We start from the raw sequence: 115343 nt of genomic DNA on the forward strand, positions 1-115343 counted from the left end.
ATGGTGCCTGTCAGGCCGCCGAACGGGTTGATGATGACGTCGTCATCCGCCCGGCCGGTCACGCTCTGGCCAAGCTTGCCGATCGTGAACACGTTGCTGTTCGAGCCGTCCTGACCCAGGACGTACTGCTCGATGCCGGCGTCACCGGTGGTGGTGCCGTCGGTCGTCAAGGTGATCGTCTGCGTGCCCGTCACGTTGGTGAACGGCTTGGTGAAGTCGTTGTGCTGCACCATCGTCATGGTCACGTCGACCGCGGCGTTGTTGAAGCTCACCGCCTTCGGTCCCATGACCGCGCCGCTGTTCACGCCGGAGACGTCGGTCGCCGTGCCGGCGCCGCCGGTGAACTGGACCGTGTCGCCCGCACCGCCGCCAACCAGCTTGCCGGTGAACTTGCCATCACCGTAGTTGATGGTGTCGTTGCCGCCCGAGCTGATGTCGACGTTCTGCGCGCCGCCCACCAGGCCGGCGTTGTCCTTGGTCACCGTGAACGTGTCGTCGCCGGCGGCCAGGACGTAGTTCTCGATCCCCTTGTCGCCCGTGGCAGTGCCCGAGTCGGCCAGGAAGATGGTCTGGGTGTTGGCCGTCTTGTTGAAGTCGACCGTGTGCAGCCCGTTGTGCTGCGCCACCGTCATCTTCACCTCGACGTTGGCATCGCTGAAGTCCGCGAACTTGGCACCCGTCGCGGCGCCGCCGTTCACCTTGGCGATGTCGACCAGGCCGGCACCGCCCAGGAACTGCACCGTGTCATCCGCACCGGCACCCACCAGCTTGCCGCTGAACGGGCTGTTGTACTGGATGACGTCAGCGCCGCCCGAGCTGATGTCGACGTTCTGCGAGCCGCCCACCAGCTGGCCGTTGTCCGGCGTCACCTTGAACGTGTCGTTGCCCGAGGCGAGGACGTAGTTCTCGATCCCGACGTCGCCGGTCGCCACGCCCGAGGTCGTGAGCGTGATGGTCTGCGTGTTGCCGGTGTTGCCGAACGGCGTGATGTAGCCGTTGTGCTGCGCCAGGGTGATCGACACCGAGACGTTGGCGTTGTTGAAGTCCACGTTGTCGGTGAACGACGCACCGCCGTTGATGCCGGAGATGTCCGCATTGCCGATGAACTTCGTCGTGTCGCCGGCACCGATGCTGGTCATGCTGCCGGTGAACTTGCCGGTGCCGAACACCGCGATGTCGGTGCCGCCGCCGAAGTCGACGTTCTGCTTGAAGGCGCCGCTGTCGGGGGCGACCGTGAAGGTGTCGTTCCCGCCGAACAGGTTGTACTGCTCGATCCCGCCGTCGCCGGTGGCGACGCCAGAGGTCGTCAGGTTGATGGTCTGCGTCTTGCCTGCGCCGCCGGTGTTGCCGAACGGCTGGTTGAAGCCGTTGTGCTGCGCCAGCGTCATCGACGCATTGACGTCGGTGTTGCTGAAGTCGACCGCCGTCGGACCCACCGCCGCACCGCTGTTGATGCCGGAGATGTTGGTCGTGCCGCCGGTGAACACCACCGTGTCACCCGAGCCGCCGCCGACCATCTTGCCGGAGAACGTGCCCGCCCCGAAGATGAGCTGGTCGTTGCCGCCGGAGCTGATGTCGACGTTCTGCGCGCCGCCGACCAGCCCGAGGTTGTTCGGCGTCACCGTGAACTTGTCGTTGCCGCTGGCAAGGACGTAGTTCTCGATCCCGACATCGCCCGTCGCCGTGCCCGACGTCGTCAGCGTGATCGTCTGCGTGCTGCCGCCGGTTCCGAGGAACGGCTGCACGAAGTCGTTGTGCTGGGCCAGCGTCATGATGACCGACAGCGACAGGCCGTTGAAGGTCACGATGCTGGAGCCGATCTTGGACCCGCCGTTCACGCCGGAAACGTTGGCGTTGCCGGTGAACGACGTCGTGTCGCCGACGCCCAGCCCCGTCATCGTGCCCGAGAACGTGCCGTTCCCGAACTTCACGACGTCGGTGCCGCTGTCGAAGTTGACGCTCTGGTTCCCGGTGGTCAGCGCGCCGTTGTCGGCCGCCACCGTGAAGATGTCGTCGTTGCTGCCCGGACCGGTGTTCAGGTTGTACTGCTCGATCCCGGCATCGCCGGTGGCGGTGCCGCCATCGACCAGGTTGATGGTCTGCGTGCCGCCCGTGTTCAGGAACGCCTGCGCAAAGCCGTTGTGCTGGGCGTACGTCATGCTGACGTTGCGGTTGACGCCCGTGAAGTCGGCCTGGCCGAATGTCGTGGCGCCGCCGCCGTTGATCCCTGAGATGTTCACGTTGCCCGCGAACACGACGGTGTCGTTCGACGATCCACCGACCCAGGTGCCGTTGTAGGTGCCGCCGAGGTTCAGGATGGCCGTATCCGCGCCGCCCGAGCTCACGTCGATGCTCTGGCTGTTCTCACCCAGCGCGAACGTGTCGTCGGCCGACGAGAACACCCAGTTGCCGACGTCCTCGTCGAGCACCGCACCGCCCGTCACCTGGTTGGAGAAGGTGATCGTGGTGTTGCCGAAGTTCGAGCCGCCCGACAGGAAGATGCCGAGGAACGGACCGATCGCCGAGGCCTCGAACAGCTGGTACTGCCCGAACTTCATCGTCGTGTTCGACGGGCCGCCGGCATCGATGTTCAGGGCAACGAAGCCGCCCGTCGCCTGGATCGTGCCCGGGCTCAGGTCGTTCGACGCGTTGTTCACCTGGATGATGTTGGTGTCGAACAGGCCAGAGCCGCCCATGACATCCAGGAACCACGAACCGGCGAGGTTCTCCGGGTCACGGATGAAGTCCTGGTTGCTGCCGCCGATCACCTTGGTGAACTGCGTGCCGAGGTTGAAGCCGACGTTGTTGACGCCGTCGAGCAGGTTCAGGTTCTCGACGTTCAGCACCACCGCGTCGGTCGTGCCCGCGCCGCCGGCCGTCTGGCCGAAGCTCGAGCCGAAGGTCAGCGTCACGTCGACATTGATCGTATCGGTGCCCTTGCCGCCGTCGATCGTCATCGCGTTCTGGAGATCATCCTCGTCGACCCAGAAGGTGTCGTTGAAGTCGGTCGCGACGAGCGTGCTGCCAGCCTGCATCGACGGGCCGGTGTTGTTGAAGTCTTCGGTGAAGACCGTGATCCCGCCGGTGGCCGCCGTCAGCTGCGTGAAGTCGTAGTGGCCGATCTGGTTCAGGATCGTCAGCGTGTTCTCGAACGGCGCCAGGCCGTCACGGAAGTGCACCGTGCTGAAGACACCGCCGCCCGTGATGTTCGGGTAGAAGTCGTTCCACTGACGGATCGACAGCGTCCCCTCCGAGAGGAACGGGATTTCGAGATGCTCGAAGCCGATCAGGATGCCGTCGGCAACGTCACCGCCCAGCAGCGTGAGCTTGTCGTTGTTGCCCGGACCACCGCCGAACAGCCACTCGCCCGGCAGCAGCGTGCCGGAGAAGTCGACGTTGCTGAACGGGTTGAGCACGCCGTCCGCGTAGGCTGCGGCCTGAGCACCCGTGGTCAAGCCAAGCAGCGCACCGAAGTTGAACGTGCCGGGATTGAAGCCGGGGCTGGCGAAGTCGATGAACACCCGGATATCGAGCTGGTTCAGCAGCCCGTTATTGTCGGCGTCGATCCACATCACCTTCTGGTCGAGCTGGTAGACCGCCTGGGTCTGCAGCGCACCGCCGCCAGCCAGCAGGGCCAGCGCATTGCCATAGTCCGCCGCATCGCCGAGGAAGAACGGGATGTCGGCCAGGACCAGCGCGGCCGGGTTGATCAGCAGCGTATCGGTCGCGACGTGGAAGTTCGTGATGTGAACGTCACGATCGTTGAACGTCGGATCGAACGGACCGCCGGGCGATTCGGCGACCGCGTTGATGTAGAACACCGTGCCGACAAGGTCGCTGCCGTCCGCGCCGCCCTGCACACCCGACAGGGTGTCCTGCGCGCCGCCGGTGAAGTCACCGCCGCCCCAGATGAAGTTGGCGCCGAAGCTGTGGGCCGTGCCCATCGCCTTGATCGTGTCGGCCGCGAAGCCGCCGAACAGGACGTTGGTGTTGCCGCCGGGGAGATCGCCCCTGCCGCCGGTGATCGTCTCGCGCAGCGTGCTGCCGTTGGCGTAGACGATCGTGTTGCCGTCGACATCGGTCAGGTCGACCGTCGTCGTCCTGGTGCCGAGCGCCGGGTCGTTGACCAGCCAGATCGTCTGGCTGGCCGCCCCACCCGACTTGCCGATGATCGTGTGCATGTTGAGCGTGCCGTAGCCGCCCAACTGGAAGACGTTCGCCGTGGCGTTGTCCGCCTGCAGCTCGAGGACGTTGCCCTCGGGGGTCGCCGCATTCTGCGAGAAGTTGTTGGCGAAGATGCCCGACTTGGTCGGCGCCAGGGTCACCGGGTTGATGGCACTGGTATTCAGACCCGTCTGGAAGGCGTTGTTGTAGCCGCTGGTGTCGGTCGCCACCGTGATCTTGTTGGTGCCCGACGGCAGGGCCGCCACGATGATGGCGTCGTGGCCGGTGTCGCCGCCTCCGATGGTCGCCGGCGCGATCTCGTAGCGCATCGAGTGCGTGAACCCGGTGCCCTCGAAGATCACGTTGCTCGAGCCGTTGCCGCGGGTCACGATCGTGTCGAGGCCCGAGCCGTTGGCGAAGAAGTTCAGCAGCAGGCTGTTGTTCCAGGTGCCGAACGCGAACATGAAGATTTCAGTGTTCGTGATCTGACCCCACAGCGAGTCGTTCTCGTTGATGGCGCCGTTGGCAAGCTCGAAGGTATCGCGGCCGTCTCCGGCGTTGACCTTCTGGGCCGAGTTCAGAGACGGGAAGATCCCGGCCTGGTTCCACAGGAAGTGGTCGTTGCCGGCACCGCTCATGATGTCGACGATGCCGCCACCCGGCGCCAGGTTGAAGCCGATCTCGAAGCTGTCCCAGCCGCCACCAGTCTTCACCGTATGGACGTTGCCGAGCTGCGGGCTCAGGGTGACGAAGTTGTTTCCGCTGTCGAACTCGGTGCCGCCGCCGGGCACCTTGCCGCTGGTGATCGTCCAGTTGCCGGCGTTGGCGCCCATCGAGTTGGTGCCGTTGCCGAGCGTGATCGTGCCGCCAGCCGCGCTCTGGTAGGTCGGGATCAGCTGGAGCAGGTTGTAGTTCTGGTCACCGCCGGTGATGGTCGAGAGCGTCTGAGCACCACCAAGTGCAGCGATGATCCACTGGACGTTGGTGCCATCGTTGAACCGGTTGGACGTGCCCGACAGGTTCAGGGTCGACAGCCGATTCAGGGTATCGAGCGTCGTGACGATGTTGTTCTGGCCACCCGGCGACCGGTTCATCTGCAGGTTCGCCGTGGTGATCGGGTTCTGCTGGTTCGCGGCCGCAGAGTTGATCTCGAAGTCGCGCAGCACCAGCTGCGGGATCCCGCCCTGCGAGTTCACGTTGTTGGCCGTGAAGTTCAGGGTGTTGTTGGCGGTCGGCAGGGCGAAGTCGAAGGCCATCACCTGACCTTGCATGCTGCCGCCGGGCACGCCGGTCTGGCTGTTGTCGAGGATGAAAGTGTCACCCGACACCGCGTCCTTGAACGTCTGGCCGGTGCCGATGCCGGTGAGCGGGCCATTGATGTGAATGGTCTGCGCGAAGCCGGTGTTGATGCCGACGAAGTTGCTGTTCAGGTTCAGCAGCCCGAGATCAACCGTGTTGGTCGGCAGCACGCCGCCGACACCGCCCACGGTGCCGCCCCACGGGGTCAGCGACTCCAGGGTGATGTGCTGCACGCCGGTCGCCCAGCCCGTGCCGTATTGCTTCAGACCGATGTTGATGGCGTTCGCATTGGTGATCATCGGGTCGATGATCAGCGTGTTCACGCCATTGCCGCCGGTGAACTTGTCCATCGTGTTCCCGCCCTTGAGCGAGCCGTGGAACCCGGTGGTGCCGGCGCCCGAGAAGTCGAGCGTCGTGTCGTTGATGGTGAACAGGCTGTTGCCGCCGAAGACGATCGCCTGGCCAGTGCCGGTGCTGATCACCTCGTTGATGATGCCGTTGACCCGGAAGTTCGTTCCGATCGACAGATCACCGTCGTTGGTCTTGATCGAGCCGGTCAGGCCGCCATTGAAGCCCTGGTAGTTCTGGGCGCTGCCGGCGCCGGTCGTCTCGACCGCCGAGAGGAGCAGCCCGCCGTTTGCGTCGGGCGAGCCGGGGAACGGGAAACCTTCCACGTCGACGTTGCCGAAGACCTGGATCGACTGGCGGATGACATTGCTCTTCCAGATGTCGAGGTCGAAATTGCCGCCGACGGCGATCGTCACCGGGCCGCCGTTCTGGGTCGCGCCGGTGAAGCCCGCCGCAGGCACGTACCTGCCGTCGATGCTGTTGTTGCCGGCATTCCCGGTCACGCCGGCAATGATGGTGAGGCCGCCGACCGAGGTGATGCCCGGGAAGTTGCCCGGATCACCCACATTGAAGAAGGTGCCGCGGAAATCCCGGAGGTCGAGCATGTTGGCGCTCGAGCCGAAGCCCGCGCCGGTATAGGCCGCGCCGGCCTGCTTGGAGCCGTCGACGCCCAGCACGAAGCTGGTGTCGCCGTGCATGATGATGCTGGTCAACGCCGTCGCAGCGAAGGTGTTGGTGGCGCCGTTGATCGTGATCAGGCCGTTGGTGCCGGGGCCGCTCGAGGTGATCGACAGCTTGTCGACGTTGACCCAGAAGCGCGAGTTGGGCAGCCCGGTGATCGGGCTCACCGTCGGGTCGAGCAGCAGGTTCTGCGTCGTCGGCTTCTGCGGGTTGTTCTGGTACTGCATCGCCATGTCGACGGTGCTGCCGAAGATGTCGCTCGGATTGACGAGCTCGGCGTCGGCCGCCTGCGTCAGGTTGAGCAGCGTCAGCTTGCCGCTGGCGTTGGCGTTGATGACCTTGGTCATGCCGAACACGCTCGACATGTCGATCGTCGTGCCACCCAGCTGCTGGCCCGGGTTGATGTTGAAGATCTGGATGTTGTTCGTGGTGAACGCGTTGATCGTCTGCGGCAGCAGACCGGTGGTCTGCAGGAACAGCGTGTTCGGGCCGTCGATCGTGCCCTTGCCGTCGAGGTTGTCGTTCTGGCCCAGCGTGCTCGAGGCCGTCAGCGGGTTCGAGTTCGCCACGGCGAAGAAGGTGTTCTTGCCGTTCGGGTTGCCGACGAAATTGTCGGTCCCCGTCGTCAGGATGAACGAGATCGGCGCCGTCTCGGCGATCTGCGCCGTGCCCTTGGCCGTCGGCACCTGGTCGATCGTCAGGGTCAGCCCCTTCGTCAGGCCGCTCGGATCGTTCGACAGCGTGTTCACAACCACCGTGGCGGTGTTGTTGTTGATCGTCACCGTGCCGTTGATCTGCGACGCCGGCACGACGTTGCCGATCGCGTCACCCGACAGCGTGTAGGTGAAGGTCGTGCCGTTCGGGATGTTCCCGCCGGTGATCGTGTAGGTCACCTGGTTGCCCTCGACGACCGGCAGCGCCGGCGGCGTCACCGTCAGCGTCGATTCGTGGATCGTCACCGTCGGCGAATCGACATTCTGGCCGCCGCTGTTCAGGCGGAAGGTCAGGTTTTGCGTCAGCGGGCCGTTGATGATCGAGAAGTCGGTCCCGACCGTCACCACCGCGCTGTTGTTGGCGTCCAGCGTCACCGTGCCGGAGAGCACGCCGCCCGTCACCTGGTTGGTGCCGCTGCCGATCAGCGACCACGTCTGCGTCGTGCCGGCCAGCGCGCCAGCCGCCACGCCGAACGTGTGGATCGTGAAGGTCAGGCTCTGGCCCTGGTTGATGTCAGCGCTGGCCGGGCTCACCGTCACGGTCTGGAACGCCGTGTCCTGGATGTCGACCGTGACCGGCGCGTTGTTGCCGACCTGGATGGTGACCGGATGGCTGCCGAGCGAGCCGAGGTCGGCCTGCGTGTGCACCGTCACCGAGGCCTTGCCGTTGGCGTCGATCTTGACCTGGCCGGTGCGCTCCGCTGCCGGGATGTGGTCGATGCCGGCGCCGGACAGGGTGTAGGTCTCGATCCGGCCTTCCACCGAACCCTGGGCCACGCCCGTCGTCGTCACCTCGAAGGTGAAGGCATTGCCTTCCTGCACCGAGGCAGGCGCCGTCGTCACCTGGGTGCCCTGCAGGACGTCGACCCCGCCGACCGCCGTCACGGTCGAGCCGCTCTTCAGCGTGAAGGTCAGGTTCTTCAGCAGCCCGTCATTCAGCGCATCGACGTTGGTCTGGACCGTCACCGTCGCGCTGCCGTTGCTGTCCAAGGTCACCGTGCCCGACAGCGGGCCGTTGACCTGGCCTGCCGCCGCACCGCTCAGCGTCCACGTCTCCGTCTGGCCGGCAACCGAGCTGCCCAGCACGTTGATCGTGTTGATCGTGAAGACGACAGACCCGCCTTCGAGGATGGTCGCCGAGCTGGCCGACACGGACTGCGTCGCCACCTCGTTGATCGTCACCGTCGAGGCCGCGTTGTTGGCGACCTGGATCGACACCGTCGTGGTGCCGCCCGGGTTGGCCAGATCGGCCAGCGTGTGCACCGTGATCGTCGCGTTGCCCGACGCATCGAGCGTCACGATGCCCGAGCGCTCCGCCACCGGGATGTGGTCGACGCCAGCACCGGTGATCGTGTAGTTCTCCTGCCGGCCTGCCACCGAGCCCGGCGCAACGCCCGACGTCGTCACCGTGAAGCTGAACGCCGAGCCCTCGTTCACCGGGCTCGTGTTCGTCGTCACCTGCGAGCCCTGGCTGACGTTCACCGTCGCCTGCGCGGTCTGCGATGCGCCGCTCTTCAGCGTGAACACCAGATCCTGCGGCGAGAAGTCGTTCAGCGCATCCGTCAGCGTCTGGACCGTCACCGTCGCGCTGCCGTTGCTGTCCAGCGTCACCGTGCCCGACAGCGGGCCGTTGATCTGGTCGGCCGCCGCACCGCTCAGCGTCCAGGTCTCGACCTGACCCGCCACGGAGCCGCCGGCCACGCCCGCCGTGTTGATCGTGAACACGACCGCGCCACCCTCCAGGATGGTCGCGACGTTCGGCGTCACCGTCTGCACCGCCGTCTCGTGGATCGTCACCGTCGAGGCGGCGTTGTTGCCGACCGCGATGTCGACCGTCGTGTCGCCCGCGCCGGTCAGGTCGGTCAGCGTGTGCACCGTCACCGTCGCGCTGCCGTTGGCGTCCAGCACGACCGTGCCGCTACGCTCGGCAACCGGGATGTGCGCCAGCCCGGGGCCGGTCAGCGTGTAGCTTTCGATCCGGCCTTCCACAGAGCCCGGCGCAACGCCGGTCGTCGTCACCGTGAAGCTGAACGCCGTGCCCTCGTTCACCGGGCCGGTGTTCGTCGTCACCTGAGAGCCCTGGTTGATGCCCACCGTCGCCGTGCCCACCGGCACCGCGCCGCTCAGCAGCGTGAACACGAGGTTCGCCGGCGACAGGTCGTTCAACCCGTTCACCAGCGTCGACACCGTCACCGTCGCCGTGCCGTCCTGGTCCAGCGTCACCGTGCCCGACAGCGGGCCGTTGATCTGGCCGGCGCCCGCGCCGCTCAGCGTCCAGTTCTCGACCTGGCCCGCGACCGCGCTGCCCGCCACGCCCGTCGTCGTGACCTTGAAGATGACCTGCGCACCTTCCTGGATCGTGCCCGAGCTCGGCGTGATCGTCTGCACCGCCGTCTCGTTGATCACCACGTTGACCGGCGCGTCGTTGCCGACCGTGATCGTCACCTGCGTCGTGCCGCTGTCCGCCAGGCTCGCCAGCGTGTGCACCGTCACCGTCGCGACGCCGTTGTTGTCCAGCGTCACCGTGCCGGAGCGCTCCGCAACCGGGATGTGCGCCAGACCGGCCCCCGAGATCGTGTAGGTCTGCACCAGCCCGTTGGCCGAGCCCGCCGCGACCCCCGACGTCGTCACCGTGAAGTTGAACGAGTTGCCCTCGTTCACCGGACCCGTCTGGGTCACCACCTGCGTGCCCTCGGTCAGACCGACGTTGGTCGAGATCGGGCCCACCGTCACCTTGATCGTCTCGTTCGGCGTGTTGAGCTGCGCCGCCGTCACCACCGTGCCGACGTTGATCACCGCCGTGCTGTCGCTGCCCAGCTTGACCGTGCCGGACAGCTGGCCGCCCTTGACGACCGACGAATCGATGCCGGTGATCGTGTACTGGAAGTCCTTGTTGGCCTGCGACGGGTCGGCGTGCAGGGTGATCGCCACCGTGCCGCCAGACTGGATGGTCGACAGGTTCGGCGTCAGCGAGATGTTCTGCGGGTTGGTCAGCTCCTGCGTGATGATGCCGTCGATCTGCAGGATCGCCGTCGTCACCGTCGCCGGGTCGCTGGTCACCGGAACCACGACGTCGCGCGCGCCCTGGATGTTGTCGATGCCGATCCAGGTCAGGTTGTTGTTGACGAACTTCTGGGCGTAGTCCACCGCCACGTGCGTCTTGTTCTCGACCGACGTCTTGTCCGCACCCTGCGCGCCCGAGATGATGTTCAGCACCATCTGCCCCGGCGGCGTGCCCTGCACCGTCAGCTGGTTGACCCAGTAGGCCAGACCGCCCGCGTCAGGGCCGCGGTTAAACAGATCCTGGTAGATCGCCGTCACGAACGCCGCCGGGTCGCCCACCGCCGGCGCCGCCAGGTAGGAGTAGAGCGCCGTCGCCTCCGGCTGCACCGCGAACGAGTTCGCGATCGCCTGCAGCGACATGCCCGCATTGAACTGAGTGATCCAGTAGTTCAGACCATCCGGGTCGGCCGCGCGGCCGAAGTACCCGACATAGAGCTGACCAATCATCTCGGCAGGCGTGTCGATCGGGAATGCCATGGCTGTAGCCACTCCTCAGCTAGTTCGAAGCAACTTGCTTCTGGTTGAAGACGAAACTGTTGACGAAATTTTTTGAGTCCGCCCCGTCTGGGCCGTCCTGGAGACGCCGCGCTTTCCTCGCCAATTGGCTGGTCGAAGTCCTGCTAAGTCGGTCCAAAACAGCAATCCCCAAACAAAACCCAAACGTCCGGTCTTATGACGAACGGAGCAGTTTTACCTGAGGCTGTCGCAGTATGCAAGTTGCTTCACAAATCGCGCCAGCCACTAATGGCGAAAATGATTTGGGCTAACGGCGCTGAAGAACCGGCCACAACCCCTTGTAACAATTGTAACTCTAAAAGGTTGTGTAACTTCTATATGCCAGCCCTGGCCGAAACGATCAAGAGCTTGTGCAAGGCCAGAGGTAAGACCACGAACGACCACAGCATCTTGCCGACCATCTGGACATCCGGGCCACATGAAGGCAAGGCTCGCCCCGCAACAAGGATAGAATGATGCTTCGAGCGGACGTACCCGGTATCGATTCGCGCCTGCTCGAGCAGCGTGTCCGGCAGGAGCTGGCGGCCCACCCGGCCGATCCCGTGCCTCCGCTGCCGAACGCCGACCGGACGGCCGGGCAGCCGGCGGCTGAAATTTCGGCGCTTCCCGCAAGCGATGCCTCGCCGGCGGCACCCCCACCGGCCGCGCTGCCGCCCGATGCCCCACCAGGAGGGCCAGAGCCAGGAGGGCCAGAGCCAGGAGGGCCAGAGCCAGAGGGGCCGACGCCACGCGGTCCGCTGGGCCTGATCGGCCGGACAATGGCGCGGCTCGGCGCCCTGTACCGCCAGCACAGCCGCCATCATCAGCTGCAACGGCGTTTTTCCGAGATCTGGGGATGGGCCGGCGAGACCGCCGACAGGGTGCATGACCTCAGCCGGCAGATCGACGCGTTGCGCCTGCAATTGAGCGCGCTCGGCGACCAGCATCGCGCGCTCGCGGCCCTCAACCTGACGCAGGCCGAAAGCCAGCGCGTCCTGCACGACCAGCTCGAGGGCCGGCTCGCCCGGCTCGACCGCGCCGCCGTCCGCATCGAGGGCGACCTGCGTTTCGAGCATCGCCGGCTCGCCCGGCTGATCGATGCCGCCGGAGGGGGCCGGCCGCAGGACGCGGGGGCCGGCGACGCTGTCGCCGCCGGATCGCGGCCTGCCGAGCCGGCGCACGCGCGGCCGGATCGGGCGCGACCCGCGGCGCTGTCGGCTGCCAGCGAGCTCTCCGGCCGCTTCGCCCAGGGCTTCGAGGAACGCTTCCGCGGGTCGCGCGAGGACATCAAGGGCCGGCTCCGGGTGCATCTCGAGCGGGTCCGCGGCCAACCGGTCGTGACCCCGCGCCATCCGCTGCTCGACGTCGGCTGCGGGCGCGGCGAGTGGCTCGAGCTGCTGGCCGAGGCCGCGGTGCCGGCCTACGGCATCGATGCCAACCCGCAGATCGTCGATGCCTGCCGGCGGCGCGGCCTCGCCGTCAGCCGGGACGACGCGATCGACCATCTGGCGCGCCTGCCGGACGGGGCGCTGGGCGCGATCTCGGCGTTCCACGTGATCGAGCACCTGGCGCTCGAGGACATGCTGCGGCTGATCGACGAGGCGCGCCGCACCCTGGTGCCGAACGGCATCCTGATCCTCGAGACGCCCAACCCGGAAAACCTCAAGGTGGGCGCCCTCACGTTCCACCAGGACCCGACCCATCTGCGCCCGTTGCCGCCGGTCCTGGTCGAGTACCTGGTGTCGAGCCGCGGCTTCCACGAGGTCGAGCTGATGCGCCTGCATCCCTACCCTGCGTCCTCGCTGGTCAACGAGGACAGCGAGGCCGCGCGGCGGCTGAACGAGCTGCTCTACGGGCCGCAGGATATCGCCGTGCTGGCGCGCCGGGCGTGAGCGGCGGCGCAATGCCCTTCAAGCCGCGCGCCATCCACCAGTTCCATGGCGGCTCCGCCCTTGGCGACGCCATCACCAATGGCCTGTTCTACATCCGCGACCTGCTGCGCGGCCTGGGCTACGCCTCGGAGATGTACATCGAGGACGTGACGCCCGAGCTGGCGGCCGACCTCCATCCCGCGGCGTCCTTCCCCGACAGCCCCGACACGGTGCTGATCGTCCACTTCTCGTGGGCGATCCGCTATTTCGACTGGCTGAAGACGCTCAGCTGCCGCAAGCTGCTGGTCTACCACAACATCACGCCGCTCGAGTTCTTCGAGGAAGGCGGCGAGTTCGAGCGGGTTGCCCACCTCGCCCGCCAGCAGCTCGCCGGCTTGCGCGACCTGGTCGAGGGCGCCTTCGCGCCGTCCGACTACAATGCCCGCGAGCTGCGCGCGCTGGGCTTCCCGCGGATCGAGATCGTGCCGCTGCTGTTCGACCCCGAGGCGTGGCAGACGGCGCCCTGCGATGCCGACTTCGCCCGCCGCCTGGCCGAGGACGACGCCTTCAACATCCTGTTCGTCGGCCGCATCGTCGCCAACAAGTACCAGGAGGACCTGGTGCTGGTCGCCGAGCGGCTCAGCGCCATGATGCGCCGCCCGGTCAAGCTCATCATCATCGGCGGGCTGGGCGCCGGCGCGGAGTATGCCGACCGGGTGCGCGACATCTGCCGCGACCGCGGGCTCGAGGACGTCGTCGATTTCCCCGGCAAGGTCGACGACCGCCGCCTGCGCGCCTATTTCCGCGGCTGCGACGTCTACCTGTGCCTGAGCGAGCACGAGGGCTTCGGCGTGCCGCTGATCGAGGCCATGCAAGCCGACCTGCCGGTGGTGGCCTACGGCGCGGCGGCGATCGCCGAGACGGTGGGCGAGGGCGGCCTAGTGCTGGCCGACAAGGAGCCGGCCACGGTGGCGGCGGTGCTCAAGGTGCTGGCCGAGGAGCCGGCGCTCAGGCGCCGCCTGGTCAGCGCCGGCCGGCGCAACGTGCGGCGCTTCGAGCGCGCCCGGGCGGTCCATCGCCTCGCCCTGCATCTGCGGCAATGGCTCGACCTCGAGCTTGAGGTGCCGGCGCCGCCGGCCGACGCCGCGCGGCCGGCGCAATGGCGCATCGAGGGGCCGTTCGATTCGAGCTACAGCCTCGCCCTGGTCAACCGCGCCCTGGGCGCGGCGCTGGCCGGGCGCGGTCTCGATGTCGGGCTGCATTCGACCGAGGGGCCGGGCGACTATCCGCCGGACGAGGCTTTCCTGGCCGGCGAGCCCGGCATCGCCGAGCTGTGGCGGCGTGGCCGGCGCATGGCGCGGCCCGACATCGTGCTGCGCAACCTGTATCCGCCGCGGGTCAGCGCGATGCCCGGCCCGACCCGGATCCTGGCCAACTGGGGCTGGGAGGAATCGGGCATCCCGGTGCGCTGGATCGAGCAGTTCAACCGCGAGCTCAGCCTGGTCACCGTGGTGTCGCGCTTCGTCGCCAAGGCGCTGGTCGACAACGGCGTGCGCGTGCCGGTTGTAGTGGTCGGCAACGGCGCCGAGCATTTCAGCGGTGCGGCGGCGCCCTCTCCTTCCCTCCCTGGCGGAGCCGGGGAGGTGTCGCCGCCTTGCGGCGACGGAGGGGTCAAGGGCACCACCACTGAAGTTCATGACCCCTCCGTCCCGATTACGGGACCCCTCCCCGGCGAAGCTGGGGAGGAAAGTGGAGCGCGCGACGGCAGGCTGCGCTTTCTGCACGTCTCCTCGGGCTTCCCGCGCAAGGGCGTCGACTGCCTGATCGAGGCGTGGGGCAGCGCCTTCACCACGGCCGACCCGGTGTGCCTGGTGGTGAAGACCTTCCCCAACCCGCACAACGACATCGCCCTGCAGGTCGCGGCGTTGCGGCGGCGCTTCCCCGACCATGCCGAGATCGTGCTGATCGACGAGGACGTCGACAAGGGCCGCATCGCCGGCCTCTACCGCGACTGCGACGTGCTGGTCATGCCGTCGCGCGGCGAAGGCTTCGGGCTGCCGGCGGCCGAGGCGATGCTGGCCGGGCTGCCGGTGATCGCGACCGGCCATGGCGGGCTCAGCGACTTCTGCACGCCCGACACCGCCTGGCTGGTCGACTACCGCTTCGCCCGGGCGCAGAGCCATTTCGGCGTGTTCGCCTCGGCCTGGGTCGACCCCGACGTCGACGATCTGGCGCGGGCGCTGCGCGCCGTGCAGGCCGCCTCGCCGGCCGAGCGGCGGGCCCGCACCGACGCCGCCCGCGCCCTGGTCGAGCGCGTCTTCAGCTGGCCGGCGGTGGCACGGCGGACCGAGGCCGCCGTGGCCAGCCTCGACAGCCAGCCGGCGGTGCGGCCGTTCGACCGCGTGGCCTGGGTGTCGAGCTGGAACGTGCGCTGCGGCATCGCCTCCTATGCCCGCCTGCTGGCCGGGGAGTTCCCCGCCGGCAGCCTGCAGGTGCTGGCCAGCCGGTCGAACGACCGGCTGGCGCCGGACGAGGCCAACGTGGTGCGCTGCTGGAACCAGGGCTGGGAAGATCCGCTCGACGAGCTCCACGACGCCATCATCGCCGGCGGCGCGCGCGCGGTAGTGATCCAGTTCAATTTCGGCTTCTTCGATCTGGCGGCGCTCGGCCGCCTGCTCGACCGCCTGGCGGCCGCCGGCGTGGCCTGCCACCTGGTGCTGCATTCGACGCAGGACGTGCAGAAGCCCGACCGCTTCATGTCGCTCGGCCAGATCGCCGCCAGCCTGGCGCGGGTCCGGCGCATCCTGGTGCACGGCATTCCCGACCTCAACCAGCTGAAGCGCTTCGGGCTGGTCGACAACGTCGCCCTGTTCCCGCACGGCGCGCTCCGGCTCGACCGGCCGGCGACGCCGGCCGGCGAGCCGGTGATCGCCTGCTTCGGCTACCTGCTGCCGCACAAGGGCGTGCGCCAGCTGATCGAGGCGTTCGTCCGCCTCCATGCGCGGCCCGGGAAGGCGAGAGAGGGCGGGCCCAGGCTGCTGCTGCTCAATGCGCTCTACCCGGTGCCCGAGTCGGAGCAGGAGCTGGCGGCCTGCCGGGCCCTGATCGCCGCCCATCCCGAGGCCGCGGCGCAGATCGAGCTGGTCACCGACTATCTCGGCGAGCGCGAGGTGCTGGAGCGCCTGGGCGAGGCGTCGCTGATCGTCTTCCCCTACCAGTTCACCCAGGAATCCTCGAGCGCCGCCGTACGCTTCGCGCTCGCCACCGGACGGCCGGTGACCTGCACGCCGCTGTCGATCTTCGACGACATCGCCGAGGTCGTGCACCGCCTGCCCGGCACCTCGGCGGAGGCGATCGAGGCCGGCATCGAGGAGCTGCTCGGCGCGCCGCAGCGCCTGGCCTCGCTCGGCAGCCGCCAGGCCGCGTGGCTCGCCGAATACGACTGGCGGGTGGTGTCGCGGCGCCTGTGGAACATGCTGCAGGCACCCCCGGTGATCGACCTGGTGGCCGCCGACCGCTGATGCCGCTCCTCATTCTCCTCCCCAGCGTCCTCGCCGGGGAGGAGAATGATCTCCTACAGCATCAGGCGGCCGTCGCGGACGCGGCGGTCGTCGGCCTCGGCCATCATGGCGACGAGGTCGGGCAGCGCCACCGTCGGTTGCCAGCCCAGGCGCTCCTTGGCCTTGGAGAAATCGCCGACCAGCAGGTCGACCTCGGCCGGCCGGTAGTGGATCGGATTGATGGTGACGAGCACCCGCCCGCTGCGCCGGTCGATGCCGCGCGTGGCCTTGCCGGTGCCCTCCCAGCCGATCGAGAAGCCCAGCGCGTCGGCGGCAAGCTCGATGAAGCGGCCGACCGAGTACGCCCGGCCGGTCGCCAGCACGTAGTCGGCCGCCTGCGGCTGCTGCAGCATGCGCCACATGCCTTCGACATAGTCGCCGGCGAAGCCCCAGTCGCGCTGCGCCTCGACGTTGCCGACCTCCAGCACGTCCTGCTGGCCGTGGCGGATCCGGGCCAGCGCCAGGGTGACCTTGCGGGTGATGAACTCGGGCCCGCGCAACGGGCTCTCGTGGTTGAACAGGATGCCGGCGCTGGCGTGCAGATCGTAGCTCTCGCGGTAGTTCACCGTGATCCAGTGGGCGTAGAGCTTGGCCACCGCATAGGGACTGCGCGGATAGAACGGCGTACGCTCGCTCTGCGGCATGGTCTGCGCCTTGCCGAACAGCTCCGAGGTGCTGGCCTGATAGAAGCGGATCGCCGGGTTGACCGCGCGGATGGCTTCCAGGACCCGGGTCACGCCGAGCGCGCCGACATCGCCGGTGTAGATCGGCTGCTCGAAGCTGGTGTGGACGAAGCTCTGGGCGGCGAGGTTGTAGACCTCGTCCGGCCGCACCTGCTCCAGGGCGCGCAGGAGGTTGCTGAACTCGTTGAGCTCGAGGGTGACGGGCCGGATGGCGTCGGCGATGCCGAGCTCGCGCAGACGCGGCAGGGTCTGCGACGCGGCGCGCCGGATGGCGCCGTAGACCTCGTAGCCCTTGTCGAGCAGCAGCCGCGCCAGGTACGCGCCGTCTTGTCCGGTCACGCCGGTGATCAGGGCGCGACGCGCCATCAGGGGTGCTCCAATGCTGAACGCCTCGTGCGCGCGCACGAAACGCGGGCTCGACTAGCACGCGTTCCGCCGAGCGCCAAGCAACCCCTGGGCGGATCGCCGGCCGCGCCGCGCGGCGCTTCGCCCCGGCCTGCTCCGCCGCGGACACATCTCGACTCCCTCGCCCGTCATCGGGTCGTCATCAGGGGAGGCGAGCAATCGTCATCGGGGGAGGCGAGCAAGAGGTGCTCAAACGAAATGATGACCGATCGTCGCGACGATGGTCAAATGGACATCCAACCCGGACTGCGCCGACCTGCTGCCACGACTCCCTTATGCTCACTGCGATCAAGCGGGCCCTCGCCCTTCTTTCCCCCCCTGCCCCGCTTTCTTCCGGGCAGGGCCGATCCCTGGAAGTGCGGGAGATCGCGTTCGATGGCAGGCTGGCCTCTGCCGAGCAGGAAAACGATCGACTGAAGGCGACGCTGCGCGATCACGAGACCAGGCTCGAGCGGCTCGGCCGGGAAAGCAACCAGCTGATCCTGGACAATGTCCGCCTGCGCGAGAAGATCGGCGAGGTCGTGCAGCATCACGTCGGCGCCTGGACATCGTCGCGCCGCGGCCCCGAGCTCGGCCCCGACGACGTCGGCGCCTTCATCGCGGCGATGGACGACAAATTCGACGGCCATCTGAGCTCCGTCCTCAACTACTCGCGCGTCGTCTCGCTCGCCCATTTTGCGCGCTCGATGGAACGGCTGGGACTGGCCCGGCAGGACCATGTCGGGATCGTCTCGGGCAGCCTGCGGGAGTGGGAGCTCGCCTTCCTGACGCCGCAGCGCGTGACCGTCCTCGGCTTCGAGTCCGACCCGGCCAACGACCTCGACCTGTCGTGGTGCGACCGGCCGCCGCAAAACTTCTCCATGACGATCTGCAATCAGGTGCTGGAGCATGTCTTCAACGCGCACGTGGCGTTCCGGAACCTGGTCCACCACACGGCGCCGGGCGGCTACCTCTACGTGACCATCCCGACGATAAACTGCATTCACGGCGAGCCGCATTTCTATTCGTCGGGCTTTCACCCGCGCTTCCTCGAGCGGCTGGCCGAGGAAGGCCGCGTCGAGCTGGTCGAGCTCGGCTTCTGGGGCTCCTACAAGTACCTGATCAACGCGGTCACTGGGTACTGGCTGTGCGAGCGCCAGCTGCTTCCCGGATCGACCCAGGGCGTGCTGTTCCCGGAGCTGGTGACCCGCGACGGCCGCATCCGCGAGGATCGCTTCATCACCGACTGCTGGGCCCTCTTCCGCAAGCCCTGAGTTCCGCCAGCCCGCCCCCCCTTCCGAACTGGATATCGTGCGCCCCATGGATTCTTCCCGCTCGCCCGCCGCCCGCCCGGCCGGCAGGACACTGGATTGGCTGAGAAAGCTGCTCGGCAGGAGCGCACCGCCGCCCGCCCGACCCGACGCGAAGCCGGCCGGCCGGGTGTTCGATTGCTTCATGTTCTCCACCGAGCTCGACGTCCTCGAGGTCCGGCTGGCCGAGCTCGCGCCGGTGGTCGATTTCTTCGTGCTCCTCGAGGCGCCGATCACGCATCAGGGCAAACCCAAGCCGCTGCATTTCGCCGACAATGCCCGGCGCTTCGAGCGCTTCAGGCACAAGATCCGCCACGTCGTGGTGAACGACATGCCGGTCGGCGAGGATCACTGGCGGCGCGAGCGTCATCAGCGCAATGCGCTGCGCGGCGCCATTACCGATGCCGCCCCCGACGACCTCGTCGTGGTCTCCGACGTCGACGAGATCCCGCGCGCCGGCACCATCGCGCTGGCCCGCGACAAGCAGGGCTTCGTGTTCCTCGAGCTCGCCCTCAACTACTACTACTTCAATCTCACGGCAGGGCCCTGGCTCAAGGCCTATGCCGCCCCCAAGCAGGTCATCGACCGCATGGAGGATCTCGCCCTGCCGCGCTGGCAGGAGCTGGCCTACCTGGATCAGATCGGCAGGGCTGCGGACGACGCCGTCATTCGCGATGCCGGCTGGCATTTCACCTGGCAGGGCGGCGTGACCGCGATCATGAGCAAGCTCGACGCCTTTGCCCATGCCGAGTTCCAGCCCCTGCGCAACGCCGTCCTGATCGAGCGCGCCATGCAGGATCGCCGCTTCTTCATCGGCAACGAGGCGCTGAGCGAGATGCCGACCGACCGCCTCCCGGCAACGGTGCGCGAGAATCTCGCCCACTACCGGCAAAAAGGCTGCCTGGCACCGGCGCAGGAGGAGCGGACGGGGGCACGCTCAGGCGCCGCTCGCCCGCTCGGGGAGAGGTTGGGCGAGGCGGTCGCAGGGGATGCGGCGGCCGTCGAAGCCCCCTCGCCGAGCCTCTCCCCCTAGCGGGGCGGAGAAACGTGAAGGAAGGCTGGCGACGGAAGCTGCAGCCTAGCGTTCCTTGAAGGCGCGCGCGAAGTTGTTGGAGATCGGCCCGGCGATGTACTGCAGCGCGGTGCGCTCGCCGCGGTTGATCAGCACCTCGACCGGCATGCCGGTGTGGATCTTGAGGTCGCCGAGCTTGGCCAGCTCCTTGCTATCGATCGTCACGCGCGCGGTGTAGAACGCGTTCGGCACCAGGGTCGGCATCGCGGCGGTCGACAGGCCGGGCCGCTGATCCATGGTCAGGCGGTCGGCCGAGACGTACTCCAGCGTGCCCTCGAGCACCGGCGTGTTCTTGGCGGCGACGGTGGTGAAGCGGAGATGGACCGACTGGCCGGGATGCACCGAATCGATGTCGGCCGGCGAGACCTGGGCCTGCGCCACGATCTTCTCGTTCGACGGCACGATGGCGAGGATGGTGGCGCCCGGCGGCACGACGCCGCCCACCGTCACGTAGGCGAGGTTGATCACCGTGCCGTCGACCGGCGCAGTGATCTCGAGCCGGCGGCTCTGGTCCTCGAGCATGCCGAGCCGCTCGGTCGCCTCGAACAGCTTGGCCTGGACCTCGCGCAGCTCCTTGGTGATCTCCTGGGCGCGGTCGTTGTCGAGCTGCAGGATCTGCAGCTTGGTCTCGCCGATCGTCTGCTGCGCCTTGGCGATCGAGGCGATGTGGTCGGCCGCCTCGCCGTCGAGCCGGCTCGCCTCGCGCTGCAGCGCGAGGTAGCGCTGGCGCGTCACGTGGCCCTTCTTCACCAGGTCCTCGATCATGCGCATCTCTTCGTCGATCAGCTCGCCCTGGCGGGCCTTCGACTTCTGCAGCGCCCGGAAGCCCTCGATCTGCTCCTCGAGCTGCACGATGCGCTGCTGCAGGATCTGGCGCTGGCCCTTGATCGCGGCGTTGCGGGTCTGGAACTGCGCCTCGGCAAGCTTCAGGATCTCGCCCACCTTCTTGTCGGACTTGCGCGCCAGCAGATCCTCGGGAAAGCTGATCGCCTTCTGCTCGTCGCGCTCGGCGGTCAGGCGCGCCTCGGCGGCGAGCTGGGTGTAGCGCTCGCCGCGGGCGACCTCTTCCTGGGCCCGCGTGCGCGTCTCGTCGAGCCGCATCAGGAGCTGGCCCTGCTTGACGACCGAGCCTTCCTTGACCAGCACCTCGGCGACGATGCCGCCTTCGAGATGCTGCACCGAGCGGCGATCCGATTCGACGGCGATCATGCCGGGCGCCACCACGGCGCTGTCGATCGGCGCGGTCGCCGACCAGGCGCCGATGCCGCCGAACACGATGAGGATGACCACGCCGGCGAGCACGAGCGGCCGCACCGCGTTGCGCGGCGGAACCGCGTCCTTGTCCAGCCTGACCTGGGGAATGCCCGCGTTCATCAGCCGTCGCCTCCTTGTCGCGCGGCGGCCACGGCGGCCACTGCGGGTCGTTGCTGCTGCGGTGCGCTCGGCACCGCGGCCGGCCGGACCAGGCCGGCCAGGACTTCGTCGCGCGTGCCGAAGCGCTCGACGTTGCCGCCATTCAGCACCAGGATCTTGTCCATACTGGTGAGAATGTTGGGCCGATGGGTGACCACGACGATCGTGGTGCGGCGACGCTTGAGCTGGTTGAGCGCGTCGGCCAGCGCCGATTCGCCGGCATGGTCGAGATTGGAGTTGGGCTCGTCGAGCACCACCACGCGCGGGTTGCCGTAGAGCGCGCGGGCAAGGCCGATGCGCTGGCGCTGGCCGCCCGACAGGCTCTGGCCGCCCTGGCCGATGCGGGTGTCGTAGCCGCTGGGGAACTGCAGCACGAGATCATGCACGCCGGCGAGCTGGGCCGCCTCGATCACCGCCTGGGCATCGACGGCGCCCATGCGCGCGATGTTCTCCGCCACCGTGCCGTCGAACAGCTCGACGTCCTGCGGCAGGTAGCCGAGGAAGCGGCCGAGCTCGACCCGGTCGTACTGGTTGATGTCGGCGCCGTCGAGACGGACGACGCCGCGGAAGGTCGGCCACACGCCGATCAGCGCGCGCACCAGGCTCGACTTGCCGGAGGCGCTGGGGCCGACCACGCCGATCGCCTCGCCCGAGGCGATGTCGAGGTTGACGCCGCGCAGCACCTCGACCTGGGAGCCCGGCGGCACCACGACCAGGCCGAGCGCCGTCAGGCGGCCCTGCGGCGCCGGCAGCTGCATGCGCTGCGGCTGCTCGGGCGCCATCGCCAGCACGTCGGCAAGGCGGCGCCATGCATAGCGCGTGTTGACGAAGGCCTGCCACACGCCGACCGACTGCGCCACCGGGGCGAGCGCGCGCGACATCAGGATGTTGGCGGCGAAGATCGCGCCGCCCGTCACCTGGCCCTCGATCACCAGGTAGGCGCCGAGCGCCAGGATGCCGAGCTGGGCGACGCCCTGCCAGAACTTGGTCGAGGCCAGCACCGCGCCCGCCCAGTCGCTCGCCTGGGCCTGCAGGGTCAGCGCCTTCTCGTGCTTCTTCATCCACCGCTTCAGCATCTCGGGCCGCATGCCCATGGCTTCGACGGCTTCGTTGTTGCGCAGGTTGGCGTCGACGAAATGCAGCGCATCGATGCTGTGCGTCGTCGCCGCGGCGATGTCCTTGCGGGTGCCGAACTCCTGCAGCGTCGCCAGCGCGAACAGCACGGCGGCGGCGACGATCGAGTAGATCGCGTACCATGGATGGAGGAGGTACAGCGTGAGCAGGAAGATCGGCGTCCACGGCACGTCGACGAAGGTCAGGAAGCCGTTGCCTGTCGCGAATTGCCGCACCGTGTCGAGGTCGCGCAACGGCTGGGCCGAGTTGAGCTGCATCGAATGCAGGCTGCCCTTGGCCATGCGCAGCGACACCCGGAAGATGGCATCGAACACGCGCGGCCCCATGCGCTCGTCGAGCAGGATGCCGACCCGCACCATGGTGCGCGAGCGCAGGGCCTCCAGGCTGGCGTAGACGACGTACAGGATGATCGCCGCCAGGGTGATCATGACCAGCGTGGTCTGGTTGCGGCTCGCCAGGACGCGATCGTAGATCTGCATCATGTAGAGCGGCGACACCAGCATCAGCACGTTGATGAACACGCTGACGGCGGCAACGCCCAGGAATACCCCTCTATAGGCGCGGAAAGCGGCCCATAGCTCGGACGGCGGCGGTCGACTTGGTCTGGGAGGGATCACGATTCACTCATGCCGGAGACATATGGCGCAATTCGGGCGTAGACATCGCGCGATCTACTTACAAAGTCCTTAGGAGCAGGCTGCGCGGCTCGCCGACTGGCCGTTGGATTGCAACGATGACTGCTGGATGATTTGCAATGCGCACCGCCATAATCGCCCTTCCTGGCCCGTCACGTCGGGGCACACCCGGCAAATCCCGACGGCATATTTGCCATAGTTCGCTTTTAGAGTACAGCAACTGTTGCACTGGGCCGCAGAAGGATATAAGAGTCACTTTAGGAGTTCCGCGAACCGGCGTCGTTTGGGGCGGCGCCACTCTCGGCAGAGGGATTGGAGAGAGCGATGTATAGCCATCCGCAGCATCGAGCATCCTACGATGTAAAGCAGCTCCGGCAGGACGCCGGCCGTTGGCTCAAGCAGTTGCGCGAGGCCCGCGGCCTTTCGCAACGCGAGCTGGCAAAGCTGGTCGGGCTGAATTTCTATACCTTCGTGTCGCAGCTCGAATCGGGCCGCGGCCGCATTCCGCCGGATCGCTATCGGGTCTGGGCGGACGCGCTCGGGGTCGATCCGCAGGATTTCGTCAAGGAGCTGCTGCGCTACTACGATCCGATCACCCACTACTTCCTGTTCGAGGCCGGCGGCGAAGGGCACGAGATGCCCCGGGCGACGCCGGACTCGACGCGGCGGCTGATGTAACGCTCTGTTGCGTACGGCGTGAAGTGTGGATTGACGGCAACAGTGCCGGCGATTTAGTGGGCCGGTACGGGGGGACCGTCGACCGCGGAGAGGACTCGCTATAATTTCCGCATAATTCCTGGGCACGACGAGGGTGGGCCACGCGACAGGCGGGGGACCCGATCGGCGAACGACTTTGGGTGGGTGATGGTCGCGATCTTTCGTTTTACCCTTCCGACTCGCAAAGAATGGTCTGCCGCCGAGCAGGCCGAGTTCGTCCGCACTGCCGCGATCCTGCGCGGCACCGGCCTGCCCGTGATCTGCGAGACGGGGGTATCGGACGAGGGCGATCCCTGGGTGATCTTCCTGCGCGAGGACACCGGCGACGTGATCGCCCACATCGCCAAGATCGACGGCCAGGTGATGGCCGCCAGCGCGGCGACCGGCGATGTGGTGTGCGGCCCGAGCTTCCGGACGGTGATGGACAAGGTGGTGCGCAGCCAGCCGCTGGTCCTGCCCGCCGCGTCGCTCGGCGACCGCATCCATCTGCATCCGTCGACGGTGATCATCGCCTTCATCGCCACCGCGCTTGCCTGGTCGCTCGAGGACGATGCCCGGTTGTATGACTGGAAGGTCGACAGCGACGGCACGGTCGCCCTGGTCAGCGGCGGTCGCGATGCCTCGGGCAACGTCCTGCGCGACTCCCTGTTCTCCAAGGTCGAGGCGAGCCGGCTCGGTCTCGACACCGGCAACCACAACCTGTCGGGATCGCTGGTCGTCGCGGCCGCCCTGGCCGCGGTCGCCGCCGTGGCCAAGTCCCTCGAGCTGCTGGGCGACGAGACCGATCGCGTGGCCGCCGTGCCGGATACGACCGATCGCGGCTCCATGGTCGTCCAGCACGACGCCAACGCCGCTCCCGCCGATCCGCAGAATGCCGTGCCCGATATCGCGGCAACGCGCGACTCGTCGGGCAGTGATCAGCTGGACGTCGCCGATCTCGGCCAGGACGGGCTGCTGTGGCGGGGCGTGGTCGACGGGTTGGCCTCGCACAGCATCAAGCTGCTGTTCGACGTCGGCCGGGTTGGCGACCTGCCTGACCTGCCGACGCTGCCGACCGAGAAAGCGGCACTGGCGGACGGCCTGATCGAAACGGTCGCCCTCCGGACGCTGCCACCGGTTTCCGAGATGGCGGCAGAGGAATCGCCCGCACAGGTCGTCGTTGCCGCACCCAAGGTGGAAGCCGAGGCGCCGACGGCACCGGCGACACCGATAACCCATGCCGTGGCCCTGGTGGCGCCGCCGCAAGGCCCGACCTTCACGTTCCACGGCAGCTCGGTAACCGTGTCGTCCGAGGCCTGGAAGCTGCTGTTCTCGCCCGAGCTCGCCCCGCGCCTGACCTTCACCGATGGACCCGACAGCCATCAACCCTCGTCCATCTCCACCGCGAGCACCGATCTGCTGGATGACGTCTCTCAGCCGACGACCGCGGCTCAGACCGCCACGACGCAAGACTCCGGCTACAAGCTGATCGACGACATACTGACCTTTGCCGCCGATTCGAGCCATGAGCTCCGCGCCTCGGCGCCCGCGATCCAGTCTCTCAATGGCGCGCTGGCCGACATGTCGCTGTTTCTGCCGACGGCCGACCGCATCCTGATCATCGACCTGCCCGATCTGAACGCCGGCGTCTTCCAGTTCGTCAAAGGCCTGTTGATGATGTCGGTCGAGGAGGCGGAGAAGCTGATGCCGTCGCTCGATATGCATACCCAGGCGGAATATACCCTGGCCAACGGCCAGACGCTGAAGCTGATGGGCGTCGTCGACCTCAACGACTACCACCCGACGACGTCGGCGCACGTCTAGCCCGGGTTGCCCCTCGCTGGCTCCTCGCATGGAGCGTCATGTCCTCCGGACCGCGGGCGTCTCGCCCGCTCTCGATCCATGAGCAGGCGAGACGCCCGCGGTCCGGAAGAGTCATGAGATGTTGGTCCCGGCCGCACTTCTTGTATGAAAGGCCGCCAACGGCCCTTGCGCGATCCGCGAGGCGGACACAAGGAGCGCACTGCAGATCCATGACGCTTTGGCTAGATGTCGATGACCTTTTCTATTTCGCCGAACGCAGCGCCCGACCGACCGGCATCCAGCGCCTGACCGGCGAGGTCTATTGCGCGCTCGCCGGGCAGGCTCCCGACCGCGTGCGCTTCGTCACGCACAACCAACGACCCGGCCTGTTCAAGCTGGTCGATTGGCAGGAGGTGCACGACACCTATCGCACCATGACCAGCGGCAAGGCCGAGCGTCCGCCAGCCCCGCCGCCGCCCGATGCAGTCGAGACGGGAGGAGCTGCGTCGGCGGCGGCGCCCTCGCTCATGGCCCGCCTGCGCAGCTGGATGTTTCCGCCCTCGCCCGCGCGGCCGGAGCCCGGACCGCGACCGGCGCCGCTGCCCGAGCCGGCCCCCGCGCGGATCAGAGATCTGCGCAACGTCGGCCGGCCGGGCGACTGGCTGTGCGCGCTCGGCGCGCCGTGGCACGACGGCAATTACGCCGAGCGCGTCGGCGAGCTGACGCAGCGTACCGGCATGCGCTTTGCCATGCTGGTGCACGATCTCATTCCGCTGGTCCGGCCGGAGTATTTCGAGCTCGGGCGGGCTCCCGAGTTCGGCAAGGTGATGCGCGAGACCCTGCCGCTCGCCGATGCCATCCTGACGAACTCGTGGTCGACGGCGCGCGACGTCGTGGCCTGGACGGCGGGCCAGAGCATTCCGCTCAAGTGCACGCCGCGTGCCGTGCCGGTCGGCACCGGCTTCGCCCGGCCGCAGCCGGGCCCCTTGCCCGAGGCGCTTGGCGCCGGAGACTTCGTGCTGTTCGTGTCGACCATCGAGACGCGCAAGAACCATCAGCAGGCATTCCGCGTCTGGTGCCGGCTGCTGCGCGACCTGCCGCGCGACAAGGTCCCGACCCTGGTGTTCGCCGGCAGCGTCGGCTGGATGGTCGACGACCTGATGAAGGCTATCGAGGCGACGCGGTGGCTCGACGGCAAGCTGGTGTTCGTCCGCTCGCCGGACGATGCCGGCCTCGCTGCGCTCTATCACGGCTGCCGCTTCACGCTGTTCCTCTCGCACTACGAAGGCTGGGGCCTGCCGGTGAGCGACAGCCTGTCATTCGGCAAGATCTGCGTCTCGTCCGATCGCACCTCGATGCCGGAAGCCGGCGGACCGTTCTGCCTCTATGTCGATCCCGACGACACCACGGGCGCCTACCAGGCGATCCGCCGTCTCATCGAGCACCCGGACGAGCTGGCGAGGCTGGAGCATCGGCTGCGCACCGACTTCGCGCCGGTCGGCTGGTCGGCCACCGCCGACGCGGTGCTTGCCGCGACCCTGGGTGCCGGCGTCCCGCCGTGCTCCTCCACGGCGTTGGGGTGACATGCTTTCTCGTCCCCGCGAGCCGACACTTCTTCGTCCCGCCCCGTAGTCGGGGGAGACCCCCAGCACGCCGGCGTGCACCACGATGCTGAGAAAATCGGGGCGGTGCCCGCCCCCAATCAAAGCTTGGAGAGGAGAATGACGCCTGCCGCGACTCCGGCTCGCCGCGCCGAAGGGGCGATGATAGGGTGGCGGCTCAACCGATGGGAGACGTCATGCGTTCTATTTGGGCGGGACTCACTGCGGCCTTGTTGCTGCTCGGGCTGGCCACGGCATCGTGGGCGCAAAGCGGGCTGGAGCGCTTCGAGAAGGAGCTCAAGCCGCAGATCGAGCTGAAGAACTTCAGCTATGCCAGCAGCGCCCCGCTCGGCAACTCTGGGTTCGTGCTGAACAACGTGGTGGCCGTCATCCCGGCCAACGCCGCGACCGGCGACAAGGAAAGCACGGTCAAGATCGACAAGGTAACCGTCGACGAGCTCGATTTCGATCGCCTGAAGAAGGATGCCAATCCCGACGAAGGCCCGCGCTTCGCCAAGCTCAAGCTCGAAGGCATCACCGGCGACGACGAGCTGTTCACCGCCCTGCAGCCCTACGGCGTGCCCAAGGTGCCGGTCGACATGGCGCTCGACTATCGCATCGACACGGCGGCCAAGGTGCTGCATCTCAACAATCTCGAGATGACGCTGCGCGGTCAGGCCAGCATCGCGCTCGCCATGGTGATCGAAGGCATCAGCGACAAGACGAACGCCTCCTCGGCCAAGGACGACGGCCGCTTGCGCACGGCCAAGCTGACTTATGACGACAAAGGGCTGCTCGCGAAGGTGGTCCCGCCGCTTGCCCAGACCGAGGGCGTCAAGCCCGAGGACGTCGTGAAGACGGCGCTGGCCTCGATCGCAGGCTTCGCCGAGCCGCAGGGACCGCAGACCCTGCAGGCGCTCGACGCCATCGCCTCCTTCATCGTCGACTGGAAGGCGCCCAAGGGGCCGCTGACGCTGGGGCTGAAGCCGGCCAAGACGGCGGGCATCGACGATCTCGACAAGATCATGATGCCCAACGCGCTGACCGACCTGTTCGGCTTCACCGCGACCTATCCGGGCACCAAGCCCGGCGCCGCCAAGGCCGGCAAGTAGGGCGACCATGGACCGGCGTGCGCTTCTGGCCGGCGGGCTGATGCTCGCCGTCGCGCCGGCGGCGGCGCGGGCCCAGGAGACGTTTCCGGCGCGGCCGATCCAGATGATCGTGCCGTTCCCGCCGGGCGGCGTGGCCGACATCACCGGCCGGCCGACCGCACAGGTGATGGGCCGCCTCCTGAAGCAATCGGTCGTGGTGGTGAACAAGGCGGGCGCCGGCGGCTCGGTCGGCGCGGCCCAGGCGGCACGCGCCGCGCCCGACGGCTACACGATCCTGATGGCGCTGTCGTCGATCTCGGTGCTGCCGGTGGCCGACCGGTTGCAGGGCCGCCCGCCGGCCTACGAGCTCGACCAGTTCGCGCCGCTCGCCCTGATCAGCGCCGATCCGACCGTGCTGGTGGTCAGCGCCGACGGGCCCTATCGCACGCTGAAGGATCTCGTCGACGCCGCCAAGGCCAGGCCCGGCACGATCAACTACGGCTCGTCGGGCGTCTACGGCACCCTGCACGTGGCGATGGAGATCTTCGCCGCCGCGGCCGGCATCAAGCTGTTCCACATCCCCTACCAGGGCGGCGGCCCCGCGGTGGCGGCGCTGCTCGGCGGCCAGATCGATTGCCTCGCTTCCGGCCCCGCCGCGGCGATTGGCCAGATCAAGGGCGGCAAGATGCGCGCGCTCGCGGTGTGGGGCGACAAGCGGCTGGCCGCGCTGCCCGGCGTGCCCAGCATGGCCGAGCTGGGCTACGACGCTACCTTCTACATCTGGTCCGGTCTGTTCGCGCCAGCCGCCACGCCGCAACCGATCCTCGCCATCCTGCGCGACGCAGTGAAGCGCACAGTCGCGGATGCGGAGTTCAAGGAGGCGATGGCCAAGGTCGAGACGCCGATCGCTTATCTCGACGCGCCGGAGTTCAAGACGTTCCTGGATCGCGACGCCGATCGGCTGCGGATCGCGGTCGAGCGGATCGGCAAGGTGCCGGAGAACTGAACCGCCGCACGTTGGCGTAGTATTCGCCGCCCCAGTCGAAGCGGTCGAAGTCTACGGCGAAGCCACCGTCGCGCCGGGCCACGGCTGCCAGCACCTCGACGCCGGCCTCGACCACCTCGGTGCCGATGCCGTCGCCTGGAATGGCTGCGATCCTGTAGGTCTTCATCATTGCTCTCCAGTGAGGCGAAGCCTGATCAGCGCTGCGTTGAGCGGCAGATCGAAGTTTCGTCGCGAAGTCGCCGCCCTGATCGCCGCTCGGGCCAACGCCCGGCTGCGCAGGGCATTCCAGGCGTCGGTTGCCGTCACGAGGATCCAAGGGTCGGCGAAGTCGGGCAGATCGGCGCTCGCGAGAGTCACCGACTGGTCAACGACGCCGCCGGGCGACAGGCGCTGGCTGTCGAAGTCCGCGTCCACGGATTTCAGGGTCGACGGTTGGGCCGTGGCGTTGCGCTCCCCCTCGAGCAGGACGGACAGCAACGGGATCGCGCGATCGGCAGACACGCCCAGATTGGCGATCCGCACGGTCACGACCACTTCCTTGCCGCGCACCAGATCGATCGGCTCCAGCTGACCCGGCTTCCACGTCCGGCTCTCGCATCCTTCTTGCGCGAACTTGATCACCCATGCCGGCGGATCGAGACCGATCGGCGGCATGTATCGGTCCGGCACGCCATCGGGACGGCCGCGAACCGACAGGATCGGGCCAATTCCGGCGGCATTGCAGACGTTGATGATCTGGGCGGCGTAGAGCCGACAGTCGATCCCGTAATCGCTGCCGTCGTCGAGGACACGATCGAACTGCGATGACGTCGCGGTACTGAGCAGCGCTTCCCGCAGTCGGGCGAACGGTGTGCCTTCCGGATCGTTGTTGCCGATCGACTTGTCCATCAGCACCAGTCGCAGGGCGCTGAACGTCAGGTCGCCGACCGCGGTCGCGCCGATGGCGGTCGCGGTCAGCCCGGTCTCCGGATGACTCAGCGACGTGGCCACTGGCTGCGCCAGCATCGCCAGGGCGCGGGTCACGATCGCACAATTCCAATGCATGTAGCCATGATCGTTGCGCGGCTTGGCGAGCTTCACCGCCTTGTCGTTGGTGGGCGCGAGCCTGGCGAAATCGACGTAATGATTGGGATACTCGCCGCGCTCGACGCGGTCGTTGGGAGAGACCCGGGCGCGCGAGAGCGCACCGGACCACGATGCGTCGCGCAATGCTGCCGCCGCATGGACGTAGCGCGTGTCCGGCCTGACCCACGGCCGATCGAAGATCGCGACAGTGCCGGTGACAAGCACCGCAATGAGATCGGCGAGCGCTTCGTCGAGAGCTCCGCTCTCCAGCCTGTACTCGATCTTGAGGCTCTCGTAGATCAGCCCGTGGGCGATCTCGTGCGCCACGACCGTGTTGTCACTGCAATAGGCCCAGCGTTTCAACCACGAGCGCGGCAGGCTGTCGTCCGCATTGGCGATGACCACGGCGAAAGCGGACTTGCGCCATTCCCCGGGTTGAGCCGCCGGGTAGACCTGGATCGCGACAGTGACGGGGTCGTGCAGGATCGGGCCGATGATGCCATTGCGATCGCGCATATCGAGCAATGCGCCAACGATGTCCCGCGCAAAGGCGTGGGCGTCGGTGGCGACGCCGGGATTGAGGCGCGACGCCGCCGCTGCCTCGTGCCGCCAGCCCGTGCCGACCAGCGGGAGGAATTCCGGCAGGCTGGTGGCCGAGCCTCTCGTGAACCGACCCGTTCGAATATTCGGACCCTGTCGGCTCTGGAACGAATCGTCGACGAGCTGGTATTGATGCGGTGCATCGGCCGGCAGGACATAGAGGCTGGTCGCGCCCGGATGGTAGGGGCCGGTATTGTCGGCCAGGACCTGGGCATAGCTGCCATCGGGCTCGACATGGAGCAGCTTTCCTCCCTTCTCCTCGAGCGACCAATAGACGATGGCGCCGCGTTTCCATTTTCCCACCAGTCGCGGCTGCGCCGGGAACGCGATCATCAGGCAGGCGTGCTGGCTTTTCGAATCGGGGAAGGACCGGGTCGTGACCTCCGAGCGCAATGCCAGCACATCGGGCCGCCCGAAGGCCGCCCGGCTCGCCAGCTTTATCGTCGCATCGGGGTCCGGCGGCACGATGGTGGGCTCGAAGGTCGGCGCCGCCACGAGGCTGTTGTCGAAGCCATCGAGCTGCCAGGTCACCGGAGACCCCGCGGCGGCGGGCCGCGCGGCAATGCGTGCCGTGAGAACAGCGCCGCTGAGCCCGATTGCCTCGCCTCCCACGACAGCGACCTGCTGTCCGGCGATGATGGCCTGATTTGCCGAACGTCCGGTGAGCTTGAATTCCGGTACTTTCGCTGCCGTGCCACTGGGGCTCGGATCGAACAAGTGCCTTCGGTCGGTCCAGAAATGCGCGATGTAGGGGACGACACTGCCGTGATCGAACGACCCCGGCGGAAACGGTCCGAACTTCTGGAAATTGCCGCGCAGCGTCTGAACGACCCGTGTGCCGGTATCGCGCCTGACGTAGCTCAGCTCGCTGTCGGGAAATGCATCAGCGAGGTCATCCAGGGCCTGTAGAACGGGATCGGTCATTGGCACGGCTGCCCTCCTTCGGACATGCTCTGCTAACCTCAGTCCCCGCGGCTTGGCCGCTGACGGGGCACGCTCCGCTCGGCAGCATCCCGCCGAGCGGAAGATCGTGCCCTGAAACCCTCAGTCGTTCGACAATCCTGCACTGGCGCTCATCAGGGCGCGCTGCCCATCGGCGAAGTCCGGATCGACGAAGTCATCGTCGTAGGTGTAGAGCTGCAGAAGCGACATCAGCCGCTCGGTCGCCGCCGGGTCGTTGGCCCAGCGCCGCCGGACCCGCCGAAACATCAGCTTGAACTGCGCGTCCTCCAGCAGCTGCGCCCACTGTGCGATCGGATTATCGCCGCGATACGCCCAGACGGTACGGCATTCGTACCAGCCGCGCTCGCCAGTGGCCGAGATGAAGGTGCCGCGATACTCGATCATCCGATCGTCCTTTTCCGGAATGATCTGCTCGATCCGCGTGATGATGGCGAACTCGTCGTTCTGAAGGTCGCCGATGAAGTCAGGAATGTCGGCCGGCGACACGCCATAGTTCCATTCCCAGAAGGCAATGGTCGGCAGCTTGTCCTGCAGCTCGGGATCGGCCTCGGTCAGGAAATTGGGCGCGCCCTGCGAGCGGACCTCGGTTTCGAGCACGGCGGCGCTCGGCGCGGTGCTTCTGCGGCGCACCAGGGACCGCAGCTTGTCGTGATTGTCGGTCATCTTGTCTCTCCCCTTTCTTGCTCCTTGCCCGCCGGCTGCTCGACGACCAGGCCGAGACGAAAAAGCCGCTCGAGCGAGTCCGCGAACTCGGTCACCGCCCGCGCGCGCTGCTCACGCTCGTCGAAAGTCGACAGGTACTCAGCCTCCGCATCACCTCGTGTCCGTCCGCGGCATAGTTCGAAAACGAGCCAGGCGGCGGGATTTAAGGTGTAGATTTCCCGGGCGGCCGGGTCGTACACGAGGCAGAAGCCCATCTCCGGCACTGGGCGCACGGACAGGTCCGGGACCCTGATCAGCAAGCCAGTCGGGGAGGACACGGAGATCCACTCCATCATTGAGGGACGAGCAGAAGGGATCGGGTGCATCCCATCTGCCATGAAAGGCGTAGGCGGCGGCCCGGCAACCGCCGCGCGTTCCTTCCGACGCCGTGCATTCTGTGCAATGAGCCTCGACCTTGCCTTCGCGCAAGCGCCGATACAGCGGGTCGTTGCGCCACGTCTCGACCAGGCTCGTATGGCGGACATTGCCGAAGTTGACGAACTCGCGCAGATAGGCACAGCCGATCGAATCACCGCGCGCCGAGATGCAGGCCGACTGCCAGCAACAATTGCGGTCATTCGGATGCCATGACTGCATCACGCGCAACCCTTCGGGCGGATCGAGCGACTGCACCGCCGCCATCATCTCGGTCAGCGTCAGCGCGAGCTCGCGCCACAAGGCACGCGCGCGACCGATCGGATAGAAGCGCAGCACGCCGAAACGCTGGGCGCCCAGGGCGCCGGCGAGTCGCATCAGAGCATCGAGCTCCGGCGCCGTCCGGCGATTGAGAATCGTCAGCACATCGACCGGCACGCCCAGTGCGACGAGGTTGCGCACCGCATTGCACGACGCCTCGAAACTGCCGGATGAGCGCGTGAACCATTCATGGGTCTCTGCCGAGGCTCCCATGAAATCGACCAGCACGCGTCCCACGCCGGCATCCCTCAACCGCTGCGCCATCTCGCGATCGATCAGCGTGCCGTGCGTCCGCAGAAGCGTCATCGCCTTGCGCGCGGCATGCCCGAGGACGTCGAGAAAATCGGGACGCCACAGGGGCTCCCCACCTTCGATGTAGAATTGAATGACGCCATCGGCGATCAACTGGTCGACGATTCGCGCCCACTCCTCGCCGCTCAGCTCGTCGGGCTTGGCCTCGGTCGCGCAATCGCCGTAGCAGTGACGGCAATCGAGATTGCAACTTTCCGTATATGAAAGCGCCACCAGCGGCGGAGTTTCGAAGTGTGGCGGTCTCATCTTGAACGTCGCCGAGAACCGGACCAGAGTTGGTTTTACTGAGCAACGTCTGGCTTGTCTATTGCATTCGGCCACGCGAGGTCTGCGCGAGGTCACGCTGGACCGGCGGCGGCAAGGGTGCGGTTGCGAGTGACTGGCTGTATCGCTTGTGGAACCAACAATCCTCACGGCATGCGGTTTTGCGGAAACTGCGGCAGTGCGCTGCAACCCGCGACGGCAATAGAGGGGCCCTCCGAACGGCGTCACGTAACGGTCGCCTTCTGCGACCTCGTCGCCTCGACCGCGCTGGCCCAGCAAATCGACCCCGAGGATTTCGGCGCCGTCATCCTGCAGTTCCGCAACATCATCGCGGAGGCCGTGCATCGCTACGGCGGCCAGATGGTGAAATTCCTCGGCGATGGCGCGATGTTGTGCTTCGGCTATCCGACAGCGCACGAGGATGACACGGTGAATGCCGTCAAATGCGCGCACCGGATCGTCGATGCCCTGAAGCTGATCGATCTCGGCGAGCTCAAGCCGATCAACTGGGCTCCCGCGGCGCGCGTCGGCATCCATACCGGCTTGACGCTTGTGGGAGATCTCGGCACGGGCGAGTTGAACGACCGCGGCACGCTGATCGGCGAGGTGCCGAACCTGGCCGCCCGAATCCAGCAGCGGGCGCCGTCGAACGGCGTCGTCCTGAGCAGCTTCACCCACCGGCTCGTCGAGCGGCGCATCGAATGCCGTTCGCTCGGAACGGTCGAGCTGCCGGGCGTGCGCGATCCGATCGCCCTCTACGAATCGCTCGGTGCCCGGGCCGAGCTCGACGACCCGTTGCACTTCCGCGGCGCGCTTCCCGCTCCTCCGATCGGGCGCGATGCCGAATACAACCTGATCGTCTCGCGCTGGGAGCTTGCCTACTCGGGCAACGGCCAGATCGGCATGGTGATCGCCGAGGCGGGGATGGGGAAGACCCATCTCATGCGTGCCGTCGCCGCGCGCGCGCAACAGGCGAACGCGCGCATCCTTGTGGCGTCTTGCCAACGCGAGACGTCCGGCAGCGTGCTGCATCCCATCGCGGCGATGCTGCGCAAGGAGCTCGGCCTCGCCGACGTCTCGGGCGAATGGGCGATTGAGGCGATTCACGCGGCCATGGAGCGCCTCGGCGGCGACGAGTCGACTTCCGTCGCCGTGGCGACGCTACTGAGCTTCACCGAGCCGGAAGGGACCACGCTGCTCAGCACCTCGGTCAACCGGGCGCGTGCCTTCGCCCTCATCGCCGAGTGGATCGTCTCGACGGGGGACGACCGGGCGACCTTGTTCGTCGTCGAGGATCTGCACCTTGCCGACCCGTCCACGCTCGAGTTCCTTGGCCGCATGACCGGCCACGTGGCAGGCGCCCCTTGCCTGCTCCTCGCCACCGCCCGGCCCGACGTTCCCTCGCTGTGGGATCATCGCAGCCACGGCTTCACCCTGCATCTCGGGCGGTTGCCGACCTTGTCGGTGTCGCGGCTGATCGACGAGTTCGCCGACGGCAATGCGTTGCCGGAGACGACGGTGCGGCGCATCACCCAACGCTCCGACGGCGTGCCACTCTATATCGAAGAGATTACCAAGGCCGTTGTGGAGCACCTGCGCGGCAGCGCTTCCCGGGCGGGCACGCCCGAGCTGGTCATTCCGCCGACGCTGCAGGAGCTGCTGCTGTCTCGCCTCGACCGGCTGGGCAATGCCAAGCCGGTCGCCCAGCTCGCCTCCTGCCTGGGTTTCGAGTTTCCCGGCGAGCTGTTGTTCGCCCTGCGCGACGACGATTCCGCGAGACTGCGCGACATGATCGAAATCCTGGTGCGCGCGGAAATCATGATCAGGCACGGCGTCGGCAGCGGTGCGCACTTCTCGTTCCGCCACGGCCTGTTCCAGGAGATCGCCTACAACTCCCTGCTGCGCAGCCAACGCCATGCCTGGCACGCCGAGATCGCCCACTTGATCAGCTCGCGCTATCCCGAGCTGGCGGAGAAGAGCCCTGAGAATCTGGCGAGGCACTGCGCCGCAGGCGGCCTGCCCGAGCTGGCGATCCAGCATTGGCGCAAGGCGGCCCATCTCGCCTACTCGAGCTCGGGCTTCGTCGAAGCCGTCGAGTTCCTGCGCTCGGCGCTCGAGCAGTTGCCGGAGATCGCTGCAGCATCGACGCACGACGGCTACGAGCTTGCCCTGCAGGTCGACCTGGGAACCGCGTTGATAGCAACCCGAGGCGAAGCGTCTCCCGAGGTCGAGCGGGCCTATAACCGCGCCGAGACGCTCCTTCAGACGACCGACGGCAAGGAACTGAGCTTTCCCGCCTTGCGCGGACTGCAGACGTTCTATCAGGTCCGAGGGCCGCTCAAGACGTCCCACCAGCTGGCGCAGCGCCTGCGCCAGACCGCCAATGCGGCCGGCGACGTCATCTTGCAGGTCGAGGCCCTGCGCCGTCTCGGCTGGTGCCAGTTCTGCCAGGGCCACTTCGCGGAGGCGCGGGAAAACCTGCGGCGCGCAATCGAGCTGTACGATCCCGCCAATGCCCAGCACCACATCGTGCATCACTCGGTCGACCCGACCGTGCTCGGCCGGATCAACCTTGCCTGGCTGGAGTCGCTCGCCGGCAACGGGGAGGAGGCGAGACGCCAGGCGGCCGAGGCGGTTCGTTACGCTGGCGTTCTCGGTCACGGTCTCAGTCTCGCCTACGGCCTCGGTATATCGGCAGCCGTCCACCAGACGCTCGACGAGCTCGAACAGGCCGAGCGCTTTGCATCCGAGACGCAAGCGCTCGCCCGGCGACGGCACCTGCCCTACTGGATCGCTTTCGGCACGTTGATGAAGGGCTGGAGTCGCGCCGCGTCAGGCGACCCGGACGGGCTCGTCGAGCTCGATGCCGGCATCGCCGCCTATCGCGCATCGGGCGCGCGGCTCTTCGTGCCTTACGGTCTCGCGCTCAGAGCCCATGCGCTGGCTGCCATGGCGCGGACGGGAGAGGCCCAGGGCCTGCTTGCCGAGGCGCAGCGCGACATGGCGGACGTCGGGTGCCGGTTCGTGATGCCGCAGGTCCTGCATCTCTCGGCTCTGTGCGTTGCCGCCACGACCATCGATCCGGGCGCAATCAAGGAGGCCTTCGAGGCCGCCTTCACCGAGGCAGCCGACATGGGCGCCGGCCAGGTCGCCCGTGCCGTCCTGGCCGATGGGATGAAGGCCGGGATCTGGACATCGCAGGATATCGCGGCACGACACGATCATGCCCGGAAGGCGCCGCGGGAATTGCCGCTGGGGTGAAGCACCCCTCCGCGCCAACTTCCTATGGGTGAAGCGCCTCTCCGCTGGGAGTGCATGACACGGAAGGTCCCGCGCTGCGCTCGGGGTGACACCGATTCTGTTGCCGCCGACAGCAACGATGTCATCCCGAGTAAGGCGCTTGGCGTCGCAAGCGACGAAAGCGAGGGATCTTTCCGGTACTGACGAGTCCGTGATCAGGTTACTGCTGAGACCGCTTGTCGGAAAATTACCCGCGGGCAAGAGTGGACATCCCTTCCGGAGAAAACACGCGACATGAATCTCGAAGTTATTGCCACCAGCTCGGCCCCCTATCTGCTGAGCGTCCTGCGCATCATGTCCGGCCTGCTGTTCCTGCAGCATGGCACGGCGAAATACCTGAAGTTCCCTGCCCTGCAGGCCTTCGCCAAGATCGAGCCTCTCTCCCTGTCCGGCATCGCCGGCATGTTCGAGCTGGTGGGCGGCGTGCTTCTGATCCTGGGATTGTTCACGCGCTGCACGGCCTTCGTCCTGGCGGGCCTGATGGCCTTCGCCTACTTCCTCGGCCACGCGCCGCGCGGTTTCTTTCCCATCGCCAATGCCGGTGAGCTCGCCGGGCTCTACTGCTTCGTGTTCCTCTACATCGCCGCCGCCGGAGCCGGCCCGTGGAGCCTCGACGCGGCGCGCCGGAAGTAGCTGCAACTGCCCTGCGATCTGCCCTATAGGGTCGTTGTCGGCTCGCCGCGCGCGGCCGTTTCGCTATGCCTGATGACAGGAAACCTGGAGTGACAATCGTGCCCAAGCGCGTTCTGCTTCGCCGACGCACCTTCACCACCCTCGCCGGCGCTGCCGCGTTGGCCGCGCCCGGCCTGGCGCGCGGCCAGGCGAAGTGGAAAGCCGAGAAGCCGGTCACCGTGTACAATCCGTTCGCCGCCGGCGGCGTCACCGACGTGCATCTCCGCCTGCTCGGCGAGACGGCGGGCAAGATCCTGGGCCAGCAGGTCATCGTCGACGTGAAGCCCGGCGCCGCCGGCACCCTGGCCCCGGCCATGCTGCTCAATGCCAAGCCGGACGGCCATGCCATCGCCTGCATGAGCATCAACAGCCTGCGCTATCCGCACTATCAGCAGACCAACTGGCATCCGCTGCGCGACTTCACCTACATCATCGGCCTGTCGGGCTATACGCTGGGCATCGTCGTGCGCGCCGATGCGCCGTGGCGGAGCCTGGAAGAGTTGCTCGAGGCCGGCCGCAAGGAGCCCGAGAAGTACAATTACGGCACCAGCGGCGTCGGCGGCACCGGCCAGCTCATGATGATCGAAGTCGATCAGGCAACCGGCGCCAAGTTCACCCACGTGCCCTACAAGGGCGGCGCCGAATGGATGCAGGCCCTGCTGAGCGGGCAGGTGCATTTCCTGGCCGACGCCTCGCAATGGGCGCCGTTCGTCGACAACGGCCAGTGCCGCATCCTCGCCATGGCGACCGAGCAGCGCATCCCGCGCTACAAGGAGGCGCCGACCCTGATCGAACGCGGCATCAACGTGGTCGGCCAGAGCCCCTACGGGCTGGTCGGGCCGAAGGACCTGCCGCCCGCCACCGTCGAGGCGATCCATCTCGCCTTCAAGGAGGCGATGGCCGATCCGCGCGTCAAGGAGCTGCTCGACAAGTACATCCAGGCCGAATGGTACAAGAGCCCGGCCGCGTACCACGCCTTCGCCGAGAAGTATTATGTCGACGTGAAGCCGCTGCTGGTGAAGGCTGGTCTGGCGCAGAGCTAGGAGGTCAGGCGATGGCGTTGAAGAGGGTTGCCCTGGAGATCGGGATGGGCACCGACATCCGCGGCGGCGATTACACCAAGGCCGCGGTCCGCGCCCTGCGCGATGCGCTATGGCACAACTCGCTCACCGTCGCCGGCGCGGTCGGCAAATCGAGCGACGACATGCAGGTCGAGGTGCTGATCGGCGTGCCCAGGCCCGAGCAGGTCGACACCAGGGAGGTGCTGGCGGTGCTGCCGCACGGCACCGGCACGGTGAAGGTGGTCGAAGGCGGCCTGGAAATTCCCAATGAAGCCGGCACGGACAAGACGGTGATCGCCCAGGCGGCCGCCATCGTCCGGCTCGATCTGTGACGGAGGCCGCGATGCCCGCCAAACGCGTCATCCTCGAGCTCGGCACCGGCAACGACCTGCACGGCGGCGACTACACCAAGGCGGCGCTGCGCGCCGTGCAGGACGCCCTGCACCACAGCTCGCTCGTCATGCTGCGCACCTTGGGCGTCAATCCCAAGACCGGCATGTTCGTCGACGTCACGATCGGCGTGGCGCAGCCTGACAAGGTCGACACCGAAAAGGTGCGCGCCTCGCTGCCGCACGGCGTCGTCACGGTGAAGGCGGTCAAGGGCGGGCTCGACGTGCCCGATCCCGAAGGCAACGACCCGGCCGTGATCGCCAGCGCCGCCGTCTGCGTCCGCCTGGAGCTGCCGTGATGCTGCTTTCCTTCCCCGTAATCGGGGAGGCGAACATTTATGAGCGCACCAGCAGCTTAAAGCCCTGCTCGATGGCGAGGCGCGCCATCGCCTTGAGATCGTCGTCGGTGGCGCTGCTGACCGGGTGGCCGATCACGGCGAAGCCATAGCCCGGCATGCCGAGCACGCGGCTCATCAGCTCGGCGGCGCTGGTGAAGCGCTGGGTCATAACGCTGAAGGCGGGAACGTTCAGGCGCTCGGCGGCGACGGAGTCGTGCAGACTGCACGATGAGCAGCTGCCTCAATCTCCGATGCCGGAGATGACGGCGTCCCATTGCCGGATCTCGGCTGCGATCGGGGCGTCGGCCGGCGCGCTGTAGTTCGACTTGGTCCGGCTCACCACGCGGGCGACGCCGTATTCCTCGCGCAGCATCCGCTCGAGATGACGGAAGAAGCCCTTGGTGCCTTCCTTGCCGTTGGAGATGAAGCCGATCGTGCGGCCTTCCAGCGACGGCAAACGCGGCGCGAGCCGGCCCGCCGCGGGTGCGGTCTCCGGCGTCGGATCGAGAACCTGGAATGTCATGTGCCGCTCCTGTCTTCTATTGCCCTTTTTCGGAGGTCGTCCCTACGGCCACTCCTGTCATCCCGAGCGCAGCGAGGACCTTTAAGGCCGCAAACAAAGTCCCTCGCTGCGCTCGGGATGACAGGAGCATGGTCATCAAAAGCCCCTTCAACTTTTTTCGTCAGCCCTTGGGCGGCTCGCAATCGACGCAGGCGCCGATCGCCAGCGTGACGGCGTGGCTCTTGTTGCCGAGCCAGGGCGGGATGACGGCGCCGAAACCGCCGGCGGGGCCGCCGGCCGCGACGACCAGCAACTGGTCGGGCGACTCCATCGCCGGATAGACGCTGTCGCCGCGATCGCGCACCACGGCGCCCTTGCCGACAGTGGCCCATTCGCGGCGATGGATGCGTGCCCGCTCGTGGATGAAGGCGGCGATGTCGGTCTTGCTCCAGCCGGCGGCCTGCAGGTGTTCGCGCAGCTGCTTGGGAATGATCAGCGCGTAATTGCCGGGATGGATCGAGTAGTGGCGCAGGTTGGCGCGCATCTCGGCAGCGAAGGTTTCGAGGATCTCCTCGGGCCTGGTGGTCCACTCGTTCATGATCTGGCGCGGCGCGCCGGCCGCCATCACCGTCACCGCCGAGGCCTCTTTCGGAATCCCGCGCTGCTCGGCGAGCGGCACCCAGGTCGAATCCTCCTCGTCCTCGGCGACGCAGTAGCTGTACTTGCCGGGATGGCCCAGGGTCGAGCGGTCGATGGCGCCCGGGCGGACATCCATCAGGTTGATCAGGCAGAGCCTGAGCGCCCGGCCGATCACCGCGGTGGCGCGATCGCTGTTGCCCAGCGCATTGAAGGTGCCGGCGGCGCCGAGCTCGCGCCGGATCGGGCCGTTCAGCACCACCAGCACGGCGCAGCCGCCGGTGCTCGCCGTGGCGCCGTGCATCAGGAATTCCTCGCGCATCATCGCCGTCCAGGCGGTGATCACGACCGGGAAATGCATCGGCAGGCAGCCCGCCATGACAGCGTTGACGGCGAGCTTCTCGGCGGTGATCGCGAGCCCGCGCACCGGCTCGATGCCGATCAGCTGGTCGGGCGGCATCATCGCCCAGTCGAGGCAGGCTTCGACCGATTCACGGGTCGGCGGCACGATCGGCAAGCCGTCGGTCCAGCCGTTGCTGTGATAGAGCTCCTGGACGGCGGCGATGCCGTCGACGTCATAGGTCTTGGATGCGAGCTGCACGGGGTGCCTCCATCTGCCAGCATAGTCCTCGCGGCGGACATGCCAAGAACAGCCTGGAACAGCCGCACGTCCAGCGCCGCTTCCAGGCGCTGCACGGCGCGGGTCAGGGCGGGCTGGGAGAGCCGCAGCGCGGCGGCGGCGGCGACGAAACTGCCATACTCGGCCAGCGCCAGCACGGCCTCGTGCTGGCGGGCGCTGAAATCGGGCAGGACGGCGCGGCGCATCAGGTCGCGAGCATGCGCTCGCGATTGCGCTCCCGCAGGATCGGCATCACCCACTTGCCGAAGCGCTCGGCCTCCTCGTCATGCAGGTAGCCCGACAGGCAGAAGGAGTGGCAGCCGAGGTCGATGAAGCTCTGCAGCGTGTCGGCGCATTGCTGCGGGTCACCGACCACGGCGATGCCGGCACCGGGACGCACCTGGGTGATGCCGGTCCACAGATGCGGCTCGATGGTCTCGCCGCTCGCCGCCAGCTCGCGCACGCGGCGGTTGGCCTCCGAGGTCGCGAAGCGCTGGCGCACGAAGGCCTTCTGCGCCTCGCTGGCATGCGCCACCAGCTCGTGCGCGAACGCCCACGCCTCCTGCTCGGTCGGCCGGCAGACGACCTGCAGGCGCATGCCGAAGCCGATGTCGTTCTCGCGGCCATGCTTCGCCGCCATGCCGCGGATCTCCGCCATGTTGGCGCGGATGCGCTCGTAGGTGTCGCCCCAGAACAGATGCACGTCGGAATGCCTGGCCGAGATCTCCCAGGCCTGGCGCGAGCCGCCGCCGAGATAGAATCGTGGATGGGGCTTCTGCAGCGGACGCGGGCGGATCTCGGCGCCCTTGAGCTGGTAGAACTTGCCGTCGAAGTCGATCCGGCCCCGCGCCGTCCACAGCGCCTTCAGGATCGAGACCTCCTCGTCCATGATCTCGTAGCGCTCTTCCTTGCCCCACTTGATGCCTTCCGAAGCGTTCTCCGCTTCGCTCTGGCCGGCGATCAGGTTGATGCAGATGCGCCCACCCGAAAGCTGGTCGAAGGTCGCGATCATCTTCGCCAGCAGCACCGGATTGATGTAGGACGGCCGTGCCGCCACCAGCATGCGGATCGACCTCGAGCGCCCGACCATCATGGCGCTCGAGATCCAGGCCTCCCAGCAGGCGGTCTGCACCGGCACCAGCATGTACTCGAAGCCGGCCGCCTCCGCCGCCTCGACGATGCGATCGAACAGCGCCAGCGATGGCGCCACCTGGGCGCTCGCAAGCCCGTAGGCGGTGGTGTCGCCGGCGGTCGGCAGGAACCAGCCGAATTCCAGTTTGCGCATGCGTCCTCGTGCTCCTGTCGGCTCAACCTTAAGGCTCCGGGACGGAATAATCCCGACGATTTCGCCAATTGGGTTGCTCGAACGATTTGACCTCATCCTGAGGAGCTGCGCGGAGCGTGGCGTCTCGAAGGATGAGAACCAGACGCGATGCCTGTTGCCCATGCTTCGAGACGCGCCCTTCGGGCGCTCCTCAGCATGAGGTGCACCCGAACGCATGCGCAATCTCCGTGACACGGTTGCAGCTGCACTTCTGGCTGGCCGCGGCGGCTCCGACCGGGCACGATCCGCGCGACCTTGAAGAGGGAAGCGAGAATGTTGCAACACGGCAAGCGTCCGACAATCGCATCGCGGCACGGCGTGGTCGCTGCCGCCCATCCCCTGGCGGCGGCGGCGGGCGCACGCGTGCTGGGCAACGGCGGCAACGCCTTCGACGCGGCGGCCGCGACGGCGGCGACGCTGAACGTGGTCGAGCCCTACATGTCGGGCCTCGCTGGCCTCGGCATGGCGACCTGCTACATCGCCGCCGAGAAGCGCGTGCGCTCGCTCGATTACATGACGCACATCCCCTACGAGTTCCCGCTCGAGCGGCTGAAGCGGCGCGAGGACGTGCTGCGCGGGCCGGTCGCCGTCGGCGCGCCGGGCAATCTCGGCGGCTGGTGCGAGATGGTTTCGGCCTACGGCACCAGGAAGCTCAGCGAGCTGTTCGCCCCGGCGATCGCCATCGCGCGCGACGGCTTCTCGATGATCGAGTTCAATGTCGAGGAGATCAGCGGCGCCACCGGCGAGCTCAGCGGCCACAGCGCGCTCTATCCCGAATGGTCGCGCACCTATCTCGAGGGCATCTCGGGCGGCCGGCCGCAGATCGGCGCGGTGCTGAAACAGCCCGACCTCGCGACGACCTACGAGGCGCTGGCGGCGCACGGTCCCGCCCTTCTCTACGGCGGCGAGCTCGGCAAGAGGATGCTGGCCCGGCTCAGCGAGCTCGGCGGCTGCCTCACCATGGACGACCTGATGGCGACCAAGCCGAAATGGGTCGATCCTGTCTCCGCCGACTATCGCGGCCGCACCATCCACGTGCCGCCGCCGCCCTGCGAGGCGTTCCAGTACCTGCTGACCCTGCGCATCCTCGAAGGCTTCGATCTGGCGAAGATGCAGCGCAACGGCACTGACCATATCGACACCGTGCTGCGCGCCATCCGCCTCGCCGCCGGCGTGCGTATCAAGACCGGCGTGCCGTCGACACAGAAGCTCGCCGAGCTGCTGTCGGACGGCCATGTCGAGGGCCTGCGGGCGCGGGTGCGCGACGGCAAGCCGGTGAACGGGCCGACCGAGCAATGGACGCCGGGTGCCGACGAGGGTCATACGACGTCATTCTCGATCGCCGATCGCGACGGCAACATGGTGTGCGTGACCCAGAGCCTGGGCAGCGTGTTCGGCTCGGGCGTGGTGGTGCCGGGCACCGGCGTCTGCCTGAACAATTTCCTCTACTGGGCCGACGTCAATCCGGCGAGCCCCAACCGGGTGAAGCAGGGCGACTACATGCCGATCTGCGTCGCGCCCTCGATCGTCACCCAGGACGGCACGCCGGTGCTGGCGCTCGGTACACCGGGCAGCTACGGCATCCTGCAGACACAGCCGCAGGCCATGGTGCAGTACATCGATTTCGGCTTGCCGCTGCAGCAGGCGATCGAGGCGCCGCGCGCCCGTCTGACCGACGGTCGCGCCGTGCTGCTCGAATCACGTGTCGACGCCCAGGTGCGCGACGAGCTGCGCGGCCGCGGCCACGACCTCGCGAGCGGCCCCGAGTGGACCATGAAGGTCGGCGGCATGCAGGGCGTCGCCCGGGACGCCGGCGGCACCTTCACCGGCGGCTGCGACCCGCGCCGCGACAGCTACGTGGTGCCGGCGTAGCGGTCTCCCTCCTCCCCAGCGAAGCTGGGGAGGTGTCGCGTTATACGCGACGGAGGGGTCATGAGTCATGGGAGAGGGTTGAGCTTGAGGCTCATGACCCCTCCGTCGCCGTATGACGGCGACACCTCCCCAGCTTCGCTGGGGAGGAGAATGAGTCCTGCTTCTGCGCCTACGTCGCGTTCGGCAGCACCACGCGGGTCTGCGAGCGGACGTGCGGGGCAAAATGTGCCCAGCCGCGCATCGCCAGGAATTGCGGCGTCTCCGTCGCAGCAGGCGATTCGAGCTCGTAGACCGTCGTGTAAAGCCGCCGCTGGTGAGTGGTGCGCTGGCCGTGGTCGCTTTCGGAGGTGTCGCCGGTGGCGAGATAGCGACGACCGGACACCACGCCCGGGCAGGCGAGCACGTCGGGCACGTGCACCGCATCGTACCAGCGATTCCATTCGGCCTCGACGGCCGGCTCGACCTCGGCAGTGACGATCATGAGACAGTTTGGCAGTTCGGCCATGGCCATTCCCCTTGCACTGGAGCGTCCGGCACGATGGAATGCCGGCAAGGGAGAATTCTCAAGAGGGATGGTCGATGCGTAAACTGGTTTGGCTGGCGGCGGCCGCGTTCGCCGTTTGGGGCGTCGGTATTGCCGGTGCCCAGCAACAGGAGACGCCGCGCAAGGGCGGCACGATCCGCATGACGGCGCCCTATGCCGCGAGCTTCGGCAGCCTCGATCCGCACACCACGCCGCGGGCCCAGGACGACATCGTCAACAAGGCGATCCATCGCACGCTCTACAACTGGGATTCCAAGGACGGCAAGCTGGTGCTCGAGCTTGCCAAATCGGTGACGCCGTCGGCGGACGGGCTCACCTACACCTACAAGCTGCGCGACGACGTCTATTTCCACAACGGCCGCAAGATGACGGCCGACGACATCGTCTGGTCGTACACGCGCATCATGGATGGCAGCAAGGGATACCCCCCGGCCCGTTACGTGCGCATCATCAAGGGGGCGGTCGACGTCGAGAAGGGCCAGGCGAAGGAGATCGCCGGCCTGAAGAAGATCGACGACTTCACGCTCGAGATGACGCTGACCGACCGTGTCGACCCGGGCTACTCCTTCTTCGTCGGCTCGACGGCGATCCTGCCCAAGGAGGAGGTCGAGAAGGGCAACTTCGCCGCCAATCCCGTCGGGCTCGGGCCGTACAAGTTCAAGGAGCACATCCCGGGCTCGCGCGTCGTCGCCGAGCGCTTCGACAAGTTCTACAAGCCGGGCAAGCCCTACGCCGACAAGTTCGAGGTGCTGATCATGGCCGAAGCGGCTGCGCGCGACGTGGCCTTCCGCAACAAGGAGATCGACACCTCGATTCTGGGACCGGCGCAGTATGTTGCGTATCGCGACGATGCGCAGCTCAAGAACGGCATCCTCGAGGTGCCCGAGATGTTCACCCGCGCCCTCACCTTCAATCACAGCCACAAGCCGTTCGACGACAAGCGGGTGCGCCAGGCAATCAACCACGCCATCGACACCGATCTGATCATCAAGCGGCTGGTCAAGGACAAAGCCTACCGCGCGGTGAGCTGGCTGCCGCTGTCCTCGCCGGCCTTCGACAAGAGCTTCAAGCCCTACGCCTACGATCCGGAGAAGGCCAAGAAGCTGCTGGCCGAGGCGGGCCTGCCCAACGGCTTCGAGTTCGAGCTGACGACAAGCCAGAACGAGAGCTGGGGCCTGCCGATCGTCGAGGCGATCATCCCCATGCTGGCCAGGGTCGGCATCAAGGTGAAGCCCAAGCTGGTCGAGGTGACGGTGCTGACCGACATCGCCCTGAAGGGCGAGCATCAGGCCTATATCGGCTCCAACCTGACGGGCCCCGATGCGCTCACGACCATGCGCGCCTACTACTCCAAGACGCCGCGCACCGCCGGCAACGTCACCGGCTTCAGCAGCCCGGCCTTCGACAAGCTGTTCGAGGAGGCCGCGACGACCATCGACCCGGCCAAGCGCACCGACCTGCTGCGCCAAGCCAACAACCTGATCTACGACGAGGCGCCGGTGTGGTTCTTCAACTACAACAAGGCAGTGCTGGCCTACCAGCCGTGGATCCACGGCCTGCAGGCCAACCCGACCGAGATCACCCATCAGTATCCCGAGGACATCTGGGTCGACCAGCGCTCGCCTGCGAAGTGAGTTTGCGTCTCGGAGGCCCCCTCCCCAAAGGAAGCTCGGGGAGGGGAACCTCATTCATATGCGCATGACCCTATGACTGGATGCTCCACGTTGCAGCCGACGCGAAACAGCCGCTTCGGATTCGATGACTTGCACGCCGCTCGCGCGACAAACACCATGTCATCCCGAGCGCAGCGAGGGATCTTTGAGGCAACAGGAAAGATCCCTCGCTGTGCTCGGGATGACAACATTGTCGGCCGTACCGGCCGGGTAGATGGGGGCGACGACAACTCCTCCCCAGCGAAGCTGGGGAGGAGGTAAGAGTGCTCCTCGTCCTCGCCCGCCGTCTCGGCAATGTCGTGCCCACCGTGCTCGCCGTCGTGGCGCTGGTGTTCCTGCTGTTCAGCGTGCTGCCCGGCAGCTTCATCTCGGGCATGAACGAGGACGGCCGGTCGGTGATCGATCCCGCCGTCATGGAGCGCATGCGCAAGGAGATGGGGCTCGACGACCCGCTGCATGAGCGCTTCCTGAAGTATGTCGGCAAGGTTGCCACCGGCGACCTCGGCACCTCGTTCCGCACCCGCGAGCCGGTGACCAAGCTGATCAGCGCGCGCATCTGGCCGTCGCTCAAGCTGGTGCTGGCCGCCATGGCGTTCGCCATCTCAGTCGGCGTCACGCTGGGCTTCCTGGCGGCGCTCAAGCCGGGCAGCCTGATCGACACCGTGTCGATGGTCACCGCCATCTCCGGCCTCAGCCTGTCGCAGTTCTGGTTCGGGCTGATGCTGATGTACCTCTTCGCCCTCACCCTGAACTGGCTGCCGAGCTTCGGCTATGGCGACGGCGGCATCCGCAACCTGATCCTGCCGGCGATGGCGCTGGGCGTCGGCCCGATGGCGCTGCTGGCCCGCACCACGCGCGCCGCCGTGCTCGACGTGCTCAACGCCGATTTCGTGCGCACCGCGCGCAGCAAGGGCATGAGCGAGCCGCGCGTGGTCAAATGGCACGTCCTGCGCAACGCGCTGGTGCTGGTGATCACCATCGTCGGCCTGCAGTTCGGCTCGCTGATGGGCCAGGCGGTGGTGGTCGAGAAGCTGTTCGCCTGGCCGGGCGTCGGCTCGCTGATGGTCGATTCGGTGTTCCAGCGCGACATGCCGGCGGTCCAGGGCTGCATCCTGCTGATCGTGCTGTTCTTCCTGTTCATCAACACGCTGGTCGACCTCGCCTATGTCGTCATCGATCCGCGCATCCGCTACGGCTGAGGTGTCCCAGGTGAAGTGGGGTTCCAACACCTGGGTCGGCGGCACCCTGGTCTCGGTCGCGATCGGCGTGGCGATCCTCGCGCCCTGGATCGCCATCACCGATCCGGTGATGGACGCCAACCTGATGAATGCCGAGCTGCCGCCGTCGTGGGAGTTCCCGTTCGGCACCGACGCGCAGGGCCGCGACATCTACTCGCGCATCTGCTACGGCGCGCGCATCTCGCTCACCGTCGGCGTGGTGAGCCAGATCTGCAACAGCCTGATCGGCGTCACGCTCGGCCTCACCGCCGGCTACTGGGGCGGCTGGTGGGACGACATGGTGAGCGGCCTCACCAACCTGATGCTGGCCATCCCCTCCCTGGTCTTCGCGCTCGCCATCATGGCGATCCTGGGTCCCGGCCTGGTCAGCCTGGTGATCGCGCTCGGCCTCACCAGCTGGTCCTACTCCTGCCGCATCGCCCGCGCCCAGGTGCTGTCGCTGAAGAGCCAGGGCTACATCCAGGCCGCCCGCATCCTGGGCTACGGCGACCTGCGCATCATGTTCACCCAAGTGCTGCCCAACATCCTGGGGCCGCTGATCGTCATCGCCACCCTCGGCATGGGCGGCGCCATCCTGGCCGAGGCGGCGCTCTCCTTCCTCGGCCTCGGCATCCGGCCGCCCTTCCCGAGCTGGGGCAGCATGCTGTCCGAGGCGCGCGACCAGATCCGCGCCGCGCCATGGCTCTCGGTGTTCCCGGGCCTCGCCATCTTCTTCACCGTGCTCGGCCTCAACCTCCTGGGCGACGGCCTGCGCGACATCCTCGACCCGCAATCGACGACGCGCCGCGCATGACTCCGCCGCCGCTCGCCGCCCCTCTCCTGCAGGTCGAGAACATGCGCATCGCGCTGGCCGGCGCCGGCGCAAGTCACAATGCCGTCGAGGAGGTCTCGTTCGAGATCGGCCGCGGCGAGGCGTTCGGGCTGGTGGGCGAGTCCGGCTGCGGCAAGAGCATCACCGCGCTCGCCGTCATGGGCCTGCTGCGCCGCCCGCTGTCGCTGGCCGGCGGGCGCATCGTGCTCGACGGCGAGGAGATCCAGGACGCCAGCGCCGCGGAGATGCGCCGGCTGCGCGGCAAGAAGATCGGGATGATCTTCCAGGAGCCGATGACGGCGCTCAACCCGCTGTCGCCGGTCGGCCGGCAGATCGCCGAGATGTTCGTGCTGCACCAGGGCGCGTCGTGGAACGAGGCGATAGACCGCGCCGAGGAAGCGCTGCGCCAGGTCCACGTGCCGTCGCCCGAGCGGCGCATCCGAGACTACCCGCACCAGCTCTCCGGCGGCATGCGCCAGCGCGTCATGATCGCCATCGCGCTCGCCTGCGAGCCCGCTCTGCTGATCGCCGACGAGCCGACCACCGCGCTCGACGTCACGGTGCAGGCCGAGATCATCGACCTGATGCGCGAGCTGTGCGCCGCCAAGGGCACGGCGATCCTGATGATCAGCCACGACCTCGGCCTGGTCGCCAACATGTGCCGGCGCGTCGCCGTGATGTATGCCGGCCGCCTCGTCGAGGCGCAGGGCGCCGAGGCGATCTTCGCCACGCCGCGCCATCCCTACACGCAGGGCCTGGTCGATTCCCTGCCGCGGCTCGGCGAGCGCGCGCGCCGCGGCCGCCAGCGGTTGCGCGAGATCGCCGGCGTGGTGCCGACCATCTCCGCCTATCCGTCGGGCTGCCGCTTCAACCCGCGCTGCTCCGCGGCGAGCGAGGTCTGCCGCGCGACGGCGCCCGAGATCACCTCTCTGCCGGACGGCGGGCTGGTGCGGTGCCACCACCATGGCTGAGCCACTCCTGGAACTCAGCGATCTCGCGGTGCACTTCACCGTGGGCAACGCCTTGCGCGGCGGCGTCAAGACCCTGAAGGCGGTCGACGGCGTCACGCTCGACGTCAAGCCGGGCGAATGCCTGGGCCTGGTCGGCGAATCGGGCTGCGGCAAGTCCACGCTTGCCCTCGCCATCATGGGGCTGGTGCCGCCGACCAGCGGCGAGGTCTCGCTGAACGGCCATTCACTCAGGGCGCGCGATCGCATGGAGACGGCGCGCACCGTGCAGATGGTGTTCCAGGACCCCTACGCCTCGCTCAACCCGCGCCAGACGGTGCGCCGCACGTTGGCCGATCCGCTGCGCCTGCACGGCGTCACCGGCAAGAGCGAGCTCGCCGACCGGGTGATGGACATGATGGCCAAGGTCGGCCTCAGGCCCGACCATGCCGACCGCTACCCGCACGAATTCTCGGGCGGCCAGCGCCAGCGCATCGGCATCGCTAGGGCGCTGATCCTGCAGCCCAAGCTGGTGATCTGCGACGAGCCGGTGTCGGCGCTCGACGTCTCGATCCGCGCCCAGATCATCAACCTGCTGCTCGAGCTCAAGGACGAGATGGACCTTGCCTACATCCTGATCAGCCACGACCTCGGCGTCGTCGAGCATGTCAGCGACCGCGTCGCCGTCATGTATCTCGGCCGCATCGTCGAGCAGGGCGGCTGGCAGGAGATCTTCGAGAACCCGCGTCATCCCTACACGCGCGCCCTGATCGCGGCGATCCCCGATCCGTTCCATCGCGCCGACGCGCTGGCCGCCCGCTCCAAGGCGCACGGCGAGATTCCCAGCGCGCTCAATCCGCCGCCCGGCTGCCCGTTCAACCCGCGCTGCCCGATGAAGGCCGACCGCTGCACGCGCGAGCGGCCGCTGCTGGAAACGGTGACGCCCGGCCATGCCGCCGCGTGTCACTTCCGCAACAGCGCGGCAGGCTGATCGGCTCTGCCGGGGAAGGGTCATGGTCTTCCGGGCCGCGTGCGTTCCGCGCGCTCATGAGCTCGAGCGAGCGGGACGCTCGCGGTCCGGCGGAGTTTGATCCAGATCAATGCCTCCTTCCGAGCCCCGCCAAAGCATGTCCATATGAAAGGTACGGATATGCTGGACGCCTGCTACTACTCGCTGATCGAGCGGGTCGACGATGGACGGTTCGTCGGTTGGATTCCGGATCTGCCCGGCGTGACTGCAGCCGGATATACCGAGGACGAGACAGTGCGCGCGCTGTCGCGCAACACCCGCCAATATCTCGGCAAGCTGGTGCTCACGGGAAAGCCCTTGCCGACGCCGCGCACGGTCGACGAGCTGCCGTGCAGCCGCGGCCACCGCATCCTGCGACGTCTCTTGCTGATCGTCGGATAGGTCGTCGGCCTCGACGGGAGCGCGCTCGCGCCCCATATGGACGGCATGCAAAGAAGAGAAGTCGGCCGCATTGCCGATTGGCTGGTCCGGCGCGGCCTGGAGGGTGTTGCTGAAACCGATCTGCTGCGCGAGTTCTGCGACAAGTGCATCGCGGCCGGCCTTCCCCTCGCACGCGCCCTCGTCGTCATCGATACCTTGCATCCGGTGCACGAAGGAACGGTCTTCCGCTGGCGCAACGACAATATCGAGGAGGAAGCGGCGATCCAGTATGGCCGCACCACCGAAGGGTCGGCCGCGGGATCCTGGCAGCGCAGCCCGTTCTATCAGATGCTGCAGACCGGCGGCGAGGAGCTTCGCCGGCGCATCGCATTCGGCGACCCGATCGATTTCCCTTCCGTCCAGGAGATGAGGGACGCCGGCCACACCGACTATGTGGCCTTCGTGCATCGCTTCGCGGGGGACGGCACCATCGGCGAGATGGATTGCGTCTATTCAGGCTGGTCGACGCGGCATCCGTCCGGCTTCGACGATACCGACCTGTCGGCCCTGCGGCGCTTCGTGCCGGCGCTCGGGCTGGCCATCAAGAGCGCGGCGCTGGCGCGCATCGCCGATACACTGGTCGAGGTCTATCTCGGCCGCGATGCCGGCCGGCGCGTGCTCGAGGGCCGCATCCAGCGCGGAGTTGCCGACCGCATCGATGCGGCGCTGTGGTTCTCCGACCTGCGCAGCTACACCACCATCACCGACTCGGCGCCGCCGGGCGAGATCATCCCGCTGCTCAACGACTATGCCGAAGCCGTGATCACCGCGATCTACGAGGCCGGCGGCGACGTGCTGAAGCTGATCGGCGACGGCACCCTCGCCCTGTTCCGCGCCGACGACCCGGCCGAGGCGAGCCGCCGCGCGCTCATGGCAGAGGAGATCCTGCGCACCCGCCTGCACGAGCTCAACGAGCGTCGCCGGGCCGAGGAACGGCCGACCACCTCGGTCTATATCGGCCTGCATGTCGGCGAGGTGTTCTACGGCAATATCGGCAGCAACGAGCGGCTCGACTTCACCGTCGTCGGACCGGCCGTCAACGAGACCAGCCGCATCGCCTCGATGTGCCGCTCGGTCGACCGGCCGATGCTGGTCTCGGCCGATTTCGCCGACGCCCTGCCGCCCGAGGAACGCGCCCGCCTGGTCTCGGTCGGCCGCTTCGCCCTGCGCGGCGTCGGCCGCGCCAAGGAGCTGTTCACGCTCGATCCGGAGCTGATGTAGGGCGGTCTTCGCCGCGGGCGCGCACAACGCCGTCAGCGTCGGGTGTGCTCACAGCGTCCAGTTGGCGCGTTCGTAGGCGATGGCGAAGCCGGTGCGCTGGATGTTGGAGAAGCTGGGATGCGGTTCGCCGGCGAGCGGCTTGCCGGTCTCGGTAGCGAACAGGCGGACGCCCAGCGCCAGCCCGTCGGCCAGACGGCGGGCCAGCAGGGCGCTCTGGCCGCCGCGGCGGCGGGCGTCGGGCTGCACGGCACCGATGCCCAGCCAGCCCCGCTCCCCGGCGACGTACATCGCGGCTCCGCCGACAATCCTGTCGCCGTCGCGCGCCACATAGGCATGCCAGCCGGCACGCCCGACGATGGCGGCAAGCCACGGCGCCAGGCTCTGCGGCATGCCGAAGCCCGCCACCACCGCGCCGCCAAACGCCATCGCCTCCGCAGGCGCTGCCGGCGCGACGACGAGAGCGGTGTCCGGCGTCTGTGCCGGCTCGGGCCCGCGCGCGAACTTGACCCACACGCGCTCGACCCGTTTCAGGCCGAGGCTGTGCGCCCGCCGCTCCAGCGCCGCGGCGCGGCGACCGGGCGCGATCTGCAGGTAGCCATTGGCCAGGCCGGCGGCGCGAAAGCGACTGGCGGCCGTGTCGAACGCCTCGCCGTCGTCGGCGCCGAGGCCGCCGCCGATCAGCCGGTTGAACTGGTAGTGATCGATGCGCCGGCACATCGCCAGCAACGGCCCGCCGAGCTCAGCCGTCTCCAGCCCGACCGCCTGGGCGAAACCCGCCGGCGCCGCTGCGCAATAGTCGCGCCAGGCATCGATCTCGATCTGCTCGAGAGCATCGGTCGCGCCCGTCATGTCGTGGCTCCCTGGACGTCGGCAAGAGCGAGCATCGCCCCGAACCGCGCCGATGCCGCGTCATCGCAGCGAACCTCGCCGTCGAGGTGCGCCGGAGTGAGCGCCAGGGTGGTCGTCACGGCGGTCTCCTTACAGTGTAAGCCTGGCGAAACCCATAGCCTTACGGCGTAAGCTCGGCAACAATGGCGCATGACCAGGCGATCACGTTCGCGCGAGCCGCAACCTGGCGCCGGCCGCCTCGATCGCGAGACGGTGATCGACGCCACCCTGGCGCTGATCGCCGCCGCGGGCATCGACGGCCTCAGCATGCGCCAGCTCGGCCGCGCGCTGGGCGTCGAGGCGATGTCGCTCTACCACTGGTTCCCGTCCAAGGAGCGCCTGCTCGACGCCGCCGCCGACCGCCTGCTGGCACAGGTGATCGTGCCGCCGACGCCAACCGCGGCGAGCTGGCGCGACTGGCTGATCGCGGTCGGGCAGTCGTACCGCCGCGTCGGGCTCGCCCAACCGCGGGCTTTTCCGCTGCTGGCGACGCGGCGCCTGCTGTCGCCCGGCGCCACGGCCTTCCTGCGCGCCAACATCGCCGCCCATCTCGCCGCAGGTTTCAGCGTTCGCGAGGCGCTGCGGGCGACGCGCAGTCTCGGCGCCTTCGTCAACGGCATGGTGCTGGCCGAGGTGGCGCCCACGCCAACGATCGCCTCGCCTGCCGCCACGCCCGCGCGGCGCGAACCGCTCGACGGGCGGCAGTGGGGCGAGACCGTGGCGGCGCTGCGCGCGCCCGCGCTCGACGGCGCCTTCGACTACGGGCTCGCCTGCCTGCTGGACGGGCTCGAGCGCCGGCAACCGGGCGTCGGCCGCCGATTGCACGCATTGCGCGAACCCGGCGCTCGCCCGCAAAAACTCCGCTGAACCGCTTGCGCCGTCCGCTTCGTGATGCGTACGATGCATCAATAAACAAGCCGTCCAATGAGATGGCAGTCTTGGGAGGAAAAATCAGATGTCGAAGACCAAGCGTCGTAGCGTGCTTAAGCTTGCCGGCGGTGCGGCTGCTGCCTCGATGGGCGGCATGGCGGGCATCCTGGCCACCGGCCGGGCCCCAGCCTATGCCCAGCAGAAAACCGTGCACTGGCTCAAGTGGGTCGATTTCGTTCCCGCCACCGACCAGATGTTCAACAAGGAAATGATGCCGGCGGCCGAGAAGGCGCTCGGCATCAAGATCAAGCTCGAGACGGTGAACGGCAACGACCTGCAACCGCGCATCACGTCGGGCATCCAGTCGGGCGCCGGGCCCGACCTCATCATGTCGTTCAACAGCTACACCCATCTCTACGCCAACAGCGTCGTCGATCTCAGTGCGCTGGCCGAGGAGGTCGGCAACCGGGAAGGCGGCATCTACAAGTATGCCCGCGCCATCTGCTCCGACGGCAAGGTCTTCATGGGCATGCCGTGGGCGGTGATCGGCGGCATGATCGCCTACCGCAAGTCGTGGCTCGACGAAGTCGGCGTCACCAAGTTCCCCGACACCTGGGAAACCTATCGCGATGCCGCCAAGAAGCTGAAGGCCAAGGGCCATCCGTTCGGCCAGACGCTCGGCCACACGTTCGGCGATGCGCCGGGCTTCACCTATCCGTACCTGTGGTCGTGGGGCGGCAAGGAGGTCGAGGCCGACGGCAAGACGGTCGTGCTCAACACCAAGGAGACGATCGAGTCGGTCAAGTTCATGCAGGGCCTGTGGAAGGACGGCATGGACGAGGGCGGGCTGGCGTGGGACGACACCAACAACAACCGTGCCTTCCTGTCGCAGACCATCTCGGCGACGCTGAACGGCGCCTCGATCTACATCGAGACGCTGCGCAAGCCGGATCAGTACAAGACGGCCGACGGCAAGCCGATGAACACCGACATCCTGCATGCCCCGCTGCCCAAGGGGCCGGCCGGCCAGTTCGGCTTCCATCTGCTGCAGTCGAACATGCTGATGAAATATTCAAAGAACCAGGACGCGGCGAAGGAGTTCCTGAAGTACCTCCACACCGAGGCCAACTACCGGAAGTTCTTCGAATCGCAGAAGGGCTTCGCGACGCCCTGCACGGTCAAGTGGGAATCCGACAAGCTGTGGGATGTCGACCCCGTGATGACGCCCTACAAGGTCGCGGCCAAGCTCGGCCAGGCGCCGGGCTTCGCCGGCCCGCCGAACGCCAAGGCCCAGGAAGGCCTCAGCAAGTACATCATCACCGACATGTACGCCAAGGCGGTGCAGGGCATGCCCGCCGAGGAGTCCGTGAAATGGGCCGAAAGCGAGCTGAAGAAGATCTATTCCGCATAGCTCGTCGCGATCGTCGGCACAGCAGGATCGGCAGGTAGCACATGGCAGTGACCGCAGTCTCGGGCCTGGAAGCTCGTCGCCCTGTCCCGCGACTGCGGAAACTCGAGGACGAGCGCTGGCTCGCCCTTGCCCTGCTGATGCCGACGGCGATCCTGCTCGGCCTGTTCATCGCCTACCCCTTCTTCGAAGGCGTGCTGCTGTCGTTGACCAGCCAGCGCGTCGGCATCCCCGGCGAGTTCGTCGGCCTGCAGAACTTCGTCAAGGTCTGGAACGACAGCATCTTCCGGACCACGGTCTGGAACACCTTCTGGTATACGGGCGTCACGACGGTGTTCAAGCTGGCCCTCGGCCTGTGGCTGGCGATGCTGCTCAACCGGCACTTCAGGGGCAAGGCGCTGATCCGTGCCTTCATCCTGCTGCCCTTCATCATTCCCACGGTGCTGTCGACCTTCGCCTGGAAGTGGATGTTCGACCCGACTTTCAGCGTCATCAACTGGACGCTGTTCCAGCTCGGCTTCATCTCGCAGCGCATCAACTGGCTGGGCGATCCTGACCTCGCCATGACGTCGATCATCGTGGTCAACATCTGGCGCGGCGTGCCGTTCTTCGCGATCAGCCTGCTGGCCGGGCTGCAGACCATCAGCCCCGAGCTGAACGAGGCCGCGGCGATCGACGGCGCCCGGCCGTGGAACCGCTTCTGGTACGTCACCTGGCCGCTGCTGCTGCCGGTCACCATGGTGGTGATGCTGTTCTCGGTGATCCAGACCTTCGCCGACTTCCAGCTCGTCTACGTCATGACCGGCGGCGGGCCGGCCAACGCCACGCATCTCTTCGCGACCTACGCCTACCAGCTCGGCATCGGCACCGGCCTGCTGTCGGAGGGCGCCGCGATCTCGCTCGCCATGTTCCCGTTCCTGTTCGTCATCGTGGTGGTGCAACTCATCTATATCCGCCGAGTCGAAACCCGATGAGCTGGGAGTCCCGCCGACCATGATCGAAGGTGCCGCCTGGAGACGCTGGGTCTTCTACAACATCCCGCTGATCCTGTTCGTCTTCGTCCTGCTGTTTCCCTTCTACTGGATGATCATCACGACCTTCCGGCCCGACGGCGAGCTCTACCTGCCGTGGAACGCGAAAAACTACCAGCCGTTCTGGACCAACAATCCGACACTCGAGCACATCAAGTATCTGTTCGAGGAAACCACGTTCGCACGCTGGATGCTGAACACGATGTTCATCGCGCTGGTGTCGACGGTCATCTCGCTGTTCTGCGGCGTGCTCGCGGGCTATGCCTTGGCGCGCCTCAACTTCCCCTATGCCGGCAGCCTCGGCACGGTGATCTTCATCACCTATCTGGTGCCGCAGACGCTGCTGTTCATCCCGCTCGCCCAGATCATCCGCAACTTCGAGCTCGGCGATACGCCGTGGTCGCTGATCCTGACCTATCCGACGTTCCTGATCCCGTTCTGCACCTGGCTGATGATGGGATACTTCAAGGCCATTCCCAAGGAGCTCGAGGAGTGTGCCCGCATCGACGGCGCCTCGCGCTGGAAGGCGATGCTCTACATCATCATCCCGGTCGCGGTACCCGGCATCCTGTCGTCGGGCATCATCGCCTTCACCCTGTCGTGGAACGAGTTCATCTACGCCCTGGTGTTCCTGTCCTCGCCCGACCAGAAGACCGTGCCGGTCGGCGTCACGTCTGAGCTGATCCGCGGCGACGTGTTCTTCTGGGGGCCGCTGATGGCCGGGGCCCTTCTGGGCTCGATCCCGGTGGCGATCGTCTATTCGTTCTTCGTCGAGCACTACGTCTCGGGCCTCACCGGCTCGGTCAAGGGATAGGGTCATGGCTGAGGTCTTAGTCCGCAAGCTCAACAAGAAGTTCGACATCACCCACGTGGTGAAGGACGTCGATCTCGAGATCCACGACAAGGAATTCGTGGTTTTCGTCGGGCCGTCGGGCTGCGGCAAGACCACGACCTTGCGCATGATCGCCGGCCTCGAGGCGGTGACATCGGGCGAGATCCTGATCGACAACGCGGTGGTCAACGAGGTGCCGCCGATGGATCGCGACATCGCCATGGTGTTCCAGAACTACGCGCTCTACCCGCACATGAGCGTCGCCGGCAACATGGCGTTCGGCCTGAAGATGCGGAAGTTCGCGAAGAGCGAGATCGAGACGCGCATCAAGCGCGCCGCCGACATCCTGGGCATCGGCGACCTGCTCCATCGCAAGCCCCGCCAGCTGTCCGGCGGCCAGCGCCAGCGCGTGGCGCTGGGGCGTGCCATCGTGCGGGATCCCAAGGTGTTCCTGTTCGACGAGCCGCTCAGCAACCTCGACGCCAAGCTCAGGGTGCAGATGCGGGTCGAGCTCAAGAAGCTGCACGAGCGGCTGGGCACCACGGCGATCTACGTCACCCACGACCAGGTCGAGGCGATGACCTTGGGCGACCGGGTGGTGGTGATGAAGGACGGCGTCGTCCAGCAGGTCGGCGAGCCGCTCGAGCTTTACAACGCCCCCGCCAACCGCTTCGTCGCGGGCTTCATCGGCTCGCCGGCGATGAACTTCGCCGAGGTCACCCTGTCGGCCACCAACGGCACGTTGTGGGCAGTGGCACCGGGCTTCAAGATCGGCCTGCCCGCCGCGCTCGCCCAGCGAGCCGCCAGCCATGCCGGCAAGCCGGCGACGGTCGGCATCCGACCGGAGGATCTGCACATCGCCGCTGCCGGCGACCCGCCCGAGCTATGCTTCGAGGTCGAGGCCGAGGTGGTCGAGCAGCTCGGCTCGGAGATCCTGCTCGACACGCGCGCCGGCGAGACCACCTTCGTCGCCAGCGTCGAGCCGACCCTGCGGGTGCGCATCCACGACCGCCTCAGGCTGGCGATGAACCCCAACCGCCTCCACCTGTTCGACGCCAGGACCGAAGCGGCGATCTAGTCGGAAACGCCTGACGCAAAAAGACCCCTCGGCCTACGGGCCTCGGGATGACACTCAGTGTCACTTCGGCCCGACCCAGCTCTCGATCACGTCCCACTTGGCCTTGCGTTGCTCGGCCACCGGCTTCTTGAAATCATGGCCGTAGGTCGCGCTGTCGAAGGAGCCGTAGGTCGGGTTGGAGATCATCAGCCACTGCCTGCCCCAGAAGGCGAGATCGGCATCGAATGCCTTGACCCGATCGGCCTCGCTGGTGCGGTAGCGGTCGTCGAAATCGCCGAAATTGTCGCCGATGTTCAGCAGCACACGGTAATCCTTGGTGATCACGGCGCGGCGCGTGCTCTTGGCGCTGCCCCAGTCGGGCTTCTCGTTCTGCATCAGGAAGGTGTCGACGTTGCCGCCCATCGGGAAACCGAGCTTCTCCATGTTGGCCCGCGTGTCCTTTTCGGTCTCGGCGCCGCGGTTGGTGATGTAGAACACCTTCACGCCCTTGGAATCGGCATACTTGGTGAACTCCACGGCGCCGGGGATGGCGCGCGACACCTGGGCGGCGCAGAACTCGTTCCAGGTCTTGGTGCTGAAGGTCTGGTTGGCGCGCATCATCCACGCCTGGTAGAGCGAGTTGTCGAGCAGGGTCTCGTCGACGTCGAGCACGACCGCGGCAGGCAGGTTCTGGAAGTCGCCCTTCTGCTCGAGCGGCGCCGCCGTCCAGCTCTTGTCGACCAGCGCCTCGTCGAGGCGGATCCTGGCCAGGGCGAACACGGTGAGCGCATTGGCCCGATATTCGACCGAGCGCTGCGTCCACAGGGTGGCGAGCAGCAGGTCGTTGGGCGCCACCTCCTGCGCCCGGACGGCGCCGCCCGCCGCCATGCCGGTCGACAACGCGGCGAGGACGCTCCCCAACACCAGGAACTTGCGTGCGATCATGGCTTCATCTCCCCCAAAAGCCTCTGCCGGGTCGCCGCGTCGGCGAACGATGCCTCGACCGCCGTGCGCGCGATACGCCTCAACGCCGCCTCGTCCAGGCCCGCCAGGTCGTATTCGGTCCCGAGCGTGGTGTGAAAGAAAGGCGGATCGTCGGAATTGAGGGTGACGCGGACTCCCGCGTCGATCAACCGGTGCAGCGGGTGGGAAGCGCGATCGGGGTAGAGCCCGAGCGCCACGTTGCTGCCCGGGCAGACCTCGAGCACGATGCCGCGCCGGGCGAGCTCGGCCACCAGCGCGGGATCCTCGGCCGAGCGCACGCCATGGCCGATGCGGGTGACCGGCAGGTCGCGGATCGCAGCCCACACGCTTTCCGGCCCCATCACCTCGCCGGCATGAACGGTGCAGCCGAAGCCTGCCTCGTGGGCCAGCCGGTAGGCCGGCGCGAAATCGACCGGCGCGAACCTGGCCTCATCCCCGCCCATGCCGAAACCCACGACATAGCGGTGCGGCTCGGCCACCATGGCCCGCACCATGGCAAGCGCGCGCTCGGGCCCGAGATGACGGATGCAGATGACGATGATGCGGCCTTCGATTCCGAAGTCGCGGCGCGCCCGATCGATCGCGGCCGCCAGCGCCTCGAGCCAGGCGCCGTAGGCGATGCCGAGCGCCGCCGGCCGCTCGGGCGAGCAGAACATCTCGACATAGACCGCCCCCTCGCGCGCCGCGCCGGCCAGGTAGCTGTACAGCACGTCGCCGAAATCGCGTGCCGAGCGCAGGGTCTGGCAGACCAGATCGTAGGCCGCCAGAAAGCTCAGGAAATCCTTCCAGACGTAGAAGCCGTCCGCGCCCATCAGGCCGGGCGGCAGGTCGAGCCCGTTGCGCAGCGCCAGCTCGCGCGCCAGTGCCGGCGGGATCGAGCCTTCGAGATGGCAGTGCAGTTCGGCCTTGGCGATCACGCAAATCCTCGTAGCGGCAGGGTCGGCCTTTGCAGCCAGTTGTCGTCCGGATAATCGGCACGGCCGTCGATCACATGCAAGGAATAGGCATGACGGGAACGTGACGAACGATTGGGCGCGCTGGCGTGCGGCAGCAGCCCATGCAGAACCACCAGCGTGCCGCGCCGCGCCTCGATCGCCACCGGCTCGAGCGCTGGCCACGGCGTCGCGTCGAGTATCTCGGTGGAGAGCCGGCCGCCGCGATGGCGGAAACGCCGGCGCAACGGGCCCCGGTGGCCGCCCGGCAGCGCCACCAGGCAGCCATTGCCGCGGTCGGCATCGTCGAGCGCGATCCAGAAGCCGGTCACGGTCGAGGGCTGCGTGTAGAGGAAGGTCGCATCCTGGTGCCAGTCGACCGGAGCGCCGATGTGCGGCTGCTTGAAGAGATACATCGATTGCAGCAGCAGGGGTCGCTGGAGGCCGAGGGCGCGCGCCAGCGCGGCCAGCTCGGGCCGGCGCGAGACGCGGTCGAACACCGGGTCGAGGTCGTGCAGGGCGTGCCCGATCTTGTTCAGGGCCAGCGCCGTCGGCCGGTCGGTTGCCCCTTCCTCGAAGAAGAAGCGGATGGCGTCGCCCGACTCGCTGAAATACCGATCGTCGGCGTGGCGCTGGTCCTCGGTCGAGAACACCGTGCGATGGGCCGGTGCCGCGACGCCCGCCACCAGCTCGGCAGCGCGCGCCTGGAGGGCGGCGCACTCGGCGGCCGGCAGGAAATCCTCCAGCACCAGGAAGCCGTCGCGCGCGTAGGCGGCGAGGTCAGGGGAGCTCACCGGACGACGCGCTCCAGGATGACCGGCTTCGCCTCGACCTCGCCTGACGAGAGGCGGATCGCCCGCCGCACGATGTCCATCGCCGCCTCGGCGTCGGCGTCGCTCGCGGCATGGACCATGCAGAGCGGATTGCCGGCGCGCACCGGCGCGCCGACCTCGACGACATCGCTGACGCCGACCGACGGATCGATCGCATCGTCGGCATGACTGCGGCCGCCGCCCAACGCCACCACGGCGATGCCGATGTCGCGGGCGTTCATGCCCGCCACGCGACCCGCGCGCTCGGCATTGCACGGCCGGATCACCGGCGCATGGCCGAGGTAGCGGCTGCTGTGCTCGAGGAAATCGTCCGGCCCGCCCAGCGCCGCCACCATGCGCCCGAACTTCTCGGCGGCCCGGCCATCGGCCAATGCCGCCTCCGCGAGCGCGCGGCCGGCTGCGGCGGAGGGGGCCAAGCGTCCAAGCGCGATCATCTCGCCGGCCAGCGCCATGGTGACCTCGTGCAGGCGCGGATCGCGCGTACCCTCGCCCTTGAGATAATCGACCGCCTCGACGACCTCGAGCGCGTTGCCGACGTTGCGGCCCAGCACGCGGTCCATGTCGGTGATCAGGGCGACGGTCGGGAGGCCCGCCTGGTTGGCGACCGCGACCAGGCTGCCGGCGAGATCGCGCGCCATCGCCTCAGTGTCGCAGAACGCGCCCGATCCGCACTTCACGTCCATCACCAGGCCGTCGAGCCCTTCGGCGATCTTCTTCGACAGGATCGAGCTCACGATCAGGGGAATCGATTCGACGCTGCCGGTGACGTCGCGCGTGGCGTAGAGCCGCCGGTCGGCCGGCGCCAGATCGTCGGTCTGGCCGATGACCGCGCAGCCGACCTCGCGCACCACCCGGCGGAATGTCGCGATGTCGGGCTGGGTGTCGTAGCCCGAGATCGCCGACAGCTTGTCGAGCGTGCCGCCGGTATGGCCGAGACCGCGGCCGGAGATCATCGGCACGAAGGCGCCGCAGGCGGCGACGATCGGCGCCAGCATCAGGCTCACCTTGTCGCCGACCCCGCCGCTCGAATGCTTGTCGATCAGCGGCCCCGGCAGGTCGAGATCCGTCCAGTCGAGCCGCCGGCCCGAGCGGCACAGCCCCAGGGTCAACTCCACCCGCTCCGCCGTGCTCATGTCGCGAAAGAACACCGCCATGGCGAACGCCGCGACCTGACCTTCGCTCAAGCTGCCGTCATGGATGCCGCGCGTGACCAGGGCGATCTCCTCGGCCGTCAACTCATGTCCGTCACGCTTCTTGCGGATGATCTCCTGCGGAAGCATGGGGCCTACCGTGCTCCCATGGGCGGTACCTTGGATACCAATCGTGGAGCCGCCGGCGGTTCCGCTGGGAGCGCGCCACTCATGGGCGCCAACTGTGGTCGGATTGGCAACGTCCTCATCCTGAGGAGGCCGCATAGCGGCCGTCTCGAAGGATGGGCTACACACGAAATCGCTGGAAAAGCAGTGTCGCAGCGCCGGCCGCGCTGCCGACCCTTCGAGACGCGACCCTGCGGGCCGCTGCGACCCTGCGGGCCGCTCCTCAGGGTAAGGTTCCTTTGTAAGTTGGCGCCTATGAGCGCATGACGCCTTCTTTCCGCAGGCGCTGCGACCAGGATGCCTGGAGGCGTTGTCACCATCGCCTCAGGCCATCGGTGAACACGCCGTAGCGCTCCACGCGCTCGTTGTAAGCGGCAATCGCTTCGCGATTTTCCTCCAGCCACCGACGCCTCGTCTCGGCAAGCTGCTCGATGAGCGCGCGCTCGAGGGTGGCGGAAAGATCGATCCCCGCCCGGCGCGCCGCGACGAGCAAATCGCCACGGACCCTGAGGGTGACGGGCTGCTTGCGATTCGATTGGGGAGTCCGGCGAGGCATTCGGCACCTCCGTCACATGTAGCGCTCGAGAAAGGCGCACAACAACCGCTGCACGTCGGCAGCGGCCGCCTTGGCGACGGCGAGCGTCTGCTCGTGGCCGAGCTTTCCGGGCACCAGGCCGGCGGCGTAATTGGTCATCAGTGACAAGGCCACGACCTTCATCGCGGCATGCCTCGCCAGGATCGTTTCCGGCGCGGTCGACATGCCGACTGCATCGGCGCCGAGCACGCGGGCGGCGCGAATCTCGGCCGGGGTCTCGAAGCTCGGGCCGCTGAACCAGATGTAGACGCCCTGGTGACAGACCACGCCGGCCGCGGCGGCGGCGGCCAGCAGCGCCTGCGTCAGCACAGGGTCGTAGGCGTCCACCATGTCGACGAAGCGGTTGTTGTCCGGCCCCGCGTCGAACAGCGGGTTGACCCCGGTGAAGTTGATGTGATCGGTGATCGCCATCACCGAGCCAGGCGGCATGTCGAGACGCAGGCTGCCCGCAGCATTGGTCTGCAGCAGCGTCTCGCAGCCGATCGCGGCCATCGTCGCGATCGCGACCTTCATCTCGTCCGGCCGGCCGCGCTCGTAATAGTGACCACGGCCCTGCAGCACGGCGACCGGAGTCGGCCCGACATGGCCCAGCACCAGTCGGCCGGCATGGCCCCCCACCGTCGTCTGCGGAAAGCCCGGCAGCTCGCCGTAAGGGATCGTCGCCACCGCCTTCACCTGGTCGGCGAAACCGCCGAGGCCGGAGCCCAGCACGACCGCGACCTTGGGCCGGAAGCCGGGCGCGCGACGGGCGATCACCTCGCTCATGGTCAACCGAGATGCTGCGGGCCGAATGACATCGGCAGCAGCTGCCCCAGGGTCACCGTGCGATGCAGGCCGTCCGGGCCGCAGAGATGGATCGGCAGATCGTCCGAGGCGAACTCGCGCAGCTTCTGGCGGCAGCCGCCGCACGGCGTGATGACCTCCGGCCCGGGGCCGATGACGACGCATTCGAGGATGCGCTTGTGGCCCGCCCCCACCAGCGCGGCGATCGCCGATGCCTCGGCGCACCAGCCTTGCGGGTAGGCGGCATTCTCGACGTTGCAGCCGCCGTGGATCGAGCCGTCCTCGCTGCGCAGCGCCGCACCGACATGGAATTTCGAGTAGGGCGCGTGGGCGTGCAGCATCATCCGTCGGGCGAGATCAAGCAGGTCGTCCATCGATGCTCCTTTCCGTGGCGCACTAGTGCTCCTTTTCGTAGGGGATGCCGGCCGCCTTGGGCGCCACGGCGCGGCCGATGAAGCCAGCCAGCAGGAACACGGTGAGAAGATAGGGCAAGGCCTGGAAGAGTTGCACCGGAACCTCGCCAATGCCGGGCAGGCGCACGCCCTGCAGGCGGATGGCAATGGCATCGAGCAGGCCAAACAGCAGGCAGGCGCCGAACGCCGGGACGGGATGCCACTTGCCGAAGATGATGGCGGCCAACGCGATGAAGCCCTGCCCCGCCGTCATGTCGCGGCTGAAGCCGGCATTCTGGGCGATCGAGATGTAGGCGCCCGCCAGGCCGGCGAACAGCCCGCACAGCAGCACCGCGCGATAGCGCAGCCACGGCACCGAGATGCCGGCGGTGTCGACGGCGAGCGGCATCTCGCCGACGGCGCGCAGCCGGAGGCCGAAGCGCGTGCGCGAGAGGGTCCACCAGGTGAGCGGCACGGCGGCGAGCGCGAGGTAGACCAGGATGTTGTCGCCGGCGCCCGGCAGCAGGATCGGCATCAGGCGCTGCTCGCCGACCAGGGCCGGCGTCTGGCCGCCGCGGTTGAACCAGGCGTTGCCGAGCACGATGGTGAGACCGGCCGCCAGGATGTTGATGGCGACGCCGCTCACCACCTGGTTGCCGCGATAGGTGATGCACGCGACGCCATGCAGCAGCGCCATCCCCTCGGCGGCGATGATGGCCGCCAACACGCCGGCCCACGCCGAGCCGGTGACGGAGGCGGTGGTCGCGCCGAAGAACGCCGCCATCAGCATCTTGCCCTCGAGCCCGACATCGATGATGCCGCTCTTCTCCGAGAACAGCCCGCCCATGGCGCACAGCACCAGCGGCGTCGCCACGCGCAAGGTGGCCGCGAGAGTGAGCAGGACGAAGGAGAGGATGTCGTCCATGGGTTCAGTGCTCCTCCCCAGCTTCGCTGGGGAGGTGTCGCCGTCTTACGGCGACGGAGGGGTCATGAGTCACGACTCATGACCCCTCCGCCCCGTAAGACGGGGCGCCTCCCCACTACGTGGGGAGGCGAATGAGAACAGCCATTGCAGCCATGGCCGCGGCAGGTTCACCAGGGCGCCGGAGAACAGGATGATCAAGCCCTGGATCACCACGACCATCTCGCGGTTGATGGTCGGGATCTCGAAGGCGAGCTCGGCGCCGCCCTGCTGCAGGGCGCCGAACAGCAGCGCCGCCAGCGCGATGCCGAGCGGATGGCTGCGCCCCATCAGGGCAACGGCGATGCCGGCGAAGCCGTAGCCCGCCGGAAAATCGAGCACGATGCGCTGATGCACGCCCATCAGCTCGTTGACGCCGACGAAGCCCGCCAGCCCGCCCGACAGGCACATGGCGAGCATGATCGTGCGCCGGAGGTTGGTTCCGGCATAGATCGCCGCCTCGGGATTGTGGCCCATGGTCCTGAGCGCATAGCCCCACGGCGTGTGCCACAGGAACACCCAGACGCCGACGCAGCACAGCACCGCCAGCACGATCGACAGGTTGAGCGCCGACGGCGCCACCTGGATGCCGAGGCCGGCCAGCAACTCGTGCATGCTGGGCAGCTTGCCTGCGGCGGTGAAGGTGCGGCTCTGCGGCGTCATCGAGCCGGGCGCGATCAGCACATTCACCATCAGGTAGACCATCAGCGCCGACGCCAGGAAATTGAACATGATGGTGGTGATGACGATGTGGCTGCCGCGCCACGCCTGCAGCCACGCCGGCACCGCCGCCCAGGCCGCTCCGAACAGGGCGGCGGCGATGATGGCGAGCGGGATCATCAACCAGGCCGGCAACAGGCGATCGAGCGCCAGGATGGCGAGCCCGCAGCCCAGCCCGCCGATGTAGGCCTGGCCCTCGCCGCCGATGTTGAACAGGCCGCCATGGAAGGCGACGGCCACGGCGAGGCCGGTGAAGATGAAGTTGGTCGTGTAGTAGAGCGTGTAGCCGATCGACTCGGACGAGCCCAGGGCGCCCACCACCAGGAGCCGCAGGGCCTGCAACGGGTCGACGCCGATGATGCGCACGATCACGCCCACCGTGACGAAGGCGAGCGCGATGTTGACCAGCGGCAGCACTGCGATCTCGGCCCAGCCCGGCAGCGGCCGTCGCGGAACGCTCATGCCGCTGCCCCGGCCATCATCAGGCCCAGGGTGCGCTCGTCGGCGCGTCCGGCCGGGACCTCGCCCACGATCCGGCCGGCGAACATCACCACGATACGGTCGGCCAGCGACAGGATCTCGTCGAGCTCGACCGAGACCACCAGCACGGCGCAGCCCTGATCGCGGCTCTTCACCAGCTCGCGATGGATGAACTCGATGGCGCCGATATCGACGCCGCGCGTCGGCTGGCCGACCAGCAGCACCCTAGGCTCGCGCGCCATCTCGCGCGCCAGCACCAGCTTCTGCTGGTTGCCGCCCGAGAAGCTCGACGAGCGCAGCGCCGGCGCGCGCGGCCGGACGTCGAAGCGCTCCATCAGCGAGGCGCAGTGCGCGCCCACCGCCGGACCGTCGAGCAGGTAGTTGCGGCAGAACGGCGGCTCCTCCTGGTAGCCCAGGATCGACGTCTCCGCGGCCTCGAAGGCGGCGACCATGCCCTGGCGCAGGCGATCCTCCGGCACGTGGGCGAGGCCCAAGTCGCGCATCTCGGCCGGATCGCAGGGATGGCGGGCGTCGATCCGGCGGCCGCACACGGTGAGCGTACCGCCGGTCGGTGCCCGGATGCCTGACAGCACCTGCAAGAGCTCGGTCTGGCCGTTGCCAGACACCCCGGCGATGCCGACGATCTCGCCCGCGCGCAGCTCGAAGCCGACATCGTCGAGCAGCCGCACGCCGCGCCGGTCGACCAGGCTGAGATGCTCGGCCTTCAGCAGCACCTCGCCGGCGCTGGGCGGCGCCTTGTCGAGCTGCAGCCGGACCTTGCGGCCGACCATCAGCTCGGCCAATTCCTCGGGGCTGGTCTCGCCCGTGCGCCGGTCGGCGACGATCTGGCCCTGCCGCATGACATAGACATGGTCGGTGACCGCCATGATCTCGCGCAGCTTGTGGGTGATCAGCACGATGGTGACGCCACGCTCCTTCAGGGTGCCGAGGATGCGGAACAGCTGGTCGGTCTCCTGCGGCGTCAGCACGGCGCTGGGCTCGTCGAGGATCAGGATCCGCGCGCCGCGATACAGCACCTTCAGGATCTCGACGCGCTGCTGCTCGCCGACCGATAGATCGGCGATGCGGGCGTCGGGATTGACCGCGAGGCCATACTCGCGGGCGAGCCGCGCCAGCTCGGCGCGCGCCGCCGCCAGGCCGCCCGCCAGCAGGGCGCCGCCCTCGGCTCCCAGCACCAGGTTCTCCAGCACGGTGAAGGTGTCGACCAGCATGAAGTGCTGATGGACCATGCCGACGCCGCGGGCGATCGCGTCGTGCGGGCTGTCCATGCGCACTGGCTTGCCGTCGATGCGGATCTCGCCCGCGTCGGCGTGATAGAGGCCGTAGAGGATGCTCATCAAGGTCGACTTGCCGGCGCCGTTCTCGCCGACGATGCCGGTGACCGCGCCCTGCTCGATCCTGAGCGACACCCCGCGCACGGCATGCACGTTGCCGAACGACTTCCGGATGCCCGTGAGCTCGATGGCGGCGGGGGGCATCACTTGCAAGAATTGTTGCTCATGTAGTCGTGGACGACGATCTTACCGGAGATGATGTCGGCCTTGGCGGTATCGGCCTTGGCCCTCATTTCCGGCGTGATCAGCGCCTCGTTGTCCTTGTCGAGCGCCCAGTCGACGCCGGCTTCCTTGAGCCCCAGCACCTGAACCCCACCCTTCCAGGTGCCGTCCTGCGCCGCCTTGAAGCTGTTGTAGGCAGCGAGGTCGACACGCTTCAGCATCGACGTCAGCATGGTACCGGGGTGCAGGTGATTCTGGTTGGAATCGACGCCGATACCCAGCTTGCCGCGATCCTTGGCGGCCTGCAGCGCGCCGAGTCCGCTCGTGCCGGCTGCCGCATAGACCACGTCGACACCGCGGTCGAACTGGCCCTTGGCAAGCTCGGCGGCGCGACCGGGATCGTTCCAGGCGGCGGGCGTCGTGCCGGTCATGTTCACGATCAGCTCGGCGTTGGGGTTCACGTACTTCACGCCCTGCTCGAAGCCGCACACGAACTTGCGGACCAGCGGGATGTCCATGCCCCCCACGACACCGATCTTGCCGCTCTTCGACGCCATCGCCGCCAGCACGCCGACCAGGAACGAGCCTTCGTGCTCCCTGAAGACGACAGACTGCACGTTGGGCAGGTCGACGATGCTGTCGATGATCGTGAACCGGGTCTGGGGGAACTCCCGGGCGACCTTCTCGAGCGGCACGGCCTGCGCAAAGCCGACGGCGACGATGGGATCCTGGCCGCGCTGGGCAAAGCGCCGCTGAGCCTGTTCGAACTGGGTCTCGTTGCCAGGCTCGAACTCGGCGACACTGACCTTCGCCTCCTTCGCGAACTTCTCGGCGCCCATGCTGACGCCTTCGTTGAACGATTTGTCGAACTTGCCGCCGGTGCTGTAGATGACCGCAGGCTTGACGGCATTCTGCGCCGCCGCGCCGGCGGCGAGCGCCGCCACGGCAGCCAGCGCGACGAGCGATCCGACCCAACGATTCATGACGGCTCCCGGATACTTGGGCACAAGCGCGAATTCGAATCCCTCCTCCGTAATCGGGCAGGGCTTTCGGACAAAAATTCCGTCATCCCGACCGGAGCCGCCCAAAGGGCGGCGCAGTCGAGGGACCTTTCTTGCTGATACCGCAGTAAGAAAGGTCCCTCCACTGCGCCTCGCTACGCGCGGCTCCGGTCGGGATGACGGAATTTCTTTCATATGCGAATCCCCTGCCTGATTACGGGGGAGGGATTCGAAATCCGTCTGACCAGCCGCGTCACTTGCAGGCGTTGTTGCTCATGTAATCGTGGACGACGATCTTGCCCGCGGCGATCTCGGCCTTGGCGGCATCGACCTTGGCCTTCATCTCCGGCGTGATCAGCTTCTCGTTGTCCTTGTCGAGCGCCCAGTCGACGCCGCCTTCCTTGAGGCCCAGCACCTGCACGCCGGCCTTCCAGGTGCCGTCCTGCGCCGCCTTGAAGCTGTTGTAGGTGGCGAGATCGACGCGCTTCAGCATGGAGGTCAGGATCGACCCGGGATGCAGATGGTTCTGGTTCGAATCGACGCCGATGCCGAGCTTGCCACGATCCTTGGCTGCCTGCAGCACGCCAATGCCGGTCGCGCCGGCGGCGGCATAGACGACGTCGACGCCGCGGTCGAACTGGCCCTTGGCCAGCTCGGCGCCGCGGCCCGGATCGTTCCAGGCGGCCGGCGTCGTTCCGGTCATGTTGGCGATCAGCTCGACCTTGGGATTGGCGTACTTGATGCCCTGCTCGTAGCCGCACTGGAAGCGGCGGATCAGGGGAATGTCCATGCCGCCGACGAAGCCGACCTTGCCGGTCTTCGACGCCATCGCCGCCAGCATGCCGACCAGGAACGAGCCCTCCTGCTCCTTGAACACGATCGATTGCACGTTGGGCAGGTTCACGACGCTGTCGATAATGGTGAAGCGGAGATTGGGAAATTCCTTGCCGACCTTCTCCAGGGCCACAGCCTGGGAGAAGCTGACGACGACGATGGGATCCTGGCCGCGCTGGGCGAAGCGGCGCTGCGCCTGCTCGAACTGGGTCTCGTTGGTCGGCTCGAACTCGGCGACAGCAATACCCGACTCCTTCTTGAACCGTTCGGCCCCCATGCTCACGCCTTCGTTGAAGGACTTGTCGAACTTGCCGCCGGTGCTGAAGACGATGGCCGGTTTGACCGCGGTCTGCGCCACGGCCAGCGTGGCCAAGGCTCCAGCGGCAACAATTCCGACCAATAGTCCGATCCAGCGCTTCATGGCGGTCCCCGTTGCTCGTTGGCGCGTACGCTTCACCTTTGTTGCAGCGAGTGTGGACCGCGGCGCGCGCCGGGTCTAGGCAAGTGTGCGGCACGGGACTTGCAGCCTCGGGAGTCGGCACGCTGCCGGTACGCAGGACAGGGAGGGAACATGGCCGAGTACGATCTGGTCATCCGAAACGGCACCATCGCCACGGCTTCAGACGTGGTGAAGGGCGACATCGGCATCGTCGCCGGCCGGGTGGTGGCGCTGGGCGAGCGGCTCGACAAGGGCAGGCGCGAGATCGACGCCAGCGGCCTGATCGCCGTGCCGGGCGGCATCGACGCCCACGTCCATTTCGACCAGGACACCGCCGACGGCTCGGAGTTCTGCGACGATTTCGAGAGTGGCAGCCGGGCGGCCGCGGCCGGCGGCACGACCACCATCATCCCCTTCGCCTACCAGGCGCGCGGCCAGTCGCTGCGCGACGTGGTCAACCGCTACCACAAGCGGGCCGACGGCAAGTCGCTGATCGACTACGCCTTCCACGTCATCCTGTCCGATCCCAGCGAGAAGATCATGGGCCAGGATTTTCCGGCGCTGGTGGCCGACGGCTACACCTCGTTCAAGGTCTACATGACCTACGACGATTTGAAGCTCGGCGACCGCGAGATGCTCGACGCGCTGGCGGCGGCGCGGCGCGAGCAGGCCATGCTGATGATCCATGCCGAGAATTCCGACTGCATCGCCTGGCTGACCGAGCGGCTGGAATGGAAGGGCATGACGGCGGCCAAGTTCCATGCCACCTCGCGTCCGTACGTCGTCGAGCGCGAGGCCACCCACCGCGCGATCTCGCTGGCCGAGCTGCTCGACGTGCCGATGCTGCTGGTCCATGTCTCGGCCAAGGAAGCCATGCACGAGATCCAGCGCGCCCAGGCGCGCGGCCTGAAGGTCTACGGCGAGACCTGCCCGCAATACCTGTTCCTGAGCGAGGAGGATTTCGACAAGCCGGGCGACGAGGGTGCCAAGTGCGTGTGCTCGCCGCCGCCACGCGGCGTCGACAACCAGGAGCACATCTGGACCGGCCTGTCGGCCAACACCTTCCAGGTGCTGTCGTCCGACCATGCCGCGTTCAAGTACGATGACGTGCGCGGCAAGAAGCTGCCGGGCGCAGCACAGAGCTTCCGCAAGATCCCCAACGGCGTGCCGGGCGTCGAGACCCGCCTGCCGCTGCTGTTCTCCGAAGGCGTCGGCAAGGGCCGCATCAGCCTGCAGCAGTTCGTGGCGCTCTCCGCGACCAACGCCGCCAAGATCTACGGCCTGCATCCGCGCAAGGGCACCATCGCGGTCGGCGCCGATGCCGACATCGTGCTGTGGGACCCGGCCCGCAAGGTGACGCTCACCAACCCGATGCTCCATCACAATTGCGACTACACGCCCTATGAGGGCCGCGAGCTCACCGGCTACCCGGTGATGACTTTTTCACGCGGCGAGCTCGTCATGGAGGAAGCGCGCATGAGCGGTTCGGCCGGTCGCGGCCTGTTCCAGAAATGCGCCCGCCCCGAAGCCGCCCGCCCACGCGGCAAGCCGCTGATCGACCCGTCGATCTTCAGCTGAGGGGTTAGCGGCGCACGCTCTTCTTCGCCGGGGAGGAAAATGAAGGCACGCAACTCATCGAACAGCCCGACGTTTGGAAGACTGGCGCCGACAGCCGGGATAGGCTCGTGCCAAACCTTAGGCGGAGAACGCACGTGAAGATCGGTGGATCACTTCTTGGGATCGTGGCGTCGCTGGCGGTGATCGGGATTGCTGCTCCCGCCACCGCGCAAACGGCGACGGCAACCCTGAAGGATGCCGGCGGCAAGGAGGTGGGCAAGGCCGACCTTACGGAGACGCCGCACGGCGTGCTGCTCAAGCTCTCGCTGAAAGGCCTCCCCGCCGGCCAGCGCGCCTTCCACATCCACGCGGTCGGCAAGTGCGAGCCGCCTTTCACCAGCGCCGGCGGGCACTTCAATCCAGGCGGCAACAAGCACGGCATGGAGGCGGCCGGGGGCGCCCATGCCGGCGACATGCCCAACTTGTTCGTTCCGGCCAGTGGCGAGCTGATCGTAGAGATCGCCAATCCGGCAATCACGCTCGCCGAGGGCAAGCCGAACAGCGTGTTCCACCCCGACGGCACGGCGATCGTCGTCCATGCCGGCCCCGACGACTACAAGACCGATCCAACGGGCAATGCCGGCGACCGCGTCGCCTGCGGCGTCATCATGAAGAAATAGCCCGGCCAGCACGGAGGTGCCGAACCCAACCGCGCCGATGGAAATGGTCTTCATGCAGACGAAGGACGCTTCCCTAATTCGCCGGCTGGTACTGCTCCAGCCAGGCCAGCACCTCGGCGACCGGCAGGACGTCGGCGTATTTCAAGGCCATGTCGTAGAGGTTGGCGAAGTGCGGGCTCTCATGCTTGTCGGCAACGCACTCCTCGGGAACGATCGTACGGTAGCTGCGCGAGAGGCTGTCGACGGCGGTGGCGCGCACGCAGCCCGAGGTCGAGCCGCCCGTCACGATCACCGTATCGACGCGGTGGAAGGTGAGCAGCGAGGCGAGGTTGGTCTCGAAGAAGGCCGAGGCCATGCGCTTGTTGATGACGATGTCGGAACCGCCGATGACCTCGCAACGGTCGTCGATCGCGGCGCGACGCGAGCCCGCCTTGATGTTCTGCAGCGAATCGGGCGTGTCGCTGCGGGTTCCCCACACGCCGCAATCCTCACCCGACTCGAGATAGGAGACGTAGGTCCAGATCACCGGACAGGCGTGGCGACGGCACAGCGTCGCCAGGGCATTGACGTACTCGATCTGGCGCGGGTCGGTCTCGTAAGCGGTCACGAACTCGGCAGGCCTCGTGTAGGCGTTCTGGAGATCGACATTGACCAGGGCGGGCTTGCGGCCGAAGCCGAAGCGCCGCCGGTTGGGATCGGCCATGACCTCCTGGTAGAGCGCGCGTGCGGACTTGGTCGATGTTTCCATGGGTCTTTCCCGGGATCAACCGAAGCGGGTCAGCAAGAACGGCGTCACCGCGATGCTGGGCTGCCGCCCAGCCAGCATCTCGGCCGTCAGCCGGGCCAGCACCGGCGCCAGGGTGTAGCCGTTGGAGCTGACGCAATTGTAGAATCCGGGCCTGCCCGGCGCCTCGCCGAGAATCGGCGCGCGGTCGATATTGACGTTCATGCCGGCCCAGATGCGCACGGCATGCAGCTCGGCCAGCGCCGGCACGACGCGCGCCGCCACCCAGAGATTGCCTTCGACGCTTGGCCGGAGCGCGCGCGACAGGCGCTGCCGCTCGTCGAGCCCGGCCGTCCAGCCGCCGCCCACCAGGAAGGCGCCCGAGCCCATCTGCTTCAACGTGAGATGGCGCGCCGCGTGGGCAACCAGGCGGGTCAGGGTCGGCGCGGTGGGCTCGGTGGCGATCATCTGCAGCGGCGCGCCGCGCACCGGCAGCTCGAGCCCGACCAGCCGGCCGGTCTCGGCGGCCCACGGGCCCGAGGCATTGACGATGCGCTGGCAGCGCAGCTCGCCGCGGCTCGTCGCCACGCGCCAGCCCGTACCATCGCGCTCGATGGCGAGAACATTGCTGCCGTGCCGGAACCGCGCGCCCAGCGCCTTGGCGCGCGCGATGGCGGCGTAGGTGCCGCGCAGCGGGTTGATTTTGCCTTCGGCGGGGCACCATTCGGCGGCGATCGCGATGTCGCCAATTGCGGGCTCGAGCTGGCGCAGCTCGTTGGCGCCGATCAGCTCGGCCTCGATGCCGCGGCTGCGCTCGAGGGCGATCTTGGCCTTGAGGAACTCGACGTCGCGCGCCGTCTCGCCGACCATCAGCCCGCCCGCCACCTTGATCTCGAGGTCCTGGCCGGTGTCGCGCTGAATCTCCTGCCACAGCGCGATCGAAGCCGGGCCAAGCGGCAAGGTGTCGGCCGCCCGGTTGCCGCCCGCCGGGGCATTGGCGCCGAAATCGAACGACAGCATCTGGACATGAAGGCTGCCGGCATTGGCGCCCGAGGCCTGCAGGTTGGGCTCTTCGCGCTCGACCACCATCGCCTCGATGCCCTCGCGCGCCAGCCAGTAGGCGAGGCAGGAGCCGACCACGCCACCGCCGATCACCAGCGTGTCGACGGTCTCGACCGGCAGCGGCCCCGACTCGCGCGGCCGCGCCATGTCGGGCGGCACGAAGTCGACATGGCCCGACCATTCGGGCTGCTCGATGGTGAGGGCCCGGATCGGCACCGGCTTGGCGGGCGGGCGCGGCGCGAACAGGCCGAACTCGTCGACGTCGGCAGAGCACAGGCGGGCCACGGTCGCGGCGCAGTAGCGGCCCTGGCAGCGCCCCATGCCGACGCGGCTCGCCCGCTTGAGCGAGGCCGGCGAGGTGTGACCGGCAGCGATCAGGCCGCGCAGCTCACCCGCCGTCACCTCCTCGCAGCGGCAGACGATGGCCGCGTCGTCGACGGCGGCGGGATCGAACGCCGGCGCCTCGAACAGGCGCCACAGCGCCGACTGAAAGCGCGCAGCGCGCTGGGCGGTGCGCGTCGCTTCTCTCGCCGGCACGACGGCGAGCCCGAGGTCCCGGGCGATCGCATTGGCGGCCAGCACGCCCTGTGCCTGGGCGGCCTGGGCGCCGCCGAAGCGCGCGCCGTCGCCGATGGCGAAGACCTCGCGGAGGCTGGTGCGGCCGTCCGCGTCGGTGACGGTCTCCATCGCGCCGCTGCCGCGCGCCACGAAGCGGTGCGCGCAGCCGAGTGCGCGCGCCAGCTCCGACGACGCGACGAAGCCGTCGTTGAGCGCAACGACATCGGCCTCGACCGTGAGGCCGCCAGCCTCGACGGCACGCACGCGATCCTCGCCGACCAGCCGGGTCACGCGCCGGCCCCAGTGCATCAAGGGGCCAAGGCGGCTCGCCAGCGCACGGCCCTGCAGCATGAGAAACGGATCGGCCAGAGCCGCCTGTGCGAGCGCGCGCCATCGCCCGAGGCCCGGGCGCAGCGCCGCCTCGAGCACGGCGGCGACATTGGCGCCGCCGTCGAGCAGTTCGACCGCGGCCTGCAGGCACAGCGGTCCATTGCCGGCGATGACGATGCGGCTGCCCGGCGCCACGCGATAGGAGCGCGCCAGGGTCTGCAGGCCGCCGACCGTCATCACGCCCGGCAGGGTCCAGCCCGGCACCGGCCGGACCTGCTCGTAGGCGCCGGTCGCCAGCACCAGGCGCTTGGGCCGATAGAGGCGCGACTGGCCGGCCACGGTCGCGGCGATCTCGTGGGCTGAGAACGCCGCCCAGACCGTCGCCTCGTTCACGATGGTGACGCCGGCCAGCAGGGTCGAGCGGCCGAGCACGGCGCCGTCGCGGAACTGGCGGTCGAGACTCTCGGGATCGGCCTCATGGCTGTGCGCCAGCGGCTTGAAGAACTGGCCGCCCTCGTGCAGGCGCTCGTCGAGCACCACGACCTTGGCGCCGGCCAGGGCGAGCGCCCGGGCCGCCGACAGGCCGGCAGGCCCGGCGCCGACGACCAGGACATCGCAGTCGAACGCGCGCGTCTCGGCGGGCGGGGAGGCGGTGCCAGGCCGGCTGGCCGGCGACGAGCGGACGTCCATGCCGTCCACGACCCTGGTCAGGCAAGCGCGCTGGCTCGGCTGGCCGTCAATCGTCACCAGGCAGTCGAAGCACACGCCCATGCCGCAGAACGGGCCGCGCGGCGCGCCCGACCTGGCCTGGCGCACGGCGACGATCCCCGCCGCCGCGAGCGCCGCGGCAATGGTCTCGCCGGGCAGCGCCGCGATCTCCCGATCATCGAAATAGATCTGGATCGCCGGACCGACCGGCACGATGTCTGGATGGTTCAGACGCATGGCAATGGTTTATCATACTCGCCATGAAGAAGTTTCGCGGCACCTACACAGTCCTGATCACGCCCTTCACCGACGACGGCCGGAAGGTCGACGAGGCGGCGCTGCGGCGGCTGGTCGATTTCCAGATCGAGGAGGGCATTCACGGCCTCATCCCGCTCGGCAGCACCGGCGAGTTCCTGAGCGTGACGCCGGACGAGCGTCGGCAGATCGTCGAGATCGTGGTCGGTCAGGCTGCGGGGCGCGTGCCGGTGCTGATCGGCACCGGCGCCGAATGGACCGACGAGGTCGTGCGCACCAGCCGCGAGGCCGAGTCGATGGGGGCCGATGGCGTCATGATCATCCCGCCATTCTACAGCGTGCCGACCGACGACGAGCTCTACGCTCACTACAAGAAGGTGTCGGACGCGATCTCGATCCCGATCATGGTCTACAATAACCCGGCGACGGCCAATGTCGACATGATGCCGGAGCTGATCGCCCGCCTCGCCCAGATCCCCAACTGCCAGTACGTCAAGGAATCGACGCTCGATCCGACTCGCGTGCGCGACATCATCCGGCTGGCCGGCGACAAGATGACGGTGTTCGCGGGCGTGCTCGGCTACGAGTCGTTCTGGCTGGGCGCCGAAGGCTGGGTGGCAGTGTGCTCCAACGTGATCCCGCGCTGGTCGGCGGCGCTGTTCGAGCTGGTCGCCGACCAGCGCGACATGCCCTGCGCGCTCGAGCTCTACAGGAAGATCACGCCGCTGCTGTGGTGGGTCGGCGGTCCGCGCTACGTCTCCGGCACCAAGGCCTGCTTCGAGATGATGGGCATGCCGATGGGCCCGCCGCGCGCTCCGCGCCTGCCCCTGCCCGAGGCCCAGCGGCCGGCCCTGCGCGAGGTGTTGCGCGAGATGGGCGTCCTGGTGGAGGAAAAGGAGCGTGCCACGGCCTGACCAGCCGACTCATTCCGGGGATCCGCCGAGAAAGCGATTGAAGGGACCTGCAGGCGCTCGACAGGACCATCAAGAGCCGATCCGCAGGGACGAAACTCGCGGGCAAGCCCTCTTCAGGGTCGTGCACCGGCGAACGCTTCCTCGCTGCGCTCGGGACGACAGAATGGATGTCATCCCGCGCGCAGCGAGGGACCTTTGCTCATGTTCCATGTTGGTGGCCAGCGCGTCACAGGGATGATCGGGCTGATCTGATCAAAAGGCGGGGGTGTCCTTCTCCCCCTGCTCGTACACGATGTTGGCCCGTCCAACCAGCAGGGGGTCGAGGGAACCGATCCGCTCCTTGCTTTTCTCCCGGTAGTTCAGCTTGTGCAGCACGTAGCGCATCGCATTCAGGCGCGCTCGCTTCTTGCAATCGGACTTGATCACCGTCCACGGCGCATCACTCGTGTCGGTATGCAGGAACATCGCTTCCTTTGCCCGCGTGTAGTCGTCCCACTTGTCGAGCGATGCCAGGTCGACAGGGGAGAGCTTCCATTGCTTGAGGGGATGCACCTGCCGTTCCTTGAATCGTCGCCGCTGCTCCTTGCGGCTCACCGAGAACCAGAACTTGATAAGATGGATGCCGCTGCGCGCCAGGTTACGTTCGAACTCCGGCACTTGGCGCATGAACTCCTGGTATTCCGCATCGGAGCAGAATCCCATGACCCGCTCGACCCCGGCGCGATTGTACCAGGAGCGGTCGAACAGGACGATTTCCCCGGCGGTCGGCAGGTTCTGCACATAGCGCTGGAAATACCATTGGCCGCGTTCGGTCTCGGTCGGCTTTTCCAGAGCGACGACGCGGGCGCCGCGCGGATTGAGATGCTCCATGAAGCGCTTGATCGCGCCGCCTTTGCCAGCCGCATCGCGACCTTCGAAAAGAATCACCACCTTCTGTCCCGATTCCTTGATCCAGGCCTGGAGCTTCAACAGCTCGACCTGCAGCTTGTACTTGCTGGCTTCATAGTTCTTGCGCAGCATGAGGTTGCGGTACGGGTAGCCGCCTTCCCGCCACTCCTCGGTGAGCTCGTTGTCCGGCGACTCGCTCGGATCGTTGATGGGTTCGGGCGCAAGAAGGGCCTTTCGCAGGACACGGGCATCATCGACCGATGCGCCTGCCATGATCGCCTGCAATGCCTCGGCCAGCTCGAGGGTCTTGCCCGGCACCATCGAGCTCAGGACGTCGCGCACGGCGCCCTGCATCGACTGCTGGGCGGCTTGGATGGCCTTGCCCTCGACGTAGGCCGCTATGCCGTACTCCGTATCGGACGGCGCTACATCGCCCGAGTCGACTGGTCGACGAATCACGTGCTGCCCCCGTGCCAAATCTGTCATGCAAGCATTCTACACGGAAGGCAGAAGCGCCGTCCTGAGAGGTCAGCCATAGAATCGAATTCCCCTCGAGGGAACTTGATCTGGATCAAAAGAGCCCGCTTACCGTTCGGATCAGGGAGCAAGACTGAAGCGGCGCTCTCGATGGGCGGCGCCGATCGACCACCACGCATCTGAACCCCTTGAGGGAAATCAAGGCGCCGCCGGGTCGCGGCGCGCCACCCTGCTCGACAGGCAACAAGCGGCAAAGGCAGCAACATGAGATCCATTTCGGACAGGGTCGAGGTTTCCGTCGACTTTCCCGACAAGGCCTATATGGGTGCGTTCGGACGCGAGTCGTCGTTCGACGTCAGGGTAGAGCCCGACGAGGTTCTGCTGCGCATCGTTCGCACCGGAGACGAGCGCCGCGAGATCGCGGTTCACCTGCATTACTATCTGCTCGCCGATATCCTGAAGGAGCTCGGCCGGGGTTTGGCGGGCCAGGATTTTCTCGACGACGCCCACACAACCGCTCTGCGCGACGGCATCGCAATGCTTTCCAGGTCCCTCGGCAGGTCCGGTCGGCCGAAACGGAAACCCAAGAAGCCACCCGCCCCATAGTCGGCGCACGCGGCGCTGTCGACGCCCGCTCTCACCACACGCAACGATGTCCCAGGTCCGGTGCGCCACCCGCCCGATGTGCATGCCAACCTGCCTCGCCGGCCGCGCTCGTGCCGGCGCTAGCGGTCGTCGCGCGCGAGCTGCCTGTCGGCGGCAGCGCCGTAAGCCTTGCCGTAATAGGCCTCGATGCGGCGCTGCACGAAATCCCAGCAGGTGGTCATCATCAGGTAGAGGATAGCCACCACCACGAACACTTCCAGCACCTGGAACTTCTGCTGCATCAGGATCTGGCCGCGCCGCAGCACCTCCTCCATGGAGATCACCGAGGCGATCGAGGTGGTCTTGAGGAGGCCGTTCACCGAGTTGCCGAGCGGCGGGATGATGACGCGCAGCGCCTGCGGCAGCACGACCAGCCGGAAGATCTGGTAAGGCTTCAGGCCGAGCGCCCGTGCGGCCTCGGTCTGTCCCTTGGCGACGGAGAGAATGCCGCCGCGGAGAATCTCCGACAGGTAGGCCGCCTCGTTCAGCGCCAGCCCGATGATCGCCGATTCGAGCACGCTGAAGCGCACCAGGCCGAGCTGCGGCAGGCCGGTGTAGATGATGATGAGCTGCACCAGCAGAGGCGTGCCGCGGAAGATCCAGATGTAGGCCTGCGCGGCGCGCGACACCGCCTTGTGCCTGCTGAGCCGCATCACCGCCAGCAGGAGGCCGATCATGCCGCCCAGGATCAGCGTGCAGATCGTCAGCCCGATCGTCCACAGCGCGCCTTCGAGGAGATAGAGATTGGTGAAGTAGCTCCAGAAGCCTTCCCAGTTCCAGACCTTCATTTTTTCTTCCCTTCCTCCGCGCGAAGCGGGGAGGAATGCCTCGAGGCCTGAGCAAACGGCGTGAGCTCGTGGTGACGACACTTCTGTCATCCCGAGAAAGGCACTTGCGAAGAAAGTGCCTTTCTCGGGATGACACCCATTCCGTAGCGAGCGCTTCGCTATAAGGTCCTACGCCGGCCCCGGGCCCTTGATGACGAATTGCGGCTCGTCGATCTTCAGCACGCCGTACTGGTCGAGCAGCTTGTCGTAATAGCCGTCCTTCTTGAGATCGTTCAGCGCGCCGGCCACGGCCTCGGCCAGCGGCTTGTTGGCGAAGGCGAAGCAGGCGGTCTGCGGGAACACGCCGCTGATGGCGCGGGTGAAGTCGCCGCGGCCCTGCATGAACATCGCCGTCGCGTCGATACTGGTCGCGGCGTCGGCCTGGCCGGCGCGCAACGCCTGGAACGATTCGGCGAAGTTGTTGAAGGTCATGATGGTGAGCGGCTTCAGGCCCTTCTTGGTCACGATGTCGTTGACCTCGCGGGTGCGCCGCTCCTCGATGCCGCCGAGCTCGACCGAGACGCGCCGGCCGGCCAGATCGTCGATCGTCTTGAGGCCGAGCGGGTTGCCCTTGGACGACAGGAAGCTGATCGCCGCCTGCTCGTAGGGCACCATGTACATCAGCTTGGAGCGCTCCTCGGTCCAGAAGATGCCGGTGTTGATCATGTCCCAGCGCTTGGCGGCGAGCCCGGGGATCATGGTGGCGAACTCGGTGCGAATGTATTCCGGGGCGAGCCCCAGCTTCTTGCAGCACTCGTTGGCCAGCTCGACGCGCATGCCCTTGAGCTCGCCCTTGTCGTCGACGAACTGCAGCGGCGGCAGCGTGGGATTGATCGACATGATCAGCGTGCCGGCCTTGATGATGTTGGGCGGCGCGATCTTGGGCTGGGCGCGCAGCGCCGCCGGCGCGATGCCAAGCGCCGACAGAACGGCGCCGGCCGCCAGCAGGCCGCGTCGGCCAAGCCCGCATTGAGTGACATCAGACATTTCAGCCCCCTGACGATTACCCCCTACTGGATGCAATTTTGACGCCGAAGGGACCGCTTGTCCCGAGCCGAATCAGGGCCTGTAATCAGGCCCTCAGGCGCCGTTGCACCAACGTCAGCCGATACCGCACCAACCAGAGATTACTTCCGCCACGACTTTCACTGCACGGCGGTAGTCCTCGACATCGACCCATTCGTCGTGCAGGCCGTTCTGGGTGAGATCGCCGCCGAGCGGCCCCAGCCCGACCGTGGGAATGCCGGCCTGGAGGATCGGATTGCGGATGTCGCTCGAGGTGTGCAGCGGATTGACGTGCGGCGCCTCGCCGATGACGTGCCGGACGGCCGCGGCGACGACGCGATAGAGCGCATGGTCGGGACTGACCTCGGCACCGGTGACGCCCGACACGAACTCGAGACGGGGCGGCTGGTCGCTGAGCCACGCATCCTCGGCCGCGGCGTCGCGCACCGCCGCTTCGATGGCGCCCTGGATGTCGGCCAGCGTCTCCGGCGGCGGGAACGACAGCGAGCCCGCCAGCACGGCGTCAGGCGCGATGCGCGCGAACGCGTCGCCGGCGCCGGCGGCGACATGGGACACCAGGAGATTGGTCGAACGGCCGATCGCCTGCTGCAGCGCCGGATGAGTCACCGACGCGCCGCGCCGCGCGTCGAGCGCCTGCAGCGCGCGATGGATCAGCCAGATCTTGTCGATCGGATTGACCGCGCGATGGGCGAACGCGGCATGGCTGATCTCGTTGGTGTCGGGCGCGCGCCCCGTGACGGTGATGCGGAACTCGACCAGCCCGGAGGCGAAGGCCTTGATCTCGCGCATGCCGATGCCCGACTCGGCCGGATGCAGATAGACCGCCGCATCCGCGCGCAACCCGCCGTGCAGCAGCGCCGAGACGCCGCGCGCGTGCCGCTTGCTGGGCGTGCTGGCCAGGATCACGTCGCCCAGCGGCGCCCTGCCGGTCTCGAGCACCGCCTGCAGCCCCTGCACCAGGGTGGCGACGCCGGCGAGGTCGTCGGCGACGCCCCAGCCGTGCAGCCGGCCCCCGTCGATCTGGCCGGCGAAAGGGTCGTGGCGCCAGCGCTCGGTCGCCGCGACCGGCTCGCCGTCGGGATGGGCGAACAAGATGACGCTGCGTCCGTCGCCGCGTCCCTTGAAGGTCGCGACCACGCTTTCGCGCTCAGCCGTGTCGATCGCCTGGGCGCTGGCGAACTCCGCCACCATCGGCACATCGGCCGGCCGATAGCGCACGCGCTCGACCGTGCAGCCGAGCCGCCGGGCGGCGTCCGCGACGCGCTGCTGCACCGCCGCCTCGCCGCCGCGCTGGGCGCGGATCAGCTCCTGCAGGAACGCGACCGGATCGCCCATCAGATCTTCACGTGAGCCCGCCGGCGGTGGACGATGCGGACCAGGCTTGACGTGGTGTAGTCGGCGGGATCGCCGTCCGGCGCCACCTCGCGCCCGCCGACCGACAGCGTCACCTTGCCGGCGCCCGCCTCGATCTCGAGCTCGTGGGCGGTTTCGGAAAGCGCCGGATCGGCGATCAGCTCGAGTTCGGTCGCGTCGAGGCCGAGACCGGCCAAGGCAACGCCGACCGAGCTGTTGAGGTTGTTGGGGAAGTGGCGCGCCGCCTCGCGCACGCTGCCGGACAGGATCACCGTGCGGCGCTCGATGCCGTCGAGCCGGGCCAGGCCCACTGCTGGCGTCAGCTTCCACATCACCGGCGGCTTCAGCTGGCGATAGACCACGCGGCGCAGGCCCTCCTCGCGCGCCGTCGCCAGCAGGTCGAGCGAGCCGACCGCGCCAGGCGCCAGCTCGAGACGGCCGGGGCCGGCCGCGGCGGCCGCCAGGAGGCGCTTCTCCACCGCAGGGTCGCACAACGCCGTAAGCGACAGCGGCACGAGGTCGATGCCGGCGGCCAGCAGGTCGGCGCCGATCTCGGCCAGCACCGGCGCCAGGGCGCATTCGAGGGCGATGGCCGGCCGGCGGGCGATGAACTCGGCGAGGGACGTGCACACCGCCGCGCGGCCGACCAGGTCGGCGGCCATCCCGGCCTGCGCCGGCCGGACCAGCACCGCCGCGGCACCGGGCAGGCGAACCGCGACGCGCCTTCCGATCCAGCCCAGCCCGACAATGCCGAAGCTCGTCACGAGGGAACGACGAACCCGTAGCGCAGGTTGGAGGGCTCGCGGCCGCGCCGCTCGTACTCGGTCTTGAGACTGGCAAAACGATCGTCGCGCCACGCCGCCTTCCGGACGTCATAGCGGTACATCTTCGCGGAATTCTCGCCGAAGATGGCGCGCTTGACCGGGCCATCGGCCGGGCCGAGGGCGGTGAAACCGTGCTTGCGCTGCATCTCCTCGGGAATCTCGAGCCGCCGCAGTCCCTCGATCTGCCATTGCGGAGCGCCGGTCCATACGGCGTCGGTGCCCCACACGACGTGGTCGGCGCCCATTCCCTTGACCAGCTGGCCCATCAGGGCCGCGCACAGCCGCGGCTCGGTCACCGTGGTCTGGGCGAAGATCTGGCCCAGGTCGGCATAGACGTTGCTGACGCCATACTTGCCGGGAATCTCGGCGAGATCGGTCGTCCATTCGATGCGGCCGGTCTTCTCGAACTGGGCATAGCCCTCGACCGATGCCCCGGGCGCGCCGGTCCAGCGGAACGCCGAATGGTAGACGACGAAGCGGATCTGCGGCCAGTCCTTGGCCGCCTTGCCGACGTCGTCGACCGTGGCATAGGGCGTGAGATGCGGCCAGCGCTTCTCGACCGACGGCGGGTAGAGGCCCTTGTGCACGCAGACGATATCGTAACCCGCCTTCACGATCTTCTCGTAGAAGGGGTAGACCAGCTTCTCGTCATCCAGGCGCCAGGGATGGCGCGCCAGATCCTTGTTGGTGTTGTCGCCGACCGTGTAGCCCTTCCACGAATCGGGCTTGAGGGTGGCGATGCACTTGTCGACCTCGTCCATCCAGCCGTCGTAGCCCGGCGTGAAGATGGCGTGCGACAGGAGCCGCTTGGAGCCGGCCGCCGCATTCACCTTGGCGCGCGCCTCGGCCTTCATCTCGTTGGTCAGGAACCAGTCGCGCGGATCCTCCGAGGCCGAGCCGCTGATCAGCGCCACCTTGGTATCGCTGTCGAGGAAGACCTCCTTGAACCAGTTCGGGTACTTCAGGTCGTCGAGGGTCTGCGGCTTACCGACGAGCTCGGGGTTCCAGCCAGCCTTGCCGACCGCCTCCCGGCCGCGCACGAAACCTTCGAGCCGCGTGTCGTCGCGCAGGAAGTGCGTATGCACGTCCATGATGAACTGGTCCTTCAGCCCATCGGCGCGCGACTGAGCGAGATCGACGCTCCTGGCCTCGGCCGGCGAGGCGCCATAGAGCGCACCGTAGACCTCGTTCATGGCGACGAACGCCGTCGCCATGCCGGCCGCGGTCTGGAAGAAGCGCCGGCGCGGCAGGCCGTTCTTCCGGCCGTATTCGTCGCCCAGCGCGTTCATGCGCGCCTCGACCTGCCTCTGCCGCTCGGTCTGCGGCACCGGCATGAACTCGTCGCTCGACACGACCCGAGTCGGCACCGGCGTCGGGTTGTCGGTCAGCCGCGCCGGGGAAAGGCTTGCCCGTTCTTCGTCGCTCAGCATGCCCATGGCGATCCTCCGGGAGGAGCTTCGGCAGGGGCTAGTATCGCGCCGTCGTCCCGGCAAGGAAAGTGCCGGATAGAACTGCACGATGATGAAAGGTCCCTCGCTGCGCTCGGGATGACATCGGGGGTGTTGCGGCAAAGGTGATGTCATCCCGAGCGCAGCGAGGGACCTTTACTTCCGGATCACCTGAACCGCGGCATCACCTTGGTCCAGAAGGTCTCGATGGACTTCATCAGGATCGGGTGCGGGACCAGCGCGTTGTAGGTGTAGCAGAACACCCAATCGACCGGTTGGCGCCGTTGCTGGGTCTCCATGGCGCGCAGCACGGTGTCGACGGTGCCGACATAGGCATAACCCATGGCGATCACTTCCTGAGGCGTCGGGAACTTCCCGGTCTGCGGGTCCTGCATGCCGCGCCGGAAGCCGAACGGCTCGAACCAGGCGCGGCCCGAGAACTGGCCCGAATCGCGCCACAACGCCATCGCCTCCTCGTCGCTGTCGGTGATGATGACGTCGCGCAGCACGCCGACGCCCTGGCCCCTGGGCTTGCCGGCGACCTCGGCGTAGACGCTGTAGAGCTTCTCCTCGTAGACCGGCAGCATCGGCGGCAGGATTGGCGTGATGCCCTCCCTGGCGCAGAAGCGCACCGTGTTCTCGGAGCTGGCAAAGGGCTGGAACAGCGGAGGATGGGGCTTCTGCAGTGGCTTGGGCACGACGCCGACCGCGGTCAGGATGCCGTCCTTCACGCCCTTGCCCCACTTCTCCGTGGTGTCGAGCGTCCACGGCGTCGGACCGGCCGGCACCTTCCAGAAGGTGCCGTCGTAGGTCAGCATCTCCTCGGTCCAGCACTTCTTGACGATGCGAAAGTTCTCTTCGAAGGCCAGCCGATTGGCGTTGTCGATCTCGTCGTGCTGGTTGGGCAGCGCGCCGTGGATGCCGTGCGTCTGCTGTGCCATGACGTCGACCCAGCGCCGCTGGTAGCCGCGCGCGAAGCCGGCATTGGCGCGCCCGCCCGTCATGTGATCGAGCATCGCGATGTCCTCGGCCACGCGGATCGGGTTGGCGGCCGGCAGGACGATGCCGAGCTGGCCGACGCGGATACGCTTGGTCTGCAGGGCGAAGTACAGATCCAGCAGCACCGGGTTGTTGGAGAGCTCGAAACCCTCGATGTGGAAGTGGTGCTCGGTGAAGCTCACCGAATCGTAGCCGAGCTCGTCGCCGAGGCGGATCTGCTCGCCGAGCTCCTTCAGCATGCGCTGGTAGAGGTCGGGCCGCATGCCCGCCATGCCCTGCTCGATCTCGGCGCGGCTGCCGATGCTCGGCAGGTAGAAGAGAGAGGCTTTCATCGCTTGCCCTTCGCTTTCGGCTTCGATTTGCCAGTCGGAGTCGCCGCGACTCCCGGCACATTCCGGAGAATAGAACGTGTCAGCCCGCCATCGACCACCAGCGCCTGGCCGGTGATGTAGCTCGCCTGCGGCCCCAGCAGGAAGGCGATGGTCTCGGCAATGTCCTGCGGCGTGGCGATGCGGCCGAGCGGAACGATCCGGGCGCGGCCGCGCCGCAGCCTGGCCTGGCTGTAGATCGCCTCGGTCATCGAGGTGTGCACGAAGCCGGGGCAGACGCTGTTGGCGCGGATGCCGTCGGAGGCCCATTCCATGGCCATCATCTCGGTCAGCATGATCAGCGCCGCCTTGGCCGGGCTGTAGGCGCCGGTCGGCAGCTGCGGCATCACGCCGGCCATCGAGGCCAGCATGACGATGGCGCCTTTCGAGGCCTTGAGATGCGGATGGGCGGCCTTGGCCAGCAGCCAGTTGGCGCGCAGGTCGATGTCGAACACGCGGTTCCAGGTCGCGACGTCGAGATCGACCAGCCGGGACGGTGCGGTGATGCCGGCATTGCCGACGATCGCATCGATGCCGCCCATCGCCTTCACCGCCGCCGCGATCACCTGCGCCGGCGCATTCGGCCGCGCCATGTCGGCCTTGAGCGTGCGCACCCTGGCGCCGAAGCCGCGCAGCTCCTCGGCCAGCGCCTCGAGCTCGTCGAGATAGGCGATGTCGCACAGCGTGAGCGCCTCGGCACCGTCGGCCACCAGCTTCACCGCCGTCGCCCGCCCGATGCCGCGACTGGCGCCGGTTATCACGACCCGCATCGTGCCCTCCCATGTTTGCCCGGATGGTGGCACGGATGCGGACAGACGGTCGATCCTCGCGCCCCGGGCTCAGCTTTCCTTGCGGAACGGATTGACGATTCGCAGCCGGTCGCCGATGACCATGCCGTGCTGCATGTCCTCCGACCATAGTGTCTTGCTGCCCGCCCGCAGCGCCGAGGCGATGATCAGCGAATCGAATATCCTGTAGCCATACTGCTCGGCGATGCGTAACGCCTCGTCGTGGACCGCGATATCAAGCGGGAGAATGTCGGAACACAACAGGCGCAATTCCCCGAGTGATTCGCGAACCCCGCGCCAATCCATACCGAGTTTGCGCCGGGCAACGTTGGCAAACTCGTTCAGGCCCTGAACGCTGGTGGCAGGTCGATTGAGAAGAATCGCGCGCGCCGCGGCGGCGCGCTCGTCCAACGTGAAGGCGTAGACCAGCACGTTGCTATCGACGAATTCGGCCGCCATCAGCCTATCGCTCGTTGGCCTCGTCGCGATCAAACTTCCAGCCGGGAGGAAGCGGCTTGCTCAAAGCCTTGATCCGCTCGATGGCGCGCTCGCGACTGCGATCCCGAGCGACGTCGAACTCACGTTCGCCGGCGACACGGATGTCGATCTCGTCGCCCTCCTTCAGCTTCAGCGCTTCGACGATGGCCGAGGGAAGCCGAATGGCAAGGCTGTTGCCCCATTTGCAGACCTGCATGATCCCTCGCAAAGATATACGTACAAAATGTATATCTCATCGACCATCGTCAAGGCGCGTCACCGTGGCAGTTTCCAACGAATGGCCGCGACTGGAAGAACGTCGCCAGGCTGGTCGAGGGGAGCTATCGCCTGATGGCGCCCAGGCGTCTCACCCGCGCCCGATCATGAGCTCGGCGGCACGGTGCCGGGTCTGGGATCGATCGGCAGCAGGCGGTCGAGCCCGACCAGCTGCTCGTACAAAGCGGCCGCCTGCAGCAGCGCCGCCTCGCCGCGCGGCCTGCCAACCAGCTGCAGGCCGACCGGACGGCCGTGCCGGTCGAAGCCGCACGGCACGGCGATCGCCGGGCAGCTGGTGAGGGTGATCACCGAGTTGACCGTCGAGCCGGCCATGTAGTTCTCCGGTTTCTTGCCGGCGATGGTCTCGGGATGGCGCAGCATCACGTCGAACGCCGCCGTCGGCGAGCCCGGCGTCACAAGGAGGTCGTAGGTCTGGAAGAACTCGACGACGCGGCGGTAGAAGGCGGCGCGCTCGCGCTCGGCCCAGGCGATTGCCGAGGGCGATTGCTGCAGGCCGCGCTCGGTGTTCCAGATGATGTCGGGCTTGATCTTGTCGCGATGCTCGTTGAGCTGCAGCTCGCGATCGACCACGAAGGCCTGGCTGCGCAGGTTGAGGAAGGCCTCGTCGATGGCGCCGATGTCGGGCGAGGCTTCCTCGACGATGCAGCCCAGCTCCTCGAAGCGGCGCGCCATCCTGGTGCAGATCTCGCGGATGTCGTGGTCGATCGCCATGCGGCCGTCGTAGTCGGCGGTGAAGGCAACCCGGCGCGGCGCCGTCGGCCGGGCGACCGCGGCGCTGAACGACAGCGCGGGTGCGTCGAACGTCATCGGATCGTGCAGGCAATGCCCGGCCATGGCATCGAGCGCGAGCGCCAAGTCTCCGACCGTGCGCGCCATCGGGCCCTGAACGGACAGCGACGACCAGAGATTGTTCACGGTGCCGCGCGTCACCCGGCCGGGCGACGGCCGCAGACCGACCACCGAGCAGTAGGTGCCGGGCCGGCGCAGCGAGCCGCCGTGGTCGGTGCCGTGCGCCAGCCAGACCTCGCCGGTCGCCAGCGACACCGCACCGCCGCCGGTCGAGCCGCCGCAGGTCAGCGACGTGTTCCACGGGTTGCGCGTGCGGCCGAACACCTCGTTGAAGGTGCTGCCGCCGGCGCCGAACTCGGGCGTGTTCGACTTGCCCATGACGATGCCGCCCTTGCGCTCGATGCGCTCGACCACCGGATGCGACTTCGCGGGCACATGGTTGGCGAACAGCGGCGAGCCGTAGGTAGTGCGCACGCCGGCGACGTCGGTCAGGTCCTTGATCGACACCGGCAGGCCGGCCAGCCATCCCGCCTCCGCCGCCGCCTCGCCCCCCTGACCCGCCATGAGGCGCCTGGCATGGTCGCGGGCGCGGTCGAGGCAGAGCGTCGGCAGCGCGTTCACCTCAGGTTCGATCTCGGCGATGCGCGCTGCCGAGACCTCGACCAGCTCGAGCGGCGAGACCTCCTTCTTCTTCAGGAGGGACACCGCCTCGACCGCCGTCAGCCGCCACAACTCGCCGCTCATGTCAGAACTCCTCAATCGACCAAGAGGCAAGATTATCCGGTACGCAGGCGCAGATGAAAGGTCCCTCGCTCGCGCCGCTTGCTTCGCAAGTGGCTTGCTCGGGATGACAGGAGGTGCTGACCGCAAAGTTTAGTGTCATCCCGAGCGCAGCGAGGGGACCTTTCCTCGTGGGTACCCATCCACTTCCGGCATTTCTAGTTTAGCTGTCTTGATCATTCTGCATGCATGGCAAAGTCCCTAGATTGACCCGCGAGGAAACACCATGACCGAAGCGCCAGCCGGCCCGCTCCAGGGACTGAAGATCGTCGACATCTCCACCGTCGTCGCCGGGCCGTTCGCAGCCGGGCTGCTGGGCGATTACGGCGCCGACGTGGTCAAGGTCGAGATGCCGGGCGCCGGCGACAGCTTGCGCGCCCTGGCGCCGCACAAGGGCGGCGCGCCGCTGTGGTGGAAGGTTACCAACCGCAACAAGAAGGGCGTGACGCTCGACCTGCGCCAGGCCGAAGGGCGCCAGCTGTTCGGCAAGCTGATCGCCGGCGCCGACGTGCTGGTCGAGAACTTCCGTCCCGGCACGCTCGACCGCTGGGGCATCACGCGCGCCTGGCTGCACGGGATCAGCCCGCACCTCACCATCCTGCGCGTATCGGGCTTCGGCCAGGACGGCCCGTACCGCGACCGGCCGGGCTTCGCGCGCATCTTCGAATCGATGAGCGGCTTCACGCAGATCTGCGGCGAGGAGGACGGCCGGCCGCTGCATCTCGGCTATCCGATCTCCGACGCCATCGCCGGCCTGTTCGGGGCGCTCGGCGTGCTCGCGGCCCTGCACGATCTCGTCCGCCATCGCGAGCGGCGCGGCCAGGAGATCGACTGCTCGGCCACCGAGGCGATGCTGCGCACGCTGGAATTCCTCGCCATCGAGTACGACCAGCTGGGCGTCGTGCGCACACGCTCGGGCAATCGCAGCCAGTACGCCGCGCCAGGCAACGTCTACCGCACGCAGGACGGCAAGTGGGCCTCGATCGCCGCCTCGACGCAGAGCATCTTCGTGCGCCTGTGCCGGGCGCTCGCCCTCGACGCGCTGATCGAGGACGAGCGCTTCGCCACCAACCCGGCGCGGGTGAAGAATTTCCGCGCGCTCGATGACATCATCGGCGGCGCCATCGCCCGGCTCTCCCTCGACGAGCTGCGCCGGACATTCGCGGAGCACGAGGTCGGCTTCTCGCCGATCTACGACATCGCCGACGTGTTCGACGATCCGCAGATCGCGGCACGCGACGCCATCGTGCGCGTGCCCGATGCCGAGCTCGGCTCGGTGCGCATGCAGGGCGTCGTGCCGCGCTTTTCCGAGACGCCGGGCCGCGTGCACCACGCGGGCCCGACGATCGGCCAGCATAACGACGAGGTCTACGGCGCGCTCGGTCTGTCGGCGACGGAGATCGCCGGACTGCGTGCACGCAAGGTGATCTGACGGGAGGATCCATGCTGAGACGGACATTTGCGGCGCTGTCGCTGTCGGCCGTGTGCGCGCCGGCGGCGCGGGCGCAGAGCGGCAAGGTGGCCAAGATCGTGGTCGGCTTCCCCGCCGGCCAGGGTATCGACCTCGTCTCGCGCATCGTCGCCGAAGCGCTGAAGGACGAGCTGGGCGAGACGGTGATCGTCGAGAACAAGCCGGGCCAGGGCGGCAGCATCGCGCTCGGTCAGGTGGCGCGCGCGGCGCCCGATGGCGCCACCATCCTGATCTCCGCCATGGCCGCCCTGGTGATGGCGCCACATCTCTACAAGAACGTGACCTACGACACGCTCGCCAGCTTCGCGCCGGTCGGCCGGGTCGGCGACCTGCCGCTGGTGCTGGTGGTCAATCCGTCGTTGCCGGTGAAGACGCTGCCGGAGCTGATCGCCTACGCCAGGGCCAATCCCGACAAGCTCACCCACTCCTCCTCCGGCAACAGCACGGTGAGCCATATCGCCATGGAGGAGCTGAAGCGGGCGACCGGCATGAAGATCGTGCACGTGCCCTACCAGGGCAGTGCGCCGGCGATGAACGACCTGATCGCCGGCAACGTGCAGGTGGCGCTCGATACCGTGGCGGTGACGCGCCCGCATATCGAGGCCGGCCGCCTGCGCCTGATCGCGGTCGGCAGCCTGGAGCGGCTCGCGTTCTTCCCCGACACGCCGACCATCGCCGAGCAGGGCTTTCCCGGCTTCGAGGCCAATGCCTGGCTGGGCATGCTGCTGCCCGCCGGCACGCCGAAGCAGACCGTCGACCGGCTCGCCGCGGCGCTGAACAGGATCGTGCGCTCGCCCGAGATCCAGAAGCGGTTCCTCGCCGTCGGCACCCTGCCCAGGGCCAGCACCAGCGCCGAGTTCGCCGTCTTCCTCGAGGCCGAGTACGCCCGCTGGGGCAAGGCGATCGCGGAGTCGGGCATCAAGGCGGACTGACAAAGGGCCGCTTCCCATTTCTCCTCCCCAGCTTCCCTGGGAAGGTGTCGCCGTCTTACGGCGACGGAGGGGTCATGAGCCCCAGTGGCGCTTTCGACCCCTCCGTCCGCGATGACGCGGACACCTCCCCAGCAAAGCTGGGGAGGAGAAATGAGAAGAGCGCGCTCGGCCTCACCCGAACGTGCGGCGGTAGCTCCTGGTCATCAGCTCGTCGAGGCGGGTGCCGGGCTCGAAGTCGGCCATGTCGTCGGGGCGCTCGAGGCCGGGCAGCTGGCGCTCGCACTCGGACGGTGCGCCGATCGTCTGCGTCACCGGATAGAGCGACGACCAGGCCGGCACCCCGGCGTAATCCTCCTCCTCGTCGGCGACGTGCTTGTCGCGGATCTTGCCCGACGCATGCTCGATCTCCATGCCCATCATGGTCGTCGCCTTGAACTCTTGCGCGTTGGGCTGGCGGATCAGCTTCGAGCGGCCGGGATAGATGCGGTCGATGAAGCGGTCCATCAGCTTCAGCTTCTGGTCGGCGTCGTCGATGATGTGCGCCGTGCCGAAGGCCATCACCGCGCGGTAGTTGACGGAATGGTGGAAGCCCGAGCGCGCCATCACCAGGGCGTCGAGATGGGTGACGGTGAGGCACACCGGCACGCCCGCGCGCTGGGTGCGGATCATCCGGCTGGCCGACGAACCGTGCCAGTAGAGGTGGTCGCCCTCGCGCCAGAAGCTGGTCGGCGTGCAATAGGGCCGGCCGTCGATCACGTAGGCGATGTGGCAGACCAGCGCCGCGTCGAGGATCTCGTAGACCGTCTTGCGATCGTAACGGCCGCGTTCGTGGACGCGCTTGACCCGGTTGACCGGCGTCACGCCGAAGGCGTCGGGCGTGTTCTCGGCGGTGCGGCCGCGCGCGGCCGTGGCGGCGGTGGGGGTGCTCATGACAGGAACTCCGGGGGCGAATTGCGGCTGGACCATCGCCGCATTACGGTCCAGATAAAAGAACCAGTTCGGCGAATCCAGTCTGGACCAGTCATGCCTCGTCCCATCCGCAAGGCTACCCCGCTCGGCCTCGTTCTCGATCCTGCCGCCGTGCTGCCGCTGCACCGGCAGATCGGCCAGCAGGTGCGCCGCGCCATCCTCGAGCGCCGGCTTGCGCCCGGCCAGCGCCTGCCCTCCTCGCGGGTGATGGCGAGCGAGCTCGACGTTGCGCGCGGCACGGTGCTGCTCGCCATGGACCAGCTGATCGCCGAGGGCTACGTCGTGGCGCAAGCCGCTTCCGGTCTCTCGGTCGCCAACGACCTGCCCGACGAGATGCTGACCGCGCCGCCGGGCAAGGGCGCGCCGCCGGCGGCAAGCCGCACAGCGCCGACGGCCGCCCTGTCGCGTCGCGCGCGCGCCGCGCTCCGCGACGCGCCAACCGCCTGCGGCTTCGACGATGCGCCGCTCGCCTTCCCGACCGGCCAGCCCGATCGCGCCGCTTTTCCCTTCGCGCTGTGGGCCAAGCTCCTGGAGCGCGAATGGCGGCAACCATCGTGGACCGTCGCCGGCGCCCTGCATCCGTTCGGCCACGACGGATTACGCCGGGCAATCGCGGCCTATCTCGGCGCGGCCCGCGGCTTCACCTGCGCGTTCGAAGCGATCGTCGTCACCACCGGCGTGCGCCAGAGCCTGTCGCTGCTCGCCGAGCTGGTGCTCGATCGTGGCGAGGCGGCGTGGATCGAGGAGCCGGGATTTGTCGGCACGCGCGAGGCGCTGGCGCTCGCTGACGTGCGCGCCGTGCCGGTACCGGTCGATTCACAGGGCTTCGTGCTCGACAAGGCGCTGGCGGCCGAACCCGCGGCGCGGCTCGCCGTCGTGGCGCCATCGCATCAGTTCCCGCTCGGCAGCGTGCTCGGCCTGCAGCGGCGACTTGCGCTGCTGAGCTGGGCGGAGCGCCGCGAAGGCTGGATCGCCGAGGACGATTTCGACGGCGAGTATCGCTACGCCGGCCGGCCGCTGGCGCCGCTGCGCGCCCTCGACCGCTCCGGCCGTGTCGCCTATCTCGGCAGCTTCTCCAAGCTGCTCTTTCCCGCGCTGCGGTTGAGCTACATCGTGCTGCCGGCCGGCCTCGCGCCGGCGGCGGAAGTGCTGATGGCGGCGGTGCCGGCGCGGCCCTCGCTGCTCGGCCAGGGCGCCCTCGCCCGCTTCATCGCCGACGGCCATTTCGCCACCCACCTGCGGCGCACCCGGCTGCTCTATGCCGGCCGCCAGGAGGCGCTGCTCGCCGGTCTCGAGCGCCATCTGGCGGGCTGGCTGGAGAGCGCGGGCGACCCCGGCGGCATGCACCTGATCGCGCGGCCGGTCGCGGCGCTCGCGCCCCGCTTCGACGACCGCGTCGTCGCCGCGGCCGCCGCCCAGGCGGGGATCACCGTGTCGCCGCTATCGGCCTGCCATGCCGGCCGGCATCGCCGGCACGGCCTGCTCCTGGGCTATGCCGCCACGCCCGAGGACGAGATCGACCGCGCCTGCGCGCGTCTCTCCCGCGTCCTGCACGATGTGGTTCCCCTGCGCCGGCGGAGCGCGTGAGCGCTACGCGACCAGGGCCGCACCTTTCGAACCGGGATGTCCGAGCCCCGCTCGCGCACTAAGGTACGACCATGTCCGACATGACCCAGCTCGCCGTCTTCCTCGGGGCGGCCTTCGTTCTTGCCATCACGCCCGGCCCGGGCATCTTCTACGTCGCGGCGCGCACGCTGGCCGGCGGTCGCAGCGAGGGCGTGGCGTCGAGCTTCGGCACCGGTCTCGGCGGCATGGTGCATGTGCTGGCCGGCAGCCTCGGCGTTTCCGCGATCGTGCTGGCGAGCGCCGAACTCTTCACGGCGCTGAAGCTCGCGGGCGCAGTCTATCTTTTCTGGCTCGGCATTCGCACGATCCAGGCTGCGCGCAGGGACGCTTCGGCGGGCCTCGACGGCGATGTCTCGGCAGCGCCGCCAGTTGGACCGCAGCAGGCGTTTCGCGAAGGCGTGCTGGTCGAGGCGCTGAACCCCAAGACGGCCGCCTTCTTCCTGGCCTTCATCCCGCAGTTCGTGGACCCCGCCGGCGGCGTCGCCCTGCAGTTCATGGCGCTGGGCTTCGTGTCGGTCGCGCTCAACACCCTGGCCGATGTCGCGGTCGCCTTTGCGGCAAGCGGAATCCGCGACGGTGCGACGGCGCGTCCTGCCTTGATCCGCCGCCTGCGCCAGGCGTCGGGCGCGGCGATGATCGCACTCGGCGTCGGTCTTGCTGTCGCGAGGCGACCTGCCTAGGCGTTGCCCAGGACGTCCGGGGCCGTCGCCTGTGGCGACGTCCGGCGAACCGGACGGGTCAGATGGCCGGAAACGTCGTCACCCCAGCATGCCGTGCGCGCCCAGCACCGCCGATGCCGCGACGATGGTCGCCAGCCCGAGCAGCAGCCAGTGTGCCCGCTCGACGAGACGCAGCGTCGTGTCGGGATCGGCCCGGTCGAGAAGCCGGCCGCCAAGCAACGGCTCGACGACGAACAAGACGACCATGAAGGCCAGCCACAGCACCATCATGGCGCCCAGCCACCATTGCGACGGATCGAGCAGGCGCGGCCAGGCATCGAGACGCTCAGCCATGTAGAATCCGCTGAGGCCGGCCAGCGGCACGGAAACCTTCACCTGCGCGGAAAAGCGGCGCTCGACGGCCACGAACAGGGCCAGACGCTTCCCGCGCTCGGCGATGCGCGCCAGCGGCAGAACCACCAAGGTCACGAAGGCGACGCCGCCAATCCAATGAATCACCGAGAGCACATGGACGGCACGGGCCAGGGTTACATCGTCCACGGACCACCGGCCAGCGTCGCTGCCGTACGCGTCCGCTGCCCCGTCGTCAATCCATGCTGGGCGAGCCAGTGGTCGAGAGCCGCATCATCGTCCGGCAGCTCGACGGCGAGTGGCCCGGCGAAGGCGCGCCAGCGATCGAGGTTGCGCGCCGGCACCCCCGCCAGCACGGCAATTCCGAGGTCGACCGCCTCGGCGATCGCCGGGCGCAGGCCGCCGCCGTCGGCCTCGATCTTGCCGAACTTGTTCACCACCAGCAGGCGCGGCGCGTCGGCCTGCAGGCTCGCGTGCACGGCTTCGGCCAGCTCGGTCAGCAGGCCGACATCGAGGCGGCAGCCGCGCGCCTGCTTGCCGCGGTACTCGGCGATCGCCGTCACCTCGCCCGTCGCCAAATTCTCGATCAGGAGATCACAGGGATGGCGCTCGGCCATGCCGTCGGGCGCCCGCTGCAGGGCGCCGGCAAGGCGGATGTCGCGATTGCGCAGCCGTTCGACGACGCGTGCAATGGCACGCTCGGGATAGACACCGTCGGCATAGACGAGCGCGGCGATAAGCGGGGACACGGCTCAACTCCTGTGTTGGCAATGGTTGTCGTGGCGCAGCGACCACAGCAGCATGTGGCGCAGGCAGGCAGCGCCCGCATCGTCGGTGCGCTCGAGCGCCGTCATCAGCCCCATCCAGGCCTCGTCGTCTGCGAAGGCCGAGAAGCGCCGAACGGCATTTGCGGCATAAAGCGGCGCGCTTTCGCCGAATTCCAGCCCGGCCGCCTCGACATCGACGATCAAGGGCAGGTCGCCCAGGCCCAGCAGGGTCTCGGCGGCGAAGGTCTCGTCGCTGAGCCGGCTCAGAACGTCTCCCAGCAGCATCTTGACGCGACCTACTGAACGAGCGGGCCCGAGCCGGCCCGGAAATCGACGCCGGTCACCTCGGCGCGACCGGCAAGGATCGTCACGTACTGGTGCAAGGCGCGGCGATGGACAGCCTCCTCGAGGTAGGAGGCTATGCGTCCGTGCACGACCTCGAACGGCAATTGGCGACCGTCGATGCGCCGGTCGAGACGCACGATGTGCAGGCCGTAGCGGCTCTCGATCGGCTCGGGATGGACCACACCCTGATGCAAGCCAGGCAGGGCCTGCTCGAACTCGCGCACGGTCTGGCCCGGCCCGATCTGGCCGAGGTTGCCGCCTTGCCTGGCCGAAGGGCAAGCCGAGTGTGCCGCGGCAATTTCGGCGAAGCGTTCCGGCCGCTGCTGCAACTCGGCGACCAGGTTCGCCGCGGTCGCGCGCATCTGCGGGCCCTGCGGGATCAGGACATGCGCGACCTCGAACAGGTCAGGCGACCGGAAGCGGCTGCGGTTGGCCTCGTAGTAGCGCCGGCAGGTCGCCTCGTCGGCGCTCGGCACGACCACTTCGCGGTCGAGCAGGGCACGCTGGCACGCCTCGTCTTGTGCCTCCTTGCGACCCTCGCCGTCGTCGACCGGCTCGGCCACGATGGCAAGCCGGTCTGCCTCCTGCCGCAACAGCTCGCGAATCGCGAGTGCCCGCGCGGCCAGGGTCCACGCCTCGTCGGGATCGGACGAGGCATGGTGCTGGGTCTCCCGGGCGATCTCGGCGCCGGCGATGACGACGCCGTTGATGCTGACCGGCACGGGACGGCCGATGCGGCGACGCGGCGGACGATGGGCAACGGTTTCCATGGTCGTCACTCCGCCGGCTGGCGCGACGGCGTGGCGCGCCGCGTGCGCACGACCTGGTAGCCGCGGCGGCCGACATACCAGACCGGGGCCGACCAGATGTGCACCAGGCGGCTGAAGGGAAAGACCAGGAAGATGGTCATGCCCAGCACCAGATGCGTGAGGTAGGGCCAGGGCAGCGTCTGCAGAGTCCTGGCGTCGACCGGATTCAGGGTCACGATACCCTGCGCCCAGTGCGACAGAACCAGCATCACCGAGCCGTCCGAATGGGCGAGCGAGAGCGGCAGGGTCAGCAGGCCGAGGCAGAGCTGGATCCACAGCAGCGCCAGGATGGCGATGTCCATCGCCGAGCTGGTGCGCCGGATGCGGATGTCGAACAGGCGACGATGCAGCAGCATGGTGAGGCCGATGAAGCAGGCGACCCCGGCGATCCCACCGGCAGCGACGGCAATCAGCTGCTTCTGCTCGACCGTGATGACGAGCGTGTAGAGCGAGGTCGGGGTGAGCAGCCCGACCGCGTGCCCGAGCAGCAGGAACAGGATGCCGAAGTGGAACAGGTTGGAGCCCCAGCGCAGCTGGCGCTTGCGCAGGATCTGGCTGGAACTCGCACGCCACGTGTATTGCTCGCGATCGAAGCGGACCAGGCTGCCAAGCAGGAACACCGTAAGGCAGACATAGGGATACCAGACGAACAGCAGCTGGAAGGCGTAGTCCCTCATGACCCGGCTCCTTGATTGGCTGATGCTGCGCGACGTCCGCGGGTGAGCGGCGGCGCGACCCCTTCGGCCGGACGCATGGCGGCCCGCAGGCGCCCGGCAAGGCCGTCGACCGCGCAGCCGCCCGTGGCATCGGCTGCGCCCGGGCCGAAGGTGACCTCGTGCTCGGCCCACGCGGCATCGAGCGCCGCCAGGTCGTCGGGCTCCGGATCGGGCTCGGCGCGCAGGGTGGCGAGCGCCGTCGCGTCGAGCCTGGCCCGCGACAGGGCGAGCAGCGCTGCCATCACCGCCTCGTAGGGCGACCCGCGCTTGGCAAGCCGTTCGCGCAAGGCGGCGATCACGTTGGCCGGCTGGCCGATCAGCTCGACCGCGGCTCGCGGGGCCAAGGTCGAGGCGTATTCCAGGAACAGCGGCAGGAAGTCGGGCAGCTCGGATGCCGTCGGCGTGTAGCCGCCCTCCTCGTAAAGCTTCAGCAGGTCGACCATCGCCTGGCCGCGGTCACGACTCTCGCCATGCACATGCTCGAAGAGATGCAGCGACAGCGAGCGCGTGCGGTCGAACAGGAGACCATAGCGCTCCTGCAGGTCGTAGAGATCGCCGGCCGCGAGGTCGTCGACCAGACGATGCAGGTTGGCGCGCTCGGGCGCGGGCACCATGGCCTCGCGATCGAGCGTTTCGCGGATCTCGTCGGCGGCGGCGACCAGCTCGGCGGTCGGATAGGACAGCAGGGCCGCCAGGGCGCGCAGCGTCTTCATCACGCAACCTCCATCGGGTTCTTGGCCTTGAGCTTGCCGCCGGAAAACAGGTTGCCCTTGTCGTCCGGCGAGCAGCCGTTGCCGAAGCTGAAGCCGCAAGCGCCGCGCAGGTTGTAGGCGTCCTCCGAGGTCTCGCGGTGCGCTGTCGGGATCACGAAGCGGTCCTCGTAGTTGGCGATCGCCATTACTCGATACATGTCCTCGATCTGCAGCGGGTTCATGCCGACCCGGGCGGCGACGGCGCCGTCGATCACGCCGTCGATCGTCTTGGCCCGCATGTAGGCGCGCATGGCGAGCATGCGTTCAAGGCCAAGCGCCACTGGTGCCTCGTCGCCGGCGGTCAGCATGTTGGCGAGATAGCGCAACGGAATGCGCAGCGAGCGGACATCCGGCATGGCGCCGTCGACGCCCATCTTGCCCGCCTCGGCCGCCGCCTGGATCGGCGACAGCGGCGGCACGTACCATACCATCGGCAGGGTCCGGTATTCGGGATGCAGCGGGAAGGCGACCTTCCACTCCATCGCCATCTTCCACACCGGCGAGTGCCGGGCCGCGTCGAGCCAGGCGTCGGGCACGCCGTCCCGCCGGGCCTGGGCACGGATTCCCTCGTCGTTGGGATCGAGGAAGATGCCGAGCTGTGCGTCGTAGAGCTGCTTCTCGTCGGGGACGGAAGCCGCCTGCTCGATGCGATCGGCGTCGTAGAGCATGACGCCGAGGTAACGGATGCGGCCGACGCAGGTCTCCGAGCACACGGTCGGCTGGCCGGCCTCGATGCGCGGATAGCAGAAGATGCACTTCTCCGACTTGCCCGACGACCAGTTGAAGTAGATCTTCTTGTAGGGGCAGCCCGACACGCACATGCGCCAGCCGCGGCACTTGTCCTGATCGATCAGGACGATGCCGTCCTCCTCGCGCTTGTAGATGGCGCCCGACGGGCAGGCCGCGACGCAGGCCGGATTGAGGCAGTGCTCGCAGAGCCGCGGCAGGTACATCATGAAGGTGTTCTCGAACTGGCCGTAGATCTCCTTCTGCACGCCCTCGAAGTTGACATCGGCCGAGCGCTTGGCGAACTCGCCGCCCAGGATCTCCTCCCAGTTGGGGCCCCATTCGATCTTCTCCAGGCGCTGACCGGTGATCAGCGAGCGCGGCCGCGCCGTGGGGAAGGCCTCGAGCTCGGGCGCCTTTTGCAGGTGCTCGTAGTCGAAGGTGAAGGGCTCGTAGTAGTCGTCGATCTCCGGCAGATCCGGATTGGCGAAGATGTTGGCGAGGATGCGCCACTTCGAGCCGATGCGAGGCTGGATGCGGCCGTTCTTCTTGCGCACCCAGCCGCCGTTCCAGCGCTTCTGGTTCTCCCACTCCTTGGGATAGCCGACGCCGGGCTTGGTCTCGACGTTGTTGAACCAGGCGTATTCCATGCCTTCGCGGCTGGTCCACACGTTCTTGCAGGTGACCGAGCAGGTATGGCAGCCGATGCACTTGTCGAGGTTCAGGACCATCGCGATCTGAGCGCGGATCTTCATGGCGTGTCTCCTGTTTCAGCGCCTGGGTGGGGACGCTCGAGCCAGTCGACCTTGCCGAGCTTGCGGACGACCACGAACTCGTCGCGGTTGGTGCCGATCGTGCCGTAGTAGTTGAAGCCATAGGCCTGCTGGGCGTAGCCGCCGATCATGTGCGTGGGCTTCAGCACGGCGCGCGTCACCGAGTTGTGGATGCCGCCGCGCTTGCCGGTCGTCTCGGAGCCCGGCACGTTCACGATCTTCTCCTGCGCGTGGTACATGAAGAGCGTGCCTTCCTTCATGCGCTGCGAGACCACCGCGCGCGCCACCAGGGCGCCGTTGACGTTGAAGGCCTCGACCCAGTCGTTGTCGACGATGCCGGCCTTTGCGGCATCGACCTCGCTCAGCCAGACGATCGGGCCGCCGCGCGACAGCGTCAGCATCAGGAGGTTGTCGGTGTAGGTCGAGTGGATGCCCCACTTCTGGTGGGGCGTGATGAAGTTCAGCACCACCTGCTTGTTGCCGTTGGGACGGCTGTCGATCACCGGCTTGATGGCGCGCAGGTCGAGCGGCGGACGGTAGACGCAGAGGCCTTCGCCGAAGGCCAGCATCCATTTGTGATCCTGGTAGAGCTGCTGGCGGCCGGTCAGGGTGCGCCAGGGAATCAGCTCGTGGACGTTGGTGTAGCCCGCATTGTAGCAGACCTTCTCGCTTTCCAGTCCCGACCAGGTGGGTGCCGAGATGATCTTGCGCGGCTGGGCGACGACATCGCGGAACCGGACCTTTTCATCCTCCTTCGGAAGGGCGAGATGGACGTGCTCGCGGCCGGTCGTCTTGCCGAGCGCCTGCCACGAGCGCACCGCGACCTCGCCGTTGGTCTCGGGCGCCAGCGTCAGCAGCACCTCGGCGGCATCGATGTCGCTCTCGATCCTGGCCAGGCCCTTGGTCGGGCCGTCGGCGACGACGCCGTTCAGATGCTTGAGAAACTCGACCTCGTGCTCGGTCCTCCAGGCAATCCCCTTGATGCCGTTGCCGATCTTCTCCATCAGGGGCCCGAGCGAGGTGAAGCGCCGGTAGACATTGGGATAGTCGCGCTCGACCACGGTCACGGCCGGCATGGTCTTGCCGGGGATCGGCTCGACCTCGCCCTTCTTCCATTCCTTGACATCGAGCGGTTGGGCGATCTCGCCCGGCGTGTCGTGCAGGATGGGGGTCAGCACGACGTCCTTCTCGACCCCCAGCACCTCGGGCGCCACGCGCGAGAAGGCCTTGGCGATCGCCTTGTAGATCTCCCAGTCGCTCTTGGCGCCCCACACCGGATCCACCGCCGCGCTCAGCGGATGGATGAAGGGATGCATGTCCGAGGTGTTGAGGTCGTTCTTCTCGTACCAGGTGGCGGTCGGCAGGACGATGTCGGAATAGACGCAGGTCGTGGACATGCGGAAGTCGAGCGTGACCAGCAGGTCGAGCTTTCCGCGCGGGCCTTCCTCGTGCCACACGACCTCCTGAGGCTTGGCCCTGCCCTCCTCGCCGAGGTCCTTCCCCATCACGCCATGCGAGGTGCCGAGCAGATGCTTGAGGAAGTATTCGTGGCCCTTGCCCGAGGAGCCGAGCAGGTTGGAGCGCCACACGAACATGTTGCGCGGCCAGTTGCGCGGGTTGTCGGGGTCCTCGCAGGACAGGCGCAGCTCGCCGGACTGGAGGTTGCGGGCAACGTAGTCCTTCGGCTCGAGGCCCGCAGCGGCGGCGGCCTGGGCGATGCCGAGCGGGTTCTGCTCGAGCTGCGGCGCCGAGGGCAGCCAGCCCATGCGCTCGGCGCGCACGTTGTAGTCGATGATCGAGCCGTCCCAGCTGCCGGCCGGCGCGGTCGGCGAGACGATGTCGCCGACATTGATTGTCTCGTAGCGCCACTGGTCGGTATGGGCATAGAAAGCCGAGGTCGAGTTTTGCTGGCGCGGCGGACGTCCCCAATCGAGAGCGAAAGCGAGCGGTGTCCATCCGGCTTGCGGCCTGAGCTTCTCCTGGCCGACATAGTGCGCCCAGCCGCCGCCCGACTGGCCGACGCAGCCGCACAGCGCCAGCATGTTGATCACGCCGCGATAGTTCATGTCGGCGTGGTACCAATGGTTCATCGCCGCGCCGATGATGACCATCGAGCGGCCATTGGTCTTCTCGGCGTTGGTCGCGAACTCGCGCGCCACCTGGATGATCTTGTCGCGCGCCACGCCGGTGATCTTCTCGGCCCAGGCCGGCGTGTAAGGCACGTCGTCGTCGAACGACCCCGCGACGTTGGGGCCGCCCAGGCCGCCGTCGACGCCGTAGTTGGCGACGAACAGATCGTGCACCGATGCCACGAGCGTCTCGCCGTCGACGAGCTTCAGCTTCTTGACCGCGACCCGCCGATTGAGCACGCGCTCATGCGCGGTCGAGACGAAATGCTCATGCTCGATACTGCCGAAGTAGGGGAACCCGACGTCGACGATGTCGTCGCAGGCATCGTTGAGCGACAGGCGCAGGCTCGTCTCCTTGCCGGACGTCTCGCGCTCCTCGAGGTTCCATTTGCCCGCTTCACCCCAGCGGAAGCCGATCGAGCCGCGCGGCACCACGATCGCGCCCGATTTCTCGTCGAAAGCCACGGTCTTCCAGTCCGGATTGTTGGTCTCGCCCAGCGACCGGTCGAAGTCCGAGGCGCGCACGAAGCGGTCGGGCACGTACTTGCCGTCGCGCGGCACCAGGCGCACCAGCATCGGCATGTCGGTGTACTGCCGGAGATAGTCGCGGAAGTACCTCACCTGCCGGTCGACGTGATACTCCTTCAGGATCACGTGGCCCATCGCCATGGCGAGCGCGGAATCCGTGCCCTGCTTCACCGACAGCCAGATGTCGCCGAACTTCGAGGCCTCCGAGTAGTCCGGGCAGATCACGGCGCTCTTCATCCCGCGATAGCGCGCCTCGGTGTAGAAATGGGCATCGGGCGTGCGCGTCTGCGGCACGTTCGACCCCCACAGGATGACGAAACCGGCGTTGTACCAATCGGCCGATTCGGGGACATCGGTCTGCTCGCCCCAGGTCTGCGGCGAGGCCGGCGGCAGGTCGCAGTACCAATCGTAGAACGACATGCAGACGCCGCCGAGCAGCGACAGGTAACGCGTGCCCGCCGCGTAGGAGACCATCGACATCGCCGGGATCGGCGAGAAACCCAGGATGCGGTCGGGCCCGTAGGTCTTCGCCGTGTAGGCGTTGGCGGCGGCGACGATCTCTGTCGCCTCCTCCCAGCCGACACGCACGAAGCCGCCATGTCCGCGCTTGCTGGTATAGGCCTCGCGCTTCTTGGGATCCTCGACGATCGACGCCCAGGCGGCGACGGGAGAGAGCGTGGCACGCGCTTCGCGCCACAGCCTGAGCAGCCGGCCGCGGGCCAGCGGATACTTCACGCGGTTGCCGGAATAGAGATACCAGCTGTAGCTGGCGCCACGCGAGCAGCCGCGCGGCTCGTGATTGGGCAGATCCGGGCGTGTGCGCGGATAATCGGTCTGCTGGGTCTCCCAGGTGACGATGCCGCCCTTGACGTAGATCTTCCACGAGCACGAGCCCGTGCAGTTGGCGCCGTGGGTGGAACGCACGATCTTGTCGTGCTGCCAGCGCTTGCGATAGGCGTCCTCCCAGCCGCGATCCTCGGCGGTGGTGATGCCGTGGCCGTCGGCGAACGGTTCCCTGACCTTGTTGAAGAAGGTCAGTCGATCGAGGAAATGCGACACGACAAGTCTCCAGGATTTATGCGGCGGGTGTTGCGACGGCGGTTGGCCCCGAGTGGCGCCGGCGCTCGACATCGAACAGCAGCCCACCTTTGCGGGCGTAGAAGAACCAGGTGATGGCAATGCAGCTCAGGTAGAAGGCCAGGAAGCCGTACAGCGCGACGGCGGCGCTGCCGGTGAGCGCTATCGACGAGCCGAAGCTCTTGGGAATGAAGAACGCGCCGAAGGCTGCGATCGCCGAGGTGAAGCCGATGATCGCCGCCGATTCCTTCTCGGCCTGCAGGCGGCGCACATCGGCCGACGCGGCCGGCATCAGGCGGGCCATGTCCAGTCTCATGATCGCTGGGATCATCTGGAAGGTCGATGCGTTGCCCACGCCGCTGGCGAAGAACAGCAGCAGGAACATGGCGAAGAAGGCGGCGAAGTTGCGCTCGCCCAGGAAATGGACGACCCCCAACGCACCCACGGCCATGACGATGAACACCCAGAAGGTGACGCGTCCGCCGCCCCACCGATCGGCGACCCAGCCGGTGAGCGACCGCGACAGGGCGCCGACCAGCGGACCCAGGAAGGCGTATTGCAGAGCATTGACCTCGGGGAATGCCGTCTTGGTCAGCAGCGGGAACGCCGCCGAGTAGCCGATGAACGAGCCGAAGGTGCCCGTGTAGAGCCAGCACATGATCCAGTTGTGGCGGCGCTGGAAGATCACCGACTGCTCGGCGAAGGAGGCCTTGGCGGAGGCTATGTCGTTCATGCCGAACCAGGCGGCAAAGGCCGAGGCAGCGATGAACGGCACCCAGACGAAGCCGGCGTTCTGCAGCCAAAGCCGGGTCTCGCCGGCGGCTTCCCGGGCGATCTGCGGCGGGCCGCCCAGCCAGCCGAAGACGCCCGCGGTGATGACCATCGGCACGACGAACTGCACGACGCTGACGCCGAGATTGCCCAGCCCGGCGTTGAGCGCCAGCGCATTGCCCTTCTCCGCCTTGGGGAAGAAGAATGAGATGTTGGACATCGACGAAGCGAAGTTGCCGCCGCCGAAGCCGCAGAGCAGCGCCAGCACCAGGAAGATCCAGTACGGCGTCGCCGGGTTCTGCACGGCATAGCCGATGCCGACGGCGGGCAGGATCAGCGACCAGGTGGCAACCGTGGTCCACAGTCGTCCACCGAAGATCGGCACGGTGAAGGAGTAGAAGATGCGCAGCGTGGCGCCCGACACGCCGGGCAGGGCTGCCAGCCAGAACAGCTGGTCGGTGGAATAGGAGAAGCCGATCGCCGGCAGCTTGGCGACCACGACCGACCACACCATCCAGACGGCGAAGGAGAGAAGCAGCGCGGGGATCGAGATTGCGAGATTGCGATGAGCGATGCGACGCCCCTTCTCCTCCCAGAACGCCTTGTCCTCGGGATGCCAGTCCTCGAGCGTCTTGCCCGCGAGCTTGCCGACATGTTCCGGCCCGTGAATGGGCTGCATCTCGGGCAATTCGGGCAGCCGGGCCAGCGCCTCGCCCGCCCGCTCGCGCTCCATGGTGCGGATCGAGACGTGCATCCACACCAGCGACGCGGCGACGACGAGAAACAGCAGCATGAAGCAGCTCGTCCACACGCCAGTGAGGTCGTTGAGAAGGCCGAAGGCGAGCGGCAGGACGAACCCGCCGAGGCCGCCGACCAGCCCGACGACGCCGCCCACGGCGCCGACGTGGCTGGGATAGTAGACCGGGATGTGCTTGTAGACTGCCGCCTTGCCCAGGCTCATGAAGAAGCCCAGCACGAAGGCGATGATGGTGAAGGGCACCAGCCCCATTTCAAGGGTGAAGTCGATCGGGCCCTGGATGCCTTTGACGATGTACTGGGTCGGCGGATAGGCGAGCACGAAGCAGGCCGCGACCGAGACGCCGAACGTCCAGTACATCACCCGCCGCGCGCCGAACTTGTCGGACAGCACGCCGCCATAGATGCGGAACAGGCTCGCGGGCACCGAGTAGGCAGCGGCGATGATGCCGGCGGTGGTGATGTCGAGCCCGTAGACGCCGATCAGGTAGCGCGGCAGCCACAGCGCCAGGGCGACGAAGCCGCCGAAGACAAAGAAGTAGTAAAGCGAAAAGCGCCAGACCTGCACGTTGCGCAACGGCTCGAGCATGGCCGAGATCGGCTCGGCCTTCATGCCGGCCTTGCGGCGGGCGACGTGCTGAGGGTCCTCCTTGGTCGTGAACCAGAAGACCGCGGCCGTTACGAGCAGCGCGACCGCCCAGATTTCGGCGACGCTCTTCCAGCCCCAGGCGACCATGACGAACGGCGCCACGAACTTGGTCACGGCGGCGCCGACATTGCCGGCACCGAAGATGCCGAGCGCCGTGCCCTGCCTGTCTTGCGTGTACCACCTCGAGACGTAGGCGATGCCGACAGCGAACGAACCGCCGGCGATGCCGACGCCCAACGCAGCCAGCAGGAACGTCGGATAGTCGTAGGCGAAGGTGAGCAGCCAAGTCGCGACGGCGGCCGCCACCATGACGCCGGCAAAGACGACGCGGCCGCCGTACCGGTCGGCCCAAATGCCCAGGATCAGGCGTATCAACGATCCGGTCAGGATCGGCGTACCGACCAGCAGGCCGAACTGCGTGTCGGAAAGACCGAGGTCCTTCTTGATCTGGATGCCGATGATGGAAAAGATCGTCCAGACCGCGAAGCACACCGTGAAGGCGAGCGTGCTCATGCCAAGGGCGGTGGTGCGACCTCCCTGCTCTCGTCCCGTCGATTCGATCAGTGTCGTCATTGGCCCCGCTCCCGTTGCAGCCGGAACATCGGGGCTGGCGCGCCGGGGCAGGTTGATGTGCATCAAGTCGGCAATGGCGGGCCGGTTTCTTTGCCAGTTCGTTATCAAATGCGAAGATCGTACATTCACATTTGGTAACAATTGGTCCAATGATGGGACAGGAGGCTGCCAGGGAAATGCGCCCGTCCGATCTGCCGCTGATCCGCCGCTCCCGCCTGTTTGCGCCGCTCTCGGAACCTGAACTGGCCATTTTGTTGGCGTCCTGCTTTGTCCAGACCCTGCCCAGGGGCGCCACCCCTTGCCGGCAGGGCGAAGAGCCCGAGTTCCTGCACGTGGTGCTGTCGGGCGGCGTAGGCTTGTTCGGCGAAGGGCCGCGCGAGGAAGTGCTGGTCGAGTTCTTCGGCCCGGGCGATTCCTTCATCCTCCCGGCGGTCATGCTCGATGCGCCTTACCTCATGTCTGCACGGATCCTGGAAGAGGGGCGCATCCTGATGTGGCCGGCCGGCGCCTTCCGCACCCAGATCCGTGCCAACGGCGCGCTCGCCTATGGCGCTGCGCTGCTGCTGTCCAGTTACTGGCGAACCCTGGTCAGCCAGATCAAGGACCTGAAGCTCCTGTCGGCGATCGAGAGACTGTCGGCTCTTCTTCTTTCGTTGGCGCCGCGCGACACGGGACCGGTCACCGTGACATTGCCGGGCGGGCGACGGCTGATCGCAGGGCGGCTCGGCGTCACGCCACAAAGCCTGTCGCGCGCCTTCGCTGCCTTGCGCCCGCTCGGCGTCAGCGGCAGCAGCCGCGATGTCTCGATTGCCGATCTGTCGCGCTTGCGCGATTTCGCAGCGACTCGCGGGTTGTTTGCGCCACGTCAAGAGGTCGAGCGCCGCGCCAGGCGATAATTATCGATTATGGCTACCCCTCCTCGTCTCAGGCCCTACGCTGGGCCAGCGTTGCTGTCGTACGGTTTTCGCCCCTTCTTCCTGCTCGGCTCGATCTGGGCCGGCGTGGAAATCATGGCGTGGTTGCCGATCTTCTACGGCGAGCTGTCGCTCGCGACGGCGTTCTCGCCGCGCGATTGGCACGTCCACGAACTGCTGTTCGGCTATCTGCCGGCAATCATCGCAGGCTTCCTGCTGACGGCCATTCCCAACTGGACCGGACGGCCGCCCCTGCAGGGCCCGTCGCTCGGCCTCCTGGCGTTGATCTGGCTCGCGGGACGCTATGTCGTCATGTTCTCGGACACCATGGGCTGGATGGGCGCGGCCATCGTCGATGGTGCCTTTCTCGCCCTGATGACCGCGGCCGTGCTGCGCGAGATCGTCGCCGGCAAGAATTGGCGCAATCTCAAGATCGCCGCCCTGCTCGGCCTGCTCGCCGCAGGCAATGTGGGCTTTCACCTCGAAGCCCATTTCACGGGACTCGCGCTTTACGCCACGCGCCTTGGAATCGCGGTCGTGCTGATGCTGATCATGGTGGTCGGCGGCCGCATCATCCCGAGCTTCACGCGCAACTGGCTGTTGCACCGACCACCCGGGCGCCTGCCCTCCGCGTTCGATCGCTTCGACGTTGCCTGCCTGCTTCTGAGCGGCGCCGGTCTCGCGGCGTGGATTTTCATGCCGCTCCATGCGCTCGCGGGCGCGATCCTGCTCGCCGCCGCTGCGGCCAATGGCGCCCGATTGTGGCGATGGGCCGGCGAACGGACGTTGGCCGACCGGCTCGTGCTGGTGCTGCACGTGGGCTACGCATTCGTCCCTCTGGGCTTCGCGCTTTCCGCCCTCGCCGCGTTCGACATCATCGCGCCGAGCGCGGGCATTCACGCCTGGACGATGGGCGCCATGGGTATCCTGACGCTTGCTGTCATGAGCAGAGCCAGCCTTGGCCATACAGGCCGGGCGCTCGCGGCGTCGCCTGCCCTGCAGGCGGTCTACGCTGCCGCGCTTGTCGCGGCGCTGGCGCGCATTGGTGCCGTCCTGGATGGCGGCGCAAACGACATGCTTCTGGCCGTTGCCGGGTTGGCATGGTCGGCAGCCTTCCTTGGGTTTGCCTTCCTCTATGCACCGATTCTTTGCCTGCCCCGGCAGACGACCGTGCGCGCCCAATCGTGAGATGGGCGGTCCGCCGCCCGCGGGTCCGCGGCGGACCTTCGTGACGGCGTGCTGGAGGTCTAGTCTGCCCGGAGCGCGGCCATTTGCTGCAAATGGCTGTCCGGCTTTGTGCTGGACGAACCATCTTGGAAACAACTTTGCTGGCAAGTTTGTTGACACCTGCTTGGCGTTGGCTTCCTATCGCGTGCAAAGAAGAGTGAGCCGGAGGCAATGTCAGGCAGGGTTGTCGCCCTCAAGACGAAGGCGCGTGGCCGCAAGGGTGGCGGGGGCCGGGACAGCACGTCGGTGGCCGACATCGTGCAGGCGCTGCGCGAGCGCATTGCCCGCCAGGACGTCGCGCCGGGCGCCAAGCTCGGCGAGCAGGAGCTGGCGGCCGAGTTCGGCGTGCCGCGCACGCGCATCCGCGAGGTGTTCGGCGCGCTCGAAAGCCGCGGCCTGATCGAGCGCATCCCCAACCGAGGCGCCGTCGTCTCCCGGCTCGAGCTCGAGCATGTCTTCCACCTCTACGAGGTACGTGCCGTCCTCGAGGGCCTTTGCGTGCGGCTCGCCACCGAGAACGCGCCGCCCGAGACGTGGGACGAGTTCGTCGAGCTGTTCGGCGCGCCGATGGACGACTATGTGCGCAAGGCCGACTTCGATTCCTTCATCGTCGTCTATGAGCGCTTTCGCCGCCGCATCATCGAATGGGCGCGCAACCCGGTGGCGGCCGGCATGCTCGACAGCATCTACGAAAAGACCAACGTCGTGATCCGCCGCATCGTGATCCTGCCGGGCCGCGCGCAAGAAGGCCTGGGCGAGCATCGCGCCGTGGTGGCGGCGATGCGCGCCGGCGACGGCGAAGCTGCCGAGCGCGCCAAGCGCAAGAACCTCTACAACGCGAAGGAAACGCTGCGGCGCTTCCAGAAGTACGTGATCTGAGGAGCCCCGTGAGCGACGACACCGGCGCCGACACTGCTTCCACCACAGGCCCCGAAACTGGCCAACGCAGCGGGCCGCTCGCCCGCTATCGCGTGCTCGAGATCGGCTCGACGGTCGCCGGCCCGTTCTGCGGCCGCATGCTGGCCGATTTCGGCGCCGAGGTGATCAAGGTCGAGCCGGCCGAGGGCGACCCGGTGCGAACCATGGGCAAGTCGGTCGACGGCCACTCGCTCTACGCCGCCTCGATCTTCCGCAACAAGCGGCTGGTCTCCATCGACCTGCGCCGCGAGGAAGGGCGCGACCTGGTGCGCCAGCTCGCCACCCGGTGCGACGTGCTGATCGAGAACTTCAAGCCCGGCACGCTGGAGAAATGGGGCCTCGGCTGGGAAGCGCTCTCGGCGATCAATCCGCGCCTCGTCATGGTGCGCATCTCGGGTTTCGGCCAGGACGGCCCCTACTCTCAGCGGCCGGGCTACGGCGTGGTGTGCGAGGCGGTCAGCGGGCTGCGCCATCTCACGGGCGATCCCGACCGCGCGCCCTCCCGCGTCGGCGTGTCGATGACGGACTACATCGCCGGCCTGCATGGCGCCTATGGCACGGTGATGGCGCTGATGGCGCGCGAGCATACCGGTCGCGGCCAGGTGATCGATACGGCGCTCTACGAGAGCGCCTTCAACTTCATGGAAGTGTGGATCGGCGCCTACCAGAAGCTGGGATTCGTGCCCAACCGCGAAGGCTCGCGCCTGATCGGCAGCACGCCCAACAACCTTTATCCGACGGCGGACGGCAGCTACATCCACATCACCGCCATGGCCGACAGCCTGTTCCGTCGCCTCTGCGACGCGATGGGCCAGCCCGCGCTGGCGCGCGATCCGCGCTTCGCCGAGCACGCCGGGCGCAACGACAATCACGCGGCGCTGGACGTCCTCATCGCGCGCTGGACCGCGACGCTGCCGCTCGCCGAGATCGAAGCCGTTCTCGACAAGGTTTCCGTGCCGGCCACCCGCATCTTCACCGTGGCCGACATCTTCGCCGACCCGCACTACAGCGCGCGCCGCTCGATCATCGAGGCGCCGGACCAGCATCTCGGCACCGTCGCCATGCCGGCGGTGGTGCCGCGCCTGTCCGACACGCCGGGCGCGGTGCGCCATGCCGGCCGCGACGTCGGCCAGGATTCGCGCGCCGTGCTGCGCGAGGTCCTGGCTCTGAACGACGAGCGCATCGACGCGCTCACCAAGGAAGGCATCGTCACGGCATGACCATCGACAGCTACCAGGCGCGCAAGGCCAAGGCGCTCGCCATGGGCGGGCCCGAGAAGCTCGCCCGCCGCAAGGCCGCCGGCATCCTCAATGCGCGCGAGCGCATCGACCGGCTGTTCGACGCCGGCAGCTTCATCGAAAGCGGCCTGTTCGGCGCCTCGCTGGCCGATCCCGACAGGTCGGCCGGCGACGGCAAGATCGCAGGCTTCGGCAGGATCGAGGGCCGCGACGTCGCCGCCGTCGCCAACGACTTCACGGTGATGGGCGCCTCCTCTGCCGCCACCAATGGCCGCAAGATCGGCCACATCAAGCGGGTCGCCACCAGCCGCGGCATGCCGATCGTCTTCCTGGGCGAGTCGTCGGGCGCCCGCATGCCCGATCACATGGGCTCGCGCGGCATGGGCGCGCTGCTGGGCAACGATCCCACGCAGTACGTCCGCCATCGCGAGGTGCCGTGGGCCGCCGCCACGCTCGGCCTCTCCTATGGCTCGTCGTCCTGGTATTCGGTGCTGTCCGACTTCAACGTCATCCGCAAGGGGGCCGTCCTCGCCGTCTCGAGCGCCCAGCTCGCCTCGCTCGCCATCAAGGAGAAGGTCGATCCCGAGGAGATGGGCGGCTGGCAGGTCCATGCCGAGGTGACGGGCTTTGCCGATGCCGTGGCAGAGACCGACGAGGAGGCGCTCGACCTGATCCGTACCTTCCTCTCCTACCTGCCATCGCATCAGCGCGAGGCGCCGCCGGTGCGGCCCGTGCCGGCTGGCTCCGGCAGCGGCATGGCCGACATCGCGAGACTCCTGCCGGAGAAGCGCACGCAGGTCTACGACGTGCGCCGCATCATCCGCGCGATCGTCGACGCCGGCTCCTTCTTCGAGCTCAAGGCGCGCTTCGGCAAGGTGATCAGCGCGGGTCTGGCGCGGCTCGACGGCCGCACCGTCGGCATCCTCGCCAACAACCCGCTGTTCCGCGGCGGCGCCATCGACACCGACGCCTGCGACAAGGCGGCGAGCTTCCTGGTCCTGTGCGACAGCTTCAACATTCCTCTCGTCCTGCTGGTCGACACGCCGGGCTTCCTGATCGGCATCGACGCCGAACGCCGCCGCGCGCCGGGCAAGATCATGAATTTCATGCAGGCGCTACAGCTCTGCACGATGCCCAAGCTCTCGGTCATCCTGCGCAAGACTTACGGCCAAGCCTATCTCAACATGGGCGGCGGCCGGAACTCCGACGAGGTTGCCGCCTGGCCCAGCGCCGAGGTGAGCTTCATGGATCCGACCTACGCCGTGAAGATCGTGCATGGCCTCTCGCCCGGCGAGCCCGGCTTCGACGAAGCGTTCGCGCAGATGAACAAGGACAGCGAGCCCTGGGACATCGCGGCGATGTACGCCGTCCAGTCGGTCATCCAGCCGCACGAGACGCGCGCCTACCTGATCCGCATGCTCGACGTGCACCGCCAGCGCCTGACCAACGGCGTCGGTGAGCACCTGATGCGGGCATGGCCCACCAGCTTCTGAGGACGGAATGATGGCGATATGAGCGACAGGCCCCCTCCCGACGGCTGGACGCCCGAGGTCGACGAGCTCGAGCAGCGCCGGCGCGACGCGCGCGGCCTGGGCGGCGCCGAGGCCGTGGCCCGGCATCACGAGCGCGGCCGGCTGACGATCCGCGAACGGATCGACGGCCTGGTCGACAAGGGCTCCTTCCGCGAGGTCGGCACGCTCGCGGGACAAGGAAAATACGACGGCGCGACGCTCAGGAGCGTGACGCCCGCGCCCTACGTGATGGGTCTCGCCAGCATCGACGGCCGCCCGGTGGCGGTGGGTGGCGAGGATTTCACGATCCGGGGCGGCTCGAGCTGGTCGGGCGACCGCAAGAAGGGCGGCCAGGGCGGCTTCATCGAGGACATGGCAGCGAGCTATCGCATCCCTCTGGTCAACCTGATCGACGGCTCGGGCGGCAGCGTCACCTCGATCAACAAGCGCGGCCATTCGATTTTCCCGGGCGTGCACGGCTTCGAGCGTTCGGTCGAGCTCCTGGGTAAGATCCCGGTGGTGTCGGCCGTGCTCGGCACCGCCGCCGGCGGTCCGGCCGGCCGCGCCATCCTTTCGCACTGGTCGGTGATGGTCGACGGCACCAGCCAGGTCTTTGCCGCCGGTCCTCCGGTGGTCGAGCGCTCGCTTGGCCAGAAGATCAGCAAGGAGGATCTGGGCGGCCCGCCCATCGCCGTCGACCACGCCGGCACGATCGACAACAGGGCCGACAGCGAGGCGGCCTGCTTCGCCGAGATCCGGCGCTTCCTGTCCTACATGCCGTCCAACGTGTGGGAGCTGCCGCCCGCCGTCGCGGCAGGCGATCCGGTCGATCGTTGCGACGAGGAGCTGCTGCGCATCGTGCCGCGCGACCGGCGCAAGCCCTACAACATGCGCAAGCTGATCGGGCACATCGTCGATCGCGGCTCGATCTTCGAGATCCAGCCGACCTACGGCAAGGCGTTGATCACCGCGCTGGCCCGCATGAACGGCCAGGTCGTGGGCATCGTCGCCAACAATCCGATGGTCTATGCCGGCGCGATGGACGTGAAGGCGGCGCGCAAGCAGATCCACTTCGTCGAGACGTGCGACTGCTTCCACATTCCGCTGGTCTTCCTGGTCGACGTGCCGGGCTTCATGGTCGGCAAGGATGCCGAGGCGGCAGCCACGCTGCGCGACGGCATGAGGGCGGTCTATGTCGGCCTGCAGGCGACCGTGCCGACCTACACCGTCGTGATCCGCAAGTGCTATGGCATGGCGGGCATGGGCACCACCGAGAAGAACGGGCTTGAGTTCAAGATCGCCTGGCCGTCGGCCGAATGGGGCTCGCTGCCGATCGAGGGCGGCGTCGCCGCGGCCTTCCGACGCGAGATCGCCGCTGCCGACGACGCCAGGCAGCGCGAGCGCCAGCTCGAGGAGGAACTGCGCGCCCTTGCCTCGCCGTTCCGGACGGCGGAGGCGTTCGGCGTCGAGGAGATCATCGACCCGCGCGAAACGCGGCCCTATTTATGCCGCTTCATCGATGCAGCCCAGGGGAAGCTGCGCACCACGGTGGGGCCAAAAGCAAAGTACGGCGTACGTCCCTGAGACCGAGCGCCTGGTTCGACAAGGGAGGAGTGGGACAATGAGCAAGACGACAATCATCCGCCGGACCATGCTGACGGCGGCCGGCGCATCGCTGTTCGCCGGGGCGGTCCGGGCGCAGGACAAGGTAAAGGTGAAGTTCGGCGTGCTGACGACCGCGTCGCAGGCGGCGTTCTATGTCGGCGCCAGGAAGGGCATCTTCGCCAAGTACGGGTTCGACGTCGAGGTGCTGCCGCTGCAGACCGGCGTGCAGGCCAACCAGGCGCTGGCCGCGGGCCAGGTCGACTGGAGCGGCGGCGGCGTCGAATCGACCGTCGTCGCCTGGGCGACCAACCTGCCCTTCAAGGCCTACTCGATGTACGCCAAGGGCGGCGATTCCTACGCCATCATGGTGCGCAAGGACGCCAACATCGGCTCGGCCAAGGATCTCAAGGGCAAGAAGATCGCCGTGCCGCAGGGCACCGCGCCGGCGCAGGGCCTCAACCAGGTGCTGAAGGAAGCCGGCCTGCCGCGCGATGCCGTCATGCGCGTCAACGCCAACTACGGCAACATGGGCCAGATGCTGATCGCGGGCTCGGTCGAGGCGATGGCCGGCCTCGAGCCGTTCCTGACCCTTACCGAGGAGAAGATGGAAGGCAAGGCCGCGATCCTGATGCGGCTCGGCAAGTACGTGCAGGGCGGCGGCCTGTTCCTGATCAGCGACAAGTGGGCGGCAGCCAATCCGACCAAGATCGCCGACGCTGTGGCGGCCCTGTGGGAGGCGCAGCAATGGGTTCGCAAGAACCCGAAGGAAGCGGCTGCCATCGAGGCCGAGTTCCTGAAGGTCGAGCCGCGCATCGTCGAGGTCTCGTTCAAGGTGCTGACCTACGATCCGCTGATCGACGACTTCACCTCCAAGTCGCTGCAGACCACGGCCGACTACCTCGCCGAGGAGAAGCTCATCCCGGCGCCCCTCAAGCTCGAGCCGCATCTCGTCGAGCTCAACAAGGTGACGCAGCAGGTCAAGGCCAAGCATCCCACGCTGCTCGACTAGAGCATGATTGCTTCAAGTGTAAACCTCACCCTGAGGAGCCACGCGAAGCGTGGCGTCTCGAAGGGTCGGCTACAGCACATCTGTTGCCAACCCTTCGAGACGCGGCTTCCGGCCGCTCCTCAGGGTGAGGACATTTCCGGTGCTTCAACCAAAGACAATCACGCTCTTGAGGCGCCGCAATGCCCGACATCCTGACCGCGAGCGGCGTGTCGAAGACGTACTTTGACACACACGAAGGGCACGACGTGCTGGCGCTGAAGGACGTGTCGCTCGGCATCGCCGCGCACGAGTTCGTCTCGGTCATCGGACCGTCGGGCTGCGGCAAGTCGACCTTCCTGCGCATCGTCGCCGGTCTCGAGCGGCCGACCGGAGGCGACATCGCGGTTTCGGGCCGCAAGGTCACGGGGCCGGGCGCCGATCGCGGCATGGTCTTTCAGGAGTATGCCCTGCTGCCATGGAAGACCACGGAGGCCAACATCGAGTTCGGCCTCAGGCTGAAAAAGGTGCCGGCGGAGGAGCGTCGCGCCACCACGCAGCGCTTCGTCGATCTCGTGGGCCTCACCGGCTTCGAGAAGAAGTATCCGCATCAGCTTTCGGGCGGCATGCGCCAGCGCGTGGCCGTGGCCCGCGTGCTTGCCAACAATCCCACCATG

At 67.6% G+C, this 115343-nt stretch carries 92 protein-coding genes and 1 pseudogene (1 of these 93 running past the window's edge); 43 read left to right on the top strand and 50 right to left on the bottom strand.

Going from position 1 to position 115343, the window contains the following annotated elements:
• A partial coding sequence (locus ACILR9_RS19505; protein WP_395711623.1) for a DUF4214 domain-containing protein occupies positions 1-10745 on the bottom strand: 10745 nt, incomplete at its 3' end.
• A gap of 797 nt (positions 10746-11542) precedes the next feature.
• Here ACILR9_RS19505 and ACILR9_RS19510 point away from each other — a divergent pair.
• Positions 11543-12655, top strand: coding sequence for a class I SAM-dependent methyltransferase (locus ACILR9_RS19510; protein WP_395711624.1), 1113 nt, complete (start codon positions 11543-11545; stop codon positions 12653-12655).
• On the top strand, positions 12652-16155 hold the full coding sequence (locus ACILR9_RS19515; protein ID WP_395711625.1) for a glycosyltransferase family 4 protein: 3504 nt from the start codon (positions 12652-12654) through the stop codon (positions 16153-16155). The genes ACILR9_RS19510 and ACILR9_RS19515 overlap by 4 nt, the downstream gene beginning before the upstream one ends.
• A 53-nt stretch (positions 16156-16208) precedes the next feature.
• On the opposite strand, the gene gmd is transcribed toward ACILR9_RS19515, so the two are convergent.
• Positions 16209-17243, bottom strand: a complete 1035-nt coding sequence (gmd, locus tag ACILR9_RS19520) for a GDP-mannose 4,6-dehydratase (RefSeq protein ID WP_395711626.1) — start codon at positions 17241-17243, stop codon at positions 16209-16211.
• A gap of 395 nt (positions 17244-17638) precedes the next feature.
• Between gmd and ACILR9_RS19525 the strand changes: the two genes are divergently transcribed.
• Both ACILR9_RS19525 and ACILR9_RS19530 read left to right on the top strand, forming a co-directional pair.
• Positions 17639-18535 (top strand): hypothetical protein, encoded by an 897-nt coding sequence (locus tag ACILR9_RS19525; protein ID WP_395711627.1) that lies wholly within the window; start codon positions 17639-17641, stop codon positions 18533-18535.
• Positions 18536-18581: 46 nt separating this feature from the next.
• Positions 18582-19604: a hypothetical protein gene (locus ACILR9_RS19530; protein WP_395711628.1), complete on the top strand. Its 1023-nt coding sequence runs from the start codon at positions 18582-18584 to the stop codon at positions 19602-19604.
• Between the two features lie 45 nt (positions 19605-19649).
• Here ACILR9_RS19530 and ACILR9_RS19535 read toward each other — a convergent pair whose 3' ends face one another.
• Together ACILR9_RS19535 and ACILR9_RS19540 are read right to left on the bottom strand one after the other, a co-directional pair.
• Complete coding sequence (locus ACILR9_RS19535) at positions 19650-21017, bottom strand: HlyD family type I secretion periplasmic adaptor subunit (RefSeq protein ID WP_395711629.1); 1368 nt, start codon at positions 21015-21017, stop codon at positions 19650-19652.
• On the bottom strand, positions 21017-22807 hold the full coding sequence (locus tag ACILR9_RS19540) for a type I secretion system permease/ATPase (RefSeq protein WP_395711630.1): 1791 nt from the start codon (positions 22805-22807) through the stop codon (positions 21017-21019). The genes ACILR9_RS19535 and ACILR9_RS19540 overlap by 1 nt, the downstream gene beginning before the upstream one ends.
• 342 nt (positions 22808-23149) lie before the next feature.
• Between ACILR9_RS19540 and ACILR9_RS19545 the strand changes: the two genes are divergently transcribed.
• The 5 genes from ACILR9_RS19545 to ACILR9_RS19565 all read left to right on the top strand — a co-directional run bounded on the left by ACILR9_RS19545 (position 23150) and on the right by ACILR9_RS19565 (position 29022).
• Positions 23150-23503 (top strand): helix-turn-helix domain-containing protein, encoded by a 354-nt coding sequence (locus ACILR9_RS19545; protein WP_395711631.1) that lies wholly within the window; start codon positions 23150-23152, stop codon positions 23501-23503.
• A 186-nt stretch (positions 23504-23689) separates the two neighbouring features.
• A complete protein-coding gene (locus tag ACILR9_RS19550; RefSeq protein WP_395711632.1) occupies positions 23690-25345 on the top strand; it encodes a hypothetical protein in 1656 nt (551 codons plus the stop codon).
• 209 nt (positions 25346-25554) lie between these two features.
• Positions 25555-26907 (top strand): glycosyltransferase family 4 protein, encoded by a 1353-nt coding sequence (locus ACILR9_RS19555; protein WP_395711633.1) that lies wholly within the window; start codon positions 25555-25557, stop codon positions 26905-26907.
• A 215-nt stretch (positions 26908-27122) separates the two neighbouring features.
• Positions 27123-28037 (top strand): hypothetical protein, encoded by a 915-nt coding sequence (locus tag ACILR9_RS19560; protein ID WP_395711634.1) that lies wholly within the window; start codon positions 27123-27125, stop codon positions 28035-28037.
• A 7-nt stretch (positions 28038-28044) separates the two neighbouring features.
• A complete protein-coding gene (locus ACILR9_RS19565) occupies positions 28045-29022 on the top strand; it encodes a Bug family tripartite tricarboxylate transporter substrate binding protein (protein WP_395711635.1) in 978 nt (325 codons plus the stop codon).
• A gap of 165 nt (positions 29023-29187) precedes the next feature.
• Here ACILR9_RS19565 and ACILR9_RS19570 read toward each other — a convergent pair whose 3' ends face one another.
• From ACILR9_RS19570 to ACILR9_RS19585, 4 genes are all read right to left on the bottom strand, one after another.
• Entirely contained in the window at positions 29188-31611 is a 2424-nt protein-coding gene (locus tag ACILR9_RS19570) for a M4 family metallopeptidase (protein ID WP_395711636.1), read from the bottom strand.
• Between the two features lie 120 nt (positions 31612-31731).
• Positions 31732-32313, bottom strand: a complete 582-nt coding sequence (locus ACILR9_RS19575) for a hypothetical protein (protein WP_395711637.1) — start codon at positions 32311-32313, stop codon at positions 31732-31734.
• On the bottom strand, positions 32310-32567 hold the full coding sequence (locus ACILR9_RS19580; RefSeq protein ID WP_395711638.1) for a PqqD family peptide modification chaperone: 258 nt from the start codon (positions 32565-32567) through the stop codon (positions 32310-32312). Before ACILR9_RS19580 ends, ACILR9_RS19575 begins: the two co-directional genes overlap by 4 nt.
• On the bottom strand, positions 32464-33681 hold the full coding sequence (locus tag ACILR9_RS19585) for a radical SAM/SPASM domain-containing protein (protein WP_395711639.1): 1218 nt from the start codon (positions 33679-33681) through the stop codon (positions 32464-32466). Before ACILR9_RS19585 ends, ACILR9_RS19580 begins: the two co-directional genes overlap by 104 nt.
• A gap of 96 nt (positions 33682-33777) precedes the next feature.
• Between ACILR9_RS19585 and ACILR9_RS19590 the strand changes: the two genes are divergently transcribed.
• From ACILR9_RS19590 to ACILR9_RS19610, 5 genes are all read left to right on the top strand, one after another.
• Positions 33778-36885 carry an ATP-binding protein gene (locus tag ACILR9_RS19590; RefSeq protein ID WP_395711640.1) on the top strand — a complete coding sequence of 1036 codons (3108 nt, stop codon included), beginning with the start codon at positions 33778-33780 and terminating at the stop codon, positions 36883-36885.
• A 273-nt stretch (positions 36886-37158) separates the two neighbouring features.
• Positions 37159-37557, top strand: coding sequence for a DoxX family protein (locus ACILR9_RS19595; RefSeq protein WP_395711641.1), 399 nt, complete (start codon positions 37159-37161; stop codon positions 37555-37557).
• A 98-nt stretch (positions 37558-37655) separates the two neighbouring features.
• Positions 37656-38639: a tripartite tricarboxylate transporter substrate binding protein gene (locus ACILR9_RS19600; protein WP_395711642.1), complete on the top strand. Its 984-nt coding sequence runs from the start codon at positions 37656-37658 to the stop codon at positions 38637-38639.
• An 11-nt stretch (positions 38640-38650) separates the two neighbouring features.
• Positions 38651-38989, top strand: coding sequence for a Lin0512 family protein (locus ACILR9_RS19605; protein WP_395711643.1), 339 nt, complete (start codon positions 38651-38653; stop codon positions 38987-38989).
• Positions 38990-39000: 11 nt separating this feature from the next.
• Positions 39001-39345, top strand: a complete 345-nt coding sequence (locus tag ACILR9_RS19610) for a Lin0512 family protein (protein WP_395711644.1) — start codon at positions 39001-39003, stop codon at positions 39343-39345.
• A 37-nt stretch (positions 39346-39382) separates the two neighbouring features.
• Here ACILR9_RS19610 and ACILR9_RS19615 read toward each other — a convergent pair whose 3' ends face one another.
• The 4 genes and pseudogenes from ACILR9_RS19615 to ACILR9_RS19630 form a co-directional block, all read right to left on the bottom strand.
• On the bottom strand, positions 39383-39907 hold the full coding sequence (locus tag ACILR9_RS19615; protein ID WP_395711645.1) for a UGSC family (seleno)protein: 525 nt from the start codon (positions 39905-39907) through the stop codon (positions 39383-39385).
• 160 nt (positions 39908-40067) lie between these two features.
• A complete protein-coding gene (locus ACILR9_RS19620) occupies positions 40068-41123 on the bottom strand; it encodes a hypothetical protein (RefSeq protein WP_395711646.1) in 1056 nt (351 codons plus the stop codon).
• 65 nt (positions 41124-41188) lie between these two features.
• Positions 41189-41347: pseudogene (locus ACILR9_RS19625) on the bottom strand (LysR family transcriptional regulator); the annotation flags it as partial.
• A complete protein-coding gene (locus ACILR9_RS19630; RefSeq protein ID WP_395711647.1) occupies positions 41347-42426 on the bottom strand; it encodes an LLM class flavin-dependent oxidoreductase in 1080 nt (359 codons plus the stop codon). The pseudogene ACILR9_RS19625 and the gene ACILR9_RS19630, both read right to left, overlap by 1 nt.
• Positions 42427-42738: 312 nt before the next feature.
• Here ACILR9_RS19630 and ACILR9_RS19635 point away from each other — a divergent pair, with 312 nt between their 5' ends.
• The gene (locus ACILR9_RS19635) at positions 42739-44337 is read left to right on the top strand and encodes a gamma-glutamyltransferase family protein (RefSeq protein ID WP_395711648.1); all 1599 of its coding nucleotides are present in this window, start codon (positions 42739-42741) and stop codon (positions 44335-44337) included.
• A gap of 169 nt (positions 44338-44506) precedes the next feature.
• Here the strand turns inward: ACILR9_RS19635 and ACILR9_RS19640 are convergent, their stop codons facing one another.
• Positions 44507-44842, bottom strand: a complete 336-nt coding sequence (locus ACILR9_RS19640) for a DUF4286 family protein (protein WP_395711649.1) — start codon at positions 44840-44842, stop codon at positions 44507-44509.
• Positions 44843-44916: 74 nt separating this feature from the next.
• On the opposite strand from ACILR9_RS19640, the gene ACILR9_RS19645 reads away from it, so the two are divergent.
• The 7 genes from ACILR9_RS19645 to ACILR9_RS19675 all read left to right on the top strand — a co-directional run bounded on the left by ACILR9_RS19645 (position 44917) and on the right by ACILR9_RS19675 (position 52221).
• Entirely contained in the window at positions 44917-46515 is a 1599-nt protein-coding gene (locus ACILR9_RS19645; RefSeq protein ID WP_395711650.1) for an ABC transporter substrate-binding protein, read from the top strand.
• A gap of 302 nt (positions 46516-46817) precedes the next feature.
• Complete coding sequence (locus tag ACILR9_RS19650) at positions 46818-47753, top strand: ABC transporter permease (RefSeq protein ID WP_395711651.1); 936 nt, start codon at positions 46818-46820, stop codon at positions 47751-47753.
• Positions 47719-48585 (top strand): ABC transporter permease, encoded by an 867-nt coding sequence (locus tag ACILR9_RS19655; RefSeq protein ID WP_395711652.1) that lies wholly within the window; start codon positions 47719-47721, stop codon positions 48583-48585. Before ACILR9_RS19650 ends, ACILR9_RS19655 begins: the two co-directional genes overlap by 35 nt.
• Positions 48582-49574, top strand: coding sequence for an ABC transporter ATP-binding protein (locus ACILR9_RS19660; protein ID WP_395711653.1), 993 nt, complete (start codon positions 48582-48584; stop codon positions 49572-49574). The genes ACILR9_RS19655 and ACILR9_RS19660 overlap by 4 nt, the downstream gene beginning before the upstream one ends.
• Positions 49567-50541, top strand: coding sequence for an ABC transporter ATP-binding protein (locus ACILR9_RS19665; protein ID WP_395711654.1), 975 nt, complete (start codon positions 49567-49569; stop codon positions 50539-50541). The genes ACILR9_RS19660 and ACILR9_RS19665 overlap by 8 nt, the downstream gene beginning before the upstream one ends.
• A gap of 144 nt (positions 50542-50685) precedes the next feature.
• Positions 50686-50961, top strand: coding sequence for a type II toxin-antitoxin system HicB family antitoxin (locus ACILR9_RS19670; RefSeq protein ID WP_395711655.1), 276 nt, complete (start codon positions 50686-50688; stop codon positions 50959-50961).
• A 45-nt stretch (positions 50962-51006) separates the two neighbouring features.
• Entirely contained in the window at positions 51007-52221 is a 1215-nt protein-coding gene (locus ACILR9_RS19675) for an adenylate/guanylate cyclase domain-containing protein (protein ID WP_395711656.1), read from the top strand.
• A 48-nt stretch (positions 52222-52269) separates the two neighbouring features.
• Here the strand turns inward: ACILR9_RS19675 and ACILR9_RS19680 are convergent, their stop codons facing one another.
• Together ACILR9_RS19680 and ACILR9_RS19685 are read right to left on the bottom strand one after the other, a co-directional pair.
• A complete protein-coding gene (locus tag ACILR9_RS19680) occupies positions 52270-53070 on the bottom strand; it encodes a hypothetical protein (RefSeq protein WP_395711657.1) in 801 nt (266 codons plus the stop codon).
• Positions 53067-53189, bottom strand: coding sequence for a hypothetical protein (locus ACILR9_RS19685; RefSeq protein ID WP_395711658.1), 123 nt, complete (start codon positions 53187-53189; stop codon positions 53067-53069). The genes ACILR9_RS19680 and ACILR9_RS19685 overlap by 4 nt, the downstream gene beginning before the upstream one ends.
• A gap of 70 nt (positions 53190-53259) precedes the next feature.
• On the opposite strand from ACILR9_RS19685, the gene ACILR9_RS19690 reads away from it, so the two are divergent.
• From ACILR9_RS19690 to ACILR9_RS19710, 5 genes are all read left to right on the top strand, one after another.
• A complete protein-coding gene (locus tag ACILR9_RS19690) occupies positions 53260-53976 on the top strand; it encodes a TetR family transcriptional regulator (protein ID WP_395711659.1) in 717 nt (238 codons plus the stop codon).
• 88 nt (positions 53977-54064) lie between these two features.
• A complete protein-coding gene (locus ACILR9_RS19695; RefSeq protein WP_395711660.1) occupies positions 54065-55390 on the top strand; it encodes an ABC transporter substrate-binding protein in 1326 nt (441 codons plus the stop codon).
• Positions 55391-55431: 41 nt separating this feature from the next.
• Positions 55432-56361, top strand: a complete 930-nt coding sequence (locus ACILR9_RS19700; RefSeq protein WP_395711661.1) for a carbohydrate ABC transporter permease — start codon at positions 55432-55434, stop codon at positions 56359-56361.
• A gap of 19 nt (positions 56362-56380) precedes the next feature.
• Positions 56381-57232 carry a carbohydrate ABC transporter permease gene (locus tag ACILR9_RS19705; protein WP_395711662.1) on the top strand — a complete coding sequence of 284 codons (852 nt, stop codon included), beginning with the start codon at positions 56381-56383 and terminating at the stop codon, positions 57230-57232.
• Positions 57233-57236: 4 nt separating this feature from the next.
• Positions 57237-58328 carry an ABC transporter ATP-binding protein gene (locus ACILR9_RS19710; RefSeq protein ID WP_395711663.1) on the top strand — a complete coding sequence of 364 codons (1092 nt, stop codon included), beginning with the start codon at positions 57237-57239 and terminating at the stop codon, positions 58326-58328.
• Between the two features lie 60 nt (positions 58329-58388).
• Here ACILR9_RS19710 and ACILR9_RS19715 read toward each other — a convergent pair whose 3' ends face one another.
• The 12 genes from ACILR9_RS19715 to ACILR9_RS19770 form a co-directional block, all read right to left on the bottom strand.
• Complete coding sequence (locus ACILR9_RS19715; RefSeq protein ID WP_395711664.1) at positions 58389-59252, bottom strand: 5'-nucleotidase, lipoprotein e(P4) family; 864 nt, start codon at positions 59250-59252, stop codon at positions 58389-58391.
• Positions 59249-60208 (bottom strand): adenosine deaminase, encoded by a 960-nt coding sequence (gene add, locus ACILR9_RS19720; protein WP_395711665.1) that lies wholly within the window; start codon positions 60206-60208, stop codon positions 59249-59251. The genes ACILR9_RS19715 and add overlap by 4 nt, the downstream gene beginning before the upstream one ends.
• A complete protein-coding gene (locus tag ACILR9_RS19725) occupies positions 60205-61017 on the bottom strand; it encodes a phytanoyl-CoA dioxygenase family protein (protein WP_395711666.1) in 813 nt (270 codons plus the stop codon). The genes add and ACILR9_RS19725 overlap by 4 nt, the downstream gene beginning before the upstream one ends.
• A complete protein-coding gene (gene deoA, locus ACILR9_RS19730) occupies positions 61014-62336 on the bottom strand; it encodes a thymidine phosphorylase (protein WP_395711667.1) in 1323 nt (440 codons plus the stop codon). Before deoA ends, ACILR9_RS19725 begins: the two co-directional genes overlap by 4 nt.
• Positions 62337-62685: 349 nt before the next feature.
• Positions 62686-62928, bottom strand: coding sequence for a type II toxin-antitoxin system CcdA family antitoxin (locus tag ACILR9_RS19735; protein ID WP_395711668.1), 243 nt, complete (start codon positions 62926-62928; stop codon positions 62686-62688).
• Positions 62929-62940: 12 nt separating this feature from the next.
• Positions 62941-63732 carry a purine-nucleoside phosphorylase gene (locus ACILR9_RS19740; RefSeq protein ID WP_395711669.1) on the bottom strand — a complete coding sequence of 264 codons (792 nt, stop codon included), beginning with the start codon at positions 63730-63732 and terminating at the stop codon, positions 62941-62943.
• A 2-nt stretch (positions 63733-63734) separates the two neighbouring features.
• The gene (locus ACILR9_RS19745; RefSeq protein WP_395711670.1) at positions 63735-64124 is read right to left on the bottom strand and encodes a cytidine deaminase; all 390 of its coding nucleotides are present in this window, start codon (positions 64122-64124) and stop codon (positions 63735-63737) included.
• A gap of 22 nt (positions 64125-64146) precedes the next feature.
• A complete protein-coding gene (locus ACILR9_RS19750) occupies positions 64147-65067 on the bottom strand; it encodes an ABC transporter permease (protein ID WP_395711671.1) in 921 nt (306 codons plus the stop codon).
• 69 nt (positions 65068-65136) lie between these two features.
• Positions 65137-66285, bottom strand: a complete 1149-nt coding sequence (locus tag ACILR9_RS19755; RefSeq protein ID WP_395711672.1) for an ABC transporter permease — start codon at positions 66283-66285, stop codon at positions 65137-65139.
• The gene (locus ACILR9_RS19760) at positions 66282-67802 is read right to left on the bottom strand and encodes an ABC transporter ATP-binding protein (RefSeq protein WP_395711714.1); all 1521 of its coding nucleotides are present in this window, start codon (positions 67800-67802) and stop codon (positions 66282-66284) included. Before ACILR9_RS19760 ends, ACILR9_RS19755 begins: the two co-directional genes overlap by 4 nt.
• Positions 67802-68803, bottom strand: coding sequence for a BMP family protein (locus tag ACILR9_RS19765; RefSeq protein ID WP_395711673.1), 1002 nt, complete (start codon positions 68801-68803; stop codon positions 67802-67804). The genes ACILR9_RS19760 and ACILR9_RS19765 overlap by 1 nt, the downstream gene beginning before the upstream one ends.
• Positions 68804-69074: 271 nt before the next feature.
• Positions 69075-70076: a BMP family protein gene (locus tag ACILR9_RS19770; RefSeq protein WP_395711674.1), complete on the bottom strand. Its 1002-nt coding sequence runs from the start codon at positions 70074-70076 to the stop codon at positions 69075-69077.
• A 150-nt stretch (positions 70077-70226) separates the two neighbouring features.
• Here ACILR9_RS19770 and hydA point away from each other — a divergent pair, with 150 nt between their 5' ends.
• Both hydA and ACILR9_RS19780 read left to right on the top strand, forming a co-directional pair.
• Positions 70227-71672, top strand: a complete 1446-nt coding sequence (hydA, locus tag ACILR9_RS19775; RefSeq protein WP_395711675.1) for a dihydropyrimidinase — start codon at positions 70227-70229, stop codon at positions 71670-71672.
• Positions 71673-71833: 161 nt separating this feature from the next.
• Positions 71834-72331 carry a superoxide dismutase family protein gene (locus ACILR9_RS19780; protein WP_395711715.1) on the top strand — a complete coding sequence of 166 codons (498 nt, stop codon included), beginning with the start codon at positions 71834-71836 and terminating at the stop codon, positions 72329-72331.
• Positions 72332-72404: 73 nt separating this feature from the next.
• Here the strand turns inward: ACILR9_RS19780 and ACILR9_RS19785 are convergent, their stop codons facing one another.
• Both ACILR9_RS19785 and ACILR9_RS19790 read right to left on the bottom strand, forming a co-directional pair.
• Complete coding sequence (locus ACILR9_RS19785; protein WP_395711676.1) at positions 72405-73079, bottom strand: isochorismatase family protein; 675 nt, start codon at positions 73077-73079, stop codon at positions 72405-72407.
• Between the two features lie 15 nt (positions 73080-73094).
• Entirely contained in the window at positions 73095-75950 is a 2856-nt protein-coding gene (locus ACILR9_RS19790) for an FAD-dependent oxidoreductase (RefSeq protein WP_395711677.1), read from the bottom strand.
• Positions 75951-75973: 23 nt separating this feature from the next.
• Here ACILR9_RS19790 and ACILR9_RS19795 point away from each other — a divergent pair, with 23 nt between their 5' ends.
• Positions 75974-76882, top strand: a complete 909-nt coding sequence (locus tag ACILR9_RS19795; RefSeq protein WP_395711678.1) for a dihydrodipicolinate synthase family protein — start codon at positions 75974-75976, stop codon at positions 76880-76882.
• Between the two features lie 252 nt (positions 76883-77134).
• Here ACILR9_RS19795 and ppk2 read toward each other — a convergent pair whose 3' ends face one another.
• Entirely contained in the window at positions 77135-78256 is a 1122-nt protein-coding gene (gene ppk2, locus ACILR9_RS19800; RefSeq protein ID WP_395711679.1) for a polyphosphate kinase 2, read from the bottom strand.
• Between the two features lie 255 nt (positions 78257-78511).
• On the opposite strand from ppk2, the gene ACILR9_RS19805 reads away from it, so the two are divergent.
• Positions 78512-78853 (top strand): hypothetical protein, encoded by a 342-nt coding sequence (locus ACILR9_RS19805; protein WP_395711680.1) that lies wholly within the window; start codon positions 78512-78514, stop codon positions 78851-78853.
• A gap of 119 nt (positions 78854-78972) precedes the next feature.
• On the opposite strand, the gene ACILR9_RS19810 is transcribed toward ACILR9_RS19805, so the two are convergent.
• From ACILR9_RS19810 to ACILR9_RS19855, 10 genes are all read right to left on the bottom strand, one after another.
• Positions 78973-79680, bottom strand: coding sequence for an amino acid ABC transporter permease (locus tag ACILR9_RS19810; protein WP_395711681.1), 708 nt, complete (start codon positions 79678-79680; stop codon positions 78973-78975).
• 168 nt (positions 79681-79848) lie between these two features.
• A complete protein-coding gene (locus ACILR9_RS19815; protein ID WP_395711682.1) occupies positions 79849-80706 on the bottom strand; it encodes an ABC transporter substrate-binding protein in 858 nt (285 codons plus the stop codon).
• 114 nt (positions 80707-80820) lie between these two features.
• A complete protein-coding gene (locus ACILR9_RS19820) occupies positions 80821-82080 on the bottom strand; it encodes a M20 family metallopeptidase (RefSeq protein ID WP_395711683.1) in 1260 nt (419 codons plus the stop codon).
• Positions 82080-82862 (bottom strand): aspartate dehydrogenase domain-containing protein, encoded by a 783-nt coding sequence (locus ACILR9_RS19825; RefSeq protein WP_395711684.1) that lies wholly within the window; start codon positions 82860-82862, stop codon positions 82080-82082. Before ACILR9_RS19825 ends, ACILR9_RS19820 begins: the two co-directional genes overlap by 1 nt.
• Complete coding sequence (locus ACILR9_RS19830) at positions 82859-84352, bottom strand: amidohydrolase family protein (RefSeq protein WP_395711685.1); 1494 nt, start codon at positions 84350-84352, stop codon at positions 82859-82861. The genes ACILR9_RS19825 and ACILR9_RS19830 overlap by 4 nt, the downstream gene beginning before the upstream one ends.
• A gap of 185 nt (positions 84353-84537) precedes the next feature.
• Positions 84538-85701 (bottom strand): LLM class flavin-dependent oxidoreductase, encoded by a 1164-nt coding sequence (locus ACILR9_RS19835; RefSeq protein ID WP_395711686.1) that lies wholly within the window; start codon positions 85699-85701, stop codon positions 84538-84540.
• On the bottom strand, positions 85698-86507 hold the full coding sequence (locus ACILR9_RS19840; protein WP_395711687.1) for an SDR family NAD(P)-dependent oxidoreductase: 810 nt from the start codon (positions 86505-86507) through the stop codon (positions 85698-85700). Before ACILR9_RS19840 ends, ACILR9_RS19835 begins: the two co-directional genes overlap by 4 nt.
• A 69-nt stretch (positions 86508-86576) precedes the next feature.
• Entirely contained in the window at positions 86577-86984 is a 408-nt protein-coding gene (locus ACILR9_RS19845) for a PIN domain-containing protein (RefSeq protein ID WP_395711688.1), read from the bottom strand.
• Positions 86985-86988: 4 nt separating this feature from the next.
• A complete protein-coding gene (locus ACILR9_RS19850) occupies positions 86989-87219 on the bottom strand; it encodes an AbrB/MazE/SpoVT family DNA-binding domain-containing protein (protein WP_395711689.1) in 231 nt (76 codons plus the stop codon).
• Between the two features lie 164 nt (positions 87220-87383).
• A complete protein-coding gene (locus tag ACILR9_RS19855) occupies positions 87384-88832 on the bottom strand; it encodes an amidase (protein ID WP_395711690.1) in 1449 nt (482 codons plus the stop codon).
• Between the two features lie 262 nt (positions 88833-89094).
• Here ACILR9_RS19855 and ACILR9_RS19860 point away from each other — a divergent pair, with 262 nt between their 5' ends.
• Together ACILR9_RS19860 and ACILR9_RS19865 are read left to right on the top strand one after the other, a co-directional pair.
• Positions 89095-90300: a CaiB/BaiF CoA transferase family protein gene (locus ACILR9_RS19860; protein ID WP_395711691.1), complete on the top strand. Its 1206-nt coding sequence runs from the start codon at positions 89095-89097 to the stop codon at positions 90298-90300.
• Positions 90301-90311: 11 nt separating this feature from the next.
• Positions 90312-91271 (top strand): Bug family tripartite tricarboxylate transporter substrate binding protein, encoded by a 960-nt coding sequence (locus tag ACILR9_RS19865; RefSeq protein WP_395711692.1) that lies wholly within the window; start codon positions 90312-90314, stop codon positions 91269-91271.
• 171 nt (positions 91272-91442) lie between these two features.
• On the opposite strand, the gene ACILR9_RS19870 is transcribed toward ACILR9_RS19865, so the two are convergent.
• A complete protein-coding gene (locus ACILR9_RS19870) occupies positions 91443-92201 on the bottom strand; it encodes a pyridoxamine 5'-phosphate oxidase family protein (RefSeq protein WP_395711693.1) in 759 nt (252 codons plus the stop codon).
• 93 nt (positions 92202-92294) lie between these two features.
• On the opposite strand from ACILR9_RS19870, the gene ACILR9_RS19875 reads away from it, so the two are divergent.
• Together ACILR9_RS19875 and ACILR9_RS19880 are read left to right on the top strand one after the other, a co-directional pair.
• A complete protein-coding gene (locus ACILR9_RS19875) occupies positions 92295-93827 on the top strand; it encodes a PLP-dependent aminotransferase family protein (RefSeq protein ID WP_395711694.1) in 1533 nt (510 codons plus the stop codon).
• 71 nt (positions 93828-93898) lie between these two features.
• Positions 93899-94546 (top strand): LysE family translocator, encoded by a 648-nt coding sequence (locus tag ACILR9_RS19880; RefSeq protein ID WP_395711695.1) that lies wholly within the window; start codon positions 93899-93901, stop codon positions 94544-94546.
• Positions 94547-94624: 78 nt separating this feature from the next.
• Here ACILR9_RS19880 and ACILR9_RS19885 read toward each other — a convergent pair whose 3' ends face one another.
• From ACILR9_RS19885 to ACILR9_RS19925, 9 genes are read right to left on the bottom strand one after another with little or no spacing between them, the layout of a single operon-like run.
• Positions 94625-95086, bottom strand: coding sequence for a hypothetical protein (locus ACILR9_RS19885; protein WP_395711696.1), 462 nt, complete (start codon positions 95084-95086; stop codon positions 94625-94627).
• A complete protein-coding gene (locus ACILR9_RS19890; protein WP_395711697.1) occupies positions 95074-95646 on the bottom strand; it encodes a DUF2478 domain-containing protein in 573 nt (190 codons plus the stop codon). Before ACILR9_RS19890 ends, ACILR9_RS19885 begins: the two co-directional genes overlap by 13 nt.
• A gap of 3 nt (positions 95647-95649) precedes the next feature.
• A complete protein-coding gene (locus ACILR9_RS19895) occupies positions 95650-95949 on the bottom strand; it encodes a hypothetical protein (protein ID WP_395711698.1) in 300 nt (99 codons plus the stop codon).
• An 11-nt stretch (positions 95950-95960) separates the two neighbouring features.
• Positions 95961-96779 carry a peptidylprolyl isomerase gene (locus tag ACILR9_RS19900; protein WP_395711699.1) on the bottom strand — a complete coding sequence of 273 codons (819 nt, stop codon included), beginning with the start codon at positions 96777-96779 and terminating at the stop codon, positions 95961-95963.
• A 5-nt stretch (positions 96780-96784) separates the two neighbouring features.
• Positions 96785-97495, bottom strand: a complete 711-nt coding sequence (gene narI / locus ACILR9_RS19905; protein WP_395711700.1) for a respiratory nitrate reductase subunit gamma — start codon at positions 97493-97495, stop codon at positions 96785-96787.
• Entirely contained in the window at positions 97492-98247 is a 756-nt protein-coding gene (narJ, locus tag ACILR9_RS19910) for a nitrate reductase molybdenum cofactor assembly chaperone (protein WP_395711701.1), read from the bottom strand. Before narJ ends, narI begins: the two co-directional genes overlap by 4 nt.
• Entirely contained in the window at positions 98247-99767 is a 1521-nt protein-coding gene (gene narH, locus ACILR9_RS19915; RefSeq protein WP_395711702.1) for a nitrate reductase subunit beta, read from the bottom strand. Before narH ends, narJ begins: the two co-directional genes overlap by 1 nt.
• Positions 99764-103501 (bottom strand): nitrate reductase subunit alpha, encoded by a 3738-nt coding sequence (locus ACILR9_RS19920; protein WP_395711703.1) that lies wholly within the window; start codon positions 103499-103501, stop codon positions 99764-99766. Before ACILR9_RS19920 ends, narH begins: the two co-directional genes overlap by 4 nt.
• A 16-nt stretch (positions 103502-103517) precedes the next feature.
• A complete protein-coding gene (locus ACILR9_RS19925) occupies positions 103518-106268 on the bottom strand; it encodes a nitrate/nitrite transporter (protein WP_395711704.1) in 2751 nt (916 codons plus the stop codon).
• Positions 106269-106444: 176 nt separating this feature from the next.
• Here ACILR9_RS19925 and ACILR9_RS19930 point away from each other — a divergent pair, with 176 nt between their 5' ends.
• The 8 genes from ACILR9_RS19930 to ACILR9_RS19965 all read left to right on the top strand — a co-directional run.
• Positions 106445-107164: a cyclic nucleotide-binding domain-containing protein gene (locus ACILR9_RS19930; protein WP_395711705.1), complete on the top strand. Its 720-nt coding sequence runs from the start codon at positions 106445-106447 to the stop codon at positions 107162-107164.
• A gap of 51 nt (positions 107165-107215) precedes the next feature.
• Positions 107216-108370, top strand: a complete 1155-nt coding sequence (locus ACILR9_RS19935; protein WP_395711706.1) for an NnrS family protein — start codon at positions 107216-107218, stop codon at positions 108368-108370.
• Between the two features lie 210 nt (positions 108371-108580).
• On the top strand, positions 108581-109288 hold the full coding sequence (locus ACILR9_RS19940) for a GntR family transcriptional regulator (protein ID WP_395711707.1): 708 nt from the start codon (positions 108581-108583) through the stop codon (positions 109286-109288).
• Between the two features lie 8 nt (positions 109289-109296).
• Entirely contained in the window at positions 109297-110547 is a 1251-nt protein-coding gene (locus tag ACILR9_RS19945) for a CaiB/BaiF CoA transferase family protein (protein WP_395711708.1), read from the top strand.
• Complete coding sequence (locus ACILR9_RS19950) at positions 110544-112058, top strand: acyl-CoA carboxylase subunit beta (protein ID WP_395711709.1); 1515 nt, start codon at positions 110544-110546, stop codon at positions 112056-112058. The genes ACILR9_RS19945 and ACILR9_RS19950 overlap by 4 nt, the downstream gene beginning before the upstream one ends.
• An 18-nt stretch (positions 112059-112076) precedes the next feature.
• Positions 112077-113660, top strand: coding sequence for an acyl-CoA carboxylase subunit beta (locus ACILR9_RS19955; protein ID WP_395711710.1), 1584 nt, complete (start codon positions 112077-112079; stop codon positions 113658-113660).
• Positions 113661-113697: 37 nt separating this feature from the next.
• Complete coding sequence (locus ACILR9_RS19960) at positions 113698-114690, top strand: ABC transporter substrate-binding protein (protein ID WP_395711711.1); 993 nt, start codon at positions 113698-113700, stop codon at positions 114688-114690.
• 179 nt (positions 114691-114869) lie between these two features.
• Positions 114870-115343, top strand: partial view of an ABC transporter ATP-binding protein gene (locus ACILR9_RS19965; protein WP_395711712.1) — the 5' portion only. 300 nt of this gene lie beyond the right edge of the window; only the first 474 of its 774 coding nucleotides appear in the window; the start codon lies at positions 114870-114872; the stop codon falls past the right edge of the window.

It is taken from the genome of Reyranella sp. (assembly GCF_044224635.1).
Lineage (GTDB): Bacteria > Pseudomonadota > Alphaproteobacteria > Reyranellales > Reyranellaceae > Reyranella.

Bases quoted from the DNA above. Each gene is read 5' to 3' on its own strand.
- ACILR9_RS19900 (WP_395711699.1), bottom strand. From the start codon at position 96,779: ATGGAAACCGTTGCCCATCGTCCGCCGCGTCGCCGCATCGGCCGTCCC.
- ACILR9_RS19655 (WP_395711652.1), top strand. From the start codon at position 47,719: ATGTCGTCATCGATCCGCGCATCCGCTACGGCTGAGGTGTCCCAGGTG.
- ACILR9_RS19785 (WP_395711676.1), bottom strand. From the start codon at position 73,079: ATGGAAACATCGACCAAGTCCGCACGCGCGCTCTACCAGGAGGTCATG.
- ACILR9_RS19790 (WP_395711677.1), bottom strand. From the start codon at position 75,950: ATGCGTCTGAACCATCCAGACATCGTGCCGGTCGGTCCGGCGATCCAG.
- ACILR9_RS19755 (WP_395711672.1), bottom strand. From the start codon at position 66,285: ATGAGCGTTCCGCGACGGCCGCTGCCGGGCTGGGCCGAGATCGCAGTG.
- ACILR9_RS19510 (WP_395711624.1), top strand. From the start codon at position 11,543: ATGGCGCGGCTCGGCGCCCTGTACCGCCAGCACAGCCGCCATCATCAG.
- ACILR9_RS19535 (WP_395711629.1), bottom strand. From the start codon at position 21,017: ATGAACGCGGGCATTCCCCAGGTCAGGCTGGACAAGGACGCGGTTCCG.
- ACILR9_RS19880 (WP_395711695.1), top strand. From the start codon at position 93,899: ATGTCCGACATGACCCAGCTCGCCGTCTTCCTCGGGGCGGCCTTCGTT.
- ACILR9_RS19805 (WP_395711680.1), top strand. From the start codon at position 78,512: ATGAGATCCATTTCGGACAGGGTCGAGGTTTCCGTCGACTTTCCCGAC.
- ACILR9_RS19680 (WP_395711657.1), bottom strand. From the start codon at position 53,070: ATGACGGGCGCGACCGATGCTCTCGAGCAGATCGAGATCGATGCCTGG.
- ACILR9_RS19765 (WP_395711673.1), bottom strand. From the start codon at position 68,803: ATGAATCGTTGGGTCGGATCGCTCGTCGCGCTGGCTGCCGTGGCGGCG.
- narH (WP_395711702.1), bottom strand. From the start codon at position 99,767: ATGAAGATCCGCGCTCAGATCGCGATGGTCCTGAACCTCGACAAGTGC.
- ACILR9_RS19820 (WP_395711683.1), bottom strand. From the start codon at position 82,080: ATGGGCGATCCGGTCGCGTTCCTGCAGGAGCTGATCCGCGCCCAGCGC.
- ACILR9_RS19690 (WP_395711659.1), top strand. From the start codon at position 53,260: ATGACCAGGCGATCACGTTCGCGCGAGCCGCAACCTGGCGCCGGCCGC.
- ACILR9_RS19740 (WP_395711669.1), bottom strand. From the start codon at position 63,732: ATGAGCGAGGTGATCGCCCGTCGCGCGCCCGGCTTCCGGCCCAAGGTC.
- ACILR9_RS19735 (WP_395711668.1), bottom strand. From the start codon at position 62,928: ATGCCTCGCCGGACTCCCCAATCGAATCGCAAGCAGCCCGTCACCCTC.
- ACILR9_RS19870 (WP_395711693.1), bottom strand. From the start codon at position 92,201: ATGAGCACCCCCACCGCCGCCACGGCCGCGCGCGGCCGCACCGCCGAG.
- ACILR9_RS19555 (WP_395711633.1), top strand. From the start codon at position 25,555: ATGACGCTTTGGCTAGATGTCGATGACCTTTTCTATTTCGCCGAACGC.
- ACILR9_RS19640 (WP_395711649.1), bottom strand. From the start codon at position 44,842: ATGGCCGAACTGCCAAACTGTCTCATGATCGTCACTGCCGAGGTCGAG.
- ACILR9_RS19575 (WP_395711637.1), bottom strand. From the start codon at position 32,313: ATGACCGACAATCACGACAAGCTGCGGTCCCTGGTGCGCCGCAGAAGC.
- ACILR9_RS19955 (WP_395711710.1), top strand. From the start codon at position 112,077: ATGAGCGACAGGCCCCCTCCCGACGGCTGGACGCCCGAGGTCGACGAG.
- ACILR9_RS19750 (WP_395711671.1), bottom strand. From the start codon at position 65,067: ATGGACGACATCCTCTCCTTCGTCCTGCTCACTCTCGCGGCCACCTTG.
- ACILR9_RS19700 (WP_395711661.1), top strand. From the start codon at position 55,432: ATGGCAGTGACCGCAGTCTCGGGCCTGGAAGCTCGTCGCCCTGTCCCG.
- ACILR9_RS19770 (WP_395711674.1), bottom strand. From the start codon at position 70,076: ATGAAGCGCTGGATCGGACTATTGGTCGGAATTGTTGCCGCTGGAGCC.
- ACILR9_RS19855 (WP_395711690.1), bottom strand. From the start codon at position 88,832: ATGAGCGGCGAGTTGTGGCGGCTGACGGCGGTCGAGGCGGTGTCCCTC.
- narJ (WP_395711701.1), bottom strand. From the start codon at position 98,247: ATGAAGACGCTGCGCGCCCTGGCGGCCCTGCTGTCCTATCCGACCGCC.
- ACILR9_RS19560 (WP_395711634.1), top strand. From the start codon at position 27,123: ATGCGTTCTATTTGGGCGGGACTCACTGCGGCCTTGTTGCTGCTCGGG.
- ACILR9_RS19665 (WP_395711654.1), top strand. From the start codon at position 49,567: ATGGCTGAGCCACTCCTGGAACTCAGCGATCTCGCGGTGCACTTCACC.
- ppk2 (WP_395711679.1), bottom strand. From the start codon at position 78,256: ATGACAGATTTGGCACGGGGGCAGCACGTGATTCGTCGACCAGTCGAC.
- ACILR9_RS19715 (WP_395711664.1), bottom strand. From the start codon at position 59,252: ATGATCGCACGCAAGTTCCTGGTGTTGGGGAGCGTCCTCGCCGCGTTG.
- ACILR9_RS19565 (WP_395711635.1), top strand. From the start codon at position 28,045: ATGGACCGGCGTGCGCTTCTGGCCGGCGGGCTGATGCTCGCCGTCGCG.
- ACILR9_RS19810 (WP_395711681.1), bottom strand. From the start codon at position 79,680: ATGAAGGTCTGGAACTGGGAAGGCTTCTGGAGCTACTTCACCAATCTC.
- ACILR9_RS19710 (WP_395711663.1), top strand. From the start codon at position 57,237: ATGGCTGAGGTCTTAGTCCGCAAGCTCAACAAGAAGTTCGACATCACC.
- ACILR9_RS19840 (WP_395711687.1), bottom strand. From the start codon at position 86,507: ATGCGGGTCGTGATAACCGGCGCCAGTCGCGGCATCGGGCGGGCGACG.
- ACILR9_RS19760 (WP_395711714.1), bottom strand. From the start codon at position 67,802: ATGCCCCCCGCCGCCATCGAGCTCACGGGCATCCGGAAGTCGTTCGGC.
- ACILR9_RS19590 (WP_395711640.1), top strand. From the start codon at position 33,778: ATGCGGTTTTGCGGAAACTGCGGCAGTGCGCTGCAACCCGCGACGGCA.
- ACILR9_RS19940 (WP_395711707.1), top strand. From the start codon at position 108,581: ATGTCAGGCAGGGTTGTCGCCCTCAAGACGAAGGCGCGTGGCCGCAAG.
- ACILR9_RS19925 (WP_395711704.1), bottom strand. From the start codon at position 106,268: ATGACGACACTGATCGAATCGACGGGACGAGAGCAGGGAGGTCGCACC.
- ACILR9_RS19865 (WP_395711692.1), top strand. From the start codon at position 90,312: ATGCTGAGACGGACATTTGCGGCGCTGTCGCTGTCGGCCGTGTGCGCG.
- ACILR9_RS19660 (WP_395711653.1), top strand. From the start codon at position 48,582: ATGACTCCGCCGCCGCTCGCCGCCCCTCTCCTGCAGGTCGAGAACATG.
- ACILR9_RS19570 (WP_395711636.1), bottom strand. From the start codon at position 31,611: ATGACCGATCCCGTTCTACAGGCCCTGGATGACCTCGCTGATGCATTT.
- ACILR9_RS19960 (WP_395711711.1), top strand. From the start codon at position 113,698: ATGAGCAAGACGACAATCATCCGCCGGACCATGCTGACGGCGGCCGGC.
- ACILR9_RS19610 (WP_395711644.1), top strand. From the start codon at position 39,001: ATGCCCGCCAAACGCGTCATCCTCGAGCTCGGCACCGGCAACGACCTG.
- ACILR9_RS19930 (WP_395711705.1), top strand. From the start codon at position 106,445: ATGCGCCCGTCCGATCTGCCGCTGATCCGCCGCTCCCGCCTGTTTGCG.
- ACILR9_RS19950 (WP_395711709.1), top strand. From the start codon at position 110,544: ATGACCATCGACAGCTACCAGGCGCGCAAGGCCAAGGCGCTCGCCATG.
- ACILR9_RS19670 (WP_395711655.1), top strand. From the start codon at position 50,686: ATGAAAGGTACGGATATGCTGGACGCCTGCTACTACTCGCTGATCGAG.
- gmd (WP_395711626.1), bottom strand. From the start codon at position 17,243: ATGGCGCGTCGCGCCCTGATCACCGGCGTGACCGGACAAGACGGCGCG.
- ACILR9_RS19830 (WP_395711685.1), bottom strand. From the start codon at position 84,352: ATGCTGAGCGACGAAGAACGGGCAAGCCTTTCCCCGGCGCGGCTGACC.
- ACILR9_RS19895 (WP_395711698.1), bottom strand. From the start codon at position 95,949: ATGCTGCTGGGAGACGTTCTGAGCCGGCTCAGCGACGAGACCTTCGCC.
- ACILR9_RS19580 (WP_395711638.1), bottom strand. From the start codon at position 32,567: ATGGGCTTCTGCCTCGTGTACGACCCGGCCGCCCGGGAAATCTACACC.
- narI (WP_395711700.1), bottom strand. From the start codon at position 97,495: ATGAGGGACTACGCCTTCCAGCTGCTGTTCGTCTGGTATCCCTATGTC.
- ACILR9_RS19645 (WP_395711650.1), top strand. From the start codon at position 44,917: ATGCGTAAACTGGTTTGGCTGGCGGCGGCCGCGTTCGCCGTTTGGGGC.
- ACILR9_RS19860 (WP_395711691.1), top strand. From the start codon at position 89,095: ATGACCGAAGCGCCAGCCGGCCCGCTCCAGGGACTGAAGATCGTCGAC.
- ACILR9_RS19550 (WP_395711632.1), top strand. From the start codon at position 23,690: ATGGTCGCGATCTTTCGTTTTACCCTTCCGACTCGCAAAGAATGGTCT.
- ACILR9_RS19745 (WP_395711670.1), bottom strand. From the start codon at position 64,124: ATGGACGACCTGCTTGATCTCGCCCGACGGATGATGCTGCACGCCCAC.
- deoA (WP_395711667.1), bottom strand. From the start codon at position 62,336: ATGCTTCCGCAGGAGATCATCCGCAAGAAGCGTGACGGACATGAGTTG.
- ACILR9_RS19695 (WP_395711660.1), top strand. From the start codon at position 54,065: ATGTCGAAGACCAAGCGTCGTAGCGTGCTTAAGCTTGCCGGCGGTGCG.
- ACILR9_RS19630 (WP_395711647.1), bottom strand. From the start codon at position 42,426: ATGCGCAAACTGGAATTCGGCTGGTTCCTGCCGACCGCCGGCGACACC.
- hydA (WP_395711675.1), top strand. From the start codon at position 70,227: ATGGCCGAGTACGATCTGGTCATCCGAAACGGCACCATCGCCACGGCT.
- ACILR9_RS19835 (WP_395711686.1), bottom strand. From the start codon at position 85,701: ATGAAAGCCTCTCTCTTCTACCTGCCGAGCATCGGCAGCCGCGCCGAG.
- ACILR9_RS19605 (WP_395711643.1), top strand. From the start codon at position 38,651: ATGGCGTTGAAGAGGGTTGCCCTGGAGATCGGGATGGGCACCGACATC.
- ACILR9_RS19530 (WP_395711628.1), top strand. From the start codon at position 18,582: ATGGATTCTTCCCGCTCGCCCGCCGCCCGCCCGGCCGGCAGGACACTG.
- ACILR9_RS19705 (WP_395711662.1), top strand. From the start codon at position 56,381: ATGATCGAAGGTGCCGCCTGGAGACGCTGGGTCTTCTACAACATCCCG.
- ACILR9_RS19850 (WP_395711689.1), bottom strand. From the start codon at position 87,219: ATGCAGGTCTGCAAATGGGGCAACAGCCTTGCCATTCGGCTTCCCTCG.
- ACILR9_RS19675 (WP_395711656.1), top strand. From the start codon at position 51,007: ATGCAAAGAAGAGAAGTCGGCCGCATTGCCGATTGGCTGGTCCGGCGC.
- ACILR9_RS19845 (WP_395711688.1), bottom strand. From the start codon at position 86,984: ATGGCGGCCGAATTCGTCGATAGCAACGTGCTGGTCTACGCCTTCACG.
- ACILR9_RS19545 (WP_395711631.1), top strand. From the start codon at position 23,150: ATGTATAGCCATCCGCAGCATCGAGCATCCTACGATGTAAAGCAGCTC.
- ACILR9_RS19595 (WP_395711641.1), top strand. From the start codon at position 37,159: ATGAATCTCGAAGTTATTGCCACCAGCTCGGCCCCCTATCTGCTGAGC.
- ACILR9_RS19795 (WP_395711678.1), top strand. From the start codon at position 75,974: ATGAAGAAGTTTCGCGGCACCTACACAGTCCTGATCACGCCCTTCACC.
- ACILR9_RS19635 (WP_395711648.1), top strand. From the start codon at position 42,739: ATGTTGCAACACGGCAAGCGTCCGACAATCGCATCGCGGCACGGCGTG.
- ACILR9_RS19815 (WP_395711682.1), bottom strand. From the start codon at position 80,706: ATGTCTGATGTCACTCAATGCGGGCTTGGCCGACGCGGCCTGCTGGCG.
- ACILR9_RS19875 (WP_395711694.1), top strand. From the start codon at position 92,295: ATGCCTCGTCCCATCCGCAAGGCTACCCCGCTCGGCCTCGTTCTCGAT.